Origin of the sequence: Gemmata palustris, assembly GCF_017939745.1 — a bacterium.
GTDB lineage: Bacteria > Planctomycetota > Planctomycetia > Gemmatales > Gemmataceae > Gemmata > Gemmata palustris.
Genome location: NZ_JAGKQQ010000001.1, coordinates 516,690 through 632,032, shown reverse-complemented (window position 1 = coordinate 632,032; position 115,343 = coordinate 516,690). Strand labels below are relative to the sequence as shown.

82 protein-coding genes and 1 tRNA gene (1 of these 83 only partly in view) are annotated in these 115,343 nt (G+C 65.0%); 37 read left to right on the top strand and 46 right to left on the bottom strand.

Annotated features, from left to right (window positions below):
- Positions 1–222 precede the first annotated feature (222 nt).
- Positions 223–498, bottom strand: coding sequence for a hypothetical protein (locus tag J8F10_RS02535; protein ID WP_210652316.1), 276 nt, complete (start codon positions 496–498; stop codon positions 223–225).
- Positions 499–600: 102 nt separating this feature from the next.
- Between J8F10_RS02535 and J8F10_RS02530 the strand changes: the two genes are divergently transcribed.
- On the top strand, positions 601–1,506 hold the full coding sequence (locus J8F10_RS02530; protein WP_210652315.1) for a WD40 repeat domain-containing protein: 906 nt from the start codon (positions 601–603) through the stop codon (positions 1,504–1,506).
- A 90-nt stretch (positions 1,507–1,596) separates the two neighbouring features.
- Here the strand turns inward: J8F10_RS02530 and J8F10_RS02525 are convergent.
- The 4 genes from J8F10_RS02525 to J8F10_RS02510 form a co-directional block, all read right to left on the bottom strand.
- Positions 1,597–1,668 (bottom strand) — tRNA-Ile (locus tag J8F10_RS02525).
- Positions 1,669–1,675: 7 nt separating this feature from the next.
- Positions 1,676–1,903, bottom strand: a complete 228-nt coding sequence (gene infA / locus J8F10_RS02520; RefSeq protein WP_210652314.1) for a translation initiation factor IF-1 — start codon at positions 1,901–1,903, stop codon at positions 1,676–1,678.
- 150 nt (positions 1,904–2,053) lie between these two features.
- Positions 2,054–2,422, bottom strand: coding sequence for a hypothetical protein (locus J8F10_RS02515; RefSeq protein ID WP_210652313.1), 369 nt, complete (start codon positions 2,420–2,422; stop codon positions 2,054–2,056).
- Between the two features lie 36 nt (positions 2,423–2,458).
- A complete protein-coding gene (locus J8F10_RS02510) occupies positions 2,459–5,212 on the bottom strand; it encodes a COR domain-containing protein (RefSeq protein WP_210652312.1) in 2,754 nt (917 codons plus the stop codon).
- A 158-nt stretch (positions 5,213–5,370) separates the two neighbouring features.
- Between J8F10_RS02510 and J8F10_RS02505 the strand changes: the two genes are divergently transcribed.
- A complete protein-coding gene (locus J8F10_RS02505) occupies positions 5,371–8,649 on the top strand; it encodes a DEAD/DEAH box helicase (protein ID WP_210652311.1) in 3,279 nt (1,092 codons plus the stop codon).
- Between the two features lie 156 nt (positions 8,650–8,805).
- Here J8F10_RS02505 and J8F10_RS38275 read toward each other — a convergent pair whose 3' ends face one another.
- The 5 genes from J8F10_RS38275 to J8F10_RS02475 all read right to left on the bottom strand — a co-directional run bounded on the left by J8F10_RS38275 (position 8,806) and on the right by J8F10_RS02475 (position 18,404).
- Positions 8,806–9,975: a transposase gene (locus J8F10_RS38275; protein WP_246522717.1), complete on the bottom strand. Its 1,170-nt coding sequence runs from the start codon at positions 9,973–9,975 to the stop codon at positions 8,806–8,808.
- A 152-nt stretch (positions 9,976–10,127) separates the two neighbouring features.
- The gene (locus J8F10_RS02490; RefSeq protein ID WP_210652310.1) at positions 10,128–12,158 is read right to left on the bottom strand and encodes a TlpA family protein disulfide reductase; all 2,031 of its coding nucleotides are present in this window, start codon (positions 12,156–12,158) and stop codon (positions 10,128–10,130) included.
- Positions 12,159–12,269: 111 nt separating this feature from the next.
- Complete coding sequence (locus J8F10_RS02485) at positions 12,270–13,253, bottom strand: DUF1559 domain-containing protein (protein WP_210652309.1); 984 nt, start codon at positions 13,251–13,253, stop codon at positions 12,270–12,272.
- A 191-nt stretch (positions 13,254–13,444) separates the two neighbouring features.
- Positions 13,445–16,555 carry a sigma-70 family RNA polymerase sigma factor gene (locus J8F10_RS02480; RefSeq protein ID WP_210652308.1) on the bottom strand — a complete coding sequence of 1,037 codons (3,111 nt, stop codon included), beginning with the start codon at positions 16,553–16,555 and terminating at the stop codon, positions 13,445–13,447.
- 595 nt (positions 16,556–17,150) lie between these two features.
- Positions 17,151–18,404, bottom strand: a complete 1,254-nt coding sequence (locus tag J8F10_RS02475) for a purple acid phosphatase family protein (RefSeq protein WP_210652307.1) — start codon at positions 18,402–18,404, stop codon at positions 17,151–17,153.
- A 244-nt stretch (positions 18,405–18,648) separates the two neighbouring features.
- Between J8F10_RS02475 and J8F10_RS02470 the strand changes: the two genes are divergently transcribed.
- Positions 18,649–18,942: a hypothetical protein gene (locus tag J8F10_RS02470; RefSeq protein ID WP_210652306.1), complete on the top strand. Its 294-nt coding sequence runs from the start codon at positions 18,649–18,651 to the stop codon at positions 18,940–18,942.
- 3 nt (positions 18,943–18,945) lie between these two features.
- Here J8F10_RS02470 and J8F10_RS02465 read toward each other — a convergent pair whose 3' ends face one another.
- The gene (locus tag J8F10_RS02465; RefSeq protein WP_210652305.1) at positions 18,946–19,983 is read right to left on the bottom strand and encodes an inorganic phosphate transporter; all 1,038 of its coding nucleotides are present in this window, start codon (positions 19,981–19,983) and stop codon (positions 18,946–18,948) included.
- Entirely contained in the window at positions 19,976–20,623 is a 648-nt protein-coding gene (locus J8F10_RS02460; RefSeq protein WP_210652304.1) for a DUF47 domain-containing protein, read from the bottom strand. The genes J8F10_RS02465 and J8F10_RS02460 overlap by 8 nt, the downstream gene beginning before the upstream one ends.
- Positions 20,624–20,766: 143 nt before the next feature.
- On the opposite strand from J8F10_RS02460, the gene J8F10_RS02455 reads away from it, so the two are divergent.
- Together J8F10_RS02455 and J8F10_RS02450 are read left to right on the top strand one after the other, a co-directional pair.
- Positions 20,767–21,462, top strand: coding sequence for a phosphate signaling complex PhoU family protein (locus J8F10_RS02455; protein WP_210652303.1), 696 nt, complete (start codon positions 20,767–20,769; stop codon positions 21,460–21,462).
- Positions 21,463–21,716: 254 nt separating this feature from the next.
- Entirely contained in the window at positions 21,717–22,661 is a 945-nt protein-coding gene (locus J8F10_RS02450; RefSeq protein ID WP_210652302.1) for an IS110 family transposase, read from the top strand.
- Between the two features lie 127 nt (positions 22,662–22,788).
- On the opposite strand, the gene J8F10_RS02445 is transcribed toward J8F10_RS02450, so the two are convergent.
- Together J8F10_RS02445 and J8F10_RS02440 are read right to left on the bottom strand one after the other, a co-directional pair.
- Positions 22,789–24,645, bottom strand: a complete 1,857-nt coding sequence (locus J8F10_RS02445) for a CotH kinase family protein (protein WP_210652301.1) — start codon at positions 24,643–24,645, stop codon at positions 22,789–22,791.
- A gap of 92 nt (positions 24,646–24,737) precedes the next feature.
- Complete coding sequence (locus tag J8F10_RS02440; protein ID WP_210652300.1) at positions 24,738–25,532, bottom strand: polyphosphate polymerase domain-containing protein; 795 nt, start codon at positions 25,530–25,532, stop codon at positions 24,738–24,740.
- Positions 25,533–25,917: 385 nt separating this feature from the next.
- Here J8F10_RS02440 and J8F10_RS02435 point away from each other — a divergent pair, with 385 nt between their 5' ends.
- From J8F10_RS02435 to J8F10_RS02415, 5 genes are all read left to right on the top strand, one after another.
- Positions 25,918–27,627 (top strand): CotH kinase family protein, encoded by a 1,710-nt coding sequence (locus J8F10_RS02435; RefSeq protein ID WP_210652299.1) that lies wholly within the window; start codon positions 25,918–25,920, stop codon positions 27,625–27,627.
- Positions 27,628–27,701: 74 nt separating this feature from the next.
- Positions 27,702–28,136, top strand: a complete 435-nt coding sequence (locus J8F10_RS02430) for a hypothetical protein (RefSeq protein ID WP_210652298.1) — start codon at positions 27,702–27,704, stop codon at positions 28,134–28,136.
- A gap of 434 nt (positions 28,137–28,570) precedes the next feature.
- Entirely contained in the window at positions 28,571–31,069 is a 2,499-nt protein-coding gene (locus J8F10_RS02425) for a DUF1592 domain-containing protein (protein WP_210652297.1), read from the top strand.
- A gap of 56 nt (positions 31,070–31,125) precedes the next feature.
- A complete protein-coding gene (locus tag J8F10_RS02420; RefSeq protein WP_210652296.1) occupies positions 31,126–32,397 on the top strand; it encodes a DUF1552 domain-containing protein in 1,272 nt (423 codons plus the stop codon).
- Positions 32,398–32,829: 432 nt separating this feature from the next.
- Positions 32,830–33,012 carry a hypothetical protein gene (locus tag J8F10_RS02415; protein ID WP_210652295.1) on the top strand — a complete coding sequence of 61 codons (183 nt, stop codon included), beginning with the start codon at positions 32,830–32,832 and terminating at the stop codon, positions 33,010–33,012.
- A gap of 39 nt (positions 33,013–33,051) precedes the next feature.
- Here J8F10_RS02415 and J8F10_RS02410 read toward each other — a convergent pair whose 3' ends face one another.
- Both J8F10_RS02410 and J8F10_RS02405 read right to left on the bottom strand, forming a co-directional pair.
- Positions 33,052–33,456: a CBS domain-containing protein gene (locus tag J8F10_RS02410; RefSeq protein WP_210652294.1), complete on the bottom strand. Its 405-nt coding sequence runs from the start codon at positions 33,454–33,456 to the stop codon at positions 33,052–33,054.
- Positions 33,457–33,521: 65 nt separating this feature from the next.
- Positions 33,522–35,576, bottom strand: coding sequence for an RNA polymerase sigma factor (locus J8F10_RS02405; protein ID WP_210652293.1), 2,055 nt, complete (start codon positions 35,574–35,576; stop codon positions 33,522–33,524).
- A 125-nt stretch (positions 35,577–35,701) separates the two neighbouring features.
- Here J8F10_RS02405 and J8F10_RS02400 point away from each other — a divergent pair, with 125 nt between their 5' ends.
- The 8 genes from J8F10_RS02400 (at position 35,702) to J8F10_RS02365 (ending at position 45,114) form a co-directional block, all read left to right on the top strand.
- Entirely contained in the window at positions 35,702–37,087 is a 1,386-nt protein-coding gene (locus J8F10_RS02400; RefSeq protein WP_210652292.1) for a DEAD/DEAH box helicase family protein, read from the top strand.
- Between the two features lie 100 nt (positions 37,088–37,187).
- Positions 37,188–38,408, top strand: a complete 1,221-nt coding sequence (locus J8F10_RS02395; protein WP_210652291.1) for a DUF790 family protein — start codon at positions 37,188–37,190, stop codon at positions 38,406–38,408.
- 13 nt (positions 38,409–38,421) lie between these two features.
- Positions 38,422–39,324 (top strand): hypothetical protein, encoded by a 903-nt coding sequence (locus J8F10_RS02390; protein ID WP_210652290.1) that lies wholly within the window; start codon positions 38,422–38,424, stop codon positions 39,322–39,324.
- A 160-nt stretch (positions 39,325–39,484) separates the two neighbouring features.
- The gene (locus J8F10_RS02385; RefSeq protein ID WP_210652289.1) at positions 39,485–40,720 is read left to right on the top strand and encodes a Gfo/Idh/MocA family protein; all 1,236 of its coding nucleotides are present in this window, start codon (positions 39,485–39,487) and stop codon (positions 40,718–40,720) included.
- Between the two features lie 16 nt (positions 40,721–40,736).
- Positions 40,737–41,465, top strand: a complete 729-nt coding sequence (locus J8F10_RS02380) for a TIGR02996 domain-containing protein (RefSeq protein WP_210652288.1) — start codon at positions 40,737–40,739, stop codon at positions 41,463–41,465.
- 26 nt (positions 41,466–41,491) lie between these two features.
- Positions 41,492–42,421, top strand: a complete 930-nt coding sequence (locus tag J8F10_RS02375) for a sialidase family protein (protein WP_210652287.1) — start codon at positions 41,492–41,494, stop codon at positions 42,419–42,421.
- The gene (locus J8F10_RS02370) at positions 42,364–42,903 is read left to right on the top strand and encodes a DUF4112 domain-containing protein (protein WP_315854060.1); all 540 of its coding nucleotides are present in this window, start codon (positions 42,364–42,366) and stop codon (positions 42,901–42,903) included. Before J8F10_RS02375 ends, J8F10_RS02370 begins: the two co-directional genes overlap by 58 nt.
- 192 nt (positions 42,904–43,095) lie before the next feature.
- Entirely contained in the window at positions 43,096–45,114 is a 2,019-nt protein-coding gene (locus J8F10_RS02365) for an amino acid transporter (RefSeq protein WP_210652285.1), read from the top strand.
- Between the two features lie 350 nt (positions 45,115–45,464).
- Here J8F10_RS02365 and J8F10_RS02360 read toward each other — a convergent pair whose 3' ends face one another.
- A complete protein-coding gene (locus J8F10_RS02360; RefSeq protein ID WP_210652284.1) occupies positions 45,465–48,704 on the bottom strand; it encodes a WD40 repeat domain-containing serine/threonine protein kinase in 3,240 nt (1,079 codons plus the stop codon).
- 244 nt (positions 48,705–48,948) lie between these two features.
- Between J8F10_RS02360 and J8F10_RS02355 the strand changes: the two genes are divergently transcribed.
- The gene (locus J8F10_RS02355; protein WP_210652283.1) at positions 48,949–49,953 is read left to right on the top strand and encodes a zinc-dependent alcohol dehydrogenase family protein; all 1,005 of its coding nucleotides are present in this window, start codon (positions 48,949–48,951) and stop codon (positions 49,951–49,953) included.
- A gap of 151 nt (positions 49,954–50,104) precedes the next feature.
- Here the strand turns inward: J8F10_RS02355 and J8F10_RS02350 are convergent, their stop codons facing one another.
- Positions 50,105–51,541, bottom strand: a complete 1,437-nt coding sequence (locus J8F10_RS02350) for a sulfatase-like hydrolase/transferase (protein WP_210652282.1) — start codon at positions 51,539–51,541, stop codon at positions 50,105–50,107.
- A 101-nt stretch (positions 51,542–51,642) separates the two neighbouring features.
- Here J8F10_RS02350 and J8F10_RS02345 point away from each other — a divergent pair, with 101 nt between their 5' ends.
- The 4 genes from J8F10_RS02345 (at position 51,643) to rarD (ending at position 57,142) form a co-directional block, all read left to right on the top strand.
- The gene (locus J8F10_RS02345; RefSeq protein WP_210652281.1) at positions 51,643–53,487 is read left to right on the top strand and encodes an ABC transporter permease; all 1,845 of its coding nucleotides are present in this window, start codon (positions 51,643–51,645) and stop codon (positions 53,485–53,487) included.
- A 119-nt stretch (positions 53,488–53,606) separates the two neighbouring features.
- Complete coding sequence (locus J8F10_RS02340; RefSeq protein WP_210652280.1) at positions 53,607–54,743, top strand: C45 family autoproteolytic acyltransferase/hydolase; 1,137 nt, start codon at positions 53,607–53,609, stop codon at positions 54,741–54,743.
- Between the two features lie 165 nt (positions 54,744–54,908).
- Complete coding sequence (locus J8F10_RS02335) at positions 54,909–56,018, top strand: aromatic ring-hydroxylating oxygenase subunit alpha (protein ID WP_210652279.1); 1,110 nt, start codon at positions 54,909–54,911, stop codon at positions 56,016–56,018.
- 134 nt (positions 56,019–56,152) lie between these two features.
- Entirely contained in the window at positions 56,153–57,142 is a 990-nt protein-coding gene (rarD, locus tag J8F10_RS02330; RefSeq protein WP_210652278.1) for an EamA family transporter RarD, read from the top strand.
- Here the strand turns inward: rarD and J8F10_RS02325 are convergent.
- Entirely contained in the window at positions 57,096–58,277 is a 1,182-nt protein-coding gene (locus tag J8F10_RS02325) for a M24 family metallopeptidase (protein ID WP_210652277.1), read from the bottom strand. The genes rarD and J8F10_RS02325 overlap by 47 nt on opposite strands.
- A gap of 127 nt (positions 58,278–58,404) precedes the next feature.
- On the opposite strand from J8F10_RS02325, the gene J8F10_RS02320 reads away from it, so the two are divergent.
- Together J8F10_RS02320 and J8F10_RS02315 are read left to right on the top strand one after the other, a co-directional pair.
- Complete coding sequence (locus J8F10_RS02320) at positions 58,405–61,527, top strand: c-type cytochrome (protein ID WP_210652276.1); 3,123 nt, start codon at positions 58,405–58,407, stop codon at positions 61,525–61,527.
- An 82-nt stretch (positions 61,528–61,609) separates the two neighbouring features.
- The gene (locus tag J8F10_RS02315; RefSeq protein WP_210652275.1) at positions 61,610–63,121 is read left to right on the top strand and encodes a NupC/NupG family nucleoside CNT transporter; all 1,512 of its coding nucleotides are present in this window, start codon (positions 61,610–61,612) and stop codon (positions 63,119–63,121) included.
- Between the two features lie 104 nt (positions 63,122–63,225).
- Here J8F10_RS02315 and J8F10_RS02310 read toward each other — a convergent pair whose 3' ends face one another.
- From J8F10_RS02310 to J8F10_RS02290, 5 genes are all read right to left on the bottom strand, one after another.
- Positions 63,226–63,588 (bottom strand): hypothetical protein, encoded by a 363-nt coding sequence (locus J8F10_RS02310; protein ID WP_210652274.1) that lies wholly within the window; start codon positions 63,586–63,588, stop codon positions 63,226–63,228.
- 4 nt (positions 63,589–63,592) lie between these two features.
- Positions 63,593–66,712: an efflux RND transporter permease subunit gene (locus J8F10_RS02305; RefSeq protein WP_210652273.1), complete on the bottom strand. Its 3,120-nt coding sequence runs from the start codon at positions 66,710–66,712 to the stop codon at positions 63,593–63,595.
- An 83-nt stretch (positions 66,713–66,795) separates the two neighbouring features.
- Positions 66,796–68,379, bottom strand: coding sequence for an efflux RND transporter periplasmic adaptor subunit (locus J8F10_RS02300; protein ID WP_210652272.1), 1,584 nt, complete (start codon positions 68,377–68,379; stop codon positions 66,796–66,798).
- A 73-nt stretch (positions 68,380–68,452) separates the two neighbouring features.
- Entirely contained in the window at positions 68,453–68,818 is a 366-nt protein-coding gene (locus tag J8F10_RS02295; RefSeq protein WP_210652271.1) for a hypothetical protein, read from the bottom strand.
- A gap of 185 nt (positions 68,819–69,003) precedes the next feature.
- On the bottom strand, positions 69,004–69,909 hold the full coding sequence (locus tag J8F10_RS02290) for an AraC family transcriptional regulator (protein WP_210652270.1): 906 nt from the start codon (positions 69,907–69,909) through the stop codon (positions 69,004–69,006).
- 340 nt (positions 69,910–70,249) lie between these two features.
- Here J8F10_RS02290 and J8F10_RS02285 point away from each other — a divergent pair, with 340 nt between their 5' ends.
- The gene (locus J8F10_RS02285) at positions 70,250–71,314 is read left to right on the top strand and encodes an NAD(P)-dependent alcohol dehydrogenase (RefSeq protein WP_210652269.1); all 1,065 of its coding nucleotides are present in this window, start codon (positions 70,250–70,252) and stop codon (positions 71,312–71,314) included.
- Between the two features lie 279 nt (positions 71,315–71,593).
- Entirely contained in the window at positions 71,594–72,136 is a 543-nt protein-coding gene (locus J8F10_RS02280) for a DUF1579 domain-containing protein (RefSeq protein WP_210652268.1), read from the top strand.
- A 1,296-nt stretch (positions 72,137–73,432) separates the two neighbouring features.
- On the opposite strand, the gene J8F10_RS40195 is transcribed toward J8F10_RS02280, so the two are convergent.
- The 11 genes from J8F10_RS40195 to J8F10_RS02225 all read right to left on the bottom strand — a co-directional run bounded on the left by J8F10_RS40195 (position 73,433) and on the right by J8F10_RS02225 (position 85,612).
- The gene (locus J8F10_RS40195) at positions 73,433–74,719 is read right to left on the bottom strand and encodes a TlpA family protein disulfide reductase (RefSeq protein ID WP_210652267.1); all 1,287 of its coding nucleotides are present in this window, start codon (positions 74,717–74,719) and stop codon (positions 73,433–73,435) included.
- Positions 74,720–75,247: 528 nt separating this feature from the next.
- Positions 75,248–75,856 carry a hypothetical protein gene (locus J8F10_RS02270; protein WP_210652266.1) on the bottom strand — a complete coding sequence of 203 codons (609 nt, stop codon included), beginning with the start codon at positions 75,854–75,856 and terminating at the stop codon, positions 75,248–75,250.
- A gap of 407 nt (positions 75,857–76,263) precedes the next feature.
- On the bottom strand, positions 76,264–77,121 hold the full coding sequence (locus tag J8F10_RS02265) for a creatininase family protein (RefSeq protein ID WP_210652265.1): 858 nt from the start codon (positions 77,119–77,121) through the stop codon (positions 76,264–76,266).
- Between the two features lie 26 nt (positions 77,122–77,147).
- Positions 77,148–78,779, bottom strand: a complete 1,632-nt coding sequence (ggt, locus tag J8F10_RS02260; protein WP_210652264.1) for a gamma-glutamyltransferase — start codon at positions 78,777–78,779, stop codon at positions 77,148–77,150.
- A 3-nt stretch (positions 78,780–78,782) separates the two neighbouring features.
- A complete protein-coding gene (locus tag J8F10_RS02255; protein WP_210652263.1) occupies positions 78,783–79,517 on the bottom strand; it encodes an ABC transporter ATP-binding protein in 735 nt (244 codons plus the stop codon).
- On the bottom strand, positions 79,514–80,323 hold the full coding sequence (gene ssuC, locus J8F10_RS02250; RefSeq protein ID WP_315854059.1) for an aliphatic sulfonate ABC transporter permease SsuC: 810 nt from the start codon (positions 80,321–80,323) through the stop codon (positions 79,514–79,516). The genes J8F10_RS02255 and ssuC overlap by 4 nt, the downstream gene beginning before the upstream one ends.
- On the bottom strand, positions 80,320–81,459 hold the full coding sequence (gene ssuD / locus J8F10_RS02245) for an FMNH2-dependent alkanesulfonate monooxygenase (RefSeq protein WP_210652262.1): 1,140 nt from the start codon (positions 81,457–81,459) through the stop codon (positions 80,320–80,322). The genes ssuC and ssuD overlap by 4 nt, the downstream gene beginning before the upstream one ends.
- A 4-nt stretch (positions 81,460–81,463) precedes the next feature.
- Positions 81,464–82,432, bottom strand: coding sequence for an aliphatic sulfonate ABC transporter substrate-binding protein (locus J8F10_RS02240; protein ID WP_210652261.1), 969 nt, complete (start codon positions 82,430–82,432; stop codon positions 81,464–81,466).
- Positions 82,433–82,458: 26 nt separating this feature from the next.
- Positions 82,459–82,806 (bottom strand): hypothetical protein, encoded by a 348-nt coding sequence (locus tag J8F10_RS02235; protein ID WP_210652260.1) that lies wholly within the window; start codon positions 82,804–82,806, stop codon positions 82,459–82,461.
- A 470-nt stretch (positions 82,807–83,276) separates the two neighbouring features.
- Positions 83,277–84,179 carry a DUF1684 domain-containing protein gene (locus J8F10_RS40190; protein ID WP_210652259.1) on the bottom strand — a complete coding sequence of 301 codons (903 nt, stop codon included), beginning with the start codon at positions 84,177–84,179 and terminating at the stop codon, positions 83,277–83,279.
- A complete protein-coding gene (locus tag J8F10_RS02225) occupies positions 84,149–85,612 on the bottom strand; it encodes a sulfatase-like hydrolase/transferase (RefSeq protein WP_210652258.1) in 1,464 nt (487 codons plus the stop codon). The genes J8F10_RS40190 and J8F10_RS02225 overlap by 31 nt, the downstream gene beginning before the upstream one ends.
- A 751-nt stretch (positions 85,613–86,363) precedes the next feature.
- On the opposite strand from J8F10_RS02225, the gene J8F10_RS02220 reads away from it, so the two are divergent.
- Both J8F10_RS02220 and J8F10_RS02215 read left to right on the top strand, forming a co-directional pair.
- Positions 86,364–87,350, top strand: coding sequence for a DUF1559 family PulG-like putative transporter (locus tag J8F10_RS02220; RefSeq protein ID WP_210661714.1), 987 nt, complete (start codon positions 86,364–86,366; stop codon positions 87,348–87,350).
- Positions 87,351–87,501: 151 nt separating this feature from the next.
- Positions 87,502–88,014: a hypothetical protein gene (locus J8F10_RS02215; RefSeq protein ID WP_210652257.1), complete on the top strand. Its 513-nt coding sequence runs from the start codon at positions 87,502–87,504 to the stop codon at positions 88,012–88,014.
- A 30-nt stretch (positions 88,015–88,044) separates the two neighbouring features.
- Here J8F10_RS02215 and J8F10_RS02210 read toward each other — a convergent pair whose 3' ends face one another.
- The gene (locus J8F10_RS02210; protein WP_210652256.1) at positions 88,045–88,314 is read right to left on the bottom strand and encodes a hypothetical protein; all 270 of its coding nucleotides are present in this window, start codon (positions 88,312–88,314) and stop codon (positions 88,045–88,047) included.
- A 348-nt stretch (positions 88,315–88,662) separates the two neighbouring features.
- Here J8F10_RS02210 and J8F10_RS02205 point away from each other — a divergent pair, with 348 nt between their 5' ends.
- The 5 genes from J8F10_RS02205 to J8F10_RS02185 all read left to right on the top strand — a co-directional run bounded on the left by J8F10_RS02205 (position 88,663) and on the right by J8F10_RS02185 (position 93,301).
- Entirely contained in the window at positions 88,663–89,475 is an 813-nt protein-coding gene (locus J8F10_RS02205) for an MBL fold metallo-hydrolase (RefSeq protein WP_210652255.1), read from the top strand.
- A complete protein-coding gene (locus J8F10_RS02200) occupies positions 89,475–89,777 on the top strand; it encodes a thioredoxin family protein (protein WP_210652254.1) in 303 nt (100 codons plus the stop codon). Before J8F10_RS02205 ends, J8F10_RS02200 begins: the two co-directional genes overlap by 1 nt.
- Positions 89,778–89,915: 138 nt before the next feature.
- Positions 89,916–90,437 carry a DUF1877 family protein gene (locus J8F10_RS02195; protein ID WP_210652253.1) on the top strand — a complete coding sequence of 174 codons (522 nt, stop codon included), beginning with the start codon at positions 89,916–89,918 and terminating at the stop codon, positions 90,435–90,437.
- A 171-nt stretch (positions 90,438–90,608) separates the two neighbouring features.
- Positions 90,609–91,145: a GlcG/HbpS family heme-binding protein gene (locus J8F10_RS02190; RefSeq protein ID WP_210652252.1), complete on the top strand. Its 537-nt coding sequence runs from the start codon at positions 90,609–90,611 to the stop codon at positions 91,143–91,145.
- A gap of 275 nt (positions 91,146–91,420) precedes the next feature.
- Positions 91,421–93,301, top strand: coding sequence for a CotH kinase family protein (locus J8F10_RS02185; RefSeq protein WP_246522798.1), 1,881 nt, complete (start codon positions 91,421–91,423; stop codon positions 93,299–93,301).
- A gap of 100 nt (positions 93,302–93,401) precedes the next feature.
- Here the strand turns inward: J8F10_RS02185 and J8F10_RS02180 are convergent, their stop codons facing one another.
- From J8F10_RS02180 to J8F10_RS02155, 6 genes are all read right to left on the bottom strand, one after another.
- Positions 93,402–93,818 carry a response regulator gene (locus tag J8F10_RS02180; RefSeq protein WP_210652250.1) on the bottom strand — a complete coding sequence of 139 codons (417 nt, stop codon included), beginning with the start codon at positions 93,816–93,818 and terminating at the stop codon, positions 93,402–93,404.
- A gap of 416 nt (positions 93,819–94,234) precedes the next feature.
- A complete protein-coding gene (locus J8F10_RS02175; RefSeq protein ID WP_210652249.1) occupies positions 94,235–95,632 on the bottom strand; it encodes an ethanolamine ammonia-lyase subunit EutB in 1,398 nt (465 codons plus the stop codon).
- 30 nt (positions 95,633–95,662) lie between these two features.
- On the bottom strand, positions 95,663–97,054 hold the full coding sequence (locus J8F10_RS02170; RefSeq protein WP_210652247.1) for a DUF1501 domain-containing protein: 1,392 nt from the start codon (positions 97,052–97,054) through the stop codon (positions 95,663–95,665).
- Between the two features lie 2 nt (positions 97,055–97,056).
- Positions 97,057–100,035 carry a PSD1 and planctomycete cytochrome C domain-containing protein gene (locus J8F10_RS02165; protein WP_210652245.1) on the bottom strand — a complete coding sequence of 993 codons (2,979 nt, stop codon included), beginning with the start codon at positions 100,033–100,035 and terminating at the stop codon, positions 97,057–97,059.
- Positions 100,036–100,241: 206 nt separating this feature from the next.
- Positions 100,242–101,768, bottom strand: coding sequence for a hypothetical protein (locus J8F10_RS02160; protein ID WP_210652244.1), 1,527 nt, complete (start codon positions 101,766–101,768; stop codon positions 100,242–100,244).
- Between the two features lie 87 nt (positions 101,769–101,855).
- Positions 101,856–103,703 carry a protein kinase domain-containing protein gene (locus J8F10_RS02155; RefSeq protein WP_210652241.1) on the bottom strand — a complete coding sequence of 616 codons (1,848 nt, stop codon included), beginning with the start codon at positions 103,701–103,703 and terminating at the stop codon, positions 101,856–101,858.
- Between the two features lie 150 nt (positions 103,704–103,853).
- Between J8F10_RS02155 and J8F10_RS02150 the strand changes: the two genes are divergently transcribed.
- A complete protein-coding gene (locus J8F10_RS02150; RefSeq protein ID WP_210652237.1) occupies positions 103,854–104,477 on the top strand; it encodes an RNA polymerase sigma factor in 624 nt (207 codons plus the stop codon).
- Between the two features lie 21 nt (positions 104,478–104,498).
- On the opposite strand, the gene J8F10_RS02145 is transcribed toward J8F10_RS02150, so the two are convergent.
- The 4 genes from J8F10_RS02145 to J8F10_RS02130 all read right to left on the bottom strand — a co-directional run bounded on the left by J8F10_RS02145 (position 104,499) and on the right by J8F10_RS02130 (position 111,905).
- Positions 104,499–108,671 (bottom strand): PAS domain S-box protein, encoded by a 4,173-nt coding sequence (locus J8F10_RS02145; protein WP_210652234.1) that lies wholly within the window; start codon positions 108,669–108,671, stop codon positions 104,499–104,501.
- On the bottom strand, positions 108,649–109,485 hold the full coding sequence (locus tag J8F10_RS02140) for a response regulator (protein ID WP_210652232.1): 837 nt from the start codon (positions 109,483–109,485) through the stop codon (positions 108,649–108,651). Before J8F10_RS02140 ends, J8F10_RS02145 begins: the two co-directional genes overlap by 23 nt.
- A 2-nt stretch (positions 109,486–109,487) precedes the next feature.
- Positions 109,488–111,020, bottom strand: coding sequence for a PAS domain-containing sensor histidine kinase (locus J8F10_RS02135; protein ID WP_210652231.1), 1,533 nt, complete (start codon positions 111,018–111,020; stop codon positions 109,488–109,490).
- Positions 111,021–111,320: 300 nt separating this feature from the next.
- On the bottom strand, positions 111,321–111,905 hold the full coding sequence (locus J8F10_RS02130; protein WP_210652229.1) for a hypothetical protein: 585 nt from the start codon (positions 111,903–111,905) through the stop codon (positions 111,321–111,323).
- Positions 111,906–112,334: 429 nt separating this feature from the next.
- Here J8F10_RS02130 and J8F10_RS02125 point away from each other — a divergent pair, with 429 nt between their 5' ends.
- Positions 112,335–114,197: a sialate O-acetylesterase gene (locus J8F10_RS02125; RefSeq protein WP_210652227.1), complete on the top strand. Its 1,863-nt coding sequence runs from the start codon at positions 112,335–112,337 to the stop codon at positions 114,195–114,197.
- 241 nt (positions 114,198–114,438) lie between these two features.
- Positions 114,439–115,343: the 5' portion of a WD40/YVTN/BNR-like repeat-containing protein gene (locus tag J8F10_RS02120; RefSeq protein WP_210652226.1), read on the top strand. It continues 118 nt past the right edge of the window; 905 of the gene's 1,023 nt are visible here — the first part of the coding sequence; the start codon lies at positions 114,439–114,441; its stop codon lies beyond the right edge, outside the window.

Genomic DNA, 115,343 nt, shown 5'->3' with positions numbered 1-115,343 from the left:
GGTTCGCCCGAGTCTTGTGGCGAACCGCGAGTGCCAACCCCCGCGAGCTGCGTTGGCACCTCGCGTTCGGTGGAAGAGCGGTTGGTGACCTTCCCGAGAACTCAATGCCCCGCGAGCGGTGGAAGTCGGTTGGTGACTCGGGCGAAAATCGTGTGCTCGGGGCGGGCGCTTGGTGTGCGACTCACAGAGCCAGTCCCGGCCAAGACGTCCCCACCGGCCGGCTTACACCGGCCGTTCGCCCTCATCGGGTTCCAGCCCCGCGACCACGGCGCGAACCTGTTTCAGGTCTTCGTCCGTCACTCCTTCGCGGCGCGGATAACGGCGCTCGAGTGCGTCGAGTAACGTTTCCCACATCTCCCGCGACGGAGTCGGCGCGGGTGCCCAGTTGGTTCGGCGCCGGAACCGGACCTTGAAACTCCACTTGCGAGCGAATCGCTCCGCCCGCACCGAGCGCTTCTCCCCGCTCTCCGGGTCCGTATCGGTCCACTCGATTTCCATATTGGCGCACGCGCAGAGTTTGGGTGTACAATTCCAGGATACCGGCCCGCGCCCCAGAGCGGGGAGTCCGGTTCCGGTCCGTGGTAGCGGGGTTCGGGAAATATGCTGCTGTTCGAGGACCACCGGCACGAGACGCCCGCGGTGACTCACAAGTCCGTGGTGTACGCCATCGCGTTCAGTCCGGACGGCTCGACGCTCGCCACGGGCGCGCGGGACGGCTCGGTGTTCGTGCGGGACGCGAGCGGGCACGTCTCATCGCTCCTCGAGCGCGGCCCCAAAGTACTCCCGGTCCACGCACTCGGGTTCCAGCCGAACGGGGCCGGGCTGGTCGTGGGCGGCGCCTTCGGGTGGGCGAACTACAAACAGGACGGCGGGGCGTGGCAAGAGTTCGGCGGCCACTCGTCCCTGCCGGTCACCTCGCTCGCGGTCCTGAACGACCGCACCGTTGCAATCGGCACGGGTGACCGATTCAAAGCGAGCGGCGGCACCCTTGAAATATGGGACACCGTGAGTGACCGCAAGTTGCTCCCCTACTTCTCCGAGCCCAACGGCGTCCGCGCGATTTCCGCCAGCCCGAAGAACAAGGTCGTCGCCTGGGCGACGGGGCACCGCAAAGTTCGCGTTTTCGACATCACCACGTCCCGACCCGTCGACTTCCCGCAAGAGCGCGACTGCCCGGCCATTGCACTGAGTTCCGACGGGTCCATGCTCGCAGTCGCGGGCGACTGGAACGCGAAAATCTACGACCTCAAAACGAAGCGCGAACGGGCCGTGTTAAAGGGCCACAAGGGGCAAGTCTTATCGGTCGCGTTCAGCCCGGACGGTTCGACCGTGGCGACGGGAAGTTTCGACTTCACGGTGCGCTTGTGGGATACGGCGACGGGCAAAGAGCGGGCGAATTACAAGTGGGACATCGGCGTGGTGTACTGCGTGACCTACGCCCCGGACGGCTTCCGCTTGGCGGCGGGCGGCGATTTGGGGCGCGTGGTCGTGTGGGACACGGAGTAAAATGAGAGATCGTCGCGTCGGCCGTGAGTCCGTGAAGAAACCGCGAACGCGCCCGAAACTGAACAGCAGATTGGAACGGATCGGGCGCAGCGCGGGGGATGGGATTCGCACCCACGGCTTCGGGGGATTAGCCCGACGAGTTGTCTGCTACTCCACCCCCGCCGATTCATCAGCCGCGGATACGGAACGTGATTCGGCCCTTGGTCAGGTCGTAGGGGGAGATTTCGACTTTCACCCGGTCACCCGGGATGATGCGGATGTAGTGCTTGCGCATCTTTCCGCCGATGTGGGCGATCACTTCACCGCCGATGTCGAGTTCGACCCGGAAGGTGGTATTCGCGAGAGCGGCCTTGACCCGCCCCTCCACTTCAATCGCTTCTTCCTTAGCTTTTTGCATATGCTGAACGTGCTCCAAAACAGCGGGCGAAAATGGGAAACGCTCGCGAGTAAGGCAGCCGCCCGCGAGCACACGTGTTTATTGTAGCGGCAAAACGTGCGGGTTACGAGAGCAATTCACCCATGTTATTCTGCTCGAACGGGCCGCAGCTCAACTACCGAGGGCGATGGTTACCGCTTTGGCCGCGGTGATCGCATCGGCGGCCGGCTTACAGATGGACGCCAGTGAAGCCAACCAGCGCGTCAGCCGACCGGGGCGCGTGGCGTCGGCCTCGGTCTTCTCGGCCTCTTTCTGGATCTTCTCAACAGTTTGAGCGGCCTCGACCTGATCGGATTCAGGAATCTTCGCGCCGGCGATGGCGTCGAGCGCCTTCTTCACGGCTTCGACGAGGTCGGCGTTCACAGATTGTTCCGCCGACTGGCGGACGTTCGCGATGATCTGCCCGGCAATTACGCGAGCATTATCACCGATCGCGACCCCGGTCAAGTTACCCGTGTTCGTGAACCTGATGTCACTCATGTCGGCCTCCGGTTGAAGTGGTTGAGGGAACGGCGTTCACTGGTCCGTCTGGTGCCGCCAGTGCGGGTCGATGCTCACATCGACTTTGCCGGCGAGCACATCCGAGTCGTTGATCGCAGTGGCGGTCATGGTGCCGGAATTATTCACATTGGTCACTCGATTGTCATTGTAGACTCGGTTGGCAGACCGATTGTGTTGCATTGGCTCTGGTCCAACACCGGCGAGCAGTTCCTTCACGGAGAATTTGAGGTCGCACCCTTTGTAAAGGATCGTGTCGACCCCATTTCGCTCGTAGGTCTCCAACTCCTCGAAATCGAACGCGGCGTCGGGTTTGCCGGGCACGTCTACGGGCACCTGAGACGTGAAGTCGGTGTTCGGCTCGAAGCGATTCAGAGCGTGAACGGAGCCGAAGTATTCGCGGATCACCGAGAGCGCGTCGCGACGCTTGTTCTTCGGTCCGCGCACAGAAATATTGGCCCGTCGTTCCTGGCGATTCATCCGCACCAGCACCGGACAACTTTGAATCTCAAGCTGTACTCCCGAAAGCCAAGCGACGCGCGGGCTGGTGAGGTGCCGGTGTGCTTGGACAATCAACCGTGGGAAGAGTCCACGCGGTGGAGTGTGCCGGTATTCGTAGCGGAACCGCAAAGAATCCTTTTCGTCCCACGGTGGTTGCGGGTCGTTCACTGGCAACTGGTTCGGCAACAGGTAGTGGTCCGGCTGACCGGGTAGTTCAAAACTCAGCCCGAAACGCTTCATCATTTCGGCGATGAACGGCCACCGTTCGGGCGGATAGTCTTTCGCTGACAGCTCGGCGAGGAGTTTCCCCAGATCGCTACGCGCGAACTGCCCCTCCGATTCAACTACGGCTTGGTGCGTCAGGACTTGGTAAACGGCGGTCGTCAGCCAGTTGGGATCGAGTAGCGTGGTGTCGTCGTATTTCACTACCATGCCAATGCAATCCAGTAATGTGAGAAGATCATTCTGCTCGCGGGTTTCGGTCACATTTTGCGCCGCACACTTCTTGCGGTAATCCTTCGTGTTCAGGATGAACGACCGGCGCGCAGTTTTCGCGAGTTGCTCCATGATGATGAAGTAGCTCACCGGGATCTGATCGCGGATGTGCGGCAAGTCAGCCCGGATGACGTCCACAATGGCTTTGCGTAGTTCGCCGATCCCTCGACCGCCCTCCTTGTGCTTCTTGGGGTCGCGGCACGAAGTGCGAATGAAGCCGCGAATGTTGGGGAACTCGTGAAGTAGTCGCGCTTCATCGAGGCGCAGGTCGTGGGGGGCTTCGCTCTTGTTGATGACGACGATTACGGGAACGGACTGGACCGTGCGGGTACGGATGGAGCGGAGCCATGTATGCAGATTGGCCTCCTGCTCGTTGGCATTCTCGCGGCGCGCTTCGAGCACGATGAGGTACAGGGACCGCGCGGTGAGGAAGAACTGGTGCGTCTCGTATAGCACCTGCTGACCGCCGAAATCCCACATGTTGAGCTTCAGGGGCGTATCCCCGGCTGCGTCCTTGTCGACATCCCAACTCTTGACGTCTACACCTTCAACGATTTCAACGCCGACGGTTTTCGACGTGTCCTTGCAGGGCCTCTTATGAACCAGGAAGTTGACGAGCGAAGTTTTGCCCACAGCCTCGTTCCCGACAAGGATGAGTTTGGCTTCGTTCAGAGTTCGCTTGCCCTCAGTCGTGGTCCGGAAGTAGTAGTCCAGAATTGCCCACGGTTTCTCGGCGTTGAGGGTCAATTCTTCGGGAAGTTTCAAGGCTGGAACGTTATGCACGTCCAGGTTGCGTAGTCGGCGAAGTCGCCGCAAGGCGATCGGAAGTTGTGTTAAGCGCGTACCATCAAGATACAAGCCCTCCAGCTTGTGCAGCCGTCCGATACTATCGGGTAGGATTGTTACACGTTTGCAGCCCCAAAGGTAGAGGTGCGTGAGAGCGGTGAGCCTGTCGAAAACGGCTGTGACTCCCAGATTCGTTACCCGGTTGCAATCAGTAAGGTCCAAGTACGTGAGCGCGGGTAGGCTGTCGGCTATTGCCGAGATACTCGCGTCCGTCAATTGATTGCAGTAAGTGAGTGCAAGGTGCGTGAGCGCGGGCAGGCGATCAGCTACAGCTAAGACCCCGGCATCCGTTAGTTGGTTACAGTTTCCAAGGTCCAGGTGTGTGAGTGTGCGTAGGCCATCGGTAATAGCCGTTATCCCCACGTCCGTCACCCGGTTGCAGCCTCCGAGAAATAGTTGTATGAGCGCGGGACGTTTACTAGCGATGGCCACGAACGCTGCGTCCGTCAACTGGTCGCAGCGCCAGAGGTAGAGCTGTCTGAGCACGGGGAACTTATCAGCGGTTGCTATGAACGCTGCGTCCGTCAATTGGTTACAGCCTTGAAGATCAAGCTCCGTAATCGCAGGAAGATTACTGGCGATAGCCATTACCCCCGCATCTGTCACGCGAGCACAGTTCGTGAGTCTGAGCGTAGTGAGGGCGGGAAGGTGGTTAGTAATAGCCCGGAGGCCGATGTCGGAAATGTCGTCAGAGCCACCGAGGTCCAGGCTAGATAGTGCCTTGAGGCGAAGAGCGAATGTTGTCAGGCCGCCAAAGATCCAATCCGCGTCGCTACTACGAAGGCGGAGTTCGTTAACCGTCGAGAACACCCCCGCAGCATGTGCCAAGTCCGCGAAATCGTTTTTCGATAGCCCGTGAGGCAGTTCCAGAATTGGACTCGGTTTCCTACTGTATTCCGCGAGGATGTATTTGACTACGGGCGATTGCATATGTCACTCCACAGGACCGGTTTGAAGATCGTACCGCGCCGCGCCCGCGTTCGTCACACCAAATCGCGGATGCGTTTTGCGAATGGCAATCCGAGTGCCGGGCCGCCCACAGTGCGGGGGCGCTGATTCCCGGCACGGTGCGCCACTACAATGGCCGCATGTCACTGAGCACCGCACTGTCCGCAGACGTGACCCCGGCCATCCGCGAGCGCGGGCGCGAATACTTCCGCTCCGGCGCGGTGACCCTCGATTCCGTCAGCGCGACCGACGTCGCGGCCACCGTCGAAGGGTCCGGCGACGACTACGAGGTCGATCTGCGGCTCGTCGACCGCACCGTGTACGCGACCTGCACCTGCCCCTACGTCGCGGACCACGAGGCGGCGTGCAAGCACATCTGGGCCACCGTGCTCGCCGCCGAGTCCCGGGCGTTCGCACGCAGCGCACGCGGATCGCTCCGGCTCGTGCTCGACGGCTACCTGGACGACTTCTTTGACGACGACATGCCCATCAGCACCTCACTGCGGTTCCCACCCGCGAACCGCGCCCCCAAGCCGAAACCGAAACCGCGTGAGACCTGGACCGACCTGCTCGCCGCCGTGCGCCGAGAGGTCCAACCCGTGAGTCCCGGCGCCGCATCGAACGGGCGCACGGCCGATCGGCAGTTGGTGTTCGTCGTCGACGCCCCGGCCAGCGAGCAGGCCCGGAAGCTCGTGCTGGAGATCAACACACAAGATCGCAAAATCAACGGCGAGTGGGGCAAACCGAAACCGCACACCGTCTCCACCAGTCAGCGCGACACACTGCCCGATCCGCTCGACCGCCAGCTCCTCGCGCTGCTCGGTGGGGCCGAACGCGGCGACAGTTACGGGTACTCCTACGGCTACAGTTACGATTACGGGTACGGCGTCAGCCGGTACCGCGTGGGCGGTCCGCTCCTCGAAACCGTGCTCCCCCTGCTTGCGCAAACCGATCGCGTGCTCTTCCGGCGCGACCCGAAACCGCCCGTCACGCTCGAGCCACTCGCACCCGATCTCGATCCGCCCTGGGTACTGACGGCCCGTGTCGCACGCGCGAGCACCGGCAAGCAGTGGGCGCTCGACGGGAGCCTGCGCCGCGGCACGGAGACCATGACGCTCACGCAGCCGGCGCTGATGGTTCCCGGCTTCATCGCGTGGAACGGGCGCTTCGGCCGACTCGACGACGCCGGCGCGTTCCCCTGGGTGCCGACACTGCGCCGGGCCGGGGCCATCACGGTACCTGCGGGGAAAGCGGACGATCTAGTCGCGCAGTTACTCCAGATGCCGACGCTCCCCAAACTGGACTTACCGGAGGAACTGCGCTTCACGGAAGAGATGGTTTCGCCGCGGCCGCGCCTCGTCGTGAAGCCCGCGAAGACCCACTACGGTAGCGCGCCCGTCTTGCACGCCGAACTGTCGTTCGATTACGCGGGGGCCATCGTGCCCCTTCAGCCGACCACGCGCGGCGTCTACAAGCCCGACGGTCGCAAGTTCCTCCTGCGCGACCCGGGTGCCGAGCGCCAGGCCGAAGCGGAACTCACGCGCCTCGGGGTGCGCTACGGCTGGGCCGCCGGCGCACAGACGCTCGAGGTCAAGCCGAGTCAGCTACCGAAGCTCGTGCGCGAACTGACGACCGCGGGGTGGATCGTCGAGGCCGACGGCAAACTCTACCGCAGGGCCGGCGACTTCAAGATGGAGCTCAGCACCGGGCGCGACTGGTTCGACCTGAGCGGCGCGGCCAACTTCGACGGGCAATCAGTGACGTTCCCGCGACTGCTCGAAGCGCTCCAGCGCGGCCAGACCAGCGTACTCCTGGATGACGGCAGCCTGGGCATGGTGCCCGAGGACTGGCTCAAGAAGTACGGGCTCATCTCGCAAATGGGCACCGTTGAAGGCGACGCGATCCGGTTCTCGCGCACGCAAGTGGGCGTGCTCGACGCGCTGCTGGCGTCGCGCCCGGAGATCACCTTCGACAAGCAGTTCGGGCGCGCGCGGGAACAGCTCCACAAGTTCCAGGGCATCAAGCCCGCCGATCCGCCGAAGGCGTTCCACGGCGAGCTGCGGGAGTACCAGCGCGAGGGACTGGGCTGGCTCCGGTTCCTGCGCGAGTTCGGCTTCGGCGGGTGCCTCGCGGACGACATGGGGCTCGGTAAGACGGTGCAGGTGCTCGCGCTCCTCGCCGGGAAGCGCTCCGGCCCCGCACTGGTAGTCGTTCCGCGATCGTTGGTGTTCAACTGGAAGCAGGAAGCCGCCCGCTTCGCCCCGAAGCTGAAGGTGCTGGACCACACCGGCACCGCGCGCGACCGGACCGGCGCGAACTTCAAAGACTTCGACCTCGTGCTGACCACCTACGGCACGCTCCGCAACGACGCGGCGACGTTCGCGGACGTTCAATTCGACACCTGTATTCTCGACGAATCGCAAGCGGCCAAGAACGCGGCGACCGAAACGGCGAAGGCCGTGCGCGTGGTGCGCGCCGACCACCGGCTGGCGCTGAGCGGCACGCCCGTCGAGAACCACCTGGGCGAACTGTGGACGCTGTTCGACTTCCTGAACCCCGGGATGCTCGGGCGCGCTGCGCTCACCAGCGGCGCGAGTTCGCTGCGCAACCCGGACGCCGAGACGCGGGAGTTTCTGGCCCGGGCACTGCGCCCGTACATCCTGCGCCGCACAAAAGACCAAGTGGCGAAGGATCTTCCCCAGAAAACCGAACAAACGGTGTACTGCGACCTCGAACCCGCTCAGCGCCAGCTCTACGACGAGCTCCGCGACCACTACCGCCAGTCGCTCCTGGCTCACGTTGATTCGGTCGGGCTGAAGCGCTCGCAGATTCAGGTGTTGGCCGCGTTGCTCCGGCTGCGCCAGGCCGCGTGCCATCCCGGACTCATTGACAAGAAGCGCACCGCGGAGGGAAGCGCGAAACTGGACGTCCTCCTGCCGCAACTTCAGGAACTCGCGGAGAGCGGGCGGAAGGCACTGGTGTTCTCGCAGTTCACCTCTTTGCTCGACATCGTGCGCAAGCGCCTCACTGCTGAGGGGATCAAGTTCGAGTACCTGGACGGCCGCACGCGGGACCGTGACAAGCGGGTCGCGCGGTTCCAGACGGACCCGGAGTGCCGCCTGTTCCTGGTGAGTTTGAAGGCCGGCGGCGTGGGGTTGAACCTGACCGCGGCGGAGTACGTGTTCCTCCTGGACCCGTGGTGGAACCCGGCGGTAGAAGCCCAGGCGATCGACCGGAGCCACCGGATCGGTCAGACGAAGCCGGTGTTCGCGTACCGGCTAATCGCACGCGGAACGGTGGAGGAGAAAGTGCTGGAACTCCAGCGCAGCAAGCGCGAACTGGCCGACGCGATCCTGGGCGGCGACGGCCGACTCGTCACCGACCTGAAGCGCGAAGACCTGGAACTGCTACTATCGTGACGGCCCCGCGCGGTCGGACCGTCGGCGAAAGACTTCGCCGACGGCAGCACTTCTTGGAAGCACCGGCGCCCGTCACGCCGGTGTTATGGAGGCAGAGGTGCGTGAGGTTCGGGATCGTCGTAGCGGGCTTGACGAGCCGCGACCGCAACAGTAGTTTCAAGGCGTTGCGTTGGTTGTAAGTGTATTGTGTGGCAGGGTAATACATCGTGTGCGTGGGTATCGTGAGCGGATCCGTTGCGTGAGCCAGTCGAGCATCTCGGCCAACGGGAACTGGGCGACCCAGGCGGTCGGCGCGAGCCCGCGTGCCCGAGCGATCCGGAGCGTCAGGTACACCCACACCTGGCGCAACAGCAGGGCCACGCCCTCGAGCAGCAACCGGTACTCGGGGTTGGTGCTGGTGGTCCACCCGCGGGCCTGGTTCTTCTGCCGATAGCTGGTCTCGATCCCGAACCGCTCTCGGTACCGCCGGCGCCCCAACCGAGCCCGGTTCGCCTCCGACACGGCGGTCGCATCGCCCCACCCGCGGAACGCGTACACCCGGGCGTGCGATTCGCCCTTCCGTTGCCACACGAGCACCCGAGTCGATACCGCCTTGCGGCTCTTCTCGGTGACCCACTCCATGGTGGTGATGGTGCCGTGGGGTTGGGTGTAGCTGGCGTTGCGGCGGTTGGTACCGGTGCCCTTCTTGCGCATCGGGACCGTGTAGCTCAGGTTCCGTTCCTGCAACAGCAACAGGGTCTCCCCGCTGTCGAACCCGGCGTCCAGAACCACCCCGCGGACCGTGAGCCCGCGGGCCGCCACCTGGTCCAGAAGGGTCTGCACCTGCTGGTGCGGCTTGGTTCCTTTCGTCACGCTCATCAGCCCCACGGTGTACCGCCGGTGCTTGTGAATCAGTACCCCGGTGGCGTACGCGTGAAAGAACGAGGTCCCGGCCTTCTTGGGTCCGCCGATGATCCCCGGGGTGCTGCGATCCCCATAAAAGGGGACGTAATGCACATCGATGGCACACGTCCACCGGCGCCTCCGGTCCCGGCGCGTGAACCCCGCCACCTGGTGAAGGGCATCCACCAACCGGGCCGTGAGTTGGTCCCGGGAACCCCGGTTGGCGTGCATCGCCTGTCGCGCGGTCTCGTGGGAGAACCCGAAGTACCGGGTCACTACCGCGAACAACGTGCGGGTGGTGCCCGCGATCAACAGCACCAGGTCGAGCAACTGGGTGCGCGTGACCGACCGCTTGTAGTCGGTCCAACCCAGGGCCCGTTCCAACGTTCGGCGCGTCAGTGCGTGGACCACCGCCGGGGTGATCGTAGAGTAACCACGTCGCATGGGAGGCTCCCGTTCAAGTGCCTGAGAACCTTGAACTTAGGAACTCCCATGCGGCACTGCCAAATCACTTGAAACTACTGGCAAGGGAGCGGGAGGCGCTACCACTCTCTTGCGGTCGCGGCTCGCTACAGGGAGCCTGAAACCGGACTAGACTAGTTGGCGGTTTCCGCCTCCTTCAACAGCGCATCGACGGCGGCGTCCATTTGCTTCCCGCGGACACCTCGGTACCGGATCGTCCCCTTGTGGTCCAGCACGAAGATCGTCGGGTAGTGCTGGATGTGGAGCGCCTTGAGCAACTTCCGCTCATCACCGCCGCCCCACCAGTGCGCCCACGGCATGTCCGCGGTCTTCAGGAACTCCGTCAGCACCTTCTTCTCGTTGTCCCCGCTCACACTCAGCAGGACGAACGGTTTGTCCTTCAACCGGGCGACCAGTTCCCGTTCGTGCGGAATCATCGCCTTGCACGGCCCGCACCACGTCGCCCAGACGTCGAAGACCACGACCTTACCTCGATAGTCGGACACATTCACTGACTTGCCGTCCATTCCCTCCCCGGTGACGTCCGGGAACGGCTTGCCGACGGCCAAATCGACCACCTCGGGGAGCACTGATTTTGCCCACGCATCGGCGGTCCCGAGCCGGCCGCCGAGATCGGCCCCGGCGAAGTCTTCGATGATTCGGCGCAGGATCGCTTCCGCTTCGGCGCTGGCCGCGGCCGAGGCCGCCGGGGTAGCGGACCGCTCGGTCAGACGAATCGCGTTGTTGGCGAGCACGACGGCCGCCTTCGCACGAGTCGCCCGGTCCGGGTGAACGGCAATCACTCGCTCGGCGAACGGGCGGACGGCGGGGCGCTGAATCGTCGGTCGGTCCAGTAACTTGCCGACCCCCGGTGCGGCCGCGAACCGCTCGGCCATTTGCCGGAATGCGTCGGCCCCTTCGGGGGAATCCTGGCCCGTCATGGCGATGAACGCCAGTGCCTCCAGCGCGATCTCGTCGGCCGGCCCTTCGTTGGCGATGGCCAGCGCTCGGGGGGCGTAGTCACGCATCTTTGGGAGGGCGGCTTCGTAGGCCTTCAGTTGTTGTTCCGGTGTACCGGTTCGAGGAAGTTGCAGTGCGTCCGAGTTCTGTTTGGCGTATTGCGTTCGCAGCGCCTTCAGCCGGTCCTCGCGCCCAATCGGTGCGGGAGCCGCGTCGGTGTGGCCCTTCAACTTGGCGGCCGGTACACCGGCTTCGATTAACAGGGCGTTCACGGCCTCGTCCAACCGGCTGTCGCGAACTTCCTTGAATCGAATCACGCCCTTGCCGTCGATCACGTAAATGGTCGGGAAGTGACTAATCTTGTACGCCTCGGTCATCCCACCATCCGGGCCGTTGAACCAGTGGTCCCACGGCATCGGCGTGCCCTTCAGGAAGTCGGTCACGGCCTTCGGTTCCGCATCGAAGCTAACGCTAACGAGTGCGAACGGCAGGCCCTTGAGTCGGGCGACCATCTCCCGCTGGTGCGGGATCATCTTCCGACACGGAATGCACCCGGTGGTCCACACGTCCAGGACGACGACCTTCCCGGTGTAATCGCTTAGCTTTACCGGCTTGCCGGCCAGGTCGCGGCACTCAATGGCCGGGGCCGTCTTCCCGGGCACAAGGTTCTTGATGACGTGCCGCACGGATTCCACTCTGCGGGCGAACTTCTTGGCCTGTTCCTCGTTAGCCCCGGCCATGTCTTTTTCGGCCCGGGTCAACAGTGCTTCGGCCTCGGCCAGCAGCTCGAGCACGTCGGCACGCGGGGTCACGGGGTTACCCACGGCCCGGTCGATCGCCTGCACCGCCTGTAAGCGAGCGGACGCCGCTTCGGTCGGTGTCATATCCGCCAGCACGCTGGCCAGCAGTTCGCGTGCTTTGGGTTCAGTCGGGTACAGGGCGAAGTACGTAGCGAGGTGTCGCCGAATCGCGGTGGCGTCGGCCGAATTCGGCGCATCTGCCAGCGCCTTCTGTTCGCGTTCGAGGAGCGGGAGCAGGGTGCTGAACGGCGGTTGTTCGCCGTCCGGCGTCTTGGCCGCGTTTGCGGCCTTGCTGCGCGCGACCCGGAAATCGAGCGAGTGTTTCTTGAAGTCGAACGTGCCGGCCGGGTTGTCCCCCGGCGCGGCCGTTAGCGCAATCGTCAACAGGAGCGTTGTGAAGCTCATTTCGGTTACCCAGGGACTTTGATCGTTCTGCAGTTGTGAGCGGGCGGGATCGGCGCGGCGGTCGTGAGACCGCCGGCCGACGTTTGAAACGTTGGGTCGAGGTTTGGGCAATTAGTCGATCGTGGCGAAGTCGCCCCCGGCCCGGGTGATGAGGGCCATCACCTCGGGGGCGGCAATGCCGTCGCGCAAGTAGCGCACCGATCCGTCGCACATGGCGACGTTCAGCCCGCCGGTGTGGAGGGAGTACATGCCGATGTAGTTGTTGGCGTTAATCATGTTCGGCCCGAACGCCTTGCCGACCGTCGGGAACCCGGTCCACTTGCCGTCCGCGTTGGTCCCGCGGGGTTGAGTGGCTTGCTGGGCGGCCCAGCCGATGCCGCCGAGGTTGTTCGCCAGGTACACGGACCGGCCGGTGTAGTAGTCCGGGCGCGCGGTGAGTTCGTAGAGCATGATCGTGTTCGACGAGCCGTCCTGGAACTGCAGCAGTCGGTTGAACTTGGGCGCCCCCTTGTAGTTGATTCCCTGCGAGTTCGCGAGGCACCCGTCGAACACGCCGGACGGCGGGACGGGGAGGCCGTAGCCGGCCGGGGCCGCGTTCGTCATCACGGGGGACATTCGAGACGGGGAGGCGTAGTCCATCGCCGCGCCGGTGTTGTACAGCGGGTCGAGCCGGTCCGACTGACCCGACGGGCACTGGAACGTTGAAACTTTGTTCTTGTTGAGCGTGGCGTTCACGTCGTCGGAGTACCCGCGGTCGAAGTTCCACTGGGAGCGGATCGCTTCTTGCTCCAGGTACGGGAGGATCTGCACCGGCCAGTTCACGATGACCGTGCCCGAATACCCGGTCACGGTCTTCTGCATCGTCGAAACCGGGAACCCTTCCATCGCCGAGTGGTGGTTGTGGAACGCCAGCCCGATCTGCTTCATGTTGTTGGCGCACTTGATGCGCGCTGCGGCTTCGCGCACCTTCTGCACCGCGGGCAGGAGGAGCCCGATGAGAATCGCGATGATTGCGATCACGACGAGCAACTCGATCAGTGTGAACGCGCCCGGCGACGAGAGCCGAGTGCGGCGGACCGGAATGAACTTGGGCACAGCAATCTCTCCGTAAGGATAAATAGTTCCCACGCCCGGGCGGGTGGCCGCCGGGATGGGAGGATTCGTCGGACTAATCGATCCAAGAACCGGGTCCGGGGAGATCAAACGGACCCGGCAACTACCGGCCGTTCGCGGTTACGAATCGGCCACAGGGTGGGTGCCTTCGGTACACGTCATCATTGTTGCTCTCATCGCATAAGGAGCCGGCGCAGCGCGGCCGCCGCGTCTCGACTTGGGGTGTTGCCGTCGGTTCGCGCGGCCAATTCTTCAAGCACGGTTTTGGCGGCCGGCGATCCGATTCGTTCGAGGGCCACGACCGCTCGCGCGGCCGATGAACCGGGTTCCGTGCGAAGCCGCTGGGCGATCACCGGTACCATTTCCGAAACGGCCGCCTCGAACGTCGCACGGTGAGCCGCCGCAGGATCGGCGCTGGCAAGATCGCGCCACACTTCGTCCGCACTGCGTGTCGTGTGAACATCGGTCGGAGTGGGGGCGATCCAGATCAGCCCGGTCCCGTCGAACCCGCCCGACGCGATCCGGGTGCCGTCGGGCGAGAACAGCACGGCCAGCGCCCGTCCCTTGTGCCCGCGGTACGCACGCAACTCTTTCCCGCTCGCCAGATCCCACACCCGCAGAGAGCCGTCCTCTGCGGCCGCGGCCAGCAGGCGCCCGTTGGGTGAGAAAGCGAGCGCGTGCAACGAACCCGCTCCCGTCAGTGTGGGCAGTCGGTATCCCTTACCGGTATCCACCTCGGTCACAGTCAGGGCTTGAGAACCGTCCGCGTGCTTCCCGGTCGACGCCAGCCACTGCCCGTCTGCCGACAGCTTGACGACGTGTGCCGAGTTGCTCCGGTACCTGGGGAGCAGAGCCAATGTGCCCCGGTGCGTCCCGGTTTCTGTACCCCACACCTCGACCGCGTTCTTGCCGAACGGGAGCCGGAGGAGCGTTCCGCCGTCGGCCGAGAACTGGAGGGCAGCGGGGTTGGCGTGCGCCGGGATCAATCGGCGCGCCTCCTGTCCGGTCGCCCGGTTCACCAGCGTGACCACAGTCGGGGTGCCCCACGCGATCCACCGCCCGTCCGGAGACGCGGCCCCGTTCGCCGCGCCGGTTTGCCACACGTCGGCCGGGATCGGCACCCGGTCGGCGGCGACACCGCTACCCACGTCCCACGTTGTGGCTCGCAGCGTGCGATCGGCCGGCGTCGGGAACTGGATCACGGTCGGTCCGGTCGCGTCCGGAAATACGACCTCGCGGGCCGCGACTTCGCCCTCATCGTTTCCGGCGAGCGGGGCGGCCGGTACCCCCGAACCGACCGCCCACGATCGCCCCGCAGTCCCGTGCAGCGTGGTGAGCGTACCCCCATCCGGCGAGAACGCTAATGACTGCACCGCGCCGTGGATACGACCGTGCGGCCCGGCCTGGAGCCCGGTCACCACGTCCCAGACCCACACCTGTCCGCCCCGCGCGACCGCAGCAAAGAACCGCCCGTCGCGCGAGAACCGCCAGCCGAAGATGTCGGCCTGCCGGTCAACAATCGCCAGTTCGCTAATTGCTCCGCTCGCACGAACCGCGTTGCCCGTCACCGAATCTCGGACCGTGACTTTGCCGCCAGCCAGTTCCGCGAGTGCGGTCCCGTCCGGGGTCGGTGCGAGGATCGAGTGCAGCCCGCGGTCCGTCCAGTGACCGGTTTCGCGGCCAGTTCCCAGGTCGATGAGTCGCGCCTGTCGGGCGCCCCGTGCGTCGGTGACAACCACGCTGCTACCGACGAACGCGAACCGGCGAATGGGACCGGTCGCGGCCGAAGGAGTCTTCTGCGGTAGGCCGGCCACCAGATCCCACAGCAGCAACCGATAACCATCACCGACACCGTTCGTAACGCGGCCCTCGCCCAACCCGCCCAGCACCTTCCCGTCTGGGCTGAACGCCAACCCGTGAACTACGCTACCGGCAAGGGCTTGGAGTTCCCGACCTGTTGCTGTGTCGAACAGGCGCACGACCTTCGACACCGCATCGCCAACGGCTACGGTTCGGCCGTCCGGAGCGAAGGCCACGCACCTCACGCGCCAACCGGTACCCGCCTTGGGAGCCCACGACCACAACATCGTTGTGGCGGCCGGGTTCGTGACGTTCAGTAGCCGCACCTCGTCCGTTCCACAGACGGCCAAAATTCGACCGTCCGGATTGAGAGACAGTTGGTGACTGCGTACCGGAGCTGCTAGCCGGTGAAGTTCTTTCCCAGTGTCGATGTCCCAGATCGAAACGACCGAGCGGCCGTGGACCGAAGCAACGGTGCGGCCACCGGGTAGGAAGACAACATCCCCCGCTCCGCCCCCCTCCCCTCGCATCCGAAGCGTTCCGATCCGCGCGACCGCCCCATCCGGGAGCGGGTCACCGAGCCGGTCGAGTCGCGGACCGATCGGATTCAGAGTGACAACGGGAGCTTCAATCGCAGGCGAAACTGCGTTCGGAACGGTCGCCCGAGCGGTCAGCCCGGCGCCGACGGCGCCGGCCAGCGCGATCGCGGATAACACGGCCACGTACTTGACCGTGCGCCCCCACCGCATCGACGCGATGACGGTGTCGGCAACGACCGACGAACCACCCACAAACCCGCTCGTCACGGCCTGGACTGTTCGCGTTACCAATCCGGGCGGCATCGCTGAAACCGGTTGGACCATGGCCGTGAACAGCACCGCCAGCCCCGCGGCCGGAACCAGTCCTCGACGCGACAGCCGATCGCGGAGCAGTTCGCACCCCTGCGTGACCCGCCGGCAGATTGTTGGGACCGAGCACCCGAGTGCTTTGGCGGCTTCGGCGTAAGTCTGTTGCTGCAAGTGGCACAGAACGACCGGGCGGCGGTACTTCTCCGGCAACCGGCCGATTTCTTCGTCCAGCGCGGTCACGAGTTCGGGGTCGGCAATGACGGGTGCTGCAACGGCGGGTGTCTCGCCCACGGAAACCTCCCGCCGGCGCTGGTTCTGGCGGTACACGAGTGCGGCCGACCGGCGCGCAACCTGATGAAGCCAGGGGGCGAGCGGTCCCCGACCGGTCAGGCCGTCGGCCTGCTTAGCGAGGGCGAGAAACGTGGCTTGGAAGGCGTCTTCGGCGTCCTGGGAATGGCGCAACGAGCGGCTGCACACGCCCCAAACGAGGGGCGCGAACCGCTCGGTCAGGGCGGCGAACGCCTCCTGATCGCCGGTCGTGGCGTACCGGTGCAGCAACTCGGCTTCCGCCTCGGGGCTCGAGGCGGTCAGCCGAGTGATCCACTCCGTCACGGTCTTGGAAATCGTCCCGGACATCGCAGGGGCCTCCCTCGACCCGTCACCAATCTCTTGCGCAACGTGCGCTATTTTTTCACGAATTCTGAAATCGGGTCGCGGATCGGGCTTCCCCCCAATTGGTGCCGGCCCCTCGCGGCTCTCGGGCGGGAGAGGTGAAAATCGCCGAACATCTTCACTCACAACTGGTTGCGAACCGACGTCACTTCTCCCGCCTCATGATCCGACCACCTCAAAAAGGAGCAAAAGTCATCACGGGCCGGTGCTCCAGTGTATTTCGAGATCAACAGTTTGTTGTGCAGCGCCACCACGCCGAGACAACCCGCTCGCGCCGTTGAGCAGCGAACGCGATCTGCACGAGCAATTCACGTCTCACGTGTTTCCACGATTATCAGTGTTTCAGCGGTGCCGGGGGAAATGCGCGTGTGGATAGGCGAAGGGGTGAATTCCAATGGACTTTGGAACCCGAAGTGTCTCGATTCAACTCTATTCGGTATGAACTTGAGGATTTGTCCGCGTGCCAGAAGGCGGAGCGGCCGACACGATTCCGGGAGCCGGCGTGCCGGCTTCAATGTCGCGATGCAGTGGCAAAACGAATAAGCGGAATCACCCGCGATCACCCGCGGCGCGCGGGGCGCTTCCCCACGGTACCGTACACGTCGGCCACCGCACCGCTCGCCTCGAGCGCGACGTGGAACCGCTGATCGCCTTCCAGACGGTGCAGTGTCAGGTGGTACGCCCGACTCGCCGTTGCGAGGTACGGCCGTTTCGCGAGTGGGGCCGGGGCGCGCAACTGCCCCCACGAACCGTCACCCAAATACGTCACCCCGTACTTGTCCTTCAGTCCGCCCTTCAGCGGGTAGGTGCGCTTGAACGTGTGGTCGTGGTGCTCCAGAACCGCGTCCACGCCGTACTTCTCGAACAGCGGGCACCAGTGCTTTCGGTTCTCGGCCCCGGCCTCGCCCGGGTCACGCGCCGACGGGTACGCAGGAACGTGGTTCGCCGCGAACAGGTGCGGGCACCCGTCCCGCTCGCGGAGTGTCTTCTCCAACCACTCGGCTTGCCCGCCACTAACTGGCGCAATGTGGCCGGAATCGAGCAGCACGAGACTCAAATAATCGCCGAAATCGAGCGTACCAAAGGTCGTGTCGCGGAACAACCCGTCGAACACGCTCAGGAACGCCGGCGCGCCCTCGCGCGTGGCGCCGACCGCGCCGTTCACCTCGTGATTGCCAATGCACGCGACCATCGGGATGAGTCGGCCCGCCGGGTCGATCATCTGCGTGCCGTAGTTCCGCAAGAACGCGAGGAACGCCTCCGGCGCCCGGCCGTTGTCGTAGGCAAGATCCCCGCCCAGGAGAGCGAAGTGCGGCTCCTGCTTGGCGGCGAGGATGTTGGTCGCGACCGCGTGCGGGTTCACCCCGCAATCGCCGCCCGATACGAACGTGATCGCGTCCGTCGCCCGCGCCGGCATCGTGCGGAACCGGTAGACGACCGGCCGGTTCCCGATGCAGAACTGGTACTCGCTGCCCGGTGACAGTCCGGTGATCTCGGCGCGGAACACTCTGAGTCCGGTATTCGGAAACGGCTTCGGCGCAACTCGCGTGACCTGCCACGTTCCCCCGCCGGGAAACGGTGAGTAACTCACAGTCACGTCACCCAGCGACCGGGATTCGATCCACTGGACCGTTACAGTCGTGGTCGGGTCACGCTGCCACGTCAGGAACAGCCCGTCGGGAGCTCCCGGGGGAATCAGGGAAGACGACGGAGATTGGTCCGAAGGATGTGGCACGGGCGCGTGGCCGCTAGAAACGGCCGCGAATCCCGTGAGCGCGGAACCAAAAAACGCGCGGCGGGTGAGGCGCGGCATCACGGCACTCCGGGGCAGCGAACAGTCAAAAAACTACCACACATTCCGTGTCGACGACAGCACTTATGCCACCAAACGAATTGTGTAGATTTTGTGAAACATCGGTGTAGAATTGTCGTATAGTACCATAGTGCCTGTCGCGATATACTGAAAACCGGGACCGTTTAAGGCAACGAGCGCGCGGCAAGTCCTTTTCGGGGCGCGAACTCTCAAAATAAACAGGGCCAATAGGGGTGCAGCGGCAATGGCAACGGTGCAGATGAGTGTGGACCGAAAAATCGGGTCCGTCACGGCAAGTGCCGCGCCCCGCGCGTTGAGTGAATCCGTTGCGGACCAAGTGCTCGCGTGCGCCGCGATCATCGGCGCGTTGAGTGGGGCCGTTTGCGGAACGGTGCTCGGGGCGCGAATCGAGACCGAGTTCCCGATCGCGTGGGGAATGTTCGGCACCATGCTCGGGAGCGGGTTGTTCGCCGGCGGGTGGTGCCGGCTCGCTCGGTTCTGGGCCGGTCACGAGAACCGCGACACGGCCCGCACCTGATCATCACCCCAGTGTCCAGTGCAGGACGAGGTACGTGAGCGCGGATACGGCTGCCGAAATGGGAATGGTGAGCACCCACGCCACGAGCATGTTCTGGGCGACCCCCCAGCGCACGGCCGAGACCCGCTTAGAGGCGCCGACGCCCATGATACTCGACGAAATGACGTGAGTGGTGCTCACCGGGGCCTTCAACCACGTCGCACCCAGGATCACCAGCGACGCCGCGGTTTCGGCCGCGAACCCGTTGATCGGCCGCAGCTTGATGATCCGGTGGCCCATCGTCTTCATGATCCGCCACCCGCCGGACGCGGTCCCTAGGGCCATCGCGGTCGCGCACGCCACGATCACCCAGCCCGGCACGACGAGGTCGGCCGACTGCCCCTGCGAGGCGGCATAGGCCACGAGCGCGAGGGTAATGATCCCCATCGATTTCTGAGCGTCGTTGGACCCGTGGGCGAACGCCATGAACCCGGCCGAAACGAGTTGCAGCACGCGGAAATTGCGGCTCACGGACGCCGGGCGGCTGCGGCGCACGAGCCACAGGAGCAGGACCATCAGCAGGAACCCGCCGAGCAACCCGCACAGCGGCGAAATGACGAGCGCTTTGAGCGTCAGCACGACGCCCTTCGATGTGAGGAGCCCCCACAACGCATCAACGGGGGCCTCGTCGTGGAGCACCCGGTGGCACCACACCGAACCGACCAACCCGCCGATGAGCGCGTGCGACGAACTGGACGGGATACCGAAGTACCACGTGAGCAGGTTCCACACGATCGCGCCGAGCAGCGCCGCCGCGATCACGAGTTGCGTGATCGTTTTCGGGTCGGCGATGTCGCCGCCGATCGTCTTCGCGACGCCGACGCCGATGAACGCCCCGACGAAGTTGCACACCGCCGCGAGCAGCACCGCGGTGCGCCCGGGCAGCACGTTCGTGGAGACGACCGTGGCGACGGCGTTGGCGGTGTCGTGGAAGCCGTTGATGTAGTCGAACACCAGGGCCAGCACCACGACCAGAACGAGGATGGTAAACGCGCTACCCATTCTTGACCACCACCGAACGAATGGCGTCCATCGCGTCGTCACACTGGTCGATGCCCTCTTCGAGGCTGAACAGCATGTCCTTCTGGCGGACCAGTTCGACCGGGTTGATGCCGTTGTCGAAGAGCGCGGCGATGGCCTTGCGGTAAACGGCGTCGGCCTCGTTCTCCAGCGCGTGAACGGCGATGGTCGCGCCCTTCACCGAATCGGGGTTCGCGAACTGGCGCAACCGACGGGCCGCGCCCGCCAGTTCGCGGGCACAGGCCACGGTGAGCCGCACCAGGTGGCGCATCGGGTCGGTGAGCGTGGGGAAGCGGAACAGGGCCGCGAACGCGGCGGTGTGCTCCATCCCGTCCACCACGTTGTCCAGCACTTTGGTCAGCCGGGCCAGGTCTTCGCGATCGATGGGCGTGACGAACGTGCGGTCGATCTCCTCGTAGAGCCGCTGGCACACGTTGTCCGCCTCGGACTCGATGGGCTTGAGCCGCACCGCGATCGCCTCGATCCGGTCGTGGCCGGCGGCGGACTCCAGTTCGGCGAAAACGGCCGCCGTCGCTTCGATCTTGTCGGCCAATTCTTCGAGCAGCGCGAAGAACTGGTCGGGACGCGGGAGTAAGAACCGAACCAACCGGTCGATCAACATGGACGTCTCCGAACCCACGGGAGGTGGGGTGATACTACGGTCCGGCTGGGAATTGGGGAGATGGACACTCTCGAACACCGGGCGCAACTCTCGCCAGAAATCGGGTTTAGTGACACAAGTTGTTTGTTTTAGGGGATACAAAGATGCCCGTTAAAAAGATGCTCGGCGAACTACAAGAACTTCACCGCGATCTGCTGGCGTTCGGAACCGGCGTGGCGGACGCGGTGGCAGAATCGGTCAACGTGCTCCGCGAGCCGCACTCGCACACGTTCATGCCGGAACCGGTGTGGGGCGCGTCGCTGAGCGAACACAATCACCGGGTCGTCGAGCGGTGCCACCGGATCGTGCTCCTCTACCAACCGGTCGCGAGCGATTTCCGGCAAGTAACATCCGTGCTGCACGCGGCTTCCGAACTGGAGCGGATCGGGGCATTGGCCGCCGAGATCGCTGAACACTGGGCAAATTTGGCCGCGCTCTCAACTGTACCAGAGCGCCTGCCCCAAATGGCCGAGTCGGTATCCGGGCTGATTCACGGCGTTCTGGACGCCTACGAGCACCACGAGACCGTTCCAACCCGACGGACGGCACGGACGCTCACGGAAATAGCCGACTGTGCAGAATCGGTAACGGAATGGCTGACCGGCGCCATGAAAGCGGACCCCGCGGCCGTGGAACCGGGCCTGAGCTTGTTTGCCGTCGTTCGGAACCTCCGCGCAATCGCGGACCACGCGACGCGGTTTGCCGAGGCGCTGGCGCTCGTCGAAAACGGGAGTTTCAGCCCGGCCACCCGCACCGCGACGGGCACCGAAACCCCGCGATTGGCAACCGGGAGGCGCTAATGCTCTGCGTCGCGCGCCCAAAGAGAAATGGAGAAAACAGCGCACAGGGCTTCCGCCCTGTGCTACGTCAGACGGCCCCTTGTATGTTTCGTAAACCGAAGAGTGGTGGGGTAGGCCGCACGCCCCTTGGGAGTGAAATCCCGTCCCGGAGCAAGGACCACCCCACGACTCTCGCACCCTCGCAGCCCGAACAGGCGCGTGGACCCCAACCGGATTCGCAAGGCCGGGCCGAACGGGTGCATCGGGGCACCACCATGACGACCGCATGTTTCGTGGGGATCGATGTCTCCAAGGATCATCTCGACCTCCACGCGCGGCCCGACGGATCGGCCGCGCGCTACACCAACGACCCGACCGGTATTGCGGCCCTACTCGCGCGCGTGGGCGAACGGGCGCCCGAGCGCATCGTCCTCGAAGCCACCGGGGGGTTCGAGGGCGCGGTGGCCGCGGCCCTCGCCGCGGCCGGGCACCCCGTGGCCGTCGTCAACCCGCGCCAGGTACGGGACTTCGCCCGGGCCACCGGCAAGTTCGCCAAGACCGACGCCATCGACGCCGCGGTACTGGCCCATTTCGCCGAGGCCATCCGACCCGAGGTCCGGGCGCTCCCCGGTGCCGAGGCCGTGGCCCTCGCGGGTCTCGTGGACCGGCGCCGCCAGCTGTTGGAGATGCGCACCGCGGAGGCCAACCGCCTGGCCCTGGCGACCGCGCGCGTGGCGACGAGCGTGCGGGCCCACATCGCGTGGCTCTCGAAGCAACTGGACCAGGTCGACAAGGAACTGGCCGAGCTCATTGAAGCGCGTCCGGTGTGGCGCGCCAAGGACGACCTGCTCCAAGGGGTTCCGGGCATCGGACCGGTCGTGAGCCGGGTGCTGGTGAGCGAGCTCCCGGAGCTGGGAACGCTCTCGAACAAGCGGATCGCGTCGCTCGTGGGCGTGGCCCCGATGAGCCGCGACAGTGGCCGGATGTCGGGCACCCGTTCGATCGCCGGCGGGCGCGCGGGCGTTCGGAGCGGCCTGTACATGGCGATCCTCTCGGCCGTGCGGTACAACGAGCCGATCCGCGCGTTCTATCAGAAGCGGCGAAAGGCGGGTAAAGCGATCAAGGTCGCGCAGGTGGCGGCGATGCGCAAGCTCCTCGTCATCCTTAATGCCATGATCCGCGACAACAAACCGTGGACCCCGAACGTCGCCACCGCCTAATCGCGTGTTTTTCCCTTGACCTTCAACACAGGCGCTCCGGGGCGAAGACGAATACCCTCAATGTCTTTCACGCCGCGGAGCGGCCGGCGTTTGTAGCACAGGGCGGAAGCCCTGTGCGATCCTCGTGTTACTGCCCGGCCTTTTTCACGTCCGCGTTACTCAACAAATACTTCTGCCGCTGCTCCGCGAAGGCCCGGATGTTCATCCCCTGCCCGCCCGGACCGCGCCCCCCCGGACCGCCCGGACCACCTCCGGCCGTGGGAGCCGTATCGTCGGTGTTCCGTTTGAACGCCTCGAACGAATCGAGCTTCCGCGAATCGATTTCCACTTCCTTCTCGATCTGTTTGCGGAACCCGGCCACGACCGGACCAAGTTTCTTCCAATCGAGCGATTCTTCGGCGATCTTCTTCACGTTCGCCAGGTACTTCGCCTTGAACGCGGGCACCGCGAGCAACTTGCTCCGGAGCGGCTTGCTGGCGTCGGTCAGCCCGACGAGCGGATCGAGTTCGACCCCACCACCCGCGCGCCCGCCACCCATTCCGCCGCCCGGTCCACCGGGACCGCCGAACCCACCGCCCGGGCCACCTCCACCGGGACCACCGAACCCGCCACCCGGTCCGCCGGCCGCGGCGCGATCCTTCATCTCCTTGAACGTCTTGCGCTGGTCGTCGGTCAGCAACTTTTCGATTTGCTCGTCCACACTCTTCTGTACCTCGGCCAGTTTCTTCTTTTGCTCCTCGGTGAGTTGGAGCGTGTCCTGCGCCGGCGGCGGGAGGATCACGCCGGGGGGCGGCATACGGAAGACCATGCCGCCCCCCGGACCGCCCATGCCGGGACCGCCTGCGGGACGGAACGCTTCGTTCATGTCGTGCGGGACGATGTGGAACTTGCCCTTATCGTCGAGGCAAATGCTGTAATCGCTGGACCGAATCCAGTAGCCGTCGCAGTTGATGAGCGCGTTGTCCAGCGCGAGGAACCACAGCACGCCCTCGACATCCAGGATCGGCTTGAGGGCCTCTTCGAGCTTGTCCGCGGGCGTCTGGTTCAGCACCTTGCACAGATTAATGAGCGCCTTCCACGCGGCCTCGTTCTCGTTCCCCTTCATCTCGAAGACGCGCTTGTACGCGGCCGCGTCCTCGCCGAAGTATTCCAGCCCGCCGCGCCCGCCGGGGCTGCCGCGGACCTTCCAGCGCGTGCCCTTCGTGCTCTTGTAGTTCTCGCTGAGGAACGCCTTGTCGAACTGCTGCACGCTGCCGTAAATGCCCCAGCTCTCGCCGTTGACAACGACCTTCACGAAGTTCGCCTTCGGCGTCGGGATGTACTGCCCCGCGATGTGCGAGTACAGCACCGTGCTCATCATCGTCGGGTCTTCGTGACTGTTGAGCAGGTTCAGCGTCTTGGCGCCGTAGATCCGCTGCTTGCTGTCGGCCGTGTCAAAGGACAGGTTCAGCGACCGCTTCGAGCCGGCCCCGACCCCCATGTACGACGACATCCCGCGGAAGTGGACGCCGACGTTCGCGTACTTCTTGCCGTCCACGGTGACGGTCGCGGGCACGTCCACGTCGGTGCCGTGGAAGTCCTGAAGTTCCGCTTCCCAGTCCGAGTTCTCGAACTCCAGGAAGATCGTGCGGAGCACGGTGGGGTCATAGAGCTTCGCGTCCGGGAAGTTCTTGACCTCGCCCGGCGCGACCTTCGGTCCGGGCTTTCCGGCCTCCCCGCGCCCGAACCCGCCCTTCGGCCCACCGAACCGGCCCCCGCCGCCCTGTTTCGCGGCCTCGCGCGCCGGCTTGCGCTCCTCGGCGTTCAGCCAGCCGTCTTTATTTTTGTCGAACTCGGAGAGGATCTTCCGCTCCCCGCCACCCGGGGGGCCACCGAACCCGCCCTTCCCGCCCTTGTCGGGTTGAGTGAACCCGCTCGGCGCGCAGAGCGCCACCAGCGCCGCGGCGAGGCACGCCGCGGGCAACGCGAATAATCGTCGGTGCATCGTGGACCTTTCGTGATGACATGCGAGCGGCACGTTCCGCTCCGCGTTACAACCCGATCTCGTGACCAATCTGTTTCAACGACGAACTCGGTTCATCCGCACGCAGTGGCGTTCGCGGTCTTTGCGGGTGCGAGCCCGGCCGCGTGTACGAACGTGCGGTACTTGGAAACGGGCGTGGGGGTGAGCCCCAGGTCCGCCACAATGCCCTTAAACAGCGCGGGCATCGCGGTACGGAACTTGAACTCGGCCACGACCCGGTCCACGAGCGCCGGGACCGGCCCCACGGCCTCGAGCTTCCACTCGCCCGCCAGCACCCCGCGGATGTTGCGGTCGAAGGTCAGGCGCACGGTTCCGCCGTCCGCCGTGCCCAGGTACGCGACGCGCTCGTAGGCCACGCGGCACACGGGCCGGAGCTGCTTCTGAAGGAGCTGGCTGTGGAACCACTCCCCGGCCCACTCGCCATTAAGAACTGGGGCCGCGAGGTCCGGTACCTCGGTCGCACTGATGCGCACCCGGTGCTTGCGCACCTTGTCCCCGTTCTTGGTCTTGCGCTCGACGAACACGGGACCGGTTAGGCCGTAGCGCCGGACCCGGAACTTATCGCGATCGTACCCCTCGGTCCGGTAGAACACGTCGAAGTTCGGGGTGTCCGTGTACACGCTCGTCGTGATGTACGCATTGCCCAGGGCCGGGTCCGCGAACGAATCGAGGGCCAGTTTCCCCGTTACCCGGGAGACGATCTCGGCGACCTGCTCCTCGGTCAGCAGGAACTTCACCTCGTAGGCGGTGGCGGCCTCGGCTTCCGCACCGAGGCCGAAAAGCGAAGGTGATTGCAACGAACTCGCCGCACCCGCAGCGCCGAAAGTCGAATCCGTCGCCTCCGCCATCCTCACTTCTCCTTCACCCGTTCTTTACGAACGAGCATTGATGTTGAAACGGACTCGGGGTCCGGTCGGAGACAGCACCCGAAAACTCTTCGCCGCTGGTAGGAATTTACCGCGCTCGGGAGTGGTCGGGGGAGAGGCGGCTTCGCTTCGACAATCAGGTATTCGTCGAGCATACTCGATTCACATCCCGGGTCCACCGCACTCCGGGTTCAATTTCATTTCGCTTTCATTCCTGACCCGGGACTGTACGTCGTTGGCCAAGAGCTGCCCACCGCCGCTCACCGCGTTGCCACTCAAACATTCACCATTTCTTCATTGTTCCTTTATGATGATGGCCTGCACTCCCTCGCTGCCGCAACCCGAATTTCCGTTCCGAGGTCACGTCATGAGCAGGCGGTTCTGGCCCGCAAGTGCGATCGTGGTCGCGATACCCGCGTTGTTCTGGGCGCCGGTGCCCGCATTCGCCGCGCCCGATGTGCCGAAGAAGGCGCCCGCGGGCGCGGACGTGTTCGGTCACGACAAGGTCTGGCAGTTCCAACTCACACTCACCGCGGACGAGTACCAGGCCATGCAGCCGGCCCAGGGCGGGTTCGGGTTTCCCGGGGGCGGCTTCCCCGGCGGGCCGATGCCCCCGCCAAAAGTGGAACCAAAGCCCGGCGAGCCGAAGCGCGAAACGCACCGCAGCGCGTTCAACGTCGAGTTCCCACTGGCGGTCGCAGCGCTCACGGCCGACGGCCGAACCATCGAGAAGGTCGGGCTGCGGTACAAGGGGAACTCCACCTACCTGTCGACCAGTCGCAACCTCAAGCGCTCACTCAAGGTGGACCTCGACAAGCACAGCGACGCGGCCCGCTTCCACGGGCTGAAGGCGCTCAACCTGCACTGCGGGGTCATGGACCCGACGAAGACCCGCGAGGCACTCGCGTACTCGATCTATCGCACCGCCGGCGTGCCCGCACCGCGGACCGCGTTCGCGGAAGTGACCCTCAGCGTGCCGGGCAAGTACGACAAGGAGCTCGTCGGCATGTACACCCTCGTCGAGGGCGTGGACAAAAATTTCTTGAAGCAGCACTACAAGACCGACAAGGGTTTGTTAATGAAGCCCGAGCGCGTTCGCGGGCTGGACTACCTCGGTGAGGATTGGGCGCGCTATAAGGACAACTACCAACCCAAACGCGACGCGACGAAGGACGAGACCAAGCGCGTGATCGACTTCACCAAACTGGTGAACCAGGGGGCGGACGCGGAGTTCAACAAGGAGATCGCGAACTACCTCGATGTGGGCGCGTTCCTCAAGTACATGGCCGTCACCGCGATCATCTCCAACCTCGATAGTTTCTTCACGCTCGGGCACAACTACTGTCTGTACCTGCACCCGGAAACGAACAAGTTCCACTTCGTCCCGTGGGACGTTGATCTCGCGCTCGGGAACTTCGCGTTCCTAGGCACCGCCGATCAGCAGATGGACCTGAGCCTCACCAAGCCCTACGGCGGGCCGTCGCGCCTCGCGGACCGGCTCATGGCGAACAAGGCGTTCGCGGACCGGTACCAGCAAATTCTCCGGGAAGTCGTCCCCGTCTGCTTCGATAAGGACAAGCTCCTGAAGGAAATTGCGGTGATCGAGAAAACGGTGAAGCCGCTCATCGAAAAGGAAACGAAGGCCGTGGCCGCGCGGAAGGAGAACGCGGGCGGGTTCGGCCCCCCGGGTGGCTTCGGCCCGCCCGGAGGAATGGGCTTCGGCGCGCCTCCGCCGGACCTGAACAAGTTCGTCGAGAAGCGCGCGGAGTCGATCGCGGCACAGCTCGCGGGCAAGAGCAAGGGGTACACGCCCAACGGGTTCGGCTTCGGCCCCCCGGGTGGAATGCCGCCGGGCGGGTTCCAGCGCCCGCTCCCGGGCGACGTGCTCCCGCCGAACGTGCAAAACACGCTTCAAATGACCGAGCAGCAGAAGAAAGACCTGTCCGAGCTACAAAACAAGGTGAACGCGGAACTGGACAAGATCCTGACGCCCGATCAGCGCGCCCAACTCAAGCGCTTGCGCGAAAGCCCGGGCGGAATGGGCTGGTTCGGCCCGCCGATGCCCCCGCGCCCCTGAGCTGAAACCGCGTCGATCTGGTGCGGGGCGAAGAGTAACATCAAGGCGGAAGTCACGAGCTGGCGGAAACGCGGATGCTGTCGTCGCTGTTGCTCCCGATCCTTCGCGCGCGATTTGCGGGCCGCGGTTTGGTCGAGAGCGCGTCTCCCGACCCGTGCGCCTTTTTCCCCGGCACGCACCCGGGCATCCGCGGGCTGTCGGTCTACGACGACGAGCACGAACTGACAGTGTGCGTTGATGATCTAACGCACGGTCACCTTGCCGAGTACGACGACGCAGTGCCGGAGGCCGAGCGGGATCGGCGAGTCGTGGAGCGGGTCGTTGATTTCCTGGACGACGTGTTCGCCGACCGCGTGATCGTGTGGGGCCAGTACAATATTGGAGGCGGGTGGTATCGCATCGACTCGGGTGGATCGAGAGAGCACTCCGGCATCCCCGAGTTTGTGTGGTCGGGTCCGTGGGTGCAAATGAGCCCCGACCCAGGCGATCCCCCGAACCGGCCCACGTAGCCGGCCCCGCTGCCGCTGCACAACGGCAACCCAGCCGACTTCACTTCGCGAACGACCACCTGCATAACGGAGATCGTTACGCCGTTCACCGCGCAATCGGCCTTGTGGACGGAACCGCTCGTTGTTCAAGCGCGAGCTACAGTTCGGGCAGCAATCCTCCCGGGCCAAGTTAACCGCCATATCCCCATCTTCACTTCGTGTCGGCTACCAGAATGAACGGCCCGACGATGCCATATCCATTGGGTAACCCGGAGAAAGTCCCAAAAGCAGAACAAACCCGCTGCCACCGGCCCCTAAACTAGGAAACAATGGAAGAACCCCTTCGTTTCGGGATCGTCGTAGCGGAGTGGACGAGGCGCGCCCGTTCCGTTGCGGGAGCGGCTCGCTACCGGGAGCCTGAAACCGGACTAACTGCTCCTACGGAGTCGGGATTCATGATCGCAACCCGTTCCCGTTTGTTTTGGGGGAGCGTCCTCCTGCTAGCCTCGGTTGCTCCCGCTCGTGCCCAGGATCGCGTTCCCTTCGAGGCGCAGGTCCGCACATTTGCTGACGCGCACTGCGTGAGTTGCCACGGACCCGATGTCCAGCGCGGGGAGTTGCGCCTCGACACACTCCCGTTAAAGTTGACCGATCCGGGCGCGGCCGCGACCTGGGTGAAGGTGTTCGACCGCGTCGCGCGCGGGGAGATGCCGCCCAAGAGCAAAGAGCGCCCGCCGGAGAAGGACACACAGGCGCTGCTCGCCGGGTTACAGACGCGCCTCCACGATGCGTCGCGGGACCGGCAGCAGGTGGACGGGCGCGTCGCGCTCCGGCGCCTCAACCGGACCGAGTACGAAACGACGCTGCGCGACCTGCTCGGCTCGAACGTCGAGGTGAAAGACCTGCTGCCCGACGACAACGTCGCGGCCGGGTTCGACAACGTGAGCGCGGTTCTCGATGTCTCCTCCGCGCACCTGCTGCGATACCAGGACGCGGCCGAGAAAGCGCTGCGCACCGTGATCCCGACGCGCCCGCGGGCCGAGTTCAAGGAGCGCCGGACCGGGCGCCAGGTCACCGAGAAGGTCGCGGGGCTCAAGGATCTGCTCGGCAAAGTGGTCCGGCTCGACGGCGACACGCTCGTCATGCACGTCCGCCCCTGGGGGCACGTTCCGTGCGCAACGGCCCCCGCGCCGCAGGCCGGGCGCTACCGCGTCCGGGCGTCGGTTTTCGTCGTGGGCACCGGCGGCAAACCGCTCCCGGTGATGCTCTCGTGCCGCGACCAGTATGGGCGCGACGACGCCGACGTGCGGGCCGTGCGCGACGTGCCCGCGGGGGCGCCCACGGTCATCGAGGGCGAATTCGACTTGACCACGCGGCAGGTGATCGTCTTCACCGGGTGGTCGTTACCCGAGACGCCGCGGACCCTCGCGCTGAGTAAAGACCCGCTCGACAAGTACCCGGGTCCGGGGCTGGCCGTGGAATGGGTCGAAATCGAAGGGCCGATCGGCGCGTGGCCCGGCGCGGGGTACGAGAACCTGTTTGGCGGGGTGCCGTTGAAGCCGACGTCCGTCGCGAAACTCATCGCCGCCGGGCGCCCGGAACCGCCGCAGCCCGCGAAGCGCAACCCGGACTCCTACATCTATGATCCGCTCACCCCGGCCCCGGCGCGCCCGCGCGAGGAGGCCGACCGGCTCGTGCGGGCGTTCCTCCCGCGGGCCTTCCGCCGGCCCGTTTCAAAGGACCTTGCGGACTACTACGTGAAGACGGTCCACGCGGCGCTCGCCCAGAAGGTGCCGTTCGCGGACGCGATGCTGCTGGGATACAAGACCGCGCTCTGCTCGCCGCACTTCCTCTTTCTCACCGAACCGACCGATGCGCGGGCCAAGAACCCGCGCCTGGACGATTACGCGGTCGCTTCGCGGTTGAGTTACTTCCTCTGGTCGACCGCGCCGGACGCGGAACTGTTCAAACTCGCGGGGGAGGGCGCGTTAACAAAGCCCGCGGTCCTGCGGACACAGGTGGAGCGGATGCTCAACGACCCCAGGGCCGCGCGTTTCACGGCCAACTTCGCCGGGCAGTGGCTCGACCTGCGGAACATTAACGCGACCTCACCGGACCCGCAACTGTACGGCGAGTTCGACGACTTCCTGTTCTGGTCGATGCCGCGCGAGACGCAACTGTTCTTCGAGGAGATCCTGAAGAACGACCTGAGTCTGACGAACTTCGTTCACTCGGACTGGACCGTCCTGAACCAGCGGCTCGCGCACCACTACGGGATCGCGGACGTGGCCGGGGGCGAGTTCCGAAAGGTGAAGCTCGCGCCGGGCAGTCACCGCGGGGGCGTTCTGACGCAGGCCGCGGTTCTGAAGGTGACCGCCGACGGCACGCGCACGTCGCCCGTGCTCCGCGGGAAGTGGGTGCTCGACAAAATCGTGGGCCTGCCCCCGGCCCCGCCCCCGCAAGACATCCCGTCTATCGAACCGGACATTCGCGGGGCGACGACGATCCGCCAGCAGCTCGACAAGCACCGCAACACGCCCGCGTGCGCGTCGTGCCACAAGCACATCGACCCGCCCGGCTTCGCTCTGGAAACGTTCGACGTCATCGGCGGGTGGCGCGAGTTCTACCGCGGCACGCGCGGCACGTCCGTGGAGCTGGTGAACTACCCGGGCCGAAAAATCTTCCGCGGACTGGACGTCGAGAAGGGCGGCGAGACCCCGGCCGGTAAACCGTTCAAGGACGTCGACGATTACAAGCTCGTTCTGCTCGCCGACAAGGACCAACTCGCCCGCAACCTCGCGCAGAAACTCGTCGTTTACGCCACCGGCGCGGACGTTCAGTTCGCCGACCGCGAAGTGATCGAGCACCTGGTCGCGAAAGCGCGGGAGAAGAACTACGCGTTCCGCTCGCTGATTCACGAGGTCGTGCAGAGTCGCGTGTTCCTGAACAAGTAGAACCGGCCGCGTGCGCCCCCGCCGCGCGGCACCAACCCCGAACCCCAGAACCGACAATGCCACTCGCACCGCTGAACCGCCGCACCGTTCTCCGCGCCGCGGGCACCGCGATCGGGCTCCCGCTGCTCGACGCGATGCTCCCGATCGGGCGCGGCGCGGAGCAAAAAGTGGCCGCCATGCGAGCGAAGCGCGTGCTCCTCATCGGGCGCGGGCTCGGGTTCCACGCGCCGTTCCTGTTCCCTCAGAAGGCCGGGAAGGACTACGAGCCGACGCGGTACCTGAAACCGCTCCAGGACCACCGCGACCGCTTCACCGTGTTCTCCGGGATGTCGCACCGCGGGTACCCCGGCGGTCACGGAACCGGGGCCGCGCTGTTCACCGGCGTGGCCCCAGAGGGGATGCGCCAGGGCGACTTACGGAACACGATTTCGCTCGATCAGGAGGTCGCGGGGCGACTCGGGGGCGAGACGCGGTTCGCGTCCCTGCAACTCGGTGGCGGCGACCTGTCGTGGAACCGCAAGGGCGTGAAACTGCCGTCCGAGGACCGGGCCACACAAGCCTTCAAGCAGTTGTTCATTAACGGTACGCCCGCAGAAGTCGCGCGCGAGATCGAGCGCATCAAGAGCGGGCAGAGCATCCTCGACGGCGTGCGCGAGCAGGCCAACGCGCTCGCGAAGACCCTCGGCCCGACCGACCGCCAGCGCCTCGACCTCATGCTCACGTCCATCCGGGAGGCCGAACAGCGCCTTCAACAGGACCAGGCGTGGGTCAAGACGCCCAAGCCCAAAGTGAGCGCCAAACCGGTTACCGATGACCACACCACCGACAACAAGATGCTGGCGCGCGAGCGGCAGTGGTTCGATCTCGTACACCTGGCGCTCCAGACCGATTCCACGCGCGCCGTATCCTTGTTTCTCTGGTCCCACAACGAACGCATCGACCTACCGGGCGTCGCGGTCTCGCACCACGACGCCTCGCACCACGGGCAGGACGATTCAAAAATCAAGCAACTCGCGACGATCGAGGAAGCGGAGATGAAGCTCTTTGGTGAGTTCCTCGGCAAAATGCACGAGACGGAAGAGGGCGGCTCGTCGCTCCTCGACCAGACCGTGATCGTCCACGCGAGCAACCTCGGCAACGCGTCCGCTCACACCAGCGACAACCTGCCGATTATTCTGGCGGGCGGCGGGTTCAAGCACGCGGGCCACCTCGCGTTCGACCGCAAGAACAACGAGCCCCTGTCGAACCTGTTCGTCCGCGTGCTCCACCAAATGGGGCTCGAGATCGATAAGTTCGGCAGCAGCACCGGGGCACTTTCCGGGGTGTGACGCACTCGCTCCTGCAATTCGACGTGCGGATCGGTTCGGGGGTGCGAATGAAGTTGGTTGGTGGGGCGTCACTTGGGACGTTCCCAAAGACTTCTCCGCCTCCTCCGTGTCGGTGATCCTGACCATTTCGGACAAGACCGGGCAGGAAACGCTTCACACGCTCAACCTGCGCGTAATCACCGAGCGGTAGTTGCGTGCAAGGGGAACTGCCGCGACCCGCGCAACCGGGTCCAATTGCACTCCGATTCGGGCACTGTCGGTCCCGAATCGGGCCGATCACACCCATTGTTCTTTTTGTAGCGCCCGAACGTCCCGTCTGGGCCGACAATTCGGACCTTTGGGTCCGAACCGCGCGACACTCACCAACACCGACTGGAAGAGCGGCGTTAAAAAGTCGATGATGAACGGGTTCGCCGACGCGAGGAGAGAACGATGTCACAGGCCACGAAACCACAAACGTCCGCTTCTGCCATACCGACCGGCGCACCAGAACCGGCCCCGCCGTACCGTCGCGTTTACGCCTGGGTGTTTCAGGCGTGGCTCATCATGTTTTTGGGCGTCATCTGTTGCGCGCTGGCGTTCTACCTGCTCTCGTACATTCCGAAGCCGAAGTAACCCGATCGAGCACCTCGGGGGCAAAGCCGAACGGGAGCTTCACCGTAACTTTTTCAGCACGTCCACGGGGCTAATCACGCCGACCACGACGCCACTCGGGTCCACCACGAACAGGTGGTGGATACCGAGTTCGAGTAGCTGTTCGATCACCGACCGGGCTGGCGCTTCCACGCGGATCGTGTACACCGCGGGGGTCATCACCTCGGTCACCGGGGTCGTGTCGGTCGGGCTGGTGCCGCCCGCGTGACGCGCGTGGAGGAGAATGTCCGTCTTCGTGACCACGCCGACCGGGTGCCCACCGGGGTTAATCACCACCGCGGCGCCGAACCCGCGCTCGGTGAGGAACGCGGATGCTTCTGCAACGGTCGCGGTGTCAACTAGCGAGACTGGCGCAGCGCTCATCAGATCGGCCGCGGTGTTGGCGTGAAGAGTGAGCGCGGACATGATGAAGCTCCGAGTGCGAAGTGCTCTTACCGTCGCACCCGGAGACGAAGGAGTCAAGCGCGGAGCTACTTCTTCCCCTCCTCCGCGGTGAAATCCCAGAACCCGACACGGGTTTCCGAACCGTGCGGTTCAAGGATCGCGAGTAGTGGTTTGGTCGGGCAAAATGCTAGTTTCGCCTTGGATGCGGGCCAAGTCTTTAGCGCCTTGCCCGTCTGCGTGTCCCAGACGACGAGAACAACCATGCCTGGAACCCAATCTTCCGAGTTCCTCCTGTCGTCGGCTTGCCGAGTAGTGGCTTTGTAAGTTTGGCACACGGCGGCCAGTAACCGACCATCACCCGTAAAGGTGGACATCCCAGAAAGTAGGTCTCCCGTCGCAGCCCCTTCGAGGTCGGGCAGTGCCTTACCCGTGTCTGTTTCTAATACTTTTGAGCGACCTATACCCCATGACACAAGTAGCCGCTTACCGTCTTGGGAAAAAACGATGTGTGATCGATTATAACCCGGTCCCGGTCTCACCCTTTTAGACTTATCGGTCGGGAGTGGATAATCAGAAATTTTCACCCCACGATCCACATCGAATATCGTCACTTTCGTCTCACCCTCGTCGAAAACGGCGAGACGTGTCCCGTTCGGTGAGAGTGTGTACTTAACTGGATCGAATTTCAGAAACGACTTACCCAACTTGCCGGTCGTGGCGTCCGCCTCTACGACCTCGAGTTTCGTGATTGAACCAGCGATATCACGGTGATAGGCGACGGTACGGTACGTCTTCCAGTCGGAAGCGAAAGCGTAACCGTGTGTTTCCTTTGGGTCTAATTCAACGGTGCGCTTGGTAACCAGATCCGCCGGACGCATTGCTGAAACGCCAACAAAGCCCCCTGGCGGACGCGCCCCCCAAAAGTCCAGGCTGTGGTGCCCGCTGATAAGGTTGTACTCGCGGAGATCAGTGACAACCCCCGTACCATCGGGCGCGACAGCGATAAGGTTCGCGGCTGCGCTGGGGTCCGCGTCCATGCGCTTGGCATTGGGAGAGACGCCCAACAACCACACGATCGCCCTTGTCTTCTTGGCTTCGGCCGGTCCCACAGATTCTGAACCGCTGACGGCGAGGTGCGTGCCAGTCACGTTCCACATGGGCAAAGTAGGGTCGCTGACGTACAGATCAAATGAACGCTGCATTTTCGGCTCGGTGGTGAACGCGTTATCGTTGAGCTTCGGCTCCACTTTCGGTTGAGGCACGGGTTCAGGCTTCTCCGCGACAACCGGCGGTTTCGGCGGTGCATCCGGTGGCGCATCACCCGGCCGCGCGGCAAACACGGCTCCCGTAACTACGGCGACCGTCACTAACCCGAACACAAGCGTCTGGCGCACGGTCAATCCCCCCTTTGCGAGTTTGGCGAGCGGACCACGAACAGCGCCGCCGACCGAGTAATCAGCAATCAACCCGCACGTTTTCGTAAGCAGTTCGTTCGGAAGTACCGTTGCGGCCTGCATTTCGGAAACGGCCACAGGCAAGATCGCGACCGAGAGTGCGATTCCGCGTTTCGTGAGCCGCGCCGCGAGTTTCTTGCGCCCGTTGGCGAGTCGGCTCGACAGCGTGCCTTCGGGAATCCCCAGCGCGGTTGCAGCTTCTTCGCGTGATGCGCCGCGCAGGTCGCACAGCACAATCGCTTCGCGGTAGCACTCTGCGAGCGCGGCGAGTTCCTCGTCCAGAATCGGAGCCAGTTCCGGCATTGCACCTAACTGAGCGGGCGCGGGGTAGTCGGGCAGGTTCGACATCGTGACCTCCCGCGTACTTCTCCGAGCCGCCGACCGGCGCGCCCGCCACGCGACCCGGAACGCGACGCCGTACAACCAGTTCCCGAGTAATGCAGCATTTCGGAGAGAATGAGCTTTCTGTGCTAGCACGAGGAACGTGGCCTGGAATGCGTCCTCGGCGTCCTGCGCGTTCCTCGTCACGCGGCGGCACACGCCCAGTACCAGTGCCCCGTGTCGGCGCACCAGTAACTCGAACGCGGCGGCATCTTTCGTAGTGGCAAAGTGCGCGAGTAACTCGGCATCGGTCGCGCCGGGCTGCTCCAACTGCCGCAAGATTTCCGCCGGCCGGGTCGCGTTCATCTGGTCCCCTTCCCCCCTTGTACTCCCCGCGCAGCCCGCGCGCGTCGCGCGAAATTTGCGGGAAGTCGGTCGATGATACCCGGCTGCGCTAGGCAACCGCAGCGGATCGCGTCATAATCCGGGGTATGAGCGATACACCGGTTGCGCTGAGTTACGATCGCGGCACCGTAACGGTGACGGGCGGCCCGCCCGGGTTCGTCTTCAACACGCTGCCCGGCGTGGTGTTCGACCCGCGCACCACCGCCCACCGCGCCCAGGGTCGGCACTACCGCTCCATCGTGGAACACCTCGTCCGCGAGAAGATCCCCTACGAAGACACCGCGCGCGGCTGGCAAAACGAACCGGCCGGTTGGAAGTTGAACGCGGAGCGCACCGCACGCGAGTACCAACTGAACGCCCTGAACGCCTGGATGAAGGGCGGGCGCCGCGGGGTGGTCGTGATGCCGACCGGCACCGGCAAAACGTTCGTAGCGTTCCTGTGCATCGAGAAGGTGAGCCGGCCCACGATCGTCGTCACGCCGAAGATCGACCTGATGGTGCAGTGGGCGCGCGAACTCGAACAGTCGTTCGGCGTACCCGTCGGCATGGTGGGCGGGAACGAGCACAACTTCCAACCGCTCACCGTCACCACTTACGACTCGGCCTACATCCACCTGGAGAAGTGGTCGAACAAGTACGGCCTCATCATCTTCGACGAGTGCCACCACTTGCCCGGCGAATCGTACTCCCAAGCCGCGAACGCGAGCCTCGCCCCGTTCCGCCTGGGCCTGACGGCCACCCCCGAACGCGCGGACGGCGGCGAACAGATGTTCCCGCAACTGATCGGCCCGATCTCGTACCGGCTCGACATCACGGACGTGGCGGGCGAATTCCTCGCCCCCTACGAGACGCGACAGGTCTTCGTCAACCTCACGCAGGAAGAAGAGGAGACGTACCGCAACTGTCGCGAGGAGTACAAGAATTTCACGGCCGAGCGCGGCATCAGCATGAGCGGACCGGACGGGTTCCGGCGGTTCCTCTTTGAAGCCAGCAAGACGCCCGACGGCTGGAAGGCGCTCCGCGCCTACCGCGAGCAGAAGCGCATCGTGCAAGCCGCGAGCGGAAAGTTCAAGCTCCTCGAAGAGCTCCTCGTGCGCCACGCGAACGACCGCGTGCTGATCTTCACCGCGGACAACGCCACTGTGTACGAGATCGCGCGCCGGTACCTCATCCCCGCGATGACGAACCAGACCAAGCCGAAGGAACGCAAGGCGATTCTCAGCAACTTCCACTCGGGAGCGTTCAACGCGGTCGTAACGTGCCAGGTGCTCAACGAGGGCGTCGACGTGCCGGCCGCGGGCGTGGGGATTGTGCTTTCGGGTACTGGTAGCGCAACGGAAAACGTCCAGCGCCTCGGGCGCATCCTCCGCAAATACGGCGACAAACAGGCGATTCTGTACGAAGTGATCGCCCGCAACACCGCAGAAGAGTTCGTCAGCGACCGCCGCCGACAACACCGCGCGTTCCAATGAACTTGGCGAACGGCCGGTGTGAGCCGGTCGGTGGGGATCCTAACAGTCGCCGTAAATCTCACCGGCCGGCTCACACCGACCGTTCGCCCGGAAAGATACCATGCTAACAGGCAAGATGGTTCGCGTGCGGCACGCGAAGAACCGGCTCGTTCCGCTGTACGTCGAACCGGGCGACGAGAGCCTTCTCGCGCTCGCGGAACAACTGTTGTTCGCGTACCGGGGCTCGCCGGGCCGAACGCGCGGCGAGATCGAAGATGAATTCACCGACCTGATACCGGAAGGCCCGCGCGGGCTGCTCCCGGCCGGGCTCGCGAAGTTACTCGAAGACCGGTGCGAGTTCGAGGTTTCAGCCGACCACCCACCCGACCAGTTGCGCGAAGCTGTCTTCAAAGCCGCGGCCGCTGCGCGCGCCGAAGCCGCGAACGCGATGCGCCCGTTCGACCGCGCGGGGGTCATGAAGGAAGTCGCAGAGCAACTGTCACTCACAATCGCCCCGGAAGACATCGACCGCAGCCTGTTCGCGGACCTCAAGGACGAGCAGCGCGTCATCTCGTTTGAAGACATCACCGCGGAACAGCTCCTCAACCGCTACAACGTGGCGCTCGCGCAGTCGATTCTGCTGCGTTGCACCCTGATGGAACTGCGAGTCTACGCCGAAACCCCCGCGCGCTTCCGCCAACTGTTCCGCGCGGTGAAGTTCCACCGGCTCATCTGCACGATTCAGGAGACGCCGGGAAACAGCTACAAACTCACGCTCGACGGCCCGCTCTCATTGTTCTCGTCCACGAACAAGTACGGGTTGCAGCTCGCGATGTTCCTGCCGACACTCTTGCACTGCAAGGCGTTCGACCTGCGTGCGAACATCCGTTGGGGCGCGGAGCGCAAGGAGAAGACGTTCCAGCTTTCGGGCCTGGACGGGCTGAAATCACACACCGCGGACTTCGGCGTGTACACCCCGCCCGAACTCCAGATGTTCGGGGACACCTTCGCAACCAAGGTCAAGGGCTGGATTCTGGACACCGACCCGCACCCGATTCTGCTACCGACCAGCACATGGGTGCCGGACTTCAAATTGACGCACGTCAAGACCGGGAAAGAGGTCTTCGTGGAGATATTCGGCTTCTGGCGCAAGGGCGACATCGAAACGCACTACAAGAACTTGGCGAAGGGCGTGCCAGGCAAGTTCGTGCTATGCGTCTCCGAACAAATGCGTGCGGACGAAGAGTCCGAAGTGGCGTTCGGCAACGGCGTGTACCGCTACAAGCGCACCCCGCTCCCGGAAGAAGTGGCCCGAATTGCGGCACTGGTCGCGGGGGTGTAGCTGAGGACACGAAATGGGTGTTTTCGACCAAGCAGCGCGGTTCGCAGCGCAAGCCGATGCCGGTGTAGTTCCGGCCCGTCTGCTCACTGGGTCCGGGCTGGCGCTTACGTTCCGTGAATGGCTCGACACACGGACGATTCCCCTCCCCGGCGGACCGGACCGAACTGCCGATTTAGTCGCGGCCCTCGATACCGGTGCTACCAACGACGCACCGTGGCTGCTGGTGTTGGAGTTTCAGGCACAACCCGATGCGGATAAACTCGATGTGACACTGGAAGAGGTCGCGGTTCTCCGAAGTCGAGCGCGTCACGGCGCCGATCGTAAAGGTAAGTACAAGGTCACAACTGGGTTGGTCTACACGCGGGACCGGTGCCCGGACGATACTCTGGACATGCGCCTGCCGGACGGTTCGGGTACCAGACATACCACAAGAACTTGGAACGTCGCCGAAGACGATGCCTCGAAAGCGCTCGATGCCGTAACCGCTGGCTCGGTGTCGTGGGGAATGTTGTTCTGGGTTCCCCTGATGGCCGGAGCCGACCAAGAAGCGCCTATCGCTCGATGGAAGGAGTTGGCCACGAGCGGTGTAAAGGATCGCGTGCGGCGCGGTGACTTGGCAGTTGTCGCACTGGTATTTGCGGAGTTGGCCGGCCGAAGTATCGTTTGGAAACGCGCACTGGAGGATTTCGATATGACCGAATCGCAAGTTGTGAACGAATGGATCAGCCGGGCTGAACTGCGCAAGGAGCAGCAACTGGTCGTGCGACTCCTCAACACACGATTCCCGGGCAAGGCCTCCGCAGAAGTCACCAAAATCATCAGTGAGCAGGAGAGCGCCGACCTCTTGAATCACTGGTTCGATACGGCCGCCTCTGTGCCCACCTTCGATGAGTTCTTGAAGGTGCTCAAGCAGTGAAGTGAGCGGCATCGGGCCGCAATCGCACCCGTTCCTCAATGTCACGACGGGCGCGGGCGCACCCTCGTCGAACAAATCAGCAGCTTCGCGCGGGGCACGTCTTCGGTTAGCATCTCCTCCGTTCTTCTCTCCCCATTCGCCGAGACGGAGCTTCACGCCAATGTCTTCTCCCGACCGCCGCACGTTCATCGCGAGTTCGGCCGCAGGCGCCATCGCGCTTGGCGCGCCCGCCGTTCACGCACTCGGAGCCAACGAGCGCCTCAACATCGGTCTCATCGGTAGCGGAAACCGCGGGCGCACGATCAGCACCGAGTGCGTCAAGGCCGGGCACAACGTCGTCGCAGTCGCAGACATCGCCAAGTTCCGCCACGAATACATCATCGGAGAACTGGCGAAGGTCAAAGGACCGAAACCTACTGTTTACGACGACTACAAGCAGCTACTGGACCACAAGGGGCTGGACGCGGTCATCATCGCGACCCCGGACCACCACCACAAAGAACAGTTGCTCGCGGCGATGGCCGCGGGCAAGCACGCCTACTGCGAAAAGCCGCTCAGCCACACCATCGAACAGGGCAAGGAGATGGTCGCGGCCGTGCGAAAGGCGAAGAAGATCGTGCAGGTCGGCAACCAGCGGCACAGCGGCGAGCACTGGGCGCGATGTAAGGACGTGATTCAGTCCGGCGACTTCGGCGACTTGGTGTGGGTGAAGGTGTGGGATTGCCGCAACTGGATCAAGCGCGACCCGTTCGCGCCGCCGAAGTCGTTCGACGAGGCGCAGCAGAAGGGCGTGAACTGGGAGGCGTTCCTCGGCACCGCGAAGAAGGTGCCGTTCGACCCGGTTCGCTACTGGGCGTGGCGCTGGTACTGGGACTACGCGGGCGGGTTGCTCACCGACATCGGCGCGCACCAGCTCGACATCGTTCAGTGGCTCGGGGGCGTCGAGATGCCCAAGAGCGTGACGACCAACGGCGGTACGTACCACTTCAAGCACTGGGAAACGCCGGACGTGGTCCACGGCGTGTGGGACTACGGCAAGTTCACGGCCACGTTCGCGGTGGAGTTCATCAACGGCTACGACGGCGTCGGGGCCACGTTCTACGGCACGAAGCAGACGCTCCACTGCGACGCGGACGCGGGCGGGTCCATCAAACTGTTCGACACGATCGACAAGTTCACCCCCACCATGAAGCCGAAAGCCGAATGGAAGGTGGAGAACGAAACGCCGCTCCACGTCCGCAACTGGCTCAGCGCGGTGAAGGACAACAAAGACCCGAGTTCGCCGATCGAGTTGGGGCACCGCGTCATCACCGCCGCGCACCTCGCGAACATCGCGTACCGCACCGGCAAGAAGGTGATGTGGGACGCAGCGAAGGAACAGATTGTCACCGGCTGAACGAGAGGAGCAGACCTTGTCGGACGAAGCCGCGTTTCTGGCCGCGCTGAAGGCGAACCCCGCCGACGATACGACGCGGCTCGTCTACGCCGACTGGCTCGACGAACACAACGAGCCAGTGAAAGCGGAGTATTTGCGACTCGTTGTGAACCTCCCGACGCTTGGTGACGACATTGATTTAATCTCGGGTAAAGCCACCCACGCAAACAAACTCGGAGCCGCATTGCCAACGCAGTGGAAAGAGGCCGCGGCAGCACGGTTCGACCTCGTGATGCTGGACTATTCCGACAAAATCAAATCTATCAAGCGAATTCGCGAGGTATTTAAGGTCCAACTCGGGTCTGCAATCGCAATTGCGCATTACCTTCCGAACCGAGTCTTGACTTGGGTATCGATTGATGCTGCCGGGCAATTGCTTCCCAAATTTGACGACAGCACTATGAGACTCGCAGTCCGTCCGTCAGATCGCATCGGCAATCCAACGCCCACGCTTTTCAGTGTTGTCGCGGAGTGCTACGACTGGAAAGAGGACGGCCCTGGAGGTAAGGCGAGTGCGCAGACGGATCTCTTAACCTTGGTATCTCGTGCCCTCAATCTACCTGAAAGTGAAGCCGCGCAGCGATTGACAACGCGCCCAGTCGTTCTGCTGGACGGAGCCTCGCTCATAGAAGCCGCACATTTGGAAGAGCGGAGCCAAGAACTCACGACTCACCTAACCAGTTGTAGAGTCACTCGGTCTACATAAATTTCCTCCTAACACACGACACTCCTATGTTCATTTTCGAGAAAGCCCCCTTCCCGTCCTGCCACGCCTCCACCATCGTGGAGCACGAAGAAGGCAAGCTCATGGCCGCATGGTTCGGCGGCAAGGACGAAGGCGCGAAGGACGTGCAAATCTGGGCCAGCACCTTCGCGGGCAAAGCGTGGAGCGAACCGAAGGTGGTCGGCACCGAGCCGGGGCAACCGTGCTGGAACCCGGTGCTGTTCAAGACCGCGAAGGGGACGCTCTTCCTCTGGTACAAGGCCGGCCCGAAACCGGACAACTGGACCGGGTACGTCCGCACCTCGACGGACAACGGCAAGACGTGGACGAAGCCCGAAATCATGCCCAGCACACTCGTCGGCCCGGTGCGCGCGAAGCCGATTCAACTCGCGAACGGCACGATTCTCGCAGGTACATCGTGGGAGAGTTATCGCAACTGGACGCCGTTCGTGGATCGCTCGACCGACGAGGGCAAAACCTGGAAGCGCTCGAACCCGTTCCCGGTGCCGGAGAAGTTCAACCAGATTCAGCCGACCCTGTTTGAAACCAAAGACGGGAAGCTCGTTGCGTTGATGCGGTCGAGCAACCCGCGCATGATTTGCCGGTCGGAATCCGCGGACGGCGGCGCGACGTTTTCACCCGCCGAGGAAACAAAGCTCGCGAACCCGAGTGCGGGAGTCGACTGCGTGAAGACCAAGGAGGGGGACGTGTTCCTGATTTACAACCCCACCGCTCTCCTCCGCACCCCGATCAGTCTCGCGCGCTCGGCCGACGACGGCAAAACGTGGACCCGGGTCGTGGACCTCGAAACCGAACCGGGCGAATACTCGTACCCTGCCATCATTCAGTCCGCCGCGGGCACGCTGGAGATCACTTACACGTGGAAGCGAACGCATATCAAGTACCACAGCGTGGACCCCAAGAAGTACCGGAACTGACAACGGTTCGGATTCTTCCCACGCCGGCAGAGCAGGCCGAACTCACGATCATCCGTGGGTTAGCCAAGGTGATGGACGAAGCGGTCACGCTTCCCAACACGAACCTCAAGGTCGGGTTGGACGCGCTCCTCGGCCTCCTCCCTGTCGTGGGCGACGTGGGTAGCGCGGCGATCGGCGCGTACATTCTCCGCGCCGCGACGCGCCTCGGGGTGCCGTCGGTCGTGATCGCCCAAATGCTGCTCAACCTGCTGATCGACGCGGTGCTCGGGATGGTTCCGATTTTCGGCGACTATCTCGATGTGCTGTACAAAGCGAACGTGAAGAACGTCGCGCTTGTGGAACGGGCCATCGAGAACCGCCGCACGGCCGCGGCATCGAGTTGGCTCAAACTGATCGGCACCTTTACGGCGTTCGCGCTGATCGTGGGCGGGGGGATCGTGGGCACGGTGTTTGTCGTGAAGTGGTTGTGGAACGCAATGTGACGCCGAGAGTTACGGCGCGGCAAAACTCCAACTCTCGCCCCAATGAATCGCGCGCGCGATGGATTCTCGTCGCCCTTCCCGATAGACTAGCGTTCGGTTTTGGGGCGGTGCGATCAACCTGTAACCGCCCTTTTCACCGCTCGCTGCCCGCGCCCGTCGCGCGCGCTCGCGCGCGGCACGCCTCCCCCTCAAATGAGCGATCAACCCGGTGCCCACGCGGAGCCGGCCAAACCGCACCACCAGTCCTTCTGGCTGTGGGTGATGTGTCTGACCGGCGTCGATTACTTTTCCACCCTCGGCTACCAGCCGTCCATCGCCTACGAGAACGCGGGCCTCCTCGCGCCGCTCGCGACGATCGTCCTCGTCCTCGTCACGCTGTTCGGCGCGCTGCCCATTTACTGGTACGTGTGCGGGCGCTCCCACACCGGGCAGGGCTCGATCGGGATGCTCGCGAAGCTCGTCTCCGGGTGGGGCGGAAAGGTGCTCGTCCTCACGCTGCTCGGGTTCGCCGCCACCGACTTCGTCATCACGAAGACGCTCTCCGGGGCGGACGCCGCCGTCCACATGATTACGAACCCGAACTGGCCACTGGCCGTTCCCGACGACGCGGAGAAGACCCGGCAGGCGGTGTACGTTACCGGGTTCCTGCTGATGCTCCTCGGCGCGTCGTTCATGCGCGGGTTCCGCGAGGTCATCGGGCTGGCGGTCGTCATCGTCGGGGCGTACCTGGTTCTGAGCGCGATCGTGATCGGGGCGGGCGTCGCGCACCTGATCGAGAACCCGGCCGCGTTCCATCAATTGGTGGACCACGTGCGGTCGGGCGAGTGGTACCTGAAGGAGTCCGAACGGCCGCTCGCGGGCACCGGGCTCTTCACCGTCGTCGCCATCAGCCTGATTATCTTCCCCAAACTCGCGCTCGGCCTGTCCGGGTTCGAGACCGGGGTCGCCGTGATGCTGCTCGTAAAGGGGCGGCCGACGGACGACCCGAAGAACCCGAAGGGCCGGATCGCGAACACGCGCAAGCTGCTCATTACCGCCGCCGCGATCATGTCCGTTTACCTCGTCTGCTCGTCGGTGGTGGTCGGGTGCCTGGTCCCCCCCGAACACCTCGTGAAAGTGAACGCGGCCGGGGACGAGCGGGACGGGGTCGCCGACAAGGATCTGAAGGCGAAGGACCGCGCGCTGGCGTACCTGGCGCACGGCGAGAACCGGGAGGGCAAGTTGCTCCCGTTCTTCGGCGACGAGTTCGGGACCGTCTACGACATCGCGACCGTCGTCATTCTGTGGTTCGCCGGCGCGAGCGCGATGGCCGGGTTGCTCAACCTCGTCCCGCAGTACCTCCCGCGGTACGGCATGGCCCCCGAGTGGACCCGCGCGACGCGCCCGCTCGTGCTGCTGTTTACCGTAATTAACCTGATCGTGACCGTGATCTTCAGGGCGAACGTGGACGCGCAGAGCGCCGCGTATGCGACCGGCGTGCTGGTACTCATCACCAGCGCCTGCGTCGCGAGCGTGATCGACATCTGGCAACGGCGCACGGGTCGCTGGTACGCGCGCCTGTGCTGGCCGTTCGTGCTCATCACGCTCGTGTTCGTCTACACCACCATTGCCAACGTGTTCGAGAAGCCGGACGGTATCAAGATCGCCGGGTTCTTCATCCTCGCGATTCTGGTCACGTCGTTCTGGTCGCGGTGGGCGCGGAGCCGCGAGCTGCGGTTCGCCGGGTTCAAGCTCCCGGACGCGGAATCGCGCCTCATGTGGGACACGATCCGCGACCTGGAACTCACGGTTCTGGTGCCGCACCGCCCGGGGCGCCGGAGCCTCGCCAACAAGGAGGGCCAGATCCGGCGCGAGCACCGCATCCCGCGCGACCTGATGATCGTGTTCGTCGAAGTGGAACTGGACGACACGAGCGACTTCGTGAACGAGCCGGAACTCCGGGTGACGCGCGAAGAGGGGCGCTACGTCGTGAAGATCACGCGGGCCGCGTCCATCGCGCACACGCTCGCGGCCCTCGCCCTGGAAATGGCGAAAGTCGGGCGCCCGCCGGAAGTCCACTTCGGGTGGACCGATGACAGCCCGGTGTCCGGCACGCTCGGGTTCCTCCTCTTCGGCGAAGGCAACGTGCCGTGGATGGTGCGCGACCTGATCCGCCGGGCCGAACCCGACGAGGCGAAGCGCCCGCTCATTATCATCGCGGGAACCGCGTAACGTATTTTGTGGGGCCGAGCCGACTCTGCGGCTCGCCCCCACCCCAACCAGGAGCACGGAAAACACGCCAGCACCACCGTTTGTTGAGGCCAGCAACACAGTAGCGATCGCTGGTTACAATGGGCGTCCAATTGTTGCATGGTGGGTCGAGCCGGCTCTGCGGTGAAGGCCCACCACAACCGGTGACCCCAAGAAGGGACACCGGTGACGTTTGTTGACCGGTCGGCGTGGTAGCCAATGGTTGTGGTGGGCTACGAAATGCGGAGTCGACCGGTCGGCGTGGTAGCCAATGGTTGTGGTGGGCCTTCGCCGCAGAGCCGGCTCGACCCACCCTACTACGAAATGCGGAGTTAATCCCGGGCGTCCCAGACCGCGATCTGACCGTCCCCACCCGTGACCATGAATTTGCCATCGGTAGCAAATTCAATGACGGTCACCGGCGTGGAGTGCCGCTGAAATGCGAACAAATCCTGCCCCGTCTTGAGATCCCAGAACACGACCTCGCCCGTGGCACAACCGCTGACCAACGTGCGACCATCGGGCGACACGCCCAAACCGGTCACGCGCCCGACGTGACCAAAAAGGCGCATCTCTTCCCGGCCCCCGACGGACCACACAACAATGCCCCCGTCGCGCCCCGCGGCCGCGATCCGGTCGCTCCCGGGGAGGAACTGGAACACGGCCCGATCATCGACGTAAAGCGTTGCGAACAAGGTCGGGGTGCCAACGGCCCATACCCCCACACCGGTCGCGGTGCGCGCCGCGACGAACCGGCCGTCGTCCGAGAGGGCGAGATCCTGCACCGGGCGCCGGAGGCCGGTATCGATCGAGTCCAAAACGGTCCGGTCCGTAACCGACCACACGGTTACCCGTCCCGAGTCGTCACCGGCGGCCACCCGCGCACCGTCCGGTGTCAGTGCGGCATCGGTGAGCGCGCGGCGGGCGGGTGATCCGGCCCGCAACAACTCGCGCGTGTTGCTACCGACCAGATCGGACACCACGACCGACTTCCCGTCGAACGCGACCGTGCGGGTCCCCCCCCCCTCGAGCACCCGAACGACCCGAACGGCGCCGGAGATCTTCGCCACCGCACCGGTCCCGTAGCGCTTAACAGCACGGTCCGTCGCAACAACGAACGTCCCGTCCGCGCTCGCGACGGAGATCGAAACGACCCGGCCCTCGGTCCACGCGCCGCGGGCGCGCGGGTCGCGGTCCACGTCCCACGAGCGAACGGTCCCGTCGTCGCTGCCGGTGAACAGAGTTTTGCCGTCGGGCGAGAAGGCGCCAGCGAGAACCGCGCCCGAATCGCCGGTCGCGAGGTCCGCTGCGCCGAGGCGGATGCGCCCCGGTTTCCCGTTCGTCGCAATAGTGGTCCCGCTGGTCGCGATCCAGGAAACGCTCCCCCCGGCCGGAGTCGATTGGGACGCGCCCGCGACGAACACGCTCCCGCCTTCGGTCCCAATAACGGGCACGCCGCGGGCGGTCGCGGCGAGCGCGGAGACGTCCGCACGGGACACGGGAACCGGCAGCTCCTCGCGCTTCAAATCGGTCGCCCGCCGGCAGACAATTCCCTCCGCGTCGGCGGTCAGCACTTTCGTGCCGTCGGGCGCGACCGCGATGGCCGCGATTGCCGACCCGTTCGCGGCCCCCGGAATCACGAGCCGCACGTGTGGGGTCGCGAGTTGCACCTTCATCAACGAACCGCCGGGACCACCGACGAACACGGTCTTCCCGTCGGGCGCAACGGCACAACAGCTCACGTCGTCGATGGCGAACCGCCGACCGTCCGGCGCGCGCGATAAAGCACCAGTCGGGGCGGCGCTCCAGGTGGTCAAAGTCGAGGAGGAATCATCGAACCGCCCGACGGTCACGATCACGGTTCCGCCCAGGCCAAAAGCGACGTGCGTCACGTCCCCCGCGTGCGCTTTGAGTGTGCCGAGTGGGTTCCCCGTTGCGCGGTCCCAAACAGCAAGCGTGCCGTCCGCGTGGCCGGTGGCGAGGCGCGTGCCGTCGGGCGCCGCCGCGAGTGCGGTAACGGCCCCCGCGGGGCACTCGATCAGGAGCCGGTCCGACTTGACGAGCCGCGAAAGGTAATCGTGCGTGAAGTCGGTCGATTCTACGAGCGTACTCGCCGCGCGCCGGGCCGAATCGAGCGCGTCGACCGCCCCCCCGGTGTTCCCCCCGCGCCACGCATAATATGCGTCGCGCACGTGGCGCGCGTACTCGCGCTGTTGATCGGCCCGGTGGCGGTCGGCCTGGTCACTGAGCGCTTTGTTGCGGTCGTCGCGCAGGTTGCGCGTCTGCCACGAGTTCCACGTCCCGAGGAGCGTGACGGACAGAGCGATGACGGCGAGCACCGCAATGGCCACGATCTGGTCGTTGCGGCGGAGCCAGCGGACCGCGCGCCCGGACCACGCGAGCGGCCGGGCGACCGTCGGGCGCCCGTCGAGGAACCGGCGCAGGTCGTCGGCGAGGTCGATCGCGGTCCGGTACCGGTCGCCCGTGTCGCGGGCCATTGCCTTCAAGCAAATCGCTTCCAGGTCGCGCGGGAGGTCGGGGCGCAAGTGGCGCGGGTGCGTGGCCCTCCCCTCGACGGACTGCCGGAGCACCTCGACGTCGCTGGCACCGTCGTAGGGCGCGCGCCCGGCGACCAGTTCGTAGAGCACCACCCCGAGCGCGTACACGTCGGCCGGCGGGCCGATGTCCTCGCGCCGGGCCTGGGCCTGTTCCGGGGCCATGTACTTCGGCGTGCCGAGGATCTGGCGCGTGCCGGTCTCCGACGGCCCGCCGCGCTCGGCCAGTTTCGCCAGCCCGAAGTCCACCACCCGCGGGACGTAATACTCCCCGCGCATCTGAACGCTGCCGGCGGGCGCCTCGTCGTTCTCCTCGACCTTCATTTCCTGGAGGATCACGTTGTTCGGTTTCAGGTCGCGGTGCAGAACGCCGCGGTCGTGCGCGTGTTGCACCGCGTCGGCGACGGTCGCGACGAGCCGCGCGGCCTGGCGCACCGGAACCGGGAACGCCTGTCGGTCGATCCACTCCGCGAGCGTCAGGCCGGGGCAGAACGCGGTGGCGATGAAGCAGAGCGGGCCGATCTCGCCCCACTCGTAGACCGGGACGAGGTTGGGGTGATCGAACTCCGAGGCCGCGAGCGCTTCGAGTTTGAGCCGGCGCTTCGCGTCCGCGTTCAGCAGCATTTCGGGGCGCGGGATCTTCAGGGCGATTTCGCGCCGGAGCTTGGGATCGTAGGCGAGAAAGACGATTCCGCACCCGCCCTTGCCGAGCTGCCGGCGCAACTCGAACCGGCCGATGCGGTGCGCACTTCCCGTCAACGAAGGGGGCGGTGTGAACGAGGAGCGGCCCGGCCGGTACCCGGGGTCCGGGAGCAGTTCGCCGAGCGACCCCTCGTTCGGTGCGTCCGGGTGCATCGGGGTAACGGGGCGCTCGGTGGTCACCGAGGACGAGCTGGGCGGCGGGAACGGAACGTTGACCGTCAGCGCGTCCGTGTCCCCGCCCTCAAGTCCCTGGTCGTAGGCGGCCAGAAAGCGCGCAAGGTGCTCGTCAATTTTCAGCGAGTCGGACGAATCCATCAGCGAATAACCAGACGCGAGTGGACGGTTCGTCAGCCGGACTGTGCCCAGTTTACCATAGACAGTCCGGGCGGCAGAATCGTGAATTCCGTGAAATCCTTTGTGCGCCGGCCGAATTCACGCCCCCAGACGAAGGAGAAAATCGAACGCGGCGCGCCCTTTTCTTCACCCCAAAAGGGCCGACTTCTGTAGCACAGGTCGAAAGCCCGTGCGCCCGTGTCGCCCCCCTATGAGGAGCAATACCGTGAAGGCACTCGTCATCCAACCCGCGTTCGGATTAGAAAATCTCGCGGTCGCGGAGCGCCCCGCCCCCACCCCGGGGCCGGGACAGGTACTGGTCCGCGTGCGGGCCGCGTCGCTGAATTTTCGCGATCTTCTACTCGCGAAAGGGCAGTACAACCCCAAGCTCCAGTTCCCCCGCGTCCTCGGGTCCGACGCGGCCGGCGAGGTGGTCGCAGTTGGCCCGGGCGTGACGCGCTTCAAAGCCGATGATCGTGTAATGAACTGCTTCATGCCCGACTGGGAAGACGGACCCATCACCGACGCGGTCGCGAAATCGACGTTCGGTAGCGACCGCGACGGCGTGTTCGCCGAATTCGTGGCGCTCGACGAGCGCGCGGTTGTTACGATCCCGGCTCACCTCACGTTCGAGGAAGCCGCGACGCTCCCGTGTGCGGCGGTGACCGCCTGGAACGCTTTGACAGCAGCGGAAACCGCCCCCGGTACGACCGTGCTGCTACAAGGTACCGGCGGCGTTTCCATTTTCGCCCTGCAACTCGCCCACGCACTCGGGGCACGCGCGCTGATTACGTCCAGTAGCGACGAAAAACTCGCCCGCGCAGCAGCGCTCGGAGCCGCGGCCGGCGTGAACTACCGCACGAACCCGGACTGGGACAAATGGGCGCGCCAGCAGACCGGAGGAGCCGGCGCGGACCTCGTCGTAGAAGTCGGCGGCGCGGGCACGCTCGAACGCTCGGTGAAGGCCGTCAAAACGGGCGGGCACGTCGCGCTAATCGGCGTACTCGCCGGCATGGGGCCGTTTAACCCAATAGCGGTACTAATGAAAGCGGTCCGGCTCCAGGGCGTGTTCGTCGGCTCGCGCGCGATGTTCGAGCAAATGAACCGCGTGATTACAGCGAAGCAGATCCGGCCGGTGATCGATCGCGTGTTTCCGTTCGCCGAAGCCCCGGCCGCCTTCAAATACATGGAAAGCGGCGCGCACTTCGGCAAAGTCGTGATGAGCGTGTGAGCGCAACGGATCAAAACGGAACACAAAAAGGCAGGAAAAGAGCCGCGGATAACGCAGATTACGCGGATCAGACAGAGGAACGGTTTTTTAGCCCGGTGGGGCTAAAAACCACACCGTTCTCTGCCTTTTTGTAACCAATCCGTCTTTTGTCCTAATCCGTGTTTTCGGTGTTCATCCGTGGCGATTTCTCGCTTTGCAGTTCTTCGCGTAACTTCGCTTCCAGTTCATCGGCGCGGTCGATATTTCGTGCGCGGATGTCGTTCACTTCCCAGCGGTCGTCGGGCTTCTCGTACAGCAGCGGCTCGCGCGACGAATCGCCTTCGGGCGCGCGCGTCGGAACCAACAGGGCCGAGTCTTCGGTGCGAATAGCGATCTCGGTCGCGTCACCGAGTTCGAGTCGCGTACACACGAACGCACGCGCCGATTCCGCTTCCCCGCGCGCGAGCGGGAGCAGGTTGAGGCCGTTCGTGCTAGCGGGCGGATCGATTCCGAAGAGCGCTTGAAGTGTGGAGAACACGTCCGGTGGTTGTGTGAAGCCCGAGACCCGCCGCCCGGCCTGTTCCGCTTGTGGAAGGCGCATCAGTAGCGGCAGGTGAACGAGTTCCTCGTGGAGCCAGGGGCGGTGCAAACCGATTTGCCCGTGCTCGCCGAGCGGGTGCCCGAAGTCCGATGTGACGATCCACGTCGCCGATTGGCCCAGTTCGCGCGCACGCAGGTGATCGAAGAGGGCACCGAGTTCCGCATCGAGTTTGGTCACGACGGCCGCGAACGTGCATCGCAGCCAGTCCCACGCATCGAGGTCGCTCCGGTCGAACGGTCCGGTCGGCGGGTCCGCGAACGGTGCCACAGGTTCCTCTTCGCGCACCGGGGGGCGAGGATCGGGATTCAGCGGTTCGGGATCGTCATCTATTTCGGGTTCATCTTCTTCCCCAGTTTCGCCTTCTGCGGTTTCCTCTCCCGCATCGGTTTGTTCGTCCTCAGTCGGTTCCTCATCGCGCTCGCCCGAATCCTCCTCGTCTTCCAAGTACGCTTCAAACACGTCTTGCTGCACGTCCCACGGTGGAATGAGCCGGTCCGTTTCGATCCAGAGCAGGAAATCGGGCACGTTTGCGAGGCGGTCGAGAATAGCGGGAAATGCGCGTAGAAGTTCATCGAGCGGAGAATCATCGTCCGCTTGCGGGCGGGCGTCGAACACTTCGTCCCACCCGGCGTAGAACCAGTCTGGGGCGTCCGTATCGGGGTGGTTCGCACGAACGAGGATGGTCTTGGTGAGACTCGAAAACGACCTCTCCCCAACCCCTCCCCTAAAAAGGAAGGGGCTTAATACCAAAGGCAATACGGGTGTAGTGCCAACTGTGGTTGACTCTGCTCCCCCTTCCTTTTCAGGGAAGGGGGCCGGGGGGTTAGGTTCCCCCCCCAACCACGCGCGGCGCGCGGCGGTCGGTTCGGGGCAATCGCTCATGTGCCGGTCGAACGTGACCGCCTCGGACGCGAGTCGGTCGAGGTGCGGGGTGCCGACCCAATCGTTGCCGTAGGCGCCCAACCACCCGGCCGGGCACCCGTTCAGCGCGAAGAAGATAACTTTCATACGGGACGGATTCTTCCGGGTGCGAGAAGGTTCGCGAAGGCTATTCGCTGCGGTCTTTGATGATAAGCTAGCGGGGTCCGCCACAGGACGGGAGGTTCAGCGTGCTCGGTCCGATCTTTTCGCGGGAACTCGTGACCGTGCCGCGGCGCAGTGGGCACTACGCCCAGCGCATGGCACTCATCGGTCTGCTCGGCATTTTAGGCATCACCACCTGGCAGGCCACAATCGGCTTCGCGCGCGACGCCACACTCGGCGAAACGGCGAACGTCGGGTTGCTCCTGTTCCAGATCGTCGCGTTCGTGCAACTGCTCCTCACACTGTTCTTCGCAACACTCTCGGCCGCGAGTGCCGTTTCGCAGGAAAAAGACCGCCGGACGTTCGTACTCTTGCTGCTCACGGACATGCGCGACTACGAAATCGTGCTCGGGAAGCTGATCGGCGCGCTGCTGCCGATCTTGATCCTGCTCTTCGTCAGCGCGCCCGTGTTGTCAATGCTCTTGTTGCTCGGCGGGATCAGTCCCGAGCAGGTGTTCCAGGCGGTGCTGGTGCTGTTCGCGTCGGCGGTAGCGGCCGGGTCGCTCGGCGGGCTGGTGGCACTGTGGCGCGAGAAAACGTATCAGGCTCTCGCGCTTTCCGTGCTGTTCCTGGTTTTGTACGTCTGCATCGCCCAAGGGGTCACTTCGGTCGGGCCGCTTATCGCGAGTGGCGTCGATTGGGCCAGTGCCCAGGCGTGGCTCGACCCGTTTATTGCGATGCAATCGGTACTCGAACCGCCCACCGACGGCTGGCAGGGATTGGCCCCGGCCTACGGGTTCCTTCTGGTGATGTTCGTGTTGTGTGCCGCGCTGAACGGCGTGGGCATCTGGAAATTGCGGAAATGGAACCCGAGCGGCGAACCGATCATGCAGCGCGAGGGCTCCTCGGCGACCGAAGACCCGGAATCGGACGAGTCGATCGCTGCTGAGAAGCGCGCGAAGGCGCACGCGGCACCGGGCGAGATCCGACAGGTGTGGCCGAACCCGATTTTGTGGCGCGAGATCCGCACTCTCGCCTACGGTCGGCGCCCGCTGCTCGTGAAGTTCGCGTTCGGAATCGTGCTCGCGCTCATCCTATACTTCGCCGTGAGTGAGTTGAACCGCCCCGGCGGGCGCCCCAGTTTCGCCGCCGCTTACGGACTGGTTCCGGTCGCGGTGCTGAGCCTGCTGCTCGTCGCGGCGCAAGCTGTCACTTCGATCACATCAGAGCGCGACGGCGGCGCGCTGGACGTGCTGCTCGTAACGGACGTTTCGCCAAGGGAGTTCGTCTTCGGCAAGCTATTCGGTGTGCTGTACAACACGAAGGAGTACATCATCCCACCGTTGTTGCTCGCGGGGTTCTACGCGGTCCGCGGCGCGCTCACGCGCACGCCGTCGGAAACGCCCGCGGGCGAAGCCCTCGCAGCGAACTTCGGTCCGCTGGTCGCAGTGTGCGGTGCGCTGCTCGTGCTGTTCGGGTTCGCGGTCGCACTCGGGTTGCACGTCTCGCTCCGCATCGTACAGAGTCGGCTCGCGATCGCGCACACGCTGGGTACCGTGTTCTTCCTTTCCGTCGGCACACTGATTAGCATCTACCTGATCGTCATCAACGGCGGCAGCTTCGGGAACCAGTGGTTCAGCTTCATCTCGTTCCTCGTACTCGGTATCGGTGGGCTGCTCTACGTGCTCAGCGCCGACCGCCCGGCCACCGCGCTTACGATCGCGAGTGTGATGTGCCCGCTCGCCATGTTCTACTGCGTGGTGAACGTTCTGATCGGCGGGAAACCGGGCACGGACGAATCGGGCGACCCGCTCATCCCGTTCCTCATGCTCGGGGCCGCGTTCGGGTTCGCCATCTTCTCGATGCTGTTCCCGCTCGTTACCGATTTCGATGTGTCGCTCGGGCGCACCGCTCAACCGAACGAGAGCTGAGTTCCGGTCCGGACCGCGCAATTCGCTCTCGGAACTGGATGTAACGGAGATTATTCTACTCTGGTGGCACAGCTCCCGGGCCGTGTCACCATTTGAGTCATTTCGTAGGGGAACTCGGTATGAAGCGATTCCTGCTCTCCGCGCTGCTCGTTGCCATCGTCCCCGTCGCGCGGGCGGAGGAGCCGAAATCGTTTCCGGCCGCGAAACACGGTGCGGGCGAACTGAAGTACGTTGAGAAAGTGCCGGTGCTCGTGGTGAAGGGAAAACCGGCGGAGATGGGCGAGCAGTTCGGCAAACTCGCGGTCGCGAACGCGCCCGATCTCACGAAGCTCCACGCACAGTTTCTCGAAGACGCGGGACAAACGAAAAAGTACCCGTTCATCGAGATCATGGCGAAGCGGTTGAAGCCGAGCTTCCCTCCGCACATCGCCACCGAACTCGAAGCCGCGGCGAAGGCGTCCGGGCGCGAGGAGGGGTTGCTGCTGTTCGCGAACACCGTCGCGGACCTCACGAGCGGCATGGGGTGCTCGACGATCATTGTGGAGAAGGACCGGAGCAAAACGGGCTCGCCGATCTTCGGTCGCAACTTCGACTGGATTCCCACGAAGGGCATCACCGAGCACACGCTCGTCGTCGTCTACAAGGGCGAGGGCAAACGGGCGTTCGCCGCGGTCACGGTCGCCCCAATCGAGGGCGTGATTAGCGGTATGAACGACGCGGGATTGTGCGTCACCATCAACGAAATCAGCATCAAGCAGAGTAAAGGTAACCAGGAGTTCAACTGGAAAGGTACTCCACTGCTGCTGAGTTTCCGGCGCGTGCTGGAAGAGTGCAGCACGGTCGCCGAGGCCGAGAAGTTCCTTCGGAACATGCCCCGCACTTCGACCTGCTGCATGACGATTTGCGACAAGACGGGCGGCGCGGTGTTCGAGATGACGCCGAAGAGCCTGGAAGTTCGCACGCACGAAAACGGCGTGTGCTGCTGCACCAATCACTTCCGCAGCGAAAAATTGTGCGTGGACAACAAGTGTGAGCGGTACGACACGCTTCTGCCCCTTCAAAAGAAAGATGCACCGAAGTTGAGTGTGAAGGACGTGTTCGCGGAACTGGCCAAGGTGCAACAGGGAACTCACACGCTCCAGTGCATGGTGTTCGAGCCGGGCGACCGCGTCCTTCACTTCGCCTACGGCACAGGCCCCGCGACGAAGCTCCCGCCCGTGAAATTGGAACTGGGCAAGCTGTTTGATGAAAAATGAGCGGATGCACAGGGCTTCCGCCCTGTGCTACGGAAGACAGCCCCTCCGGGGCGAAGATCAAGACTCCCAATGCCTTTCCGCCCCGGAGGGGCCGGCATTTGTAGCACAGGGCGGAAGTCATGTGCGCTCTTCTGTACCTCCACGACACCTCTCGTAAGGTGCCCCATGCCGACCGGTACACTTCACAGTCTACTCGCGGCATTCGATCCCGACCTGCCGCTGGAGCGCGGGAGCACGATTCCCAATACTTGGTACACGTCACCGGACGTGTACCACCTCGAACGCGACGCCGTGTTCGCTCGCACCTGGCAGATGGTGGGCTTGCGCGAGCGGGTCGCAAAACCGGGGCAGTTCCTCACCGCCGACATTGCCGGCGAACCGGTGTTAGTCGTTCGCGGAGAAGATGGTGCGTTGCGCGCGTTCTTCAACGTGTGCCGTCACCGTGCCGCCCGGCTCTGTACCGACGAATGCGGCACGGTGAAGAAACTTCGCTGTCACTACCACGGCTGGACCTACGACCTGAGTGGTAATCTTCGCGGCGTGCCGGAATTCGATGGGGTTCAGGAGTTCCGCCGCGAGGACAACGGCCTTCCGCCAATTGCTGTTGAAGAGTGGGGCGCGTTCGTTTGGGTCCATCTCACCGAACCGCGCGAACCGTTGACGGTGTTCTTGGGTCCGTTACCCGCGTGGGCCGAGTCGCAACAGGTGTTTGGTGACCTGAAGTGGTACGCGCGAAAGAGTTACGACCTCGCGTGTAACTGGAAGGTGTATGCCGACAACTATCTCGACGGTGGTTACCACGTGAACACGGTTCACCCGGCACTGGCAGGGTCGCTCGATTACACCAAGTACCGCACGACCTGCGACGGGAACGCAGTGCTCCAGAGTGCCCCAACCAAGCCCGCGGACGGTGACGCGGGTCGCACGCGAACCGGCGACGCGGCTTACTGGTGGCTGTACCCGAATTTCATGCTGAATTCTTACGAAGGCGTGCTAGATACCAATTTGGTTCTGCCACTCGGTGAGGACCGCTGCCGCGTGATCTTCGACTTCTACTTTGCCGAATCACTGTCGAACGATTTCAAACGGCAAAGTATCGAGGTCGCGGAGCAGGTGCAGATCGAAGACATTGGCGTGTGCGAGGAAGTGCAGCGGAACCTGCACAGCCGCAGTTACAGGACCGGGCGGTTCAGTGTGAAACGCGAGAACGGCGCCCACCACTTCCACACGAAGTTGGGGCGCGTGCTGCAACAACACAGCAACCCACTGGTATAAGCCGTCTGAGCGCAGGCGGCGCAATGTCGGTTCGCCCAACAGACAAGAATCGCCCACACGGTCGGCTCGTGCCGACCGTTCGCCACTTTGGGCGCTGACTGGCGCCAGTTGATTGTCCACATGGGAGGTTTTCGGTGTCCGATCCGACCGCGGCGCAGTTTCGGTCCGGCCTCGCTTACGGCTTGGTCGCGTACCTGTGGTGGGGAATGGTGCCGCTGTACTTCGCCGCGCTCGCGAAATTCGGCGTGCCCGCGTGGGAGATCCTTGCGCACCGAATCGCGTGGTCGCTACCGATTATGCTCGTTTTGACGATGGCTGTAGCGGGCTGGAGCGACGTGTTTCGCGTCCTGCGCTCGCGGAAACTGGTTCTCACGCTCCTCGGCTCTGCCCTATTTCTCGCGGCCAACTGGCTCATCTACATCTACGCGACCGTGACCGGGCGCGTGGTCGATGCGAGCCTCGGGTATTACATCCTCCCGCTCGTGAACGCGGCGTTTGCCACGCTCTACCTCAAAGAGCGCCTCCGCCCCGCGCACTACCCCGCGCTCACACTGGTCGTGATCGGCGTCGCCATCCCGTGCATTGCGGTGGGCTACTTGCCCTGGATCGCAATCGCACTGCCCATCACATTCGGAGTGTACGGGTTGGTGCGGAAGCAGGCCCCGGTCGAAAGCATGACGGGGCTGACGGTCGAATCGCTCCTGATGCTCCCGGCGTCACTCGGGTTCCTGATCTACCTCTCGGTTCGTGGCGAAAACCACATGTCCGCGAACGATTGGGGCTTGAACGCACTCATCGCGTTCAGCGGCATCGTGACCGTGGTTCCGCTGCTCACCTACACGCTCTCACTGCGCCGGCTGCCGCTGCTCGCGGTCAGTTTCATCCAGTTCCTTTCGCCGACCGCGCAAATGCTGATCGCGGTGATCTGGCTCGGTGAAAAGCACCGGCTCACGCCGGAAAACATCGCCGCGTTCGCGTGTGTGTGGGCCGCCATCGGCATCTTCATTGTGGACGCGGCTCTGCAAGCGCATCAAAAGCGCCGACGCGCCCCGCATCGCGGTACCCCCGCCGTGGTGGTTACACCAAAATTCGGTGTACTTCCGTCTGCGGTTCCCCGCCGGTAACGTGGACCTTGCCGTCCTTGTCGATGTACACGTCCACTTCGCTCCGCACGCCGAACTCGGGGAGGTAAATCCCCGGTTCGATGCTGAAACAGGTTCGCGGAATGACGCGCCGGTCCTCGCGCGTTTCGAGCCCATCAATGTGTGCGCCGTTGCCGTGAACTTCCTGACCGATGTTGTGCCCGGTGCGGTGGGTATAAAACTCCCCGTACCCGGCGTTCTCGATTACAGCGCGGGTCGCGTTGTCCACTTCCCAACCCAGTAGCGGCTTTCCACTGGCGAAGGTGTCCTTCACCTTCTTGATCCCCGCGTCACGGGCCGCGGCCACAATGTTGAAGATTTTCGTGTACTGCTCCGGCACCGCCTCACCCACATACGCGGTGCGGGTGTAGTCCGCGTACACCGAGCGCGGGCGGTTCATCTTCGCCCACAGATCGATGAGCACCCACGTGCCGCGTTGAATCGGAGCATCCGTCTCCGGGGCCGTATCGAAGTGCGGGTCGCCACTGTGCGGCCCGGCCCCCACGATCGGCGGGCTGTACGTCGTCATGCCGTTGTCCGCGAAGTGCTTCATGATGCGGGCTTGCACGACGGTTTCCAGAACGCTGCCCTTCGCCTTGATCTCACTCGCGATGAAACCGAACGCGACGTCGTAGGCCTCGCGGCACAGTTTCGCGGCCTCGAAGTGCGATTTCTCCTGGTCCTCGTCCCACACCGCCTCGAACTGCTGGATCAAGTCACCCGACGCGACCACGTCGCATCCGAACGACTTCACGAGTTCGATGGTGCCGGCGTCGACGCGCCCGATGTAGGGATTGGCGTTCCGCGCGCTGTACTCCATCGCGACGCGCTTTGCCCCGCTCACGAGCGCCCCGACCCCGGCTTCGAGGTCTTGCCACTTGCGGTAGACGGTCTTGTTCGCGCCGGGCAGGTGGTCGAGTGAACTCGGCTCGATGGCGTGAACCAACTTCTTGGGCTCGCCGGTCGCGGGGACGAAGTAGAACCACCGGCGCGACAACTTGGGGCCGACACCCGCGACCCTCTGGGCGAGGACGTTCAGCCCGCGGAAGTCGTACAGCAGCCAGCCGTCGAAACCGGCTTCGCGGATCGCGGCCTGAACAGCGGAAAGATCGAACATGGTGACGTGGCTCCTCGCGCGGCTCTTTTTCGGTCGCGGCTAACCTAGCGTTTCCACTTGCGACCGCCACCGTCATCAGGATAATCAACTGCTCCCCGGCCTTCCTCAAACCTGTACCCGCCACCACATGCGATATCGCCACTTCCTCCTCGCGCTCGCCGCGCTGCTCCCGGCGCCGGTCGCCCGCGCGATTGAACCCGCGGACCTGAAACCCGGCCTCATCGCAACGTACAGCAGCGCCGCGAACGCCCCGGCCGCCCGGGATACTTCCGTCACGCGACTCGAACCAACGGTCGCTCTCGCGCTGAACGCGGGCGAGTCCGCTCACCCCAAACTTCCCGTTACCGCGGTCGCGGAATGGACCGGGTACATCAACGTCACGCGCGCGGGGAAGTACACGTTCTCGGCCACGGTCCACGGGGGCACACTCACGGTGAAGGTGGGCGGGAAGCAAGTCGCGTCCGCCAGCGCACGCGGGACCACGGCAGATATCGTGAATCTGGAGGGCGGGGTTCAGGTGTTTGAAGCACGCTTGGTGCGCGGAACCGAACCGACGGCGCGCGTGGAGTTGTTCTGGCAAGGATCGGGATTCATCAAAGAACCGCTGCCGAACCAGTTTCTCGGCCACCTCGCAAAAGACCGGCCCAAACAGTTCGCGACCGATACCGCCCTTGAACACGGGCGCTTCAAATTCGAGGAACTCGCGTGCGTGAAGTGCCACCGCCCGAGTGCCGACGACAAGATGGCAAAAACACTTACGGAGCACACCGGGCCGAACCTGACCGAAATCGCAAAGCGCGCGTACCCGGGGTGGATCTACACTTGGCTCGAAGACCCCGCGAAGCTCCGCGCCCACACGACCATGCCGAAGACCTTCCGCGACGACGCCACAGGTGCCGCCGAGCGCTTCGCGGTCACGCAGTACCTCGTCTCACTGTCTGGAAAGCCACTCGACACGTACAAGCTGCCGACCATTCCACCGGACCCGATCAAACAGAGCATGGAACGCGGGCGCGTGCTGTACAGCGTGACCGGGTGCGCGGCGTGCCACTCGGACCCGCTCCCCAAGAAAAAGAAGGACGACGAAGAAGAGAAGGAGCCACTCGCGCCGGTGGATTTCGTGTACGGTCTGGGCACACTCAGCGGCCCCACACCGAAGTACGGCCTCGGCGGATTGGGCAGTAAGACGCGCCCGGAATCGCTGGCAGCGTACCTCCAGAACCCGCTCAAGACGAACCCGCACGGGCGCATGCCGAACATGAACCTCAGCGCGGGCGAAGCCACCGACATCGCGCGGTACTTGTGTCGCGTGCCCGACGAGAACGTGAAGCCCGAAGTACCCGAGCCGAAGGAGCCCCCCGAGGTTCTGCTCCCGATCGTATTCCCGAAGATCACTCCCGAAGAACGGAAGCGGTTTGCGGGACTCAAGACACAGGCACAATGGACCGAACTCGGCGCTCGACTCGCGCTCACGAAGGGGTGCGTGAACTGCCACAGTATCGAGCCGGGTGGCAAACCGATTCCGCCGCTACAAACGGACGCGGTACCCACACTGGAACGGGTCAAAAAAGCCGGTGCAACGGGCTGCATCGCTGAGAAACCCGACGCTGCAAAAGCCCCCGTGTACAAGCTCGACCCGAAGGAACGCGAGGACATCGCCGCGTTCGTGCAGGCGGGATTTGACGGCGGTGGAGCACCCGCGCCCGCGTACCAAGCCCGTGTCGCGCTCCGCAGGTTCAACTGCCTCAACTGCCACCAGCGCGACGGCGAGGGCGGCATCCCGACCGAACTCGCCGACCAAATGCGGCAGCTCGAAAAAGCCGAGAACGCGGACGACGTGCGCCCCCCGGTACTCACCGGCGTCGGTCACAAAACGCGAACCAGTTGGCTGAAGGCCGTGCTGACCCAGAGCGGCCGCGCGCGACCGTGGATGCAACTGCGGATGCCCCAGTACGGTGAACCGAACATCGGGTTCCTCCCAGAAGCGGTCGCGGCTCTCGAAGGGACCGCGCCGGACGACAAGGTTCACGTCGTCGAGTTCACCGCGGCGAAAGCCGCGGCCGGGCGCGAAATCATCGGTAAAGGCGGACTCGGTTGCATCTCGTGTCACGACATTGCCGGAATCGCGAACACCGGCACGCGCGGCCCCGATCTCGCCACGATCAACCAGCGCGTGCGCTACGAGTGGTACGAGCGCTGGCTGAGTCAGCCCCTTCGGATGGCCCCGGGAACCAGGATGCCCCAAGCGTTCGTGGACGGGAAATCCACGCTTTCTACCGTCTTCAACGGGAGCCCGCACTTACAAGCCGAAGCGATGTGGGCCTACCTCGCGCTCGGGCCGAATTTGCGGCTCCCGGACGGGCTCGAACCACCGAAGGGCGTCGTGATCGCGGTGAAGGACCGGACGGAAGTGCTCCGCACGTTCATGCCGGACGCGGGGAGCAAGGCCGTCGCGGTGGGGTACCCGGGGTACGTGTCGGTCGCGTTCAGTGCGGACCAGTGCCGCACCGCGTATGCTTGGGGCGGGAACTTCCTCGACGCATCGCCGGTATGGGCGAACCGCGGCGGCAGCCCGGCGAAGTTGCTCGGCCAGAAGTTTTGGACCGCCCCGCCGGGGCACCCGTGGGGGCTGACGAAGCCCGACGCGGCGCCGCCGGACTACCTCGCACGCGCGAACAATCCCGCGTTCGGTCTCCCGCTGCCGCTCGAACCCGCCCGCGTCTACGACGGTCCGATGGCGGTGAAGTTCGATGGCTACAGCCTCGACCGAGACGGCAAGCCGACGTTCCGCTACCGACTCGATGAGACGTTTAAGGGACCGGAACTCGCGGTGTCTGAAACGCCGACCCCTCTCAAGAGTTCCCTGGTTGCTGGACTGAGGCGCAAGTTCGAGCTGACAATTCCGGGCGATTCGCAGGCGTGGTTCCTCGCGGGGATCACCGTCAAAGACCCGCGCCTCTACGACTCGACCGGTAAAGCGATCCTGCTCGACCTCAAATCCGAAGAAGTGACCGCACCCGCGACCGCGCGCGTCGTGCTCTCCGCGGACGGCGACCGCACGGCGCTGATCGAAGCCGCCGGCGCACCCGCGGGGAGTTCGTGGCGCTTCGTGCCGACCAAGGCCGGCGGTTGGCTCGTGATCTTGAAGTTGCCCCACGCGAAGACCGAACAGCGGGCCGGGTTCGCGCTGAATCTGTGGGCACTGCCGAAGGACGACGACAAGATCTTGAAGGACTTGTTTGGCCAGTAAGCCGTAGCACGCCTCTCCCAGCGCAAGTGGTCTGTTCACCGGCGATCCCGGCGGGGTCGCCGTTTCACGTCAGGTTATTCACATGATCGCGCCTGCGCCGGGTTCCACGACTTCGACCGATTCGGACACCAACACGGCACCGCCGGAGGTCGCGCTCCCGCCGACGCCGTGGACGTGGCGGCTCGCGATCCTGGGTGCGATAGTGATTGTCGGTGCGGTCGCGTACTTCGGCCGCAGTGCGGTCGCGGACCGGCCCGAAGTCGCGTGCCGGGTTCAGGCGGGGTGCGGCGTGCTGTGCTTCCTCGGCCTCGCGGCGCTCTTCTCGAACAGCCTGCAGTCGGTCAGTCGCAAGACGCTGCTGTGGGGGATCGGGCTGCAGTTCGCGCTGGCGATTGTCATCATCCACCCGGACCCGTTCGGGAGCCGGTGGGTGAACTTCATTTGGGTCGGGGACGTGCTCCGTGCGGTCGGCGCCGGCATCAAGGCGCTCATCACCGCGTCCAATCAGGGGGCGGAATTCGTGTTCGGCTCGCTCGCGAAGGTCGACGGCCCGTCCGGGTTCGTGTTCGCGTTCCGGGTGCTGCCGCCCATCATCTTTGTGTCGTCGTTCTTCAGCGTGCTGTACTACCTGGGTGTGTTGCAGTTCTTCGTGCGCCTGATGGCCCGCGCGATGATGTACCTGATGGGCACGAGCGGCGCGGAAACGCTGTCCGTCTCCGCGAACGTGTTCATGGGCCAGACCGAAGCCCCGCTCATCGTGAAACCGTTCGTGCCGATGATGACCAAGTCCGAACTACTCGCGCTCATGGGCAGCGGTATGGCGCACATCAGCGGCGGGATGATGGCGGTGTACATTAGCTACGGTGCGGACCCGGTCGCGATCCTCTGTACGTGCGTGATGGCGTGCCCGTGCAGCCTCTACCTCACGAAGCTGATTTACCCCGAAGCGGGCAAACCCGTGACCGCCGGCACAGCGCCCATCGCGGTCGAAACGCCCTACGTGAACATCATCGACGCCGCCGCGAGCGGGGTGAAGGACGGGTTGTGGCTCGCGCTCAACGTGGCCGCAATGTTGATCGCGTTCATCGCGTTCATCGCACTGTTCGATATCGTCCTGGCCGAGATCAAGCCCGGCGTCGGCTGGTGCGGCGCGTGGCTGAAACGCAATCTCGGCTTCGGGTTCATTACCGCCGACCTGGACTGGTGGCCGGACCGGTTGAAACTGGAAACGATCTTCGGCTGGCTGTTCGCGCCGGTCGCGTTCCTGCTCGGCGTGGAACCGGCGGAGTGCGAGCGCGTGGGGAGCCTGCTCGGGATCAAGCTCGCGGTAAACGAACACGTCGCGTACCTGACGCTGAAAGAGTGGACGCAAACAGGCTCGGTTCCGCTGACGGACCGGTCGCGGATGCTCGCGGTCTACGCGCTAACGGGGTTCGCCAACTTCGCGTCGGTGGGCATTCAGCTCGGCGGCATCGGCGCAATAGCCCCGGGGCGCCGGGCCGATCTCGCCAAACTCGGAATGAAGGCGCTGTTCATTGGCTTCCTCGCGACGCTCATCAACGCGGCCATCGCGGGTATACTGATGCAAACGTGAGACCGGGCGGAGAACAGAGAACAGAAGGCAAAGATCAGAGTCGCACTGTGTCTGAGCGAGCCCCTGATCTGTCTTCTGCTCTCTGAACACGCTCTCAACCGAACTCACTTCTTCGTCGGCATATTGTCCTTCGGCGCGGGCGGCTCCTTGCCGTATTTCTCCTTGTAGCGCGCGGCGGACTTCTCCCACAGTTCCGGGTTGCAGATGAAGCACTGGCTCTTCGCCCGCTTGGGATGGTTCAGGCAAATGTCTCCCTTTGCTTTGGCCGCATCGTACACCTTATCGCTGCACATGCTGCACTCGTCTTCCACCACGCCGTGCTCGTCGCACCACCAGCCGTGACCACCTTCGTCGTCCTTCTTCGGCGGCGCCTGCGAGGGCGTGGCGGGCTGCGTGCAGCCCACCGCGACCATCAACCCGGCGACGAGCAAACCCGCCATCGAAGCCTTGATCCATGCAGTAACCATCGGCTCAGCCTCCTGAAGTGCCCGTAGCGGGCGGTTCCGGTTCATTCGACGCGGTCGACTTCCGGCCCGGTAACTGGAAGACGACGTACAACACGCGGAGCACGAGGAGCGACATCACCATCGCACTGATGACGCCGCCGATAACAACGGTGGCGAGGGGGCGCTGCACCTCCGACCCCATGCCCGTACTGAACGCCATTGGGACGAAGCCCAGGCTCGCGACCAGTGCCGTCATGAGTACCGGGCGCAGGCGCGTCACGGCTGCTTCTTCGACGGCCTCTTCGAGCGTGCGCCCGCGGTCGCGGAGGTGCCGGACGTAGCTCACGAGAATCATGTCATCAAGGACCGCGACACCCGAGAGTGCGATGAACCCGACCGCGGCCGAGATCGAGAACGGCATGTCGCGCAACCACAGCGCGAACAGCCCGCCCACCCAGGCGAACGGGATGCCGGTCAGCACGCGGAGCGTGTCCGCGACCGTGCCGTAAGTGGCGAACAGTAGCACGCAGATGAGCACCAGCGCGACCGGCACCACGATCATCAGCCGCAGGCGCGCGCGCTGAAGTTGCTCGAACTGCCCGGCATATTCGATGTGATACCGGCCCGGCGGGAGCGCGATTTTCGCCGCGAGAGTTTGGCGCACTTCGGCCACGCAACTGCCGAGGTCGCGCCCGCGCACGTTGCAGGTGACGCTGATCCGGCGCTGCCCCCACTCGCGCGTGATCGTGGACGGCCCCTCGACGGTGCGGATGTCCGCGAGTCGGGACAGCGGGATGCGCTCGCCGGTAGCCGTGGGCAGTTGAATCGCACCGATCGACTCGGGGCTCTCGCGCCAGTGGTCGGGCAAGCGTACCACGAGCGGGAACCGGAACGGCCCGTCCGTCACCTCGCCGAGCGGCTTCGAGCCGATGGACTCGATGAGGTCCAGGACCGCACGGGCGGGCACACCGTATCGCGCGATCTGGTCCTGCTTCACGGTGACTTGGAGCACCGGCTGGCCGGTCAACTGACTCACCGCGAGGTCCGCGACCCCGGGCACGTCCTTCATCGCGCGCTCGATCTCGCTGGCCTTCGCCTTGAGCACGTCGAGGTCGTCTCCGTAGAGCAGAACGCCCAGATCCGCGCGGATACCGGTCTCCATTTCGGCCATCCGCATCTCGATCGGCTGCTGGAACGACAGCTGTTGCCCGGGAACGAACCGCAGTTCCTTCCCGACCAACTCCGTCAGTTCGGCCTGCGTCTTGGCGCGCTTCCACTTCGCGCGCGGTTTCAGCGTAACGTAAATGTCGGTGAGCTCGATCCCCATCGGGTCGGTCGCAACTTCACCGGTCCCGATCCGCGACCACACGTGCTCGACCTCGTCCGGGAACGCCGCGAGAATGGCCTTCTCCATCTGCGTGTTCATCTGGATCGAGGCATCGAGATCGGTACCCGCGGGCCGAACGACGCTGATCGCGAGCGCCCCCTCGGACAATCGGGGAACGAACTCCGAACCCAGGTTCGGCGCCACCATTCCGAACGCGACCCCCAGCACCCCGACCGCGAACAGCAGCACCGCGGCCTTTTGCTTCATCGTGATCCGCAAGACGAACAGGTACACGGCCTTGATTGCCCGCATGAGGAGCGGTTCGCGCCCCTCCGCGCGCCGAGGGAGGAGCAGGCTCGCGAGTGCGGGCATCAGCGTCATCGAAAGGAGCATCGAACCGAGAAGTGCGAAGATCACTGTCAGCGCCATCGGCCGGAACAGTTTCCCTTCCGTTCCTTCGAGCGTGAGGATCGGGAGGTACACGACGAGGATGATGAGTTCGCCGAAGAGCGTGGGCTTGCGCACTTCGACGGCCGCGTCGCGGATGATCTCGCGCCGGTCCTTGCCGCTCGGCGCGTCTGCGAGGTGCCGCGTGCAGTTCTCGATCATCACCACGCTCGAATCGACCACCATCCCGAAGTCGATCGCGCCCAGCGAAAGTAGGCTCGCTGCGATTCCGAATTTGAACATCCCCGAAAACGCGAACAGCATCGAGAGCGGGATCGCCAGAGCGACGATGAGCGCGGCGCGGAGGTTGCCGAGGAACAGGAACAGCACCGCGATGACGAACAACCCGCCCTCGAACAGGTTCGCGCGCACCGTGTCGATGACGTAATCGACCAGCTCCGTGCGGTCGTACACCGGCTTCACGTCCACGTTCCGCGGGAGCGTCTTCTTCACCTCGTCGAGCCGGTTCTTCAGGTGCCACGTCACCTCGTGGCTGTTCTCGCCCATCGTGAGAAAGCCCAGCCCGAGTACGACTTCTCCGCGCCCGTCAGCAGTCACCGCCCCGCGCCGCACCTCGTGCCCGACTTTCACGTCCCCCACGTCCCCGAGTTTGATCGGCACCCCGTCGCGGGCCGCGAGTTGAATGCCCTTGATCTGCTCCACGGTCGAGGGTCGGCCCAATCCGAGCACGATGAGGGACGCCCCGTTCTGGCTGATGAGCCCGCCCCCGACCGTCTGGTTGTTTTCGCGGATCGCGCTCGTGACCTGATCGAAGGTCAGCCCGTGCTTCACGAGCAGCGCGGGATCGATGCGCACCTGGAACTGCTTGTCGTACCCGCCCCACGAATTGACCTCGGCCACGCCCTTCACCGTGCGCAACTGTGGGCGAATCACCCAATCGTGGATGGTGCGCAGCTCGGTCACGTCGTCGCCCTTACCGGTCACGACGTAGTGGAAGATTTCGCCCAACCCGGTCGAAACCGGTCCGAGTTGCGGCGCGTTCAGACCGACAGGAAGCTTCACCGAGTTGAGGCGCTCGGTAACCACTTGCCGCGCGAAATAAATATCAGTGCCGTCCTCGAACGTGATCGCGACCTGTGACAGCCCGAACTTGGACACGGACCGCATCTGCTTGATTTTCGGCAACCCGCCGAGCGCCTGCTCGATGGGCGCGGTGATCTGGCGCTCCACTTCAACGGGCGCGAGTGCGGGCGCGGCGGTGTTGATCTGCACCTGCACCGGGGTCGTGTCCGGGAAGGCGTCCACGTCCAGTTCGCGCAGCGAGAGCACTCCCGCACACGCGAACGCAACCGCGCCCAGCACGACGCCCCAGCGGTTCTTCAGCGACGTATCGATCACCCAGGAGAGCATGAAACGCCCATTGTTGTCCGGTCGGTTCTGCGACCAGTTTTGTCTCGACGAAGAAGGAGAAAGCCACGGAGTGACCGGCCCCGCTAGTGCCCGCACCCGCAGCCGTCGCCGATGTTGCTGCGGAACAGTTCCCCGCGGAGCACCTCCGCGTTCTTGGTGACGATCACTTCGCCCGGGAGCAGACCCGCGATGATCTCCGTCTGCGTGTCGCTCTTGACCCCGATGCGCACGCTGCGCACGTGGAACAATTTGAACGCATTCGGCTTGCGGAAATCCTTGTCCTGAACGAACACCACGAAGCAGTTCCCGTCCCACTGAATGGCCGCGTTGGGAACGACGACCGCCTTCGGCTCTTCGCGCAACACGATGCGGCCCGTGCCGAAGGTGTTCGCGAGGAACCGGCCGGTCGGGTCGTGGAGGTCGGCGCGGACCTTGACCGTGCGCGTCTTCGGGTCGGCCTGGGTGCTGCGCCACACCACGGTACCGACCGCTTCCTCTTTCCCGCCGTCCGTCTTGAACCGCACGGATTGACCGAGCTTCACCCGTCGCGTCTGTTCCGCGGTCACGTCGAGCGTGACCCACAGCCGGCTCGTATCCACCACCTCGAACAGCACGCGGGCCACGTCCACTACTTCGCCCGCAACCACATCGCCCGAAGTAATCACACCACCCATTGGAGCGAACATCGGGAGCAAGTTGGATGTCGTGGTTCGGGGGTCGAGCGACTGCGTTGTGCTCGCGGGCAGGCCGAGGAAGTGCAGTTTGCGCTCGAGTTGCTCGTCCGTCGCGTTCGTCACCTCGGCTTCGTCGATAGTCAGGCCGAGATTCACGAGCGCCTGGCGCGCGGCGTTCATCCGAATGCGGGCCTCACGCAGCGTGGCTTCGGCTTCGCGCACACGGGCGTCCGTCACCACACCGGTCGACGCCTTCAGATTCGCCAGCGTCTGCGATTTGCTGTCGACCGCGGCCAGTGCCTGTCTGAGATCGGCTTTCGCCTTCCCCACGTCGCCCGCTTCGACCAGTGCAAGGAGTTCACCGGCTTTGACTGGTTCCCCAATGCGCTTGAACACGCGGAACACCGTGCCCGGGGCGCGCGTCGAGAGGTGCGCGACCCGCGTTTGGTCGTAGCCGATTTCGCCCGGCGCGCTCACCGACTCGACGACCGCGTCGGCGCTTACGACATCGACCCCGACACCGGCCTTATCGACCGCCTCCGAGGACTCGAACTGAATCCGCCGCGCGTGGAGCTTGCACCGCGGGCTGTTCTCCGGGCGCTCGGTGAAATCCAGCGCCCGCTTCGCGCGTGCGAGGTCGTCCGCGGTTACGGTCGGGACGCTACCCCGCAGTTGTGCGACTTCGGGGTGGCACCACGGGCAGTCGTGAACACCGTGCTTCTCGCACCATCCGAATGACGGGGGCTTGGGGGCCAATTTCGCGTTGCACTCGACGCACGCCGATTCGGGCACGCTGTGCTCCGCGCACCAGTCGTCGGCTTCCTTCTTTTCACCCGCAAGGGCGGCGCGTTTTGGCAACGTCCAGCCGCTGTGGTGCCCCCACCATGCGACGCCCCCGAGGAGCGCGAGAACGACCAGCGCGGGCACAGCGCTCGCGATGCTGCTGAACCAGCGCAAGGCTCCCGGGCGCTCGAACGATTCGGACGAAGCCATTGAGAAACTCCCCGGAAACGAGGACGAAAAACGCGCCATAGCGCGCGGTGGAGTAATTTGGAGCGGGTGAGAATTAGAACAGAAGTGCGCAGTGCTTCAGGTAGCTCGGCGGAGACGTGCAGACCGGTACGGAATCCGAGTGGGTGAGCCCGGCGGGGGCCACGTTCGAGAGTGCGGGAAGGTGTGCGAGAACTGCACTGAACGCGATCGCAGTCAGGTGATCGACGGGCGGGGCGCGCTCGGCCAATTTGGACCAGTCCGCGCCGAGGGAAGCGGGACAGCCGGCGGCGTGGTCAACTGGTTTCGGTTCCGGCTGTGCGGGCTGTACGACATATGCGGCGGGCGCGTCGCTCTTGGCGCGGTGGCTGCACCCACAACACTTCGCGGCCTGCACGTCTTTCGGTGGCGCATCGGCACTCGCGCGATTCGGCAGTGCCACCTCACTCGCTCCACAGGCACAGAGTCCCGGAGGAAGCAAGAGCGGCACGCACGCCAGCAGCATCACGAATCGCGGGAACACGCGCAAACAAATCTCCGGTGCCGAAACGGACTACCCCAATCGTAGCCACTCGTGCGGACGGGTCAATACACGATGGCCGAGCACACTGTCAATGAAGATCAAAGTCAGGCCCGGAGGGGTGCCGGCTCCTGTTGGAGCGACGCTACATCTTTCTTGGGTGGCGCCCCGAAGAGTCGGCGGTACTCGCGGCTAAACTGCGACGGGCTCTCGTACCCCACTCGGAATGCCGCCGAAGCCGCGTCCAAGCCCTCACCGAGCATGAGCCGCCGCGCTTCTTGGAGCCGGAGCCGCTTCTGGTATTGCAGCGGGCTCAGTGCGGTGACGCGCTTGAAGTGGTGGTGGAGCGCCGATGCGCTCATTCGCACCTCGCGGGCCAGTGCCTCGATACTGAGGGATTCGGCGAAGTGGTCCTTCAACCACCGAATCGCCCGCGCGATCCGCTGCACCGGTCCGCCGGCCGCAGCGATCTGGCGCAACCGCGCCCCCTGCTCCCCCGTCAACACGCGGTACGTGATCTCGCGGAGCACGAGCGGCGCGAGCACCGCGGCGTCGCGGGGCTGTTCCAACAAATCGACCAGCCGCGTGACCGCGTCTAATAACGGCGCCTCGACCGGGCTGACCGCGAGCCCCCTTACCGGCGCGGCCTCCCGAAACTCGGGCGATGCGCCGTCGGCGACCAGCTCTCCGACCACTCCCGGGTCTAAACTGATCCGTAGAGCCAGGTACGGCGCCCGAGGCGATGCCTCAATGACCTGCCCCGCGACCGGTAGGTCCACGGACACGAGCAGGAACTGCGCCGGGTCGTAGCGGTACACTTCGTCGGCCAAGTGGACCAGTTTACTCCCCTGTGCGATGAGACACAGCGAAGGTTCGTAGAGGACCATAGTCGGTTCCGACGGCGCGGATAATCGGAACAGCGTCAGTTCGGGCACGGCCGTCGAGTGGATACCGTCCGCGCGCGTCTGCCGATCAATGGCGGCGCTCAAATTCACCAATCTTTGGTCGCCCATAGCGGCTCCTCACGGAAGCTTCACCCGGCCCCGGCCCAGAATTCTCATTCCGGCAGCCCGTGCAGGATCAGGCAATGATCCCGCACGATCAGGTTACCACTCTCCTCCGGCCCACCTTACGATTCCCCCATACGAAACGTCGTTGCCAGTTCATGCACTCGGACGCGATCTACCGAGCAACCGTCGAGGCCCGAAGTCGCGTTCCGGTGGGTAACACCGAGCCGTTCGCGGGGTATCGGGTAGCGCGTTCTCCTGGTGATTGCTGTTCGTGTCGGTGTGCGGTTTGCACCACTCTCAATTGGTTCCGTCCCTTAACTCGACTCGAATTGGAACTATCGCAATGAGCACCAAAGCTTTCGCGGCTCACAGCGCAACGACCCCGCTCGCACCGTTCGCGCTCACGCGCCGGGAACCGCTCGCGACCGACGTGCAAATCGACATCCTGTACTGCGGCGTGTGCCACTCGGACCTGCACCAGGCGCGCAACGAGTGGAGCGAGTTCGCGGGCACCGCGTACCCCTGCGTTCCCGGTCACGAGATCGTCGGCCGCGTGACGAAGGTCGGCAAAGACGTCAAGAAGTTCAAGGTCGGCGATTTCGCCGCGGTCGGGTGCATGGTCGATTCGTGCCGCACCTGCCCGAGCTGCTCGCGCGGGCTCGAACAGTATTGTGCCCACTTCCCCACGCTGACGTACAACGCCCCGGACAAGCACTCCGACGGGATCACCTACGGCGGGTACTCCGAAAACATCGTGGTGGACGAAGCGTTCACCCTGAAGGTTTCGGACAAGGCGAACCTCGCGGCCACGGCCCCGCTGCTGTGCGCCGGGATCACCACGTACTCGCCGCTCCGCCACTGGGAAGTTGGCGCCGGCCAGAAGGTCGGGATCGTGGGCCTCGGTGGGTTGGGACACATGGGGGTGAAGTTCGCCCGCGCGTTTGGCGCGCACGTCGTGCTGTTCACTACGTCGCCGGGCAAGATCGAGGACGGGAAGCGGCTCGGCGCCCACGAAGTCGTGGTGTCGAAGAACGCGGCGGAGATGGCGAAGCACGCGGGGAGCTTCGACTTCATTCTCGACGCGGTCTCGGCCGAACACGACATCAACGCCTACCTCTCGCTGCTGAAACTCGATGGCACGCTCTGCCTCGTCGGGGCGCCGGAGAAACCGCTCCCGGTCGCCGCGTTCAACCTGCTCATGCCGCGGCGCCAGTTCGCCGGGTCCGCCATCGGTGGGATCGCGGAAACGCAGGAGATGCTCGACTTCTGCGCCGAACACGGGATCACGAGCGACGTCGAGGTCATTCCGATCCAGAAGATCAACGAGGCCTACGACCGGCTCCTCAAGGGCGACGTGAAGTACCGGTTCGTCATCGACATGGCCTCGCTGAAGAAGGCCGCGGCCTGATCGAAGGTAGTCACCGAGTGTGGCTCGTGAGCGCGAAAGGCGCGCTTGCGAACCACACTCGACTTCGTTTTACCCGGCCTATCTCCGTTCCAGCAAGTCACACCTCACCCCTCCGTCGGTTCCGATCCGCGCAAGCCGCGCGCCCCGTGCGGCGATCGAAACCGGCTCCACTACCGACATTGGTTGTCCCCGGGTGCCGTGCGATTCTCCCAACCCCAGCGTTCGCGAGGTCGCCTACTCGAGCGCTGGGAGTACCCCATCCGTTTCGAGGAACGTGCGATGCGTAAGTTCGCAGTGGCCGGTGTCGTCGCCGTGGTGCTGGCGCTCCCCTCCGTAGGCGCGGAACCGCCGAAACCGCCCGTGCCCCAGAAGGAGCACGAGTGGCTCAAGCAACTGGAGGGGCAGTGGGAGGTCGAGTCCGAGGGCGTCGTTGAGCCGGGCAAGCCGCCGGTCAAATGCAAGGGCACCGAGGCCGCTCGCGCGCTCGGCGGGTTCTGGCTCGTGAGCGAGATGAAGGGCACGTTCATGGACGTCCCGGTTACGGGCGTGATGACCCTCGGGTTCGATTCCCAGAAGAAGAAGGTCGTCGGCACCTGGGTGTGCTCGGTGTGCGACTTCCTCTGCAAGTACGAGGGTACGCTCGACGGCCAAACGCTGACCCTGGAAACCGAGGGGCCGAACCCGGCCACAGGGAAACTCGTGAGGATGCGCGACGTGATCGAGTTGAAGGACAAGGATACCAAAGTGATGACCTCGTCCGTACTCGGTGACGACGGTAAATGGGTGCCGTTCATGACCATGACCGGGAAGCGCAAGAAGTAACTCGTGATCCTCGCGCCCGACGCGCATCGGGCGCCACCGTCATCGAATCTGCGCCGCTCGCCCCGGCGCAACCGTGAGGGGCAACCGCCAAAACGGTTCGCCCCTCACGTGTTTCGCTCGTCCCGCCTACACCGGGCTAACAATTGCTAACATTTTGGCCCCGAGATAGTCGCGTGGATGCGACACCGGACAAGCAACACCTCATTCGCTGACATTTCATGCATTTCCGCGGCTATTGCCTTTCTTGTCCGTCGTGCGGGCGGCTAACAATCGCTAACAATTTCGGCTCTCAATCCCAATAATCCGCGTTGCTCACTTCAAGTGATGAGTTCCCGACGCGATTTGATCAATTGCATACTAGTGGACGAGATTTTACAAACGATATTGAGCCGACTGCATGGATTTCCCCTCAAAGCACCAGCTCTGTCCTGCACACCATTCACCCGCGGCCAAAGGCCGGGATCGGGCAGCGCGCGTTCCTCGTTCGCACCAAAGAGGGGAACGTACTCTGGGACTGCGTTCCACCACTCGATGACGCGACCGTCACGGCCGTGAAGAAACGCGGCTGGCCGCCATCGCGGTGCCGCACCCGCACTACTACCGAAGAATACTTAATTCCCACACACAGCGATCGGGTAGCAATTCCGAGTCATTCAATCGTGTCGCTCAGGCGTCATAGGCAAAATCCGTTGGTCACGGCCTCCTCGATCCCAGTGGTCGCGCGCAGGTCCGACTCGCCCCATCGCGAACGCCCGGGGCGCTTAGGTCTCGCAGAACAGCCGGAGCGACCGACTGCACGCTTCCCGGCGGTCTGGGTCCATAATGTCCGGTCACGCTCCGGCTTCGCGCTTGGTGTCGTTGCGCTGCCGGGACACGTTCGTGAGGCGGTCGCGCTCGGCACCGCTCGCCGATGGGCGTGGAACGCTTACCGGTGGAGCGGTCGACGGCTTTGTTCGGGATGTGATTTTAGCGGCGGTTTTTGGAGGAGGCGATTTCCGTTTGGTGCGCGACGTGGCCGTCACTTGGGCTGCGGCTTTCTTGACCGCAACCGGCTTCGGTTTGTTCGCGCCAGTCCCTTGAGGTTTGAGCTTACCCTGCTTCTGCAGCATGTACTCTCACGAGGAGTGTACATTCTAGCATGCAGAGGCGGCATGAAGAAATGTCGGGTGATCAGACGGGCCGGAGACGTGTAACTCACGTCTCGACATGTTTACCAGCGCGCTGGTGCAGCGCGTGGTCCTAGATGTGATCCAGGGCCACGCGCTACCCTCCACTCTGAAACGGACCCACACTCCTCTACTTAGCGGCGTTCTTTTCCGCCTTCTTGACCAGTTCTTCGATCAGCGGATCGAACTCCGGACCACGAGCTTTGGAGCGAATCACGCCCGCATGGTCAATCACGTACACCGTGGGAAATCCCTGCACATTCCAGTCTTTCGCAATCCCGCCGGCACATCCGGTCGGCCCATTCCAAATTGTTGGCCAAGTGAATTTGTTCTCCTCAACGAACGCCTTAGCGTCCTTCCGGTCTTTATCGATATTGACGCCGACGCCAGCGAACGGCCGGCCGGCATATTGATCGATCAGCTTTCGCAGATGTCTGCCGAAAGTGATACAGGGACTACAACGCCTCACCCCGAAATCCAGCACCACCACTTTGCCACGATAGTCGCTCAGTTTCATCGGCTTGCCGTCGAGATCCTCGCCGACGATCTCCGGTGCCTTTTTGCCAACCGCGAGATGGCGCATTTCATACGCCTCGGTTTTGGCCTCTTCCAGAATCGAAAGGCCGGGCCGGAGTTCATCGGGCACCTTCTTCGCGATCAGTTGGTCGAAGATTTCCAAGGCTTCGGCTTCGAGCTTTGCCACATCCCGCTGGCGAATCTTGGCGATATAGTCGGAACCGTATCGCCAAGTGATCGACTGATTCGACATTCGGGCGACTTCAGCCTTGTGCTTCAAATACTGGGCCAAAGAGAATTGCAGGAGGGTCCGATCCTTCGCAGCCATTTCTTTATCGGCGAGGAGATTGCGGATGATTGGCTCTAGGAAATCGTCGCACCCGTCACCCCGTCCGAATTGTGCCCACTTCAGCACAATTGGGTTGGACAGGTGATACTTACCCATCAGAGCGCCAGATTCTTCACGGTCGTCACTGCTGCCGTGCTCCGTGGTAAAGGCCAATCCCATATACGTCTTTGGATCATCGGCGTGTTTGCGCAGCAACGGCATGAGGGAATGAGCCGCCGCACGGTCAGCTTTCCTCATCCCATCGACGGCTTCGTGCCGCCATTTTTCGAGCGCATCCTGCTCGGCTTCGGTCTTCGCTTTCCCCCACCTTTCGGCATACTCGGCGAAGAGCTTCTGCTGACGGTCTTCCTGGGCTTTGATCGCCGCCTCGATCTCGGCGACCCAATCGGGTTGGTCACGTGGAGATGAACTTGCCGGATTTTTCGGCGGGTCGGCAAAGGCCGAATTGAGAACAAAACCGGTGCCGCAGAACACGGCTGCAAACAACGCGCACCTCATCGCCAGCCCTCCGGTGGCCGAACTTAGAGTTGGTTTGCCGGTCGATTCCTGCACTCGTTTGCTTCGGGTGGCAAACGAGTACAAGAATCGGCCGGCAACCGTTGGTGTAACGTCCAGCAGGATAACACATTCGATACCGCGCTCAAGCGAGAAGTGGCCCGTGCTTGTTTGCTCCGGTGGGCAAAGATTCCCTGTGGCATAGGTTTGCTTGACGTGGGTACCATTCAGACCCCACGAGCCGACCATTCGCGATCAGGGTCGATCCACAGCGCGAGCACTTCGGGCCACAGAATTCGAGCGAGCCCCCCACTTCGAGTGCCCCCTCGTTCCACTGAAGCCGGGCACTTTGGGCTCTGTGTGCGTTCACACCGTTACTGTGTCTACAACTCCGACTGTTCCCAATGGAGTCAGTTTTCGCAGGCCGTCTGGAATGACTCGAAAAACTCAAACCGCCTTCAAATTATGACAAATTGCCCTATAAGATCCGAACGAAGGACAACGACATCGGGTAGCGCGACACATCACCAAACACCCGGCCGGCCGAAGCTGAACCGGGCGAATCGAGTGCAGAAAGGGCGACGATCAGTTCCAGCGCGTGTTTCGGCCGAGCGTCACAAGAAAGAGCACCACGAGTCCGACGCACCCCGCAACCACCAGTGGCGGGCCACCTCCCACGACCAGAGCGGCATTTGGCAGACCGTAGAGGTACAGCCCTACACTCGTTGCAATTAGAGCGGCGATGAATGTCACCAGCTTCCACAGGGATCCCGCGCGACTTCCCGGGGTAGCCTGGCAAATTGCCCCCAGGATGAAGATCAGCGCGGCCGCGTCGAGCACCCACGCTACGAACAGCGCGACCCGAAGACCGAGGGCATCTTCTCCCTGCCTCAGTAGCACGGTCGTCGCCCCGACTGCGGTCCATACGGCCCACGAGACGACTGGAACGGGCCAGAGGAGACCTCGGTTGAGCCTCCATCCCCACGGGATCAGGTGACCCGCGACCCGGTTGCGCCACGTGACCCGGCCGATTGTGCTCGTGCGGAGCAGTATCGTACCGGTGCCGCACGCCACAGCCATCACACCGGCCCAGATCAGGAGGCCGGTCCGCGTGCCGTACTGTTCTGCCAACCCGTAGGTAGCTACGACCGCAGCCGCGATCAAGAGCGCGCGTTGAATGTGCAGACGGATCATGCCCGGACCGGTCCTTCGATCTCAATTTCGCGCGGCCCCTTACCCCAACTGGCCCGCCAGGAACTCGGCGAGGACTACCAAATCGCTCTGCTCCCGAACCCGGGGCTCCAAATGGGCCGTGCGCTTTTCGTGGTGGGCTCACTATATCCACCGTCTCGTGCCAGAACACCCGAGTCCCTTCGACGGGGCCAAGGTGTAGAATTCATACGTGGTGACCTGACCGCGCGGGCTCCACGGGTAGCCCACTCTCCAGGCGGGAGCTTCGGTGAGTCGCTCACCGCGGTGGATCGGCTCCCGAGTTATTGCCAACGACCGGTGCGTTCATGCCGGTGCCCTCACGAGGGCAGTCCGCGTTGACGGGCGCTCACCATTGGCGATTGAGTAGGTCGAACAGATGACGCTGCGCCTCACGGACGCGGCTCGGAAACGGCTTTGCGGATCGCTTTCGCGGTCGCCTCGGCCCGGAAGTTGATGATCTTCTTTCCCCACTCCGCGGTCTTCTCCAGCGGGGCCAGTTCGACGCCGTTGATCGAGAACGTCTTGGCCGCCTGCCGCTGCTTCGCCCGGATCAGCGCCGGATCGACCGCGGCCAGTGTCGCACTCACCGCGAAGCTGTCGTGTAACCCCTGGTCCACTTCCTTGATGCCCTGCGAGGCGAGCCACTTATCGACGGATTCGTGGTCGTAGTATTCGGCGACGAAGTGGACCCGCGTTTTCCCGTCGGCCCACTTCCCGTTCAGTTCCGCCGCGACTGCCTTCATGCCCTTCTGATTCCCGCCGCTGTCGCCGATGAGCACGATGTCGCGGAACCCGTGGGCCCGGAAGCTCGCGCAGATGTCGGTCAGGAGCCGCCGGAAGGTGTCCTCGCTCAGGCTGATCGTGCCGGGGAATTTCATGTGCCCGGTCGGAGGGTCGATCCGGCCTTCGGGCACAAACGGGACGACCGGCGCGACGAGCGCGTCACCCAGCTTGCGCGCGACCGCGTCGGTCGTGCCCCGTAGAATGTAGTTGTGCTTGCCCGTGACAACGTAAGGCCCGTTCTCCTCCACACCGCCGGTCGGGACGATGACCGTTGTCTTCTTGTTCTTGAGCGCGTCGCGGACCTCGACCCAGGTCATCTCTTCCACGAACACGGTGTCGGGTCCGGCACTCGGTCGCGCGTCGGTCGGCTTCTGGGGCTGCAATGGAAGCGCCGTCGCGCAGAGGAACCCGGTCGCGAGGCCGACGGCAACGAGGGCCGCCGCGCCGTAGATACGTGAACTCATGGCCGATCTCCGGTGCGTGAAGTGGCTCACCTTGCAGCGGCGCGAAGTGCCCCGGTGACCGGGTCGCGCTCGAGGGCGTTCAGCGAAGCACCGGGGCCGGTCTTCAGGTCGTAACCGACCGCCTTGAGGTGGTCCGTCACCGCGGCGGGCCAGGTCGCTTCGAGCGACAACACGGTGTCGCCCTCCGTGTGAACGCGCGGCGCCTTGACCGCGTCCGCGAGCGGGAGCGACTGGCCGAGCCGGTACGCGAGCACGTCGAACACCGCGTTCACGATCCGGCGCCCGCCGGTCGCACCGAGGGCCAGCACCGGCTTGCCGTCCTTCGTCGCCACTGTGGGGCACATGTTGTGCAGCGGGCGCTTGCCCGGCGCGGGCGAGTTCGCGCGCCCCGGCCGCGGGTCGAACCGCGACACCCCGTGGCCGAGCACCAATCCCAAGCCGTCAATCGTCACCTGCGAGCCGAAGTACCCGCCGTGGGTGAACGTGAGCGCGACCGTTAGCCCGGAAGAGTCGACCGCGTTCAGGTGAACCGTACCGCCGGACGGGCGCCCGTCAGACGCACCCTCGAGCGGCTTCTTGGCCTTCACCGCGGATCGCACGCGCTCGGCGCTTCCCTTCGCGTACTCCTCTGACAGGAGTCGCTCCACCGGTACCTTCGCATGGCCCGGATCACCCAGGAGTGCGAGCCGGTCGTTCCACGCGGCCCGAAGCGCCTCGACCTTCGCGTGCGTCGTGGCCGGGTCGCGCGCGTCCCACTTCGGCCAGCCGAGCGCGTCGAGCGCGGCCAGTGCCTGGAGCACGGTCAACCCGCCGGAACTCGGGGGCGGTGTGAAAACGGTGTGCCCGGCGAACGCGATTGTGAGGGGCTTGACCTCGCGCGCCTTGTACGCGGCGAGGTCGTCCGTGGTCACCAGCCCGCCGTTCGCCTTGAACGCCGCCGCGATCTTGTCCGCGATGTCGCCCTTGTAGAAGGTGCTCACGTTCCCGCGATTGGCGAGCGTTTGGAGCAGGTCGCCGAGGTCCGGGTTCTTGTACGTCGTCCCTTCCGCGAGGGGCTCCCGCTTTGCGAAAAACAGTTTCGCGGACCCGGGGTCGGTGGCGAGCCGGGCTTTCGCGCCCCGGATTGCCGCGGCGAAGCCCTTCGACACCGGGAACCCGTCCTTCGCGAACCGGATAGCCGGCTTCACGACCTCCGCAAAGGTTCTCGTGCCGAACTTGTCGAGCGCGAGTTGCAACCCCGCGAGTACGCCCGGCACCCCGACCGCGAGCCAGCCGAACGTGTTCGCCTCGCCCCTCACGTTCCCCTTGGCATCGACCGCGAACGTGTCGGGCTTGATCGCGGCCGGGGCAGCGGAGTTGAAATCGATGGCGAACGTCTTCCCGTCCGGTTTTGTGACGACGAGGTGACCGCCGTATCCGGCGATGCCCGTTCCCGGCACTGCGACCACGCCCGCGACGAGCGCGGCGGCCACGATCGCATCGACCGCGTTACCCCCGGCCGCGAGTACGGCCGTGCCCGCCGCCGCTCCTTCCGTTTGCCCGGTCACGAGCCCCTTCACCGGTCCGTCCGCGGCGCCGCTCGTGCCGGGAAGGAGCCCGGCGCCGAGGGCACCTCCAGTTCGGATCAAGAACTCGCGGCGGCTGGTCGCGCTCGGCATGGGTCACTCCCGGTCGGTCGAAGGGGTCATTACGGCGTCGAGGATCGTGCGCACGAGCGGGCCGAACGCGGGGGCGTCCCGGCGGCGCGGGCGCGGCAACGGGACCGGCCACTCCCCGGCGACGCGCCCGGCCGCGACCCGCACGACCCGGTCCGCGAGCGTCACGGCCTCGTCCACGTCGTGGGTAATGAGCACGGTCGTGAACCGGTCCGCGAGCCACAGGTCCTCAATGAGTCGCTGCATCTCGATGCGGGTGAGCGCGTCGAGGCTGCCGAGCGGTTCGTCAAGTAGGAGTAATCGCGGGTCGCCGGCGAGTGCCCGGGCCAGGGCGACGCGCTGCCGCTGGCCGCCGGATAGGACCGCTGGCCAGTCTGCCACGCGGTCCGCCAGCCCGACCCGGGCGAGCATTTCGTTCCCACGGTCGCGAGTGCCCGCCGGGAGCCCGAGGGCCACGTTCGGCCCGACCCGGAGCCAGGGCAACAACCGGCCGTCCTGGAACACCACCCGTGCCGCCGGGCACAGCCCCGCCAGTGGGGCGCCGTCGACGCGGACTTCGCCGCCATCGGGTCGGTCCAGTCCGGCGAGTAAACGGAGGAGCGTGCTCTTCCCGCTCCCGCTGCGGCCGACGACCGCAACGAACTCGCCCGGCGCGACGCGCAGGTCGAACCCGCTCAGCACGACGTTCGTACCGAACGCTCGGCGCGCCCCCACGACTTCCACGGCGACACCGGTGCTCACGCCGCACCTCCTGTCGGATCGTCCGGGAGCGCGGCCGTAGCGGTCGTTTGGGTGTGCGCCGGGTGCCACGGGAGCAGCCACCGTTCCAGTCCTCGAGCCGCGAGGTCCGCGAGCCTCCCCAACAGCGCGTACAGCAGAATGCTGAGCACCACGACATCGGTAAGCAGGAACTCGCGCGCGTTCATCGCCATGTACCCGATCCCGCTGTTCGCCGCGATCGTTTCCGCCACGATCAGCGTGAGCCACATAACGCCCAGCGCGTACCGAACGCCGACGAGGACCGACGGCAGCGCCCCGGGCAGCAGCACGCGGCGGAACAGTCCCCACCGGCCGAGCCCGTACACGCGGCCCATCTCGACCAACCCCGGATCGACGGACCGGATTCCGTGGTACGTATTCAGGTAGACCGGGAACAGAACGCCGAGCGCGACGAGGAACACCTTTCCGCCCTCGCCGATACCGAACCACAGGATCACCAGCGGCACGAGCGCGAGGTGCGGGATCGTGCGCAGCATCTGCACCGAACTGTCGAGCACAACCTCCGCGACCCGCGACGCGCCGGTGAACAGGCCCAGCACGAACCCGATCAGCCCCCCGACCACGAAACCGGTCGCAGCGCGCTGGGTGCTGACCGCGAGGTGCCGCGCCAGTTCGCCCGATTCCGCCAGTCGCACTAGGGCGCGCAGAACCTCGGCGGGCGTGGGCATGATGCGGCGCGTGAACCAGCCCGCGTCGCCGGCCAACTGCCACAGCGCGAGCAGCGCCAGCGGAAGCGCCCACGGGACCAGTGTGCGGAGCGCCCTCACGTCCGGCTCCCGTCGGTGCCCAGGAGCGCGCCGTTGGCGACGACCTCGCCGATAATCGCCACACTCTTTCGGGGCAGCTCGGTGCGGCGCAAGGGGAGCAACGGGAACACGAGTTCGGCGAACCGGTACGCTTCTTCGAGGTGCGGGTACCCGGACAGAATGAACGTGTCGATCCCGAGCGCGGCGTACTCGCGCATGAGCGCGGCGACCGCGGGCGGGTCACCGACCATCGCGGTTCCGGCCCCGCCGCGGACCAACCCGACGCCGGCCCACAGATCGGGCCGCAGCCACAGCGATTCGCGGACGCCATTGTGCAGCTCGCGCATCCGCTTCTGGCCCTCGGAGTCGTAGTTCGCCAGCGACCGCTGCGCGGCTCGTACCGTCGCCGGGTCGATGTGGCTGATGAGCTCCTCTGCGCCCCGGCGCGCGTCGGCGGCGCGCTCGCGAACGATGACGTGCAACCGGATGCCGAACCGCACGCTCCGCCCCTCCGCGGCCGCGAGGGCGCGCACGCGGGCGATCTTCTCGGCCACCTGCTCCGGTGGTTCACCCCAGGTCAGGTACACGTCGACGTGCCGCGCGGCGACGCGCAGGGCCGCATCGGACGAGCCCCCGAAGTACACCGGAATGTGCGGCTCCTGCACCGCGGGCATGAGGATCTTCCCGCCCGTGATGCGCAGGTGCCGGCCCTCGAAATTGACCGTTTCGCGCCGGCTCAACCCGCGCCAGACGGTGAGGAACTCGTCGGTCTGGTCGTACCGCTCGTCGTGCGCCAGGTGCAGCCCGTCGCCGCGCAACTCCTCCGGTTCGCCGCCGGTGACGACGTTGACGGACACGCGGCCGTTCGTGAGCCGGTCGAAGGTCGCGGCCATGCGGTACGCGAGTGTCGGGCTCACCAGTCCCGGGCGCACCGCGACGAGAAACTTCATGCGCGTCGTCAGCGAGGACAGGGCCGCGGCCGTCACCCATGCGTCCTCGCAGCCCCTCCCCGTGGGCAGGAGCGCCCCGGCGTAGCCGAGGTGATCGACGGCCCGCGCGACCTGAGCGAAGTACTCGAACGTCGCGGGCCGGGCGCCGACGGTGGTGCCGAGGTAGCGCCCGTCGCCGTGTGTCGGGATGAACCAGAACACGTCCACGCCGTCACTCCTTCGCCCCAATTGGGGTACGCGCCACCGCGTCCCGCACATCGATCCGGTGCGGCAGCAACCCGAGTTCGACGTACCGGTCGGCGATCGCTTGCTGTTCCGCAACCAGTGCATCAGTGATCGGGCCGGTGTCGTACCGGTTGCGCCGGCCCTCGGCCCGCTCGATGGCGCCGATAGCGATTCCCGTTTGGTCCGCGAGCAGCCGGTTCACCTCGCCCGGGCGCTCCTTGGCCCACTCCTTGACCCGCGTCAGTTCGGCGAGAAACGTGCGGACGACTTCGGGCCGCTCCCCGGCGAACGCCTTCGACGCGAAGTAGAACTCGCGCCCGGTGACGTACCCGCGGCCGTCGGCGATCCGGTGCGCCCCTCCCCCCACTTCCGCGGCGGCGAGGTACGGGTCCCAAGCGCTCCACGCATCGATGCTCCCGCCCTCGAGCGCGGTGCGGGCGTCGGCGGGTGCGAGGTACACCGGGGTGACGTCGCTTACCTCCAGACCGTTCTTCTCCAGCACGCGCACCACCAGCGTATGCGCGCTCGATCCCTTCACGAACCCGATCCGCTTGCCCTTCAGGTCGCGCGGGTCGTGGAGCGCGGAGTCGTTGCGGACGACGATTGCCGAACTTTCCGGGCTGGGGGACGAGGCGGCAATGTACGCGAAGGGCACCCCGGCCGCTTGTGCGAACAGTGGGGGCGAGTCGCCCGCGTGACCGAGATCGAGGCTCCCGGCGTTGAGGGCTTCCAACAGCGGCGGCCCGGCCGGGAACTCGACCCACTCCACGCGCAACCCGTGCTCGCGTGCCTTCGGTTCCAACCCGCCCGACGCCTTCAGCAGCGAGTACGTGCCCCATTTCTGGTAACCGATGCGCAGCACGTCGCCGCGCCCGGCACCTTCGGACGACCCACACCCCACCGGGAGGGCCGCGAGAACGCCCCCCACTAACAACGCGCATACGCGGCCGATCATTGGTGTCCTTCGGGAGTGTCAGCGAGTCAGGAGTCCGGCGTCGAGAACGAACTGCGCCCCGGTAACGAAGCGTGCCCCGTCGCCGGGTTCTCGCCCCCCTCGATCAGCCACCGGCGGAAGAACGTGGAGCAGATGAGGCAGTCGGTTTGGGCAGAAATCGCGAACGCGAACAGTGTGGTCGCACGCTTGCTGAGGAACGCGACCACCTCCGCGTGCAGATCGTACCACCGCATCAGTGCGAACAGCGCGGGGGGCGAGTGCGCCAGCGTCCGCTTCATGTTCGTGGCGCGACCGTGGTTAGCGATTTGTTCGTCGAGCAATTCGCGCGAGCGGGGGCCGGCGTCTTCGACTTGGAGCGGGGGAACACGTGCCAAGTCCGGTCTCCTGATCGCACGAGCGCGAACCCGACGGGGTAGTCGGCGCGATCACCGACTTGCTTTTTAATGCGCGGATCGTGCGGAATCGGGCACTTAATTCACAAATCCGATGAACATAATGAACTATTTCGCTAGCCGATGTCAATAGACCATTGGTAAGGAGTTTCGACGTGATCCCACTCCGTCACCTCGAACCTTTGGACTGCCGATGCGAAATTTGACTCCGGCGCGTTGGAACGTACCGGGGCTGTGCCAATGAGACTTTCGGTGCTCAGCGGCTGGCGGCGTTTCGCCGGCCGTTGGTCACACTTGCGGGAGGAGACCGTCCAGGACACCGTCAGCGACCGGGCGCGGGCACGAGTGGTCCGCGGCAATCAACAAACCCAGAAGCTCGGTGGGATCAGGTGCATCGGCTCGGGAACACCGCGTGTGACGGTTAAGGTTTGCTGCGAACGTGGCGACCGCTCCTAGCGCGGCTTGAGGTACTTCTCGCCGCCCTCGATTCGCACGTTCAGGACGTTTTGTTTCGGGGGCAGCGGACAGGTCGTGAACTCGGAAAACGCACAGGGCGGATTGTACGCCTTGTTGAAGTCCAAGGTAAACGTCTCGTTGTCCTGCGGTCGCGTGGCGACGTCGAGGAAGCGAGCCGGTTTGTAAGTGGTGTCACCGGCTGTGTCGTCTCGAAAAACGAAAAACAGCCCCTCGCCCTCCTGGATCGCGTCCAGCTTGTAAACCTGACCCTTGAGTTTGAACTCCGCGTACCCGGGGCACGGCTGTTTAGACACCTCATCGATCACGTTCACGATCGACAGCGTTTTGCCCTCGGGGTACGGCACGAACTTGGCTTCAACCTTATACGTCTCATCGGGCGCGTACCAAACACACCCGGCGAAGTTTTTACGCACCGGAGACTCGTTGTCGGCCAGGCGCAGGACGTACTTCCCGTTCCGTTCGATGACGTGCATGCTGAGCCGCTCGAGCCCGACCCAGTCGCGCTTGTCGGTGACCGTCCCGAGTGACCGCTCGCCCTGAAATGGCTTACCGCCGCTCACCATCGAGACCCCGTCCGCCAGTTTCAGTGTGACCTTCTTGGCCTCGAGATCGGCGCGCACAGTTCCCAGTCGGGCCGGACCGGTCCCTTCGAGTGCAGCCGGGAAAACGATGTCATTGTCTTTCCCGGCGCCGAACGTGTTCGCCCCGTCCTTGAGCGGGTAGCGACCGGCGAGGGTCAGCCAACCGTTATCGGCACGCAGTTTCTCCTCACGAATCGCTTGCCACTTCCGGATCTCGTCCGCGTATGACGTCTTTTCCGCTGGCTTGGGTGCGACCGCGCCACCCTTCACCTCACCGGAATGTTCTTCTCGTTCCACGCCTTCCAGTCGGCGGTCAGGCGGGTGACCACGTCCGGGTGTTTCGCGGCCAGGTCGCGCTCCTCGGCAACGTCCGTCGAGAGGTCGAAGAGTTGTACGGCCTCCCCGCGCTCGGGCAGTACCAGCTTCCAGTCGCCCGATCGGATGGCCCAGAGCTGATTGAGCCGCCAGTAGAGGGTGCGCCCCTTCGGAGCGCCGGCCGCCTCGCCCCGTAGCACCGGCAACAGATTCACGCCGTCCAGTTGCTTGCCCTTCGGTGCGTCGAGCCCCGCGGCCCCGAGCAGGGTCGGGAACGCATCGAGGCTCGAAACGGTGGCATCGACGACCTGCTTCGCGGCGATCTTCCCCTTCCAACTGATGACCGAGGGAACGCGGATGCCGCCCTCCCAGAGCGAGAACTTCGCGCCGCTGAGCGGGGCGTTGCTTGCGGCGATGTCGTCGATCGGGCCGCCGTTGTCGTTGATGAAGTAAACGACTGTGTCCTCCTCGAGACCGAGTGCTCGCACCTTGGCGAGGACAGTGCCGACCGCGTCGTCGAGAGCCGAGGTGGTCGCCGCGTATGCCTTGCGCTTGCCCTCGAGTTTGGGGAACCGGTCGAGGTACTTCTTCGTCGGTTGGAGCGGGGAGTGACTGGCGTTGAACGCGAGATACAAGAAGAACGGGGCGCTGCGCGAACGGTCGATGAATGTGACCGCTTCGCGGGCGAGCGCCTCGGTCACGTACTCCTTCTCCTCGACCTCGACGTGCGGCTTGTCGGACGTGCCGCGGACCAGTTTGCCCGGCGCGGCCCCGATGATGCCCGTGGTGCCTCCCTCCGAACCCTTTGGCGCGGGCGCCAAGTCTTTCGGCGGGTTCTTGGCGAGTGCATCACGCTCCTTTCGGGTCTTCTCGAACACCATCCGGGCGGACGCCTCGACCGGCCCGGGAACGTAGCTGTGCATGGCCCCGTAGAACCCAAAGAACTCGTCGAACCCGCGCTTCCACGGGCGGTACTCGGGGCCGGAGCCGAGGTGCCATTTACCAAGCGCGGCCGTTTTGTAGCCCCCGACCTTAAGCGCGTCGGCCAGCGTCGCCTCTTTCAGGTTCAGCCCGTTGTTCGGACCGGGGTTACCGTCGTAGCTGTGCCGTTGCTGGTAGCAGCCGGATATAAGCGCGGCACGGGTCGCCCCGCAAATCGGGCCGGTGACGTAGGCGTTGGTGAACCGGGCGCCGCTCGCCGCGAGGGCGTCCAGGTTCGGTGTGGGGATGTCCTTGCCCCCTTGAAACCCCAGGTCGCCGTAGCCGAGATCGTCGGTAACGATGAGCACGATGTTCGGTCGCCGCGGGACTTTTGAACCGTCCTTTTTCGGATCGGGCTGTGCCGAGACCGCCCCGCAACTGACCCAGGCAGCAACGCATACACAAACGAGGCGAAACGTCAGTCCCGTTTTCATAGACTCTCTCGCCGGCCGATGTTGAGAAGTTGAAGAAGTCCCACAAACTCGTCACTTGCGAGACCGTTGCGGGAAGAGCCCGTGTGCGGACGGTCGGGGCTTTACGTCCCGGAATTTGATCTCGGTTCCGTTCGGCCGCCCGAACCGCTACGACTCGAACTCCGCCTCTCAACTCAGAGTTCCGTCGGAGCGGCCGGGGGCCGAACCACGGTGTTTAATGTGACTAGAGGAATCGATTTAGTCAACATTACTCCGGATTGAAGACATGAAAATGGGTGCTCCGCGAAGCCACTTTGTCACGTCACAGTTTTGGGGAATGTGGTTGAGGTGCTCGCTCCGTGTCGCAACACGAATTGTTTCGGCACGAGTTGACGGAGTCGATCCACAGATCTGCTCTTTTGGCTGACAATGCTCTTGGCATTTCCGCAAGAAAGACGAGTATGTTAATCAGACTCGTAATTAACCTATTTCTAGTGCTGTGATATCCGACGATCTTGTATTGGAAACGCCGACTCGCAACAGCACCGGCGTTAGAAGTGAAATTGTTAGATGCGCTACTGGAAATAATTGGCACTGATCGAAACCTCTTCCGCTTGGTGGCCGGTGCTCCTCCCGGTCCGCGCAACTCTCTCTTCACAACGGTCCCATTCGCCGTACTCGTTGGGCGAATGCGAGAACCGATTCTCGATCCGCGCGATTCACCCCGGTCGTAACCGCGGGCGAGCGATCGCGCCTGTGTCAGGAGCCAGCCATGCGCGTCCCATTTGTCCGGCCCCGCCGGGCCTTCACACTGATCGAACTGCTGGTGGTGATTGCGATCATCGCGATCCTCATCGGGTTGCTGCTCCCAGCCGTGCAAAAGGTCCGCGAGGCCGCGGCCCGGATGAGTTGCACGAACAACTCGAAGCAACTCGGCCTCGCGATGCACAACTACCACGACGCGAACCAGCGGTTCCCCAGCCGTTACGACTACCAGTACTCCTACACCGCGGCCCCGTACTCCTACTCGTACTCGGGGAACGGGAACTGGATCAGCCAGATCAAGGCGTACTTCGAGCAGGACAAGGCGGCGTACAACAATTCGCTCAAGATGATCCAGTGCCCGTCGCACCCGCTGGCCGGACAGCAGTACAGCGACAACTCCTACGGGCTCGCGTTCTACGTCTCCGTGTACGAGAACAGTGCGTCGCTCAACCCCACCGGCTCCAACACCGGCACGGGCGGGAGCTACGTCTACAACTACAGCTACCCCAACGACACGAGCGTGATCGCGACCACGACGTACAACTACACGTACACCCCGTCCCCGTACTCCATCACGCTCAAATACGGTTCCGGCATCCCCATCACCGGGGTCACGGACGGGACGAGCAACACGCTAGCTCTCGGCGAGCGCGGCCCCGCCCCGGACAAGTATTGGGGCTGGTGGACGCTCTCGGGCCGCGACACCAGTTCCCCGGTCCGCGCGACGACCAACTTCTACCCCTACCAGACCGGGTACACGGCCGGCCCGGAGTGCGTGCCCCCGACGCTTCCGGCTCCCGCGTCCCTAACGAACTTTTGCCAGTTCGCCACGCTCAACAGCTCTCACACGGGCGGGAGCAACTTCGTGTTCGCCGACGGGCACGTGGCGTTCCTCACCTTTGCCGCGGGCAACACGCTCATCGCGGACGGCACAAAAACGGTGCTCGAGGCACTGGCGTCCCGGGCCTCGGGCGAACTCGCTACGGGCAACTGAACGGTGCTCGCGTTGGAGGCTTATTTCTTGGGGCACCGAACCGCGAGCCGACAAGAGTACCGTACCGGTACACCTCACACACCGCGTCCCAACTATTTGTGGTTGGGACGTTTCTATCACTCGTCCCGCACTCAACCAACTAGCGGAAATAATGAGCACGCCTGTTCAATCGGTGGTCCAAACGATGCGCCGGGGCGCGCCCCTCGCGCTCGCGCTGGGAGCCGCCCTCCTCACCGGATGCAACGGTGAACCGACCGGTGAGGTCTCCGGGACCGTGACCGTAAAAGGGAAGGCCCCACAAGTCCCCGGGCTCGCGATCACATTCATGTCGACCACGGGGAAGGTCGTGTCGACCGGGGTTGCCCCAGACGGGACTTACAGCGTCACGGGGGTACCGAGCGGCCCCGTCAAAGTGGGATTCGCCATTTCTGGGGCTGGGGACGAGGCTGCAGCCAAGGCCGGGAAACCCTCCAGGGACGACGATCCCTCGAAAGCCGATCCGAAAGCGCTACACGCGCGTGAAAAAGCGCACATCGGTTCGCTGCGAGGAGGTACCTCGCCCCACGCGCCTTTCCCCGAACGGTTCCTCGATCCGCTCAAGTCGGGGCTGTCCACAACGGTGAACGCCGGAGAAAAGAGCACCTTTAACGTGGACATCAAATAGGGGCGCGTCGACGCACCGCCCGCGGCCCGATCACGCGGCCTCGGCGCGGCAGTCCATTGAATCGCGTTCGATGTACGAAGCGAGTTCGCGGTAGATGTCGCCGTTCAGAACCTCTTCGAGCCGGGCGAGGGTCCGGGCGACTGTTCCCCCGTCCAGCGCCCGGTGATCGTAGACGATGCGCACGGGCACCCGGCCGTCGGGACCGATGACGCCGTAGTTCAACGTCGCGGTCAGGGGCGAGAGCGGGTGAAGGGATTCGGCCCCGAGAGCGGAGTACACACTCACCCCGAACGTGCCCATGAACCGCACACGTTGGTCAGGATCTCGATCACGCGGTCCCCGTCCCGGCCAGGTGGGTTTCGGCCTCCTTCTCGGACGGGTTGCTGGGGAGCGAGCAAGGAGCAATTAAGAGCGGCCAATGCCCGTTCGAGCGCCCACATCTCACAGCAGTGCGCCGGTTCTTGGCGGTTCTGCCTTTTCGTCCCCTTTGACCACCCCGCCTACAATAATCGCTCTGAAATCGCCCGTCGGGATCACCACGGAGCATTCATGCCGCACCGACACACCCGCCGAACCTTCCTCAAACACTCGACCGCCGCCAGTGTCGCTCTCGGGCTGGCCGGTTCAACCGCTGCCGGAGCGCCTCTCATGAAGCACTTCATTTGCGTCACGTGCGGGATGCAGTACGCGCCCACCGAGAAGGAGCCGGATGCGTGCCCGATCTGCCAGGACGAGCGCCAGTACGTGGGCCACGGCGGGCAGAAGTGGACCACCCTCGACGAGTACAAGAAAACGCACAAGAACGTATTCGCTGAAGAAGAAACGGACCTGCACACCATCCACCCGCAGCCAAAGGCCGGGATCGGGCAGCGTGCGTTCCTCGTTCGCACCAAAGAGGGGAACGTACTCTGGGACTGCGTTCCCCCGCTCGATGACGCGACCGTCACGGCCATAAAGAAACTCGGCGGGCTAGCCGCCATCGCGGTCTCGCACCCGCACTACTACACGACGATGGTCGAATGGAGCCACGCGTTCGGAAAAGTTCCGGTCCACATTCACAAACTGGACGCGAAGTGGGTGCTCCGCCCGGACGACGTGGTGAAGTTCTGGGACGGCGACACGAAGTCGCTCCTGGGCGGACTAACTCTGGTGAAAACGGGCGGGCACTTCGACGGGTTCCAGGTGCTCCACTGGCCCGCCGGCGCGGAGGGTAAAGGCGTGCTTTTGTCCGGCGATCAGCCGTATGTGTGCCAGGACCGGCGCTGGGTCAGTTTCATGTGGAGCTACCCGAACATGATCCCTCTCGGCCCGGCGCCCATCAAACGAGTAGTCAAGAGCCTCAAGCCGTTCGCGTTCGAGCGCCTGTACGGGGCGTTCCCCGAGCAAGTCGTGAAGAGCGATGCGAAGGGCGCGGTGGAGCGGTCCGCGGACCGCTACCTGAAAATGATCGGAGGTGCGTAATGCTGCTCGAAGAGTTCAACTTCAAGCGCGAAGTGCTTGAAGATCCGGGTCCGGTTCTGGTGGACTTCTGGGCCGCGTGGTGCGGGCCGTGTCGGACCATGAACCCGGTCCTGGCCGGGATCGCACGCGACTACAAAGTCTGCAAGGTGAACACCGAGACGAACCCGCGACTGGCCGCCAAGTTCCAAGTTTCGGCGATCCCGTTGTTGCTGATCTTCCGCGACGGGCAGGTAGTTCGCCGGTACGAGGGCGTGACCGATCAAGCGACCCTGCGGGCCGATCTCGCGGCCCTGAGTAAATAGCTCCAGCTCCCTTTGGCGGGAATAGTGGTGCCACAATCCGGCCTGATCCACTGTTGTGACTGGGCCGGATTGTGGTTATTGTGACCGGCATCCAAACGATACGGGTAGCTTGGTCCAATACAAGTAAGCAGGTGCGGTGTGGCATGTCGCGGATACTACACAGCGTTACTACCCCAAGAAGCCTCGACGCTCGTGAAATTGACGGATGTTGACAGTCGGCTAGAGTTCCTCGACTCTTTGTATGCCTCGGCCGACGCGGACCATCGTATTCAGTCCGTCGATAAATCGTGGGACGCCATGCACCGCTGTTTGTGCGACGGCTGGTTGGATGCGGAACACGGCGATGAAACGAAGCGCGCTTGCGTGCTCGGAGCGCGACAGCTTTCGGACCGACCCGACTGGATTATTTCCTACGTCGAGCCGCGTCTTGCCAAGCGAGTTGTTGCGGCCATCGACGGCTTGACGCGGGACTGGTTCAAAGAGCAATATTTCTCACTGGATCGAAACCCGCCGGGGGTCGGCGTGCATCGATACGAGATGTACCTCGTCGATACTGAAATCGACTTTGACTACACCTGGGAGTATTTTGTTCAAGTCCGAGACTTCTATCAACGAACCGTGAACCGGGATCTCGCGATAGTGTTTCAGGTTGACCAGTAATTGGAGCACGGCCAGCACTACCACTTCTCCAGTGGCAGGCGCGTTTGGGCTAGCCAACCTGCCAAACCCGTCCGCGTGCGCCGCAACTCGGCGCACGCGGGCGATCGCGATCACTCCTACAACAGCTCTCGTGGCGCGAAGTTCGCGCATTCCCGTAAATGGAGAACCGTCGTGTCCCTCTCCCGAATCGTGCTCGTTCTGGTTGGTTCGCTGATAGCCTCTCCCCTTGTCGTGGCCCAAGAGAAGAAGGCTCCGCTGGTCACGCGCGAGCGCGTTCAGTTGAACCTCGCGGGAGCTGAAACGGCTCTGGAAGGTGCCAAGAAGAAGGCCGCGGCAATGGGCCTGAAGTCCAACATTGCCGTCGTCGATGACGGTGGGCACCTGCTGGCGTTCGCCCGAATGGACGGAGCGCGCCCGGCGAGCGGGTCCACGGCACTTACCAAAGCGGTCTCGGCCGCGACCTTTCGCCAGGAGACAGGAACGCTGCCTGCAAAGGGCGAACCGGACGCGCTCCTGAGCTTGAGTATCCAGAACGCGGCAACCGCGAGCGGCGGCAAGATCACAACGTTAAAGGGCGGGGTGCCGATCATAGTGGACGGCCAAGTGATTGGCGCGATCGGCATTGGCGGTGGAAGCGGCGAACAGGACGCCGAAGTTGCAAGGGCTGGTGTTGAGGCGCTGCTCGAAGCCCTGAAAGGGAAGAAATAGTTCGCGTTAATCCAGTCAGGCACTCACTTTCCGACTCCGCGCCCCGCGGGCACCAAACAGCGGGGCGCCGCAGACCGATACACCCCTCCAGCTCTCGCCAGGGTCCGATACGAGAACCACAAGCCGGACGAACTCACGTCGTTTTCAGCCTTTTTTGCGCGCTGCACGCGCCGCGCAACGGTATCTATGAAGATTGAGAGAAGTTCCAGTTATCGTCAGGTGAATCAGCCTGACGTCACGAGCGCGATCAAATCCGTCCGACAACGGGAGAAGCGATGGGTAACGGCTCTCGGTTCGGTTTCCATTCGTGGTGGTTCGCGAGCGCGATGGGGTTGGCCCTCGCTTCTGCTGGTACGCCGACTGTTGCGGCCGAACCGGAGAAGAAATTGGGCGCCTTCGAGCCGGGTCGGGTGTGGGACGTCCACATCACGATCTCGGCCGAGGAGTTCGCCGCGATGCAGCCCCGCGGGGGGCGCGGGTTCCCGGGGTTCGGCCCCGGCCCCGGTCCCACTCCGAAAACCCCGGAGAAGCCCGCCGATCCGAACCGAGAGGTTCACCGGAATAACTTCGGCGTCGATTTGCCGTGGGCCACGGGTACGGTGACGATCGGCACCGAGACGTTCAAGGACGTCGGCATCCGGTACAAGGGGAACGGCACCATCGGGGACGCATCCCGCACCATCAAGAAGTCGTTCAAGGTCGATCTCGACCACTTCGGCGGAAGCGGGCGGTTCCACGGGTCGAAGACGATCAACCTCCACTGCGGGGTCGCGGACCCGTCCAAGCTCCGGGAATCGCTCGGCTACTCGCTCTACCGCACGGCCGGGGTACCCGCCCCGCGTACCGCGTTCGCGGAGGTGCGACTGACGGTTCCGGGCAAGTACGACAAGGAACTGCTCGGGTTCTACACCGCGACCGAACCGGTGGACAAGTTGTTTCTGCGTAACAATTTCGGCACCGACGCGGGGCTCTTGCTGAAGCCGGAAGGCGTGCGCGAACTCACGGACATGGGCGACGAGTGGGAGCGGTACAAGAAGCCGTTCGCCCCGAAGCGCGACGCGACCGCGGACGAGGCCAAGCGCGTGATCGGGTTCGCCCGGCTGGTGCAAAAGGCCGACGACGCCACGTTCCGCAAGGAGATCGACTCGTACCTCGATACCGATGCGTACCTGCGGTTCCTGGCCGCGACCGCGTTCGTGGCCAACTCGGACGGGTTCTTCACGCTCGGGCACAACTACTACATCTACCTGCACCCGAAGACCGGCAAGTTCCACTTCTTCCCCTGGGATCTCGATCGCGCGTTCGCCAACTTCATGATCCTCGGCACCGCGGAACAGCAGATGGACCTGAGCCTGATGCACCCCTACGCGGGCACGCACCGGCTGACCGAGCGCCTGCTCGCGGTCCCGGGAACGGCCGAGAAGTACCAGAAACTGCTCAAGGAACTGGAAGTCAAGTGCTTCGATAAACAGCGCTTGATGAAGGAGCTGGAGACCGCGGAGGCGGCCACGAAGGAACTGATCGCGCGCGACGACAAGGCGGCTCAGGCGCGCAAAGAAGCCGCGCCGACCGGATTCGGCTTCGGCAAACCGCCGGGCCTCAAGACGTTCATCGAGAAGCGCACGACGTCGGTCGCGTCGCAGGTCGCGGGCGCGTCCAAGGGACACGTCCCGACGGGCGGCGGGTTCGGCGGGCCGCCACCGAAGATGGGCGACATCATGGCCGGGCCGCTGATGGGTGCCCTGGATGCCGACACGGATGGAAAACTGTCCCGGGACGAGTGGGTCTCGACCGCGAAGAAAATCTTCGCCGCGTGCGAAAAGGACAAGGACGGGTTGGTCGATCAGAAGGCGCTCACCGCGGGACTCAACGGAATGTTCCCGAAGCCGCCCGAGGGTTCGCCCCCTCCGGGCGGGTTCTCGCTCGGGAACTTTATGGCCGGACCGATCCTGTCCCGCGCGGACGCGAACAAGGACAGCAAGCTGACGTCGGAGGAGTTGGTTGGCGCAGCGGGCAAATTGTTCGACACGTTCGACAAGAAGAAGACCGGTAAGCTCGAAGAGTCGGCGTTCTCGGAACTGCTCACGGACCTGTTCCCAGCCCCCAAGTTCGGCCCCCCGCCCGGTCCACCGGGTAAGGACGGCAAGAAGCCGTGATTTGCTCGGGGCGTTCGGGGCGCGGATGACGGCCCGAACGCCCCTCTCGTTGTGAATGCACTTTCACCGCGTAATGCTTGCCCCGGATGAATGAACGCACTCACCCGGTCTTGCGGCTCAACTGCTCCTCACTCAACTGCCCGACCAACTTCGCGAGTTCGACCGGATCGGCCGGCTTCAACAAGAACGCGGATGCACCTGCGGCCGTGGCCGCACGACGAACGCTTTCTGCAGTGTGCGCGGTGACCACGACGACGGCCGGCGGATTGGGCAGCCGGAGCACCCGGCGAATAAGCGCGCAGCCGTCCTGATCGGGCAGATCTAGATCGACCACCAGTACCGACGGGCGGGTTTCGGACGTCGCCTTCAATGCGGCTTCCGCGGTCCGGGCTTCACGTGCATCGAATCCGTTCAGACGCAGGACCGCGGTAAGAACAACGGAATCGTCCGCGTCGCCCTCCGCGACCAATACACGCGCCCCACCGAGCGGACGGTGAACGAGGTCCGTTGCAGTCATGGGCACCTCCAACAATCAAGATCCGTGTGCGGCGAGTATACTGCTCAGGAAGCAGAATCTCAATCGGTGACGCTATTACTGGCACCCAAATTCCAAAGTGCGCGCAAATCGCGCAGGCAACGAAATCGCAGCGACACTCTGAGAGAAAAATACCAAACTAAAATATCGGCGAATCAAGGACTTGGGACAAGTCCCTGGCTGGTGCTCGAAATTGGCGCGAGGCGTGCTTTACTTGCTGGTACTAAAGAAGTGGCTCATCGTGCAGGATGAGGGGAGAGGCATTCTGCACGATGAGTCGCTTTCTGAAGCAAACACCCCGCGTTGTTGTGGCAGAGGGAGAGGCTGCCACAACAACGCGGGGCGCTTTTTTTGTAGGCACATCGACTTTCGGATCTTCTCGTAACGAGTCCACACCTTCACTCCGCAAGTATCTTGGTAACGCTTCCCAACAGTGCCGGGCGCTCGCCGCTCGTCAACTTCCCGTCGCGCGTGAGGCCGTAGGTCTCGAGCCACGCGCGGAACTCCGGCGCGGGGTGCAGTCCGAACAGGCTCCGCACGAGCGCGGCGTCGTGGAAACTGGTGGACTGATAGTTCAGCATCACGTCATCAGTACACGGCACGCCCATGATGTAGTTGCACCCGGCTGCGGCGAGTAAGAGCAGCAGGTTATCGGCCGAGTTCTGGTCCGCGTCGGCGTGGTTGGTGTAGCACACGTCCACGCCCATCGGCAGGCCGAGTAACTTCCCCACGAAGTGATCCTCGAGTCCGGCGCGGATGATCTGCCGTTCGTCCGCGAGGTACTCGGGGCCGATGAACCCGACCACGGTGTTCACCAGGAACGGATCAAAGGCGCGGGCGACCGCCTGGGCGCGGGCCTCCAGTGTGAGTTGATCCACGCCGTGATGCGCTTCCGCAGACAGAGCGCTCCCCTGCCCCGTCTCGAAGTACATCACCTGATCGCCGGCCCAATTCACGTCGCGCCGGCGGTGCGACTCGAGCACGCGCTCCCGACCCTCCTTCAGCATCGCGAGCGTGACGCCGAAACTCCGGTTCGCCGCCTGCGTTCCCGCGACCGACTGAAAGAGGAGATCGACCGGCGCGCCGCGCTCGAGGGCCGCGAGTTGCGTGGTGATGTGCGCGAGACAGCACGCCTGCGTCGGCGCCCCGAGCTTCGTGATGAGGCGGTCCAACAGGTGGAGGACCGCAGAAACGGTTTCAACGGAATCGGTCGCGGGGTTCACGCCGATCATGGCGTCGCCGCACCCGTAGGCGAGGCCGTCGACCGCGCTCACCAGAATGCCCGCGAGGTCGTCGGTCGGGTGGTTCGGCTGCACGCGGACGCCGAACACGCCCGGCCCGCCCATCGTGTTCCGGCACCGCGTCACGTTGCGAATCTTCGACGCGACGAACACGAGTTCCTTGTTGCCCATCAACTTCGCGACCGCGGCGGCCACTTCCGGCAAAACGCCCCACTTCAACCCGCGGAGCGTTTCTCCCGTGGTAGTTTCGTCCAGCAAGAACTCGCGGAACGCACCCACCGTCAGCGAGCGGATGCGCGCGAACGCCTCTCGGTCGTGCGTGTCGAGAATGAGTTTGGAGACGTCGTCCGCGTCCGGGCTGATGACGGGGTCTTCGACGATGGCCGAAAGCGGCACATCCGCGAGCGCGAGTTTGGCCGCGACGCGCTCGCGCTCGGACCGGGCCGCGAGCCCCGCGAGCACGTCGCCGGACTTCAGCTCGTTGGCCTTCGCGAGCAACTCTCGCAAGTCGGCAAAAGCGAATCTTTCGCCGCGAACGGTGTGAGTGAACGGCATGGTGTTAGCGATCGTACCAACTGGGGCTCATCAGGACAGTACGCCCTTCACCACTTCGCCCTCGACGTCCGTGAGGCGGTAGTCGCGGCCCGCGTGCCGGTACGTCAACTTCTCGTGGTTGATGCCCATGAGGTGGAGAATCGTCGCGTGGAAGTCGTGGACGTGAACCGGCTTCTCGACGGGCTTGATCCCGTGCTCGTCGGTCGCGCCGTAAGCGACGCCGCGCTTGACCCCGGCCCCGGCCAGCCACGAGCTGAACGCCCAGTTGTGGTGCTCGCGCCCGGGGTTGTCCGCGGTGTTGTTGAACGGCGTGCGCCCGAACTCCGTCGTCCACACAACGAGCACGTCGTCGAACAGCCCGAGGCGCTTCAGGTCGCTCATCAGGCCCGCCATCGGCTGATCGACCTGCTGGGCCAGCCGGCCGTGATCGGCCATGTTCCCGTGCGAGTCCCAGTTCGCGCTCGACCCGGTGTGGATCAGCTCCACGAACCGCACGCCGCGCTCGACCAACCGCCGGGCGACGAGGCACTGCCAGCCGAACCCCTCCTGCTGCCCGCGCTTCAGCCCGTAGAGCGCGAGCGTTTCGTCCGTTTCCTTCGACAAATCCAGGGCCGCGGGCATTTCGGACTGCATCCCCGCGGCCGTCTCGAAGGACTTGATGCGCGCCGCGAGATTCGGATCGTCCGCGCGCGTGCTCTGGTGCTCCTCGTTGAACGCCTTGAGCGCATCCAGTTCGAGCTCCTGGCGCTGGGCGGTGGGGACGCGCCGTTTGAGGTTCGCGATCGGCTCCGTGCCCGGTATCACCCGCGTGCCCTGGTGCGCGCCGGGGAGGAAGTCCGAGGCCCACACCTGCGTGCCCGCGTAAGGCATCTGCGGCGCGAGCACGAGGAATGACGGCAGGTTCCGGTTCGAGGTACCGAGGCCGTAGCTCATCCACGAGCCGATGCTCGGCCGCGCGACCGTGAACGAGCCGGTGTGCATCCCGAGCGTCGCGTTGTAGTGGTTCGAGTGACTCGTGTGCATCGAGCGGACGAGCGCAATGTCGTCGATCTGCTTCGCCAGATGCGGGAACAGGTCGCTCGTTTCGATCCCGCTCTTGCCGCGCGGGGCGAACTTCCAGTTCGGCTGCTTGAGAAACAGCTTCTCGTACCCGGGCCGGTTGCGCGTTTCCGGGTGGTCGAGTGTGACCGTCTTGCCGTGGTTCGCGGTGAGTTTCGGCTTCGGGTCGAACGAATCGACGTGCGACACGCCGCCGCTCATGAACAGGAAGATGACCGCCTTGGCCTTCGGAGCGAAGTGCGGCTTCTTGGGCGCGAGCGGGTCGGCCGCGTCGTTCGCGAGAAGTTCACTGATGATACCGGGCATGAGGAGCGAACCGGCCACGGCCGACTGCACGAATCCGCGGCGAGTAGGAGAGTGCATGTTCAGTCCAAATAGAGGAATTCGTTGCTCGCCAGCAGGATGCGCGTGAGTGCGGCCCACGCTGCCTTCGTGCGATCGGCGGCCGGGGTGTCGGTGACTGCGGTCGTGTATCGCATCAAGAAGGCCGCAGCAGCCTCGCGTTCTTTCGCGGTGGGCACACGCTGAAACGCGGCGCGGAACAGTTCGTCGAGCCGCGTCGCTTCGGGCTTCGCCAGCGCACGGGCGGTGACTTTGTCCGCTTGGGCGTGGAAGAACGGGTCGTTGAGGAAGTAGAGCGCCTGCGTCGGAACGGTGGTGTCCTGGCGCTGCGGGGTGGTCGCGTTCGGGTCCGCGCCGTCGAAGAGCCCGAGGAACGGGTGCCGGCGGTTGCGCACGCTAATGAGGTACACGCTCCGCTTGTCGGAATCGTAGAAGGTGCTGAACGGAACGTGCTGTGAATAGCTCCAGCTCGCTTCGGGCGGGAACGGGTGCGCGCCGCCCGACTTGCGGTCGAGTTGCCCACTCGCGGTGAGGAGCGAATCGCGCAACTCCTCACCGCTCAACCGGCGCCGATCGAAGCGCCAGTACAGGTCGTTGTTCGCATCAACCTTGGCCCCGTCGGGCCGCATCGCACTGGCTTGCTGGTACGTTGCCGAGAGCATGATTCGGCGGTGGAGTGCCTTCACGCTCCAGTTTCCTTCAACGAATTCGCTCGCGAGCCAGTCGAGCAGTTCCGGGTGCGTCGGCGCGCTCCCGCGCGTGCCGAAGTCGTTCGGGGTCTTCACCAGCCCGCGCCCGAAGTGGTGCAGCCAGACGCGGTTCACCATCACGCGGGCCGTGAGTGGGTTGTTCTTCGACGCGATCCAGCCCGCAAGTTCGAGCCGGCCGCTCCCAGCTTTCGCGGGGAGCAACTCACCGCCGAACACTTCGAGCCAGCGCCGCGGAACGACCGGGCCGGGCTTTTCTGGGTCACCGCGGAGGTGGAGTTTCGCATCGTGCGGGGTCGCTTCCGCGACCGCGAACGCGACGTCCTGGGTCGGTGCGGACGCGACCAGCGCGGCCCGCTCGCGCTCGAGCGCCTGAAGCTTTTCGGACTTCGTCGCCAGGGAGAGTAGATCCGCACCAACTTCTCCCGGGAACTGTTCGAGCATCCAGCCGACGCCGTCCGGTCCGCCGGGGTGCGCGTCCTTCACGCGCCCGGTAATGCGCACTTTGCCGTCAATGGGACACAGCCACCCCACCGCCACGTTCCCGTTCGGCCCGGGGTGAACGAACACTGATCGCGCCGGGAGTTTGGTCCAAACGGACACGGGTTCTTTCGACGAGTTCGCGAATACCGAGGGCGTGTCGCCGTTGCGCCAGGCGTGCAGACCGGGCTTACCCGAGAGGTCGCGTGCGGCTTCCGGCAGCGGGAGCGGCCCGTCGCGGGTGTCGAGGAACCACCACACGCGCTTGTTGCCGTGCGCGTCCGCGTGCGGGTTCGCCGCGAGCAGGTCGTCGAGCACGTCGGCGGTGAGGTTCCATCGGCGTTCCTTGCCACCGATCTCGGTGATGTCCCATTCGATGAGCGTCGAATCGGCGCCGTGGTTCTTCAGCGGCGTCACCGAGAGTTGAAGGAACTGACCGGCCCGCACATCAATCACGGCCGGCAGTTTGTCGAACGGCTGTTCGCTGCCGTCGGCGATCTCCCCCTTCGCGAGCAGACTTCCCAGGGTGGTAGCGCGGGTCTTCAGCGCCCGCGCCAACTCGGTCTGCTCGGTACGCAGTTGTGCGAGCCGCACGTCCACGCTCGCGAGCTTGCCCTTGTAGGGCTTCACCACGCGGTCCCATTCCGCGGGCGGCATCAGCGGAACGAGGTCGCGCGGGAGCTGCTGCGGTTCGCACCCCGGGAACGCGAACTTCGTGCTGTCGAAGATGCCGTAGAGCGCGTAATAATCCTTCGCGGTGATCGCGTCGTACTTGTGATCGTGGCACCGGGCGCAACCGATCGTGAGCCCGAGGAAGGCTTTGCCCACGGTGTCGATCGTGTCCTCGTATGTGAGGTGGACGTCTTTATCGATATCGTGCCCGAAGCGCCGGGCGAGCGCGAGGAACCCGGTCGCGACCACGCGCGGAGCGTATTTCTCGTTGGGGCTGCGCGCCGCGACGATGTCCCCCGCGAGTTGGTCCCGGAGGAACTCGTCGTAGGGCACGTCGCGGTTGACCGCGTCAATCACCCAGTTCCGGTAGCGCCAGGCGTGCGGGAGCGGGTGATCGCTGTTTTCGCCCGCGGTGTCCGCGTAGCGCACGAGATCGAGCCAGTGCCGGCCCCACCGCTCACCGTAAGCCGGCGACGCGAGCAGCCGGTCCACGACTTTGGCGAACGCTTCGGGTGACGTGTCCTTCAGGAATGCTTCGATTTCCTCGGTCGTGGCGGGAAGACCAGTCAGGTCGTAGGTCGTCCGGCGAATGAGGGTTCGCTTGTCGGCCGGTGGGGAGAGAGTTAATTTCTGCCCCGCGAGTTTCGCCTGAACGAACGCATCAATGGGATTCGTGCCAGCACTGCTCGGCACCGGCGGGCGCGTCACGGGCCGAAACGACCACCACTCTTTCGCTTCCGCGGCGGTCACCCCGCCGAGGCGCGCGGGGCCGGCGGCACGCGGGTCGATGGCCCCGTCCTTCACCCACTGCTCGAGCGCAGCGATCTCCGCCGCGGTCAGTTTCCCGTTCGGCGGCATTTGCGCAACGCCGTCCGCACCGCGCAGCGCCTTAATAAGCAGGCTCTCGGCGGGCTTGCCGGGCACGAGTGTCGGGCCGGTGTCGCCGCCCGCTTGCCAACCGGCTTTGGTGTCGAGGCGCAAACCGCCTTTCTGCTTCTCCGCGCCGTGGCACTTGGTGCAGTGCTGAATCAGAACCGGCCGCACCTTCGCCTCAAAGTGGTCCGTCGGGTCCGCCCCGCGCCCGTTCGCGACGCTCCCGAGCAGACCAACGAACGCGACGACCCAGCGCGACGGGTAACACATCGTTGAACAGTTCCAGCAATTGAAGGGGCCGACGGCTAAACCCATCGGCGCGGGGAGTGCAGGTGCCCCAGGATACCTCATCAATCGCCGCGGCGAAAGCCTTTATGGTTCAAAAGTCGCCGCCCTTCATCCTCCAGCGTAACTCCTTCTGTTCGGAGCGCGGGAAGACGAAGGACGGCGACTTTTGAAGCTACTTTACAGCAGTATCAGGCATTCAGGAGGCGCTTCGCCTCGTCCAAACCGGGGGCCGGTTTGCCGAATTCGCTGGCCGTCACGCGCGCCAGCGCGACCAATTGACGCCATTTGAAGGCGGCCCGCGTGACGCCGAACTCCTCGGTCGCGGTGCGGTAATACTTCTCGGCGTGCAGCGCGCCGTCCTCACTCACCCCGTACCGAATGAGTACGTCGAGCAGTGCCCGCGCCGGGTGCCCGGCCGCACCGTACTTCTGTGCGACGGCCGCGGCGACCGCCTGGTTCCCGGCCCGGATCGCGTCCTCGGTTTGTTGGAGCAGCGCCTTCGCGTCCGTCGTCTTGATCTTTTCCAGTTCCGAAGTGTGGAACGGTTCCTTCAGTTGATTGCCGTTCTGACCGGCCGTGTGGTACGCGCCCACGATCAGCGCCGCGAAGGTGTTCCGCGCGTTGCTCACGTTCGCGATATTTCTCCACGCATTCGCAGCGTCCGAAGCGTGCAGGCCGACCGAATCGCCGTGAACGCTCCCGAGTTGCTTGGCGCCGTCCGCGCGGGTGCGACCCGGGTCGTTGAGGAGGAGCTGGTTCGCGGCGAGGTTGATCGCGTCGCTGATTGATGCGGGCGCGAACCCTTCCGCGAGTGCCGCGGCCACCGCATCAGCAGCCTTATCGCGCCCGTCCGCGTACACCACTTTCGCGAGCGCCTCCACCCACGCATCGTCACCGGCGCGCGTGCCCGGCTTCTTCCCGGCCAGTTTGTACTGGTCCATCAGTTTCGGCAGTTGCGTCTGGATGGCACTCGGCTTACCCACTCGGTTCTCGTTGCAGCAGAAGAGCACCGACTGGCGGAGCAGCGTGTGCGCGTGCTCCTTGCCCGTGAAGTCGAGCATCGCCCACGAGCGCCACGCGAGCACCACGCGGTGAACGTTCACGTCATCCGCGACACAGTACATGACGTGGTTGAAGGCATCATCGGCGCTATCGTGCGCGAGAGCCGCGAACACCCCTTCGGCCGTGGCCGGGTCGTTCTTGCGGGTCAGTTCCTGTAGCACTTCCCCGCCGACCTTCCCCGCGGGCGCGGGGGTCGCTTTGACCGGGTGCAGCACCTCGTTTTTGCGCCCGCCCTTCGCCTGAATGTGGGTCGCGTTGCGGTAGAGCACCTTGAGCACGGGGAGGGCGCGCTGGGCTTCGGGCAGTTCCTTCGACATCTCGAACGCGGGCGCGAGCGCCATGAAGGTGTGGTAGCCCTCGTAGTGCTTGCCGCCGAACTCCCGGGCGTTGGCGAGCGACCCGGCCGCGACCAGCGTGCGGAGGTCAATCCCGTCTTTCAGTTTCGCCACTAACACCTGCATCAGCTTGCTGGTGGGCGTGTCCTGGAGCAGCGCGGCGAGCGGCTCTAGTTTGCCGAAATCGAGCGCCTCAGCGCCTTCGGCGGCGGACGCCGGGGCGAGCCCGAGGTCGGTGGCGACGGCCGAACCGAGGCTGGCGACCAGCATCCCGCGACCGACGTCGGCGAGAAATTCCCGGCGCGTGTTCGGAACCATGAGTCAGACTCCCTGGGGAAGAGGAAAGGGAATGTGCGCACTCAACGCGGCGCGAGCGGTGACCGTATTTCCCAGAACGCGGGCGCGTTACACGACTTTTCCCAGAACGCTCCTGCGCCACCCGGTCACGACGAACATCACGGTCACCGCGAGAAACGATCCGGCTACAACTCCCATGAGAATAAAGGTTTCGTGCAGCCCGGCGCGGGCGCGGGCCTCGTCGCGGTCCAGTGGGCGGATGATTTCGACCACCCCGCGCACGTCGCCGACCTTCCAGTCCAACTTGGGGCTGTTCACAGTATCCTTGTTGTGGCACCCCAAACAGGATTCGCGCAACCGCCGGGCGATCGCATAGCGGAGCACCGGGCGCCCCTGATAGTCCTCGAACCGGAACACCGGGTCGTCCGGGTTCGCGCGCAGGCGCGTCAACGCTTCGCGCTCGAAGTCGTCCGCCGGCCCGCCGTTCTTGCGGAATTTCCACGGGTAATCGCTGTAAAGCCGCACCTGCATCCCGGATTCGCTCCGCTCGCTGATCGTCTTGCCCAAATCAATCGTGAGCGTCGAAGGGAGGGGCAGCGCGTCATTGCGGGTCGCGTAGTCGTGCGTCACGAGCGCCTTGCCCCGCGGCATCGCTCGGTCCACGGCTTCCGAATAGACGTCGTTGAGGCACTCCAGCGTTTCGGCTTGTTGGGCCGCGCCCTCGAGCGCGGTCGAGCGCACGAGGCGCTCGTTCAACCGGGTCAGGTGCCACAACCCGACCGCGGAACCGAGCGACAGCCCGGCGAGCAACCCGACCGGCACCGGGTTCCGCAAGCACCAGCGCCACGCGCGCTCGATGCGCCCCATCGGGCGGGCACGGATCGGCTCGCGGGCCAAGTAGCGGCGCAGATCATCAGCCAGTTCCCCCGCGGACGAGTACCGCCGGCCGGGGGATTTTGCCATCGCCTTCAGGCAGATCGTTTCGAGGTCGCGCGGCACCTTGTCGTTGAGACGGCGGGGCGGGCGCGGTTCGTCTTGGAGCACCTGAAGCATCAGCATCCGGCGGTTGCCGCGGAAGGGGCGCTCGCCCGTGAGTAGCTCGTAGAGGATCACGCCCAGGCTGTAGACGTCGCTGCGAGCGTCCACCCGGTGCGACTCCCCGCGCGCCTGCTCCGGCGACATGTACGCCGGGGTGCCGAGCACCTCCCCCTCCGGAGTCATTGTGGTCGCCTCCTCGGTGTCGCGCTTCGCCAGACCGAAGTCGGTGACGTGCGGCGCGCCCTCCGCGTCGAGGATGATGTTCGACGGTTTAATGTCCCGGTGAACGACGCCGAGCGCGTGGGCCACCTCGAGCGCCCCGGCGACCGCGGCAACGATTTTGGCCGCGGCCCCGGCGTCGAGCGCCCCCGCGCGGAGGCGCTCCGCGAGCGTCAGCCCCCGGACCAGTTCCTCCACGAGGTAACAAACCCCGTCCTCGGTCCGGCCGACCTCGAACAGCGAGACGATACCGGGGTGCTTGAGAAGGGCCGCGCTGCGGGCCTCGCGCAGGAACCGCTCGGTGTCCTCGGCCGGGGCCAGGCGCCCGGCGCGCAGGATCTTGATCGCGACCTCGCGCCCCAACTCGGTATCGATCGCCCGGAACACGGTCCCGAACGACCCGCTCCCGAGTTCTTCGAGGAGCTCGAATTTCCCGATCCGGCGCGGCGCCGGCGCGGTGCCCGCGGACTGTGCGGCCGACAGCAGCGCGCGCGGAACCGGGACACAACTGAACTCGGCCGACGAGTGCCGCAAACTCGCCACGAGCGGATCGGTGTGCGCATCGAGTGCTTGGAGGGCCGACGCACAGCTCGAGCAGTGTTCGACGTGAGCCGTCACGCGCGCGAACTCGTGAGCGCCCAGATCGCCCACCGCGAACCGGGTCATCGCGTCCCGATCGGGACAGTCATTTTCGCTCATCGGGCCGTCCTCGTGCGCGTGCGCTCGTGCCCCGCGTCACCATTCTAACGCGGGCGCGTTACGCGGTTTCGCTCTCGACAGCACGGGCCGAACCGGACACACTAATCGGTAAGAGTCACCCCGCCGCACTCCGTCCCCGATCGACGGGCGATGAGCACCGAACCACAACTCGTGAACGGCGAAGACGCGCCGTCGTCAACGGGCACCTCGCGGAGCCTGCTCGAAGCCGCGCGCGTGCGGACCCCCGGCTCGTGGGACCGACTGGTCGCGCTCTACGCGCCGCTGGTCCTGCACTGGTGCCGGCAGTGGGGCGTGCGCGAGCAGGACACCGCGGACGTCTTCCAGGACGTGTTCCAGTCGGTCGCGCTGCACCTTTCCGGGTTCCACCGCGGCCCCGCCGGGGGCACGTTCCGCGGCTGGCTGCGGACGATCACGCGGAACAAGGTGACCGACACGTTCCGGCGCCTTCAGAAAGAACCGCCCGGGGTCGGCGGGAGCGAAGCACAGTCGCGCCTCGCACAATTGGCGGAAGTCGCGCCGGCCTACGACGACTCCGCGGACGCGGCCGTGTCCGCACTCCTCCGGCGCGGGTTGGAGCTAATTCGGTGCGAGTTTGAAGCGCACACGTGGCAGGCGTTCTGGCTCACCGCGGTCGAGGGCCGCGCGCCGAAGGACGTGGCCGACGAGTTGGGGATGACCGGCGGGGCGGTGCGGGTCGCGAAGTCGCGGGTGCTGCACCGGCTCCGCGCGGAACTCGGCGATTACACCGTGTGATCGTCCCACCCGGGCCGCAATTCACCCTTCCCGCCGGTCCAGAACCTCCCGGACCTTCGCGGCCAGGGACCCGGGCGTGAACGGTTTCTGGAGGAACGTCACCTCGGCTTCGAGAATGCCGTGCCGAACGACGGCGTCGTCGGTGTACCCCGACAGAAACATGACTTTGATGGTGGGGAACAGCGCGGTCAGGTGCTCGGCGACCTGGCGCCCGTTCATCCGCGGCATGACCACGTCGGTCAGGAGCAGATCGATCCGGCCCCCGTGTTCATCGACGAGGCGCAGCGCCTCGACCCCGTCGCGGGCCTCCAGCACCTTGTACCCGCAGCTCCGGAGTACGTGCCGAGTTAGCGCCCGCACGCCGTCTTCGTCCTCCACGAGCAGGATCGTTTCCGTCCCCTGTGGCATCGCGAACGGGACCGCGCGCACCTTGGACGCGGGCGCCGCCCGATTGATGCGCGGCAGGTAGACCTTGAACGTGGTCCCCTGCCCCACTTCGCTGTACACCCCCACGTGCCCGCCGCTCTGTTTGACGATGCCGTGCAGCGTCGCCAGCCCGAGCCCGGTACCGTGCTCGCCCTTGGTGCTGAAGAACGGCTCGAACACGTGGGCCATCGTCGCGGCGTCCATGCCGCACCCGGTGTCGGTGACGGCGAGGAGCACGTAGGCCCCGGGCCGCGCGTCCGCGTGGGTGCGGGTGTAGGACTCGTCCAGGTCGGCGTTCCGCAACTCGATCGTGAGGCGCCCGCCCTCCGGCATGGCGTCCCGGGCGTTCACCACCATGTTCAAGATCACCTGTTCGATCTGGCCCGGGTCGGCCCGCACCGCGCCGGTTTCCGGGTCCGCCGCGACCGCCAACTGAATGTCCTCGCCGAGGATCCGCCGGAGCATGCGCTCCACATCGGTCACCACGACCGTGAGGTCCAGCACCTTCGGCTCGATAATGGCCTTGCGGCTGAACGCGAGGAGCTGGCGGGTCAGCCCCGTGGCCCGCTCCCCGGCCCGGACCATCTCCCGGATCGACTCGCGGTTGGCATCGGCCGCGGGCAGGCCCGCCAGCACGATCTCGCCGTACCCGTTGATGACGGTGAGGAGGTTGTTGAAGTCGTGCGCCACGCCCCCCGCGAGCCGCCCGACCGCCTCCATCTTCTGCGACTGCTGCACCTGCTCCTCGAGGAGCCGGCGCTCCGTGATGTCCGACCACGAGCCGACCGCTTCAACGGGGGCGCCCACCGCGTCCCGGGTCAGCCGGATCTCCCCGCGGGTCCACCGGTACGAGCCGTCCCCGTGCCGGAACCGGTACTCGTGGGACGTGCGCCCCCGGGTAAACAGGTCGGTTTGGGTCTGAGAGAGCACCCGGTCCCGGTCCCCCGGGTGGATGTTCCCGGCCCACCAGTCCGGCGCGAACGCCTCTTCGGGTTCGTACCCGAGCATCTCCCGGACGGTGCCGCTGATCCAACTGATCCCGCGGATCTGGTCCGCGCCGACACCCAGAGCGAAGAGCACAGAGGGGCTGGACGCGACCACGTGCTCCAGCCGATACTGGGCCGCGCGCAGAGCTTCCTCCGCGCGTTTCCGCTCGGTAATGTCCCGGACCACCGCGACCAGGTACTCGCGGTCGAGCCGGATCAGGTTGAGGTTCACCTCGACCGGGAACGTCGACCCGTCCTTCCGCTTGTGCAGACTCTCGAACGCGCGGGTGCCGGGCACCCGCTGCGCCGCGACGACATCGGCCCACGGCTCGGTCACGAGCGGGTCGATGTCGTAGACGGTGAGGCCCAGGAACTCGGCGCGCGTGTACCCGTGCGTCGCACACGCGCGCTCGTTGACGTCGAGGAACCGGCCCGTTTCGGTGTCGATCACCTCGATCCCGTCGGTCGCCCGGTCGATCAGCGCGCGGAACAGGCGCAGCCCGCCCTCGGCGCGCTTGCGCTCGATGAACTGCCCGATCTGGCTCCCGAGGATCTCGAACGTGCGGAGCAGTTCGGCGTCCGGCGCGCGGCTCGCGCGCCCGAAGAACTCCGCGACCCCGAGGATTTCGGTCCCGAATTGGATCGGGAACCCGAACCCGCCGTGCAGGTCCGCGCGCGCGGCCGCCGCGCTCCGGGGGAAATTCGGATCGCGCGCCGCGTCCGCGATCCAGACCGGTTCCCCGGACGCCCAGACGCGCCCGGGGAGGCCCACTCCCGGGCCGAAGGTGGTCCGCAGCGAGACGGCGCGGAACGCGGCCAGGTCCGGCCCCTCACCCGCCCACAGGTCGACGCACGACAGAACGCGCGCCTGTGGGTCCGCGACCCAGAGACCGCCCGCGTCCCAGTCGGTGGTTTCGCAAACGGCCCGCAGCAGTTTCGGGGCCGCGTCGCGCAGGTCCGCGGCCTGCGCGAGAATGCTGACGACGGCGTGCTGGGTCGTCAGGCGCTGTTCCGTCCGCTTCCGGTCGGTGATGTCGCGCGAGATCCCGATCACCCCCACCACGGTCCCGTCCTCGTCCCGGTACGGCCCCTTGGTCGCTAGGTACGTGCGGGTGACCCCGACTGCGGTCAGCGTCTCCTCCTCCGTCTCGGTCTGCCCCGACTCCATCACCCGGCGGTCGTTCTCCATAGAAACGCGGGCGCTCGCCGGGTCGAACAGCGCGGTGTCGTCCTTGCCCAGCACCTCGGCGACCGGCTTCCCGACGAACCGCGCGGCGGCCTCGTTGAACAACAGGTACTTGCAGTCCCGGTCCTTCACGAACACCGCGTCGGTCGTCCCGTCGGCCACCGCGCGGAGCAGGTCCGCGGACCGGCGCACCTCGGCCTCCGCGCGCTTCTGCTCGGTGATGTCCTGCACCTGGCCGACGTACTGGAGCGGGCGTCCCTCCTGGTCCCGGACGATCGACACGTTCGTCACGCCCCAGAAGACGTGGCCGGTCCGGTGGAGGTACCGCTTAATGTGCTGGAACGACTGGCCCTCCCCGGCGAGCAGCCGCGCGCGCCCGGCGAGGCTCTCGGCGAGGTCGCCCGGGTGCGTGACGTCGGCCATCGTCATCCCGAGCATCTCGGGCTCGGTGTAACCGAACAGGCGGGCGAACGCGGCGTTCACCCGCACGAACCGGTTGCCAAGGTCGGTGAGTACGGTGGCGACCCCCGTGGACTCGAACGCGCTCCGGAACCGCTCCTCGCTCGCGCGCACCTCGGCCTCGGCCCGCTCCCGGTCGCTGATCTCCTGGGCGAGTTCCGACGTCCGGTGGAGCAGGTCCGCGTAGAGGCTGCCGTTCTCGTAGATCCGGCCGGTCTGGGCCGCGAGCATCTTGGCCAGTTGCTCGTCCTCCTCGGTGAAGGCGCCGGCCCCGACCTTGTCCAACAGGCAGACCCACCCGTACACGCGCGCCGGCGACGAGACCGGGGCGGCGAGCAGCGCGCCGGCCCCGGGGAACGACGCCGGCGCGCCGACCGCCGCCGGGCCGGCAATGGGAGCCGCCCGGAAGCAGCGCCCGATCGTCAGCGCGCTCCCGAGGGCGCCCGCCATCGGCCCCGGGCTCCCGATCCGCGCGGCCGCGGCGGGGTCCATGCCGCTCGTCAACAGGTGCCGGTACCGGCCCCCGGCGTGGGAGACGCCGACGACCGCGTACCGCGCCCCGATGATGAGCCGGGCCGCGTCGCAGAAGAGCTGGAGCAACCGGTCCGGCCCGCGCTCGGACCCGAGCTGGAGCCCGAGTTCGATCATCGCCGTGAGCCGCTCGTTCGTGCGCCGCAGGTCGTCGGCGCGCTGCGCGAGTTTGTCGGTCATCACGCGGAGGTGCTCGCGGTCGAACTCGGCGGCGGCCGGCGCGCGCGACGGGGGCGGGGTGTGCCCGAGCACGGACTCGACGGTGCGCAGCACCACCTCCGGCTCGCTCGGCTTGGTCAGCACCTCGGAAACGCCGCAGGCGGCGGCGAGCCGGCGCGCTTCGGGCTCGTGGTAGTGCGCGGTGTAGAAGATGACGCGGGTGGTCGCGACGGCCGGGTCCGAGCGGAGCTGTCGGACGAACTCGTACCCGTCCATCGTCGGCATCAGGATGTCGGCGATCACCAGGTCGGGGGCCTCGGCGCGCACGAGCGCAAGCCCCTCGGCGCCGTCGCCGGCCTCCACCAAGCGGTGCCCGCCGTACCCGAGCAGGGTGACGAGGAACTCCCGGTTGCTCGGGCGGTCGTCAACGATCAGAATCGTTGCCACGGGCGAACCTCTCTGCTTCCGCGAGGCAGGATTCGATTTCGACTAACAGGGCGTCGGGCTCGATGGGCCGAAACAGGTACCGGGCCGCGCCGAGCCCCAGCCCAATTGCGCGGTCGGCCTCGTTCAGCATGGTCGAGGTGATGAACACGAACGGGATCGGCGCGAGCCGCGGATCGGCCTTCACCAGTTTGATAAAATCGTACCCGGTCCCGCCGGCCATGCACACGTCCGAGAGGACCAAGTCGCACGCCTGCGCCCGGGCCGCCGCGAGCCCCTCCTCGGCGTCCCCGGCCGTCACCACCCGGTACCCGTGCGGCTCGAGGATGCACCGGGCGAGGTCGAGGTTCACGGGCAGGTTGTCGACCACCAGCACCGTGTACCGCGGCGCGGCCCGTGCCGACGAAACGACCACCGGGACGGGCGGGGCCGGAGCGTGGGTCCGCTTGTTCGGCCAGAGGAACGCTTCGACCTGCCGCACGAACGTCTCGGGGTCAATCGGCTTGGCAATGTACCCGTCGAACCCGGCGGCCAGCACCCGGTCCCGGTCCCCGACCATTGCCAGCGCCGTGACCGCGATCAGCGGAACGGTCCGGCGCACCGGGTCCGCTTTGAGTCGCCGGGCCACTTCGTACCCGTCAGTGTGGGGCAAGTGGATGTCGCAAATGATGAGGTCGAACGCCTCGCTGCTCGCCGCCCGGAGCCCCTCGCCGCCATCGATCGCGGTGCGCGGGGAGTAGCCGAAGGCGCCCAGCAGGTAGCTCATCAGTTCCAGGTTCGCCGGGTTGTCTTCGATAATCAGAATGCGCGCGAGCACGGTCACGCTCCGTTGATTTGAAAGGTGAACGTGCTCCCGCGCCCGAACTCGCTCCGGACCGCGATCGTTCCGCCGAGCAACTGGGCCAACTTCCCGCTCAGGTGCAGCCCCAGCCCGGTCCCCTCGTGGCGCCGCTTCCCGGAGGCATCGACCTGGGTGAACGCCGAGAACAGTTTGGCTTGGTCCTCGGCCCGGATCCCGATCCCGGTATCGGTCACAATGAACTCGGTCGGCGCGCCATCAGCGCCCTCGCGCCGGACGAGTTCGAGCACCACGGTTCCGGTTTCCGTGAACTTGATCGCGTTGTTGACGAGGTTAAGAAGGATCTGGCTGAGCGCCCGGCGGTCGGCCCGCACCACCAGTTCGCCGGGCGGAACCCGGACCTCGAACCGGAGCCCCTTGCCCTCGGCCAGCGGGCGCAGGGCCGTCGCCACCTCCTGAACCACTTTTTGAGACACGAGCGCTTCGGTGTGCAGTTCGACTTTACCGGACTCGATCTTGGCTAGGTCGAGCAGGTCGTTAATCAGCGACAGGAGGTGCCGGGCGCTCGTTTGGACCGTGCGGAGCTGCTTCTCCTGGTCCGCCGTGAGTGGCCCGGGCAGGCGCATCAGGAGCGTCCCCGTGAACCCGATGATCGCGTTCAGCGGCGTCCTCAACTCGTGGCTCATCGTCGCCAGGAAGTTGTCTTTCGCGCGACTCGCTTTTTCCAACTCGACGTTCTTTTCCTGGAGCGCCCGCTCGACCCGCTTGCGGTCGGTGATGTCCCGGATCGAACTGCTGACGAGCACCCCCTCTTCGGTCTCCAGCGGGCTGAGGCTGATCTCCACGGGGAACTCGCTCCCGTCCTTGCGCAGCCCGTGCAGGTCGATCCCGGCCCCCATCGGGCGGACCCGCGGCGCGCTGAAAAAGCCCTCGCGGAACGCCGGGTGATTGGCCCGGTACCGCTCGGGCACCAATACCTCGATCAACTGGCCCAACAGGTCCTCGCGCGCGTACCCGAACAGGCGCTCGGTCTGGGTGTTGACCAGGACGATCTCGCCGGTCCGGTTGACGATCACCATCGCGTCCGGGGCCGATTCGAGGAGCCCGCGGAACTTGGCCTCGGCCTTCTTGCGCTGGGTGACGTCCCGGACGGCGCTGATGACGTACCGCTCGGCCCCCGTGGAGAGCGGGCTGAGGCTGATTTCGACGGGGAACTCGGACCCGTCCTTCCGCAACCCGTACAGCTCGCGCCCCTCGCCCATCGACCGGACCCGCGGTTCGCGGACGTAGCCGGTGCGGAGGGCCGGGTGGTTGGCCCGGAACCGCTCGGGAACGAGCACCTCGACCGGTTGACCGAGCAATTCGTTGCGCGTGTACCCGAAGAGGCGCTCGGTTTGGGTGTTGACGAGGGCGATGTGCCCGCCCTCGTCGACCAGGAGAAATGCGTCCGGGGCGGCCTCCAGCAGCCCGCGGAAGTTCCCCTCCGCCAGCGCCCGGTCGAGCGCGCTGCGCGGGATGGCACCAGGGGAAGCGGGGTCGGGCGGGGGCAGCATGTTCACCTCGGTCCCCGGAGAGGCGGGGAACCACCGCGGGCTCCGATCCGGTCACAGCGAGAACGAGCGCCCCGAGTTGAGCGGTGCGGTTCCACGACACTCCGGGGCGGCGGAGGTTCTCCCAACGCGCTCTAAAAAACAGCTTAAAACTCATTCCGATAAGGCGAGCACGAGTTGGTGTGGGATAGCCTATCCTACTTTCCCGAACGAAGCCAAGGCATTTCGGGGCAAGTGCCGAGACCGCGAAATTCCCGAGCCGGTGCCCGCAAATGTGCGGTTCGGGCCACCGGTCGGTGCGACTCACAGCGCGGCGATTACGGCCCCGAGCCCGCCGGCGCCCGTGAGTTCGCGCACGGGGAGCATCCCGAGGTAGAGTTTTCGTGCCTCGTTTACAACTTCCAGGTCGTCTGCGGCGCGCCCGGTGACGAGCGCGTGAGCGTGGGCCATAACCGCGGACCGCAGCGTGTTGGCCTGAACGCGGATCGTGTGCGGCGCCCAGCGCCCGGGGTGCAGGTGCAGATAGCGCCCGTCGGCCGGACCGAGCCGGATCGTCCACTTCGAGCCGTCCGGCAACTCGGTGAGCGCGTACTCGCCCCGCTCGGCCAGCCACTTCGCGAGCGGATCGAACGCGAACAGGGCACGGCCCTTCAGGTCGGCGAAAACGAACTCGGCGACGTCCGCGGGGCTGAGCGCCCCGGTGTAGAAGTCCATGAGGCGCGAACCGACGACGGCCATCTCCGCGGGCAGGGCCGCGACCCCGGCGCTCCCGTTACTCACCGCCGCCGCGATCCGGGAACGGACCCAACCGGCGTGGTGCTTCCAGGTGTTGAGGAGTGCGGGATGGGGAACGTCTTGAATCCCCGGATCGTGCGGCGCAGAGGTCATTATCGTGTGCACCTTATGCGCACTCTGAAGCCGACTCATCGGCCGCGAAGTGCTTGAAATGCAGGGCGCTAGCCGCGCGGTGGTGTTTCATCCGCTCTTCCACCGCGGCTCCCTGTTGGAGGAGGGACGAGGGAACGAGGTGCGGGGTTCGGCACGGTGCGATGATAGCAGGTTGCGGGTGGTCAACTCTCGCGCGACCGCCGGCGGTGGATGGAGGCTCGCGTGCGCAGCGAGATGCGGCGTGGTAGCGCGGAAGAGAAATGAGCCCAGAACCCAAAACTGGGTACAAAGAACCGGCACAGCCTGAAATGATTCCCGCCCGAGGTGATGCGCCGCGAAAGTGATCGCGTTGCGGTAAGGTGAGGTCGGCGCGAACGCGGACCTCTAGCGGAACATCAACCCCGACACGAAGTGCTCAAAGGAGAAGCGATGCGCGCGGCCTTGCTGATGGTGGTGCCCCTTCTCTCGATCCAGGCCACAACCGCGGCGGACGCGCCGAAGAAAACCCTACCGCTCGACGGTGAGGTGTTCGAGGTGTCCGGCCGCACCGCCTTCCTGATCCCCGCGAAGGCCGACCCGCACGCTGCTACGAAGCCGTGGGTGTGGTACGCGCCGACGCTGCCGAATCTGCCCGGGCCGGAGGAGAAGTGGATGTTCGAGCGGTTCCGCGCGGCGGGCATCGCCGTCGCCGGAATCGATGCCGGGGAGTCCTACGGCAGCCCGGCCGGGAACAAGGTGTTCGACGCCCTCTACGCGGCAATGACCGCCCGCGGATACTCGGCGCAGCCGGTGCTCCTCGGCCGCAGCCGCGGCGGGCTGATGGCGCTATCGTGGGCGACCGCGCACCCGGACAAAGTGAGCGGATTCGCCGGCATCTACCCCGTGTGCGATCTCACCAGTTATCCCGGTATCGAGCGCGCCGCGGGCGCGTTTGAACTGAAGGCGGACGACTTGAAGGCCAAACTGAAGCAGTTCAACCCGGTGGACCGGTTGGAGGGGTTGGCGAAGGCCAAGGTGCCGCTGTTTGCCATTCACGGGGACATCGACAAGGTGGTGCCGCTGGAGGCGAACAGCGGCCGGGTGAAGGAGCGGTACGCGGCCCTCGGGGCGCCGATGACGCTCATCGTCCCGCCGCAGCAGGGGCACAACATGTGGCCGGGCTTCTTCCAGTGCCCGGAACTGGTGGCGTTCGTCACCGCCAGCGCCGGAGTTGGGGTGGTCCTCGATTCCCCCCAGGATTATCAGGTCGCCCAACGCAACGCGAAGAACGTCGGCACCCTCCGCGTGCGCGGGAAGCTGGGCGGGGTCGCACGCCCGGCCGACGTACTGGAGTACCGCGTCGGAACGGAAGCCGAGCCGGGGGCGTGGCGGAAACTCGAGGCGAGCGCGAAGGACGGTCCGTTCGACGCGCCCGTCGAGGTGGCGGCCGGCGGGTGGTACCGACTCGAGGTACGGGCCGTGGTGGGCGGCAAACCAGTTGCTCGGGCAACCGTCGAGCACGTTGGCGTAGGCGAGGTGTTCGTCGTCGCGGGCCAGTCGAATTCGGCCAACCACGGGGCCGAGAAGCAGACCACCAAAACGGGTCGCGTGGCCGCGTTCGACGGTGCCCGGTGGCAGCCCGCGAACGACCCGCAACCGGGCGCGAGCGGCACCGGCGGGAGCTTCCTGCCGCCGTTCGGCGACGCCATCGCGGAGAAGTTCGGCGTACCGGTGGGGTTCGTCGCGTGCGGCGTCGGGGCCACCAGCGTGCGGGAGTGGCTCCCGAAGGGCGCGGCGTTCCCCAACCCGCCGACGCTGGAGGGCCACGTGCGGAAGCGCGCCGACGGCACCTGGGAGAGCACGGGCGCCCTGTACACGTCCTTCCGCGACCGCATGAAACAACTCGGCCCGCACGGGTTCCGGGCAGTGCTGTGGCACCAGGGGGAGAGCGACGCCAACCAGAAAGACCCGACCCGCACGCTCCAAGGCAAACTGTACCGCGAGTACCTGGAAAAACTCATCCGCGACACCCGGAAAGACATCGGGTGGGACGCGCCGTGGTTCGTCGCGCAAGTGAGCTATCACGTACCGGGCGATGAGGCGGCGCCGGACATCCGGGCGGCCCAGGCGTCACTGTGGAAGGACAAGATCGCGTTCGAGGGGCCGGACTCCGACGCGCTCAAAGGGGGTTTGCGCGACAGCGGCGGCAAGGGCGTCCACTTCAGCGGCCCCGGTCTCCGGGAACACGCCGCCAAGTGGGTCGAGAAGGTCGGCCCGTGGCTGGAACGGCAAGCCACTGGGAAGGACCGGTGACCGCGCCCCGTGACCCACCCTCCGGTGTTCCCTTGCGGCCGCCCTCGGCGCACAAGGGCCGTTCGTCCGGTGCGGGCGCGTCTCCGCGCAGGAACTGATCGAGAGACACGGGTTGTCCCCGGTCGGCGTGTTGCAGATCGGGTTCCTTCTACAACACCACCGAGGAGGTCGCCCCAACCCGGGACGCGCGCGGCCGTGGGCGACTGAACACACCGTTTCCCGACCCGAACTGGGAGCACCCATGAAACCGTTCTTCATCGCCGCGCTGGTCTGCGGGTTCGGCACCGCCGGCGCCTCGGGTCAGTGGCAGCCACAAGCCATTAAATCGGACGCGGACTTCCGCGGCCTGTGTGCGGTCGGCCCTAAAGTGGCGTGGGTCAGCGGTACGAAGGGCACCTTCGGCCGTACCACCGACGGCGGCAAGACGTGGGCGGTCGGCACGGTGCCCGATGCGGACAAACTCGACTTCCGCGACGTCGAGGCGTTCGGCGAGGACACGGCCTACCTGTTGAGTGCCGGCCCGGGCGCGGAGTCCCGGATCTACAAGACGACGGACGGCGGCAAAACTTGGGTGCTCCAGTTCAAAAACGCCGAGCCCAAAGCGTTCTTCAACGCCATCGCCTTCTGGGACGAGAAGCACGGGATCGCACTCAGCGACCCCGTGGACGGGCGGTTCCTCCTGATCGTCACCGACGACGGCGGCACGAAGTGGAACCCGTTACCGGAGAAGAGCCGGCCCGAGGCACTACTGAAGGAGGGCGCCTTCGCCGCCAGCGGCACCTGCCTCGTCACCCGCGGCGAGAACGACGTCTGGTTCTGCACCGGCGGGTCCAAGACGGCACGGGTGTTCCATTCAGGCGATCGGGGGAAGACCTGGAACGTGAGCGAGACGCCACTTCTCGCCGGAATCGAGTCGGCCGGGGTGTTCTCGATCGCCTTCCGGGACCGCGACCGCGGCGTGATCGTCGGCGGCGATTACCGCAAACCCGACGGTACGGGAGCAACGGGGGCGGTCACCGCCGACGGCGGTAAGACGTGGAAGCTCATTGAGAAACCGCTGCCGTTCCGGTCCGGCGTCGCCTGGGCGAAAGACCGGTGGGTGGCCGTCGGTACGTCGGGGTCCGACGTTTCAGTGGACGACGGCGC

What these genes read in the sequence shown, in the direction of transcription:
- J8F10_RS02535 (WP_210652316.1), bottom strand. Translation starts at nt 498, where the DNA reads ATGGAAATCGAGTGGACCGATACGGACCCGGAGAGCGGGGAGAAGCGC.
- J8F10_RS02530 (WP_210652315.1), top strand. Translation starts at nt 601, where the DNA reads ATGCTGCTGTTCGAGGACCACCGGCACGAGACGCCCGCGGTGACTCAC.
- infA (WP_210652314.1), bottom strand. Translation starts at nt 1,903, where the DNA reads ATGCAAAAAGCTAAGGAAGAAGCGATTGAAGTGGAGGGGCGGGTCAAG.
- J8F10_RS02515 (WP_210652313.1), bottom strand. Translation starts at nt 2,422, where the DNA reads ATGAGTGACATCAGGTTCACGAACACGGGTAACTTGACCGGGGTCGCG.
- J8F10_RS02510 (WP_210652312.1), bottom strand. Translation starts at nt 5,212, where the DNA reads ATGCAATCGCCCGTAGTCAAATACATCCTCGCGGAATACAGTAGGAAA.
- J8F10_RS02505 (WP_210652311.1), top strand. Translation starts at nt 5,371, where the DNA reads ATGTCACTGAGCACCGCACTGTCCGCAGACGTGACCCCGGCCATCCGC.
- J8F10_RS38275 (WP_246522717.1), bottom strand. Translation starts at nt 9,975, where the DNA reads ATGCGACGTGGTTACTCTACGATCACCCCGGCGGTGGTCCACGCACTG.
- J8F10_RS02490 (WP_210652310.1), bottom strand. Translation starts at nt 12,158, where the DNA reads ATGAGCTTCACAACGCTCCTGTTGACGATTGCGCTAACGGCCGCGCCG.
- J8F10_RS02480 (WP_210652308.1), bottom strand. Translation starts at nt 16,555, where the DNA reads ATGTCCGGGACGATTTCCAAGACCGTGACGGAGTGGATCACTCGGCTG.
- J8F10_RS02475 (WP_210652307.1), bottom strand. Translation starts at nt 18,404, where the DNA reads ATGCCGCGCCTCACCCGCCGCGCGTTTTTTGGTTCCGCGCTCACGGGA.
- J8F10_RS02470 (WP_210652306.1), top strand. Translation starts at nt 18,649, where the DNA reads ATGGCAACGGTGCAGATGAGTGTGGACCGAAAAATCGGGTCCGTCACG.
- J8F10_RS02465 (WP_210652305.1), bottom strand. Translation starts at nt 19,983, where the DNA reads ATGGGTAGCGCGTTTACCATCCTCGTTCTGGTCGTGGTGCTGGCCCTG.
- J8F10_RS02460 (WP_210652304.1), bottom strand. Translation starts at nt 20,623, where the DNA reads ATGTTGATCGACCGGTTGGTTCGGTTCTTACTCCCGCGTCCCGACCAG.
- J8F10_RS02455 (WP_210652303.1), top strand. Translation starts at nt 20,767, where the DNA reads ATGCCCGTTAAAAAGATGCTCGGCGAACTACAAGAACTTCACCGCGAT.
- J8F10_RS02450 (WP_210652302.1), top strand. Translation starts at nt 21,717, where the DNA reads ATGACGACCGCATGTTTCGTGGGGATCGATGTCTCCAAGGATCATCTC.
- J8F10_RS02445 (WP_210652301.1), bottom strand. Translation starts at nt 24,645, where the DNA reads ATGCACCGACGATTATTCGCGTTGCCCGCGGCGTGCCTCGCCGCGGCG.
- J8F10_RS02440 (WP_210652300.1), bottom strand. Translation starts at nt 25,532, where the DNA reads ATGGCGGAGGCGACGGATTCGACTTTCGGCGCTGCGGGTGCGGCGAGT.
- J8F10_RS02435 (WP_210652299.1), top strand. Translation starts at nt 25,918, where the DNA reads ATGAGCAGGCGGTTCTGGCCCGCAAGTGCGATCGTGGTCGCGATACCC.
- J8F10_RS02430 (WP_210652298.1), top strand. Translation starts at nt 27,702, where the DNA reads ATGCTGTCGTCGCTGTTGCTCCCGATCCTTCGCGCGCGATTTGCGGGC.
- J8F10_RS02425 (WP_210652297.1), top strand. Translation starts at nt 28,571, where the DNA reads ATGATCGCAACCCGTTCCCGTTTGTTTTGGGGGAGCGTCCTCCTGCTA.
- J8F10_RS02420 (WP_210652296.1), top strand. Translation starts at nt 31,126, where the DNA reads ATGCCACTCGCACCGCTGAACCGCCGCACCGTTCTCCGCGCCGCGGGC.
- J8F10_RS02415 (WP_210652295.1), top strand. Translation starts at nt 32,830, where the DNA reads ATGTCACAGGCCACGAAACCACAAACGTCCGCTTCTGCCATACCGACC.
- J8F10_RS02410 (WP_210652294.1), bottom strand. Translation starts at nt 33,456, where the DNA reads ATGTCCGCGCTCACTCTTCACGCCAACACCGCGGCCGATCTGATGAGC.
- J8F10_RS02405 (WP_210652293.1), bottom strand. Translation starts at nt 35,576, where the DNA reads ATGAACGCGACCCGGCCGGCGGAAATCTTGCGGCAGTTGGAGCAGCCC.
- J8F10_RS02400 (WP_210652292.1), top strand. Translation starts at nt 35,702, where the DNA reads ATGAGCGATACACCGGTTGCGCTGAGTTACGATCGCGGCACCGTAACG.
- J8F10_RS02395 (WP_210652291.1), top strand. Translation starts at nt 37,188, where the DNA reads ATGCTAACAGGCAAGATGGTTCGCGTGCGGCACGCGAAGAACCGGCTC.
- J8F10_RS02390 (WP_210652290.1), top strand. Translation starts at nt 38,422, where the DNA reads ATGGGTGTTTTCGACCAAGCAGCGCGGTTCGCAGCGCAAGCCGATGCC.
- J8F10_RS02385 (WP_210652289.1), top strand. Translation starts at nt 39,485, where the DNA reads ATGTCTTCTCCCGACCGCCGCACGTTCATCGCGAGTTCGGCCGCAGGC.
- J8F10_RS02375 (WP_210652287.1), top strand. Translation starts at nt 41,492, where the DNA reads ATGTTCATTTTCGAGAAAGCCCCCTTCCCGTCCTGCCACGCCTCCACC.
- J8F10_RS02365 (WP_210652285.1), top strand. Translation starts at nt 43,096, where the DNA reads ATGAGCGATCAACCCGGTGCCCACGCGGAGCCGGCCAAACCGCACCAC.
- J8F10_RS02360 (WP_210652284.1), bottom strand. Translation starts at nt 48,704, where the DNA reads ATGGATTCGTCCGACTCGCTGAAAATTGACGAGCACCTTGCGCGCTTT.
- J8F10_RS02350 (WP_210652282.1), bottom strand. Translation starts at nt 51,541, where the DNA reads ATGAAAGTTATCTTCTTCGCGCTGAACGGGTGCCCGGCCGGGTGGTTG.
- J8F10_RS02340 (WP_210652280.1), top strand. Translation starts at nt 53,607, where the DNA reads ATGAAGCGATTCCTGCTCTCCGCGCTGCTCGTTGCCATCGTCCCCGTC.
- J8F10_RS02335 (WP_210652279.1), top strand. Translation starts at nt 54,909, where the DNA reads ATGCCGACCGGTACACTTCACAGTCTACTCGCGGCATTCGATCCCGAC.
- J8F10_RS02325 (WP_210652277.1), bottom strand. Translation starts at nt 58,277, where the DNA reads ATGTTCGATCTTTCCGCTGTTCAGGCCGCGATCCGCGAAGCCGGTTTC.
- J8F10_RS02320 (WP_210652276.1), top strand. Translation starts at nt 58,405, where the DNA reads ATGCGATATCGCCACTTCCTCCTCGCGCTCGCCGCGCTGCTCCCGGCG.
- J8F10_RS02315 (WP_210652275.1), top strand. Translation starts at nt 61,610, where the DNA reads ATGATCGCGCCTGCGCCGGGTTCCACGACTTCGACCGATTCGGACACC.
- J8F10_RS02310 (WP_210652274.1), bottom strand. Translation starts at nt 63,588, where the DNA reads ATGGTTACTGCATGGATCAAGGCTTCGATGGCGGGTTTGCTCGTCGCC.
- J8F10_RS02305 (WP_210652273.1), bottom strand. Translation starts at nt 66,712, where the DNA reads ATGCTCTCCTGGGTGATCGATACGTCGCTGAAGAACCGCTGGGGCGTC.
- J8F10_RS02300 (WP_210652272.1), bottom strand. Translation starts at nt 68,379, where the DNA reads ATGGCTTCGTCCGAATCGTTCGAGCGCCCGGGAGCCTTGCGCTGGTTC.
- J8F10_RS02290 (WP_210652270.1), bottom strand. Translation starts at nt 69,909, where the DNA reads ATGGGCGACCAAAGATTGGTGAATTTGAGCGCCGCCATTGATCGGCAG.
- J8F10_RS02285 (WP_210652269.1), top strand. Translation starts at nt 70,250, where the DNA reads ATGAGCACCAAAGCTTTCGCGGCTCACAGCGCAACGACCCCGCTCGCA.
- J8F10_RS02280 (WP_210652268.1), top strand. Translation starts at nt 71,594, where the DNA reads ATGCGTAAGTTCGCAGTGGCCGGTGTCGTCGCCGTGGTGCTGGCGCTC.
- J8F10_RS02270 (WP_210652266.1), bottom strand. Translation starts at nt 75,856, where the DNA reads ATGATCCGTCTGCACATTCAACGCGCGCTCTTGATCGCGGCTGCGGTC.
- J8F10_RS02265 (WP_210652265.1), bottom strand. Translation starts at nt 77,121, where the DNA reads ATGAGTTCACGTATCTACGGCGCGGCGGCCCTCGTTGCCGTCGGCCTC.
- ggt (WP_210652264.1), bottom strand. Translation starts at nt 78,779, where the DNA reads ATGCCGAGCGCGACCAGCCGCCGCGAGTTCTTGATCCGAACTGGAGGT.
- J8F10_RS02240 (WP_210652261.1), bottom strand. Translation starts at nt 82,432, where the DNA reads ATGATCGGCCGCGTATGCGCGTTGTTAGTGGGGGGCGTTCTCGCGGCC.
- J8F10_RS02225 (WP_210652258.1), bottom strand. Translation starts at nt 85,612, where the DNA reads ATGAAAACGGGACTGACGTTTCGCCTCGTTTGTGTATGCGTTGCTGCC.
- J8F10_RS02220 (WP_210661714.1), top strand. Translation starts at nt 86,364, where the DNA reads ATGCGCGTCCCATTTGTCCGGCCCCGCCGGGCCTTCACACTGATCGAA.
- J8F10_RS02215 (WP_210652257.1), top strand. Translation starts at nt 87,502, where the DNA reads ATGAGCACGCCTGTTCAATCGGTGGTCCAAACGATGCGCCGGGGCGCG.
- J8F10_RS02210 (WP_210652256.1), bottom strand. Translation starts at nt 88,314, where the DNA reads ATGGGCACGTTCGGGGTGAGTGTGTACTCCGCTCTCGGGGCCGAATCC.
- J8F10_RS02205 (WP_210652255.1), top strand. Translation starts at nt 88,663, where the DNA reads ATGAAGCACTTCATTTGCGTCACGTGCGGGATGCAGTACGCGCCCACC.
- J8F10_RS02200 (WP_210652254.1), top strand. Translation starts at nt 89,475, where the DNA reads ATGCTGCTCGAAGAGTTCAACTTCAAGCGCGAAGTGCTTGAAGATCCG.
- J8F10_RS02185 (WP_246522798.1), top strand. Translation starts at nt 91,421, where the DNA reads ATGGGTAACGGCTCTCGGTTCGGTTTCCATTCGTGGTGGTTCGCGAGC.
- J8F10_RS02180 (WP_210652250.1), bottom strand. Translation starts at nt 93,818, where the DNA reads ATGACTGCAACGGACCTCGTTCACCGTCCGCTCGGTGGGGCGCGTGTA.
- J8F10_RS02175 (WP_210652249.1), bottom strand. Translation starts at nt 95,632, where the DNA reads ATGCCGTTCACTCACACCGTTCGCGGCGAAAGATTCGCTTTTGCCGAC.
- J8F10_RS02170 (WP_210652247.1), bottom strand. Translation starts at nt 97,054, where the DNA reads ATGCACTCTCCTACTCGCCGCGGATTCGTGCAGTCGGCCGTGGCCGGT.
- J8F10_RS02165 (WP_210652245.1), bottom strand. Translation starts at nt 100,035, where the DNA reads ATGTGTTACCCGTCGCGCTGGGTCGTCGCGTTCGTTGGTCTGCTCGGG.
- J8F10_RS02160 (WP_210652244.1), bottom strand. Translation starts at nt 101,768, where the DNA reads ATGGTTCCGAACACGCGCCGGGAATTTCTCGCCGACGTCGGTCGCGGG.
- J8F10_RS02155 (WP_210652241.1), bottom strand. Translation starts at nt 103,703, where the DNA reads ATGAGCGAAAATGACTGTCCCGATCGGGACGCGATGACCCGGTTCGCG.
- J8F10_RS02150 (WP_210652237.1), top strand. Translation starts at nt 103,854, where the DNA reads ATGAGCACCGAACCACAACTCGTGAACGGCGAAGACGCGCCGTCGTCA.
- J8F10_RS02135 (WP_210652231.1), bottom strand. Translation starts at nt 111,020, where the DNA reads ATGCTGCCCCCGCCCGACCCCGCTTCCCCTGGTGCCATCCCGCGCAGC.
- J8F10_RS02130 (WP_210652229.1), bottom strand. Translation starts at nt 111,905, where the DNA reads ATGACCTCTGCGCCGCACGATCCGGGGATTCAAGACGTTCCCCATCCC.
- J8F10_RS02125 (WP_210652227.1), top strand. Translation starts at nt 112,335, where the DNA reads ATGCGCGCGGCCTTGCTGATGGTGGTGCCCCTTCTCTCGATCCAGGCC.